The sequence below is a fragment of the Bacillus sp. FSL K6-6540 genome (assembly GCF_038007545.1).
On sequence record NZ_JBBOXH010000001.1, the window covers coordinates 3381546 to 3496888 of the forward strand.

Genomic DNA, 115343 nt, shown 5'->3' on the forward strand with positions numbered 1-115343 from the left:
ACTACGGATTTACCTTTAGCTAATTCTTGCTTTAGTTCAATCGGGCCCATGTTTAGTAAGGAAAAAAGTTTGTCGTCATTCAAGAAGGCATCTGCAAAATAATCAGGCTTGCCATCCGTAGTGAAGAAACCTTCTACTTTATCGTCTGAGGACGACGTTTCACCTCCAATCAGCGAAAGACTGATGGAATGGTCTTGAACCAGGACCTGGTAGAAGGGGGCTGTTGATCCCTTTTGGATGTAATTCAGCATCAACGTTTTCTGATCCGGGTTCTCCATTGGCTCCATAGCAAACTCGTACGCTTCGATGCTGCCGTATAATGCAATGATCAGATGATCGACCTTCGACTTGATTTCCTGTTCGGTTAAAGCCGTCAGCGGCTTCTCCTTAGGCTCCCAATTCTCTTGAATCACGTGTTCGATCTCACCCGTCATACTGTTGGTATGAAGGGTAATCTTTTTGCCGGTTCCTCCTTTTTCCTGAAGGATGATGCTGGTTTGGACACCTTGAACGGTGCTTGCACCGATGATCTCAAACTTTTTGGTTTCGGGAAATGCGCGGTACAGCTTCTCAAGAGTAGCTTTGCCAATCTCATCCGTCTTGACTTGTTCAGCCGTCATCGGCGTTCTGGTCAGCATATCAATCAGGGTAGGTGCAGCAAATGCTGCTGTTGGAATCAAAATCGCCGTTGCTACTATTCCAGCTATAAAACGTTTTTTCATGGTTTTTCCGCTCCTTTGTCTTTGCAAATATTGTGTATAGGATTGCTCGATTCGGTTGCTAATGGCTTGAGGGCAATCCATCGTTTCTGCTTCTTTGCGCAGATGCTCTCGGATTTTGCGTTCAATAGTCATTGATCTTTTCCATCCTTTCCGGGGGGAGATTCCATATGTTTTTTCGAAGCGCCTGGATGCCCGCATGATATCTGGACTTGACGGTACCCAGCGGAATATCGAGTAGGGTCGCAATCTCCTCCAGCGTATAGTCGTGAAAAAAGCGGAGGATAATGACCGTTCGCTGTTTATCCGTCAGTTTGTGGATGGCCTGCGATATCATTTGGTTCGTCCCGTCCATTAACACCGAAGGTTGATCCCAATGCGACTCTTCCCGGGCGAAGTCACGAATGCGCTCAAAAATTCGGAATCTCCGCCAGCGCTTGACTCGAAATCTTTGCACTTGACGGATGACGAGGCCATGCAGCCAGAAATGGAAAGGTCGGTTCGTATCGTAATTGGCCAGCGACGTCCACATTTGCATATAAATCTCATTCATGACATCTTCCCGGTCCTGCGCATGATCCACCAGAAAGGAAACGGTCCGGTAGACGTCCTGATAGGTGGCATCATACATCGCATGAAATGCCTGTTGATCACCGTCTTTCATTTGTTTGAGTAATTGGAACATATATTCACTTTGCATTCAGAGGGCCCTCCTGGGTAAGCAGCTTACACCCTATATTGTCTCTCTATCGAAAAAAGGTTCGGGTTCTTGATTATTTTTTCTTAAACGTACGCTACGTTACTTTGAGTTTCAAAGGCGATGTAAGGTGGAGGAATTAACATTGGTTGATAAAATGATGACTCGGCAGTCTCTATTATAGAAGCGCTGGATATGAATTTACTATGGAATACGTGGAAAAGTAGACGGTACTCGATTTGTGGGTCAACAAGGAATAACTTAAAAACCTCGTATCCTTCGGGACTGCCCCCCGTTTGTGAGACAGGGATCAAAACACCTTGCAAGTTCAAGCAGCCAGTTGCCGGAAATGCACCGGTGACTGGTTGTTTAGTTTTGTTTGAATGCGAATTGAGTTATAGTAAGTTATGTAGTCTCGAACGGTCTGCTCGACGATTGCCGTCGTCGTACAGGTTAAACCTTCGAGATAGAACGTTTCAGACTTTAGCGTGGAATGAAACGATTCGATGGGGGCATTATCAGCGGGCGTCCCCTTGCGGGACATGCTCATTGTAATGCCTTTTCCCTTTACAGCTTCTTGATAGGCCTGAGAGGTGTAGACGCTGCCTTGGTCGCTATGGAGCATGGCGCCCGATAGGGTGGGCAGTTGAGCCAACGTGTCCAGGACAAACTCAGTGTCTTGCTTGTCAGATATACTGTATGCCACAATCTCTCCGTTAAACAAGTCCAAGATGCTCGACAGGTATAACGTTTTTCCGCCAAACGGCAAATACGTAATGTCTGTTACGAGTTTTTGCATAGGGGCATCGGCCTCAAACTGACGCTTTAACAAGTGTTCTGCGATGTAAGCTGGCTGCCCTGTAGGTTTGCGTTTCTTCACTCTGACACGACATTGGAGCCCCTCTCGCTGCATAATACGCTGCACACGTTTGTGATTTATACTTTGCTCTGTTCGGAGGAGCGCGGTGATCTTCCGGTAACCATACCGAAATTTATGATGAATGCAAAGTTCTCGGATTTTCTCCACCGTTGGTTCTGGACCTTTTGCTTCCACAGTTGCTTTCCAGCGATAATAGGTTGCTCTTGCAATCCCAAGCCATGCACAAGCTTGCGTCACCGTGACTTCTTCTCGAATGGACTCGATCCAAGCAACGACGACCTCGGGTTTCACCTCCTTTCTAACTCCGTGTACTTTTTTAGCAGGTCCAATTGCTGCTTTAAAAATCGGTTTTCTGCCTGTAGTTTTTCTAACTCTGAAGAGTATTCTGGCCCCTTCCCGTAGCTATATTGCTTACCCACAGGCTGCTCCAGCCGATGTACGTCACCTTCTCGATACCACTTCATCCACACCTTTAGCTGTGTCTTATTCCGTATCCCGAGTTGCTCCATGACCTCTCTAACCGGAACTCCTTCTAATCTCATTTCAATAGCTTTCATCTTAAGTTCGAATGGGTAGCTAACTCTTGTTGCCAACGCAAAAACACCTCCAAGGTTATCTCCATATCTTACGACATGGTTTAGTTCTCTTGAAGGTGTTTTAATTTGTCTCACGCTTTGGGGTTAGTCCCTTCACGGATACGAGGTTTTTTTAATCATGGAGGGGATATGAAGATCCATGCCAATCAAAATCAATGGTGTGACATTGTTATTGGCAAGATCATAACAGTTCTCGAATATAAGAGGGAGGTTGCACGTTAATGGTGAATGTCGCACTTGTTCATGATGAAGGAGATTTGATTCTCCAATCGGTTCAATCGTTCCTGCGTTTCCGAGTCTCCAGTGCCTTGTCCTCGCAACGCAGCAAGCTCTTGCTTAAGTTGATGGAGATCGTCGCCGGCTTTGGAGCAGTCGTAGTCGCTTTCCAAGTTGTCGAGCATTAGGGTTCCTCCTAGGTTCAAATATGTTGTTCTTCCCTAGTATGGAGGATGCTTCCAAAGTTATTCACGGTTTGGTTATACCAGCTTTTTCCGGAGCGATCCCGAAATGAAATCGACCACGGTGATCATCACGATGATGCCGAGCAAAATGATGCCGACGCGGTCCCAGTTCCGTGAGCTCAGCGCAAAAATGAGCGGTGTGCCGATGCCGCCTGCACCGATGACCCCGAGGATGGTGGCGGAGCGAAGGTTAATCTCGAAACGGTAAAGGATATACGAGAGAAAACCCGGAAGCACCTGCGGCAGTACGGCGAATCGCACCATTTGGAGCCGCGTCGCCCCCGCGGCGATCAGTGCCTCGGTCGGACCCGTATCAATCTGCTCCACCTCTTCGGAGAACAGCTTGCCTAGCATGCCGACGGAATGTAGGCCTAATGCGAGTACGCCGGCAAAAGATCCGGGCCCGACCGCCTTGATAAACAGCAGCGCCATCACGATTTCGGGAAAAACGCGGATTAAGCTGAGCAGCGTTTTGCCGGAGCCGGAAGCGAATACCGTCCGGCTCATGTTAGCTGCGGCCCAGAAAGCGAACGGGATGCAGATAAAAGCCGAGATGACCGTCCCCAATATGGAAATGGCCAGCGTATCGAGCAAGCCCCGAAGCAGATCTTCTCCGCCTGGCAGGTAGACAAAATCCCAATCCGGCGAAAACAAACCGGAGAATATGGCCTTCGTCACCTGCCCGGCGGTCTCCTTGACTCCGGAGAACGGAATGCCCGCGAAGGCCCAGATATAAACAACGGCAAGCAGGGCGTAGATCAGCCAGCGAAGGCGGCTTTTTTTCGGTTGGGGAACGACGTCGTTCCATGATTTGCTCATATCCATTTCTCCCGCAATTTCGTACTAAGGTAATCGATCATCAGGACCACGATCAGGGTGAAGATGATGATCATGCATGTTTTGTCATATTCGAAGAAGCCGAGCGTCACTTCATAATAATGACCGATGCCGCCGGCCCCCACCAAACCGAGTACGGCAGCGGCCCGAACGTTGATTTCGAACGTGTACAAGGTGAAGGAAGCGAAATGCGCCCGAATTTGCGGGACGACGCCATACACGATCAACTGTGCCAGATTTGCACCGACTGCAGTCATGGCCTCCAGAGGACCGGGATCTATCGCTTCCAGCGCTTCATAGGTGAGCTTCGCGATCAAACCCAGCGAAAAGACGGATAGGGCAAAGATCCCCGGCAGTGGACCGAGTCCCAGTATCGCGACAAAAAAAGCGGCGAGCAGCAGGTCCGGAATCGTACGGACCAAGTTCAGCAAAAAGCGGACCGGATAAGTGATCCAGCGGCTCTTGATCAGATTGCCTGCACATAGGAGCGCCACTGGAACCGCCAAAAAGGCGCCAAGCGTGGTCCCGATCAGCGCCATGCGTATCGTCTCCAGCATCGCCTGCCAGATGTTGTCGAGATAGCTCCATCTCGGCGGGAACATTTCCCGCAGCAGGTCGAGCATGTTCGGCAGACCTTCCACAAGCTCCTTGAAGGTAGCATCCGTCTGAAGCGAACTGCTCCATACCAGAATCAGCAGGAAAGCCGCCGTTAAGTAATGCTTTAGTTTGCCCGGCGGTTTCGGGCGGAGCAGGGGAGACTGCCCCGGTTGCTCGAATGGGGCCGTGTCGAGTTCCATCTTCATACCGCCGTTTCCTCCCATATTCCATCCTTGCCGAATGGCCGTCCGTATATTTCCGTAAATCGCTCGTCCGTCGCGTCCGACACGGGGCCGTCAAAAACAATCTCTCCGGCGCGCATTCCGATAATCCTCGTAGCGTACTGCCTGGCCAAATCGATCGAATGAAGATTCACGATGGTCGTAATATCGGATTCCGCGTTAATCCGTTTTAGATCATCCATGACCTGCTTTGTGGTCAAAGGATCCAGGGAAGCCACCGGCTCGTCCGCCAGAATGATCTTGGCCTCTTGCGCCAGCACGCGGGCGATTGCGACCCGCTGCTGCTGTCCGCCGGACAGCTCGTCCGCGCGGGTATACGCCTTTTGGACAATGCCTACCCGATCCAGCGCTTGAAAGGCCAAGTCCATATCGGGCTTGGGAAAACGGCCCAATAGGGTGCGCAGGGTGGAATGGTAGCCGACGCGTCCGGCCAGCACATTGCGAAGCACGGAAGAGCGCTTCACCAGGTTGAAGCTCTGAAAGATCATCCCGATATCCCGGCGGATGCGGCGCAGTTCTTTGCCCCTGGCCGATGTAATCGATTGGCCGCCGATCACGATTTCTCCCTCGGTAATGTCATGAAGCCGATTCATCGACCGCAGCAGGGTCGACTTACCGGCACCGGACAACCCGACGATCGCCACGAACTCGCCGCGGCCGATCGTCAGATTTATATGATGTAATCCCTTGGTTCCATTAGCGTATGTTTTTGAAACATTGCGAATTTCAATCATGGCCTTCAGTCCCTTATCTTTTACTCGGTCTTTACCTTTTCGCCATATTCCCGGACAATCTCAAATTGAGTGTCGTCCGATTTGACATAACCTTCATGCGTATAAATTTCGGAAATGATTTTGTGGCCTTCCTCGTCTTGGCCGATCTCGATAAACGCGTTTTGCAGCTTCTCCACCCATTCCGGGTTCATATCGGAACGCACGCTGATCGTATCGTTCGGAATCTTCTCGGTATAGGTCAGCACGCGCGTATCTTCAAACACGGTCGGGTAATCCCCCTTGACGACATTGCGGGCATCCTGGAAGATGGCTGCCGCATCGACATCGCCGTTCAGCACGGCAAGGACTGCCTGGTCATGACCTTTGACCGTAACCGGCTGGACATCCTTCAGCGGATCTATTCCGTTATCCATCAAGACCGCAGCCGGCCATACATAGCCGGCAGAAGACGAGACGTTCTGGTAGGCGATTTTCTTTCCCTTCAAATCAGCCACGGATTGGATGGCAGCGTCTTTTTTCACGATCAGCATCGCCTTATAAAAATCAACAAGCTCTTCCGTCGGTTCGCCGGTTTCATCCTTGACGCCGAAACGCTGGGCCTGAAGAATGACTTCGGAAGCGCCTTTCTCCTTGGCTAATACATAGGCGGTGGGCGGCAGGAAGCCGACGTCCACTTTCTTGGATGCCATTGCTTCTACGATGGTGTTATAGTCGGTCGATACGCTGACCTCTACCGGGATGCCGACTTTATCGGACAACAGCTTCTCTAGCGGTTTAGCTTTGGCCTCAAGCGTGTCCGCATTCTGGGAAGGGACGAATTGCACCGTCAGTTTTTCCGGGACGTATCCGGTCGGTTCCGTCGCTGGGCTGCTGTCCGCATTCGTGCCTTGCGATTTCTCCTGGCTCGCGTTGGCAGCGGCTTTGCCGCTAGTGTCGGCATTCCCTCCGCATCCGCTGAGGACAGCGACGGATAAGAGCAGGGGCATCGTGAATTTCATCCATTTTTTCAAAGCAATGACCTCCGTTTTTTAGATAACGTATTTTGTCTTACCTGCTTCACTATAAGGACGGAGTGTTAATGGTCTGTCAATAATTTGATAACTCTTTGTAAAGTTTTGGAATTTTAATATAAAGCTGCATCTCGGTTGATAGAATAGCAAGGAGAAGGTAAGAACAGGAGGGATGGCATGAAATCGACGATCACAAGAACGATCGCCGTGCTGGCTACTAGCGACCTGCATGGGCATCTGTATCCAACCGATTACCGAACCCGGGACGAACGGGATATCGGACTCGGCAAGCTGGCTTTCCTGATCCGTGAAGAACGGCGCAGACATCCGGGCTTGCTGCTGATTGATAATGGAGATGTAATTCAGGGATCCCCGCTGGCTGCCTATTCATTAAAAAACAATGCCGAAATACACCCCATGATTGCGGCTATGAATGGGCTTGGTTATGATGCGGCGGTGCTGGGAAACCACGAATTCAATTATGGTATGGGGACCGTGGACAACGTCGTGCAAAGTTCCGTGTTCCCTTGGCTGTCAGCAGGCATCCGGCTGCAGGGCAGCAAGAAGCCGGCTTTCGGACAGCCTTACCTGATCAAGGATCTGAACGGCATCAAGGTTGCGGTTCTAGGTGTGACGACGCACTATATTCCGAAATGGGAGAACCCGTTTCATATTCAGGGTCTTGAATTCCATGATGCATTGGAAACCGTCAAGGAATGGGTGCCGCGCATCCGAAGGGAAGAGCGGCCCGATGTGATGGTTGTGGCATACCACGGCGGATTCGAGCGTGATATGGTGACGGGGGAGCCGACGGAAAATCTGACGGGAGAAAATCAGGCCTATGCGATGTGTGCTGAGGTAGAGGGCATCGATGTGCTGATCACCGGGCACCAGCATCGCCTGCTGGATACGTTTTTGCATGGGGTGGCGGTCGTTCAGCCCGGCTGCAACGGCCAGGCTATCGGGAAGATCAGCGTTGATCTCGTTCGGGAACAAGAACGCTGGGTCATCGTGGAGAAACGTGCCGAACTGCTGCGACCGGAGCACGGGACGGCGGCCGATAAGAACGTGCTTTCTTCCAGCGGGGACCTCGAAGACCGGACGCAGGCATGGCTCAACGAAACGATTGGACGCGTTCACGGCAATATGAGCCTGAGCGATCCGGCAGCCTGCCGGCTTGCGGAGCATCCTTTTATCGAGTTCATTCATCGCGTGCAGCTTGAATTCGCGGGGGTTAACGTTTCCTGCGCGGCTTTACTAAGCGAATCTTCCAAGGGCTTCGGAGAGATCATTACGAGGCGGGATATCCTTACGAACTTCATGTTTCCGAATACCTTGGTCGTGCTGCGCCTGACCGGTAAAGACATCCGGGCCGCGCTGGAGCAGACGGCCTGCTATTTCGTGGTCGGCCCGAACGGGAGCCCTGCCGTAAATCCGGCATATTTGGAGCCGAAACCCCAGCATTATAACTATGACATGTGGGAAGGCATTGAATATACGCTAAACATTGCAGAGCCTCCGGGATCCAGGGTGATCAAGCTGAAACACAACGGAGTGGATCTCCCGGACGAGAAGGAGCTGGATGTGGTTATGAACAACTACCGGGCTAGCGGAGGAGGAGACTACGTCATGTTCCGGGGTAAGAGAGTGATTCGCGAGATTCTCATCGATACCGCAGAGTTAGTGGAGGAGTATATATCGGGACGTGGGTTCATAAAGGCTTCATGCAATCACAATTGGAAAGTGGTCGTCGAAGCCAATGCCCCGCTTCCAAAGATCGCAAATAAAATCTTGTATTGATGACAATACTTGTCACTATTAGCGATTATGATTGGATTGAGCACGTCATCCGGCTTCCTCTCTCGGGGGAAGGGAACGTGTAGCCGATTTTACCAATCAGAGAACGAGTTTCTCAAGGAGGATGGGGTTATATCATGTATAGAACCGTTGCCGATTTCATTACGGAATGGAAGAAGGAAGCCGATTTAACGCAGAGGATTCTAGACAGTTTGACGGATGAATCATTGCAGCAGCAAGTATATCCCGAAGGGCGGACGCTCGGAAGGATTGCATGGCACTTCGTAACGAATATTCCTGAATATTTGTCTGAATTTGACCTTGTCATTGAGCAGATACCAAATTCAGCAGAAGTACCCGCGGCGAAGCAAATCGCGGAGACGTTTAAGCTTCTAAGTTCTGACGCAGCGAAAGCAGTTGAAGAACAATGGACGGATGAGACGTTAACGCAGGTTCAGAATGCTTTCGGTCGTCAGGAATCCAATGCTACCATCTTCATGGGATTGATCAAGCATATTGTCCACCATCGGGGACAGGTTACCGTTCTGATGCGACAAGCGGGATTGAATATCCCGGCGGTATATGGTCCTTCAAAGGAAGGGTGGATACAAATGGGAGTGGAACACCCGCCACTGTGAACAAGTATGTGCAATCAAGTGTTTACAAGCAGATGAAGTCGCGCATTTCGCGGCTTTTTTTGTTGAATCTTTCCCTCCCGCAGCGTGGATTTTATAGTAAAATGAAATTTGTGGGTTTTAAGATAGATCAGGATCGTGAATTTGGAGGTAGAGGAGTTATTGAGCAAGGTGAAAAAATTATATTCAACATGGTTCGGGAACTACTGGAGCCCCTATCTGGTAATGGCTCTGGCCGGTATTCTCAGCGCAGTCTATTTCGGAATCACCCATACGGTTTGGGCCGTAACCGGTGAGTTCACCCGTCTGGGCGGGCATCTTCTGGAATTCGTGGGGGTGGATGTTTCCGGCTGGGCGTACTTCGACCTCGTCCATATGAACGGCACGACCTGGACGCGGACCGACGGCTGGATTGTCTGGGGCATGTTTATCGGAGCCCTGATTACGATTCTGCTAAGCGGTAATTTCAAGATCCGCATGCCGAGACAGAAGCGGCGGTATGTACAGGGGTTTGCCGGAGGCATTATCGCGGGTTTCGGAGCCCGACTGGCCCTGGGCTGCAACCTCGCAGCCTTTTTTACCGGTGTGCCTCAGTTCTCGCTCCATGCCTGGATCTTCATCGTGGCTACGGGGGCAGGCACTTTCCTTGGCGCCAAGCTGGTCAACACAAGATGGTGGAAAGGCAAGCCCGTGCTGAAAAAGGGAGGCAGCCTGCCGAGCGTTAAACAGGGTAAAAACCGGCAACCGCTCTTAGGGGTTATACTCGGTCTGGCTTACCTCGCGCTGATTGTCTACTTCTATGCAACGGGCCGAACCATGCTAGGTACCGCTGCCCTGTTCGGAGCGGCATTCGGCATCCTGATTGAACGAGGGCAGATCTGTTTCACTTCCGCATTTCGTGATCTGTGGATCAGCGGCCGGGCCACGATGACCAAAGCGATTGCTCTGGGCATGGCCGTCAGTTCCGTCGCTACGCTGGCCATTATTCTTATGTACGGATTAGAGCCGATTACGAAAATTGCCGCTCCCAGCACCTTGATCGGCGGACTCCTGTTCGGTCTGGGCATCGTCATGGCCGGCGGCTGTGAAACCGGCATGATGTACCGTTTGATGGAAGGACAGGTTGTCTTCTTGCCTGTGTTTGTCGGGAACATTGTAGGAGCTACCGCATTAGCATACGCCTGGGATCACATGGGGGTATACAAACTGCTTGTGAAGAGCGGCTCGCCTGTCAACCTGATCACCGCCATGGGTCCGGCGGCTGCATTAATGGTTACACTGCTCGTACTCGGGGTCGGATTCGCTGTCGCCGCGTACTGGCAAAAAAACTACCGCTTCGGCGTAGGATTCAAGAAAGGGGATGCAACCCATGTCCGTTGATTTTACACTGGATCTCCGGGGGGAATCTTGTCCTTACCCGGTCATCTATACACTCGAAACGCTGCGTGATATGAAAAAAGGCCAAACGCTTCAGGTCATTTCGGACTGTCCGTCCGCGTTTCGGAACGTGCCGGAGGAAGTCGTCAAGCACGGCTACACCATGGCACAGGAACCGGTCAAAAACGGCCAGGAGTTCAGCCTGTTCATTCAGGCGTAACAGGATCATCATATTTGCAGAAAAGTCCCCTTGTGAAAGGGGGCTTTTTCGCGTGAATGGGGGTCTGGGGATTCGTCACTTCCGTTGTCAACATCGTTTCTGCTGTTTTCACATGCAGAAAGAACATGAGCGGTGACCCCGTCACAGGAAGAGTCATTGCAAACCGTGTCTTTCGTTACGGCTTGGATGAGAAGAGAAGGGGATCGCCGGCCGGATTTTGTTCATGGCGCGTTCTTTTGTCTCATCCAGCACATGGGTATAAATCTGCGTGGTGGATATATCCTCGTGTCCGAGGAGCTCCTGCACAGCACGCAGATCAGCACCGTTACGCAGCAGCTCGGTGGCAAAGGAGTGTCTTAACTTATGTGCGGATAGAGATTGCCCGGATAACTGCGGAAACTGCTCGGTCATTGCCGCAAACGTCTTCTCGGCTATCGTCTGCACCATGCGTTTACTGATTCTGCGCCGAAACTGCGATACGAAGAAGGCGTTATCCTTTGAGCTTCTGGGAACCATCCGCTCTTCCAGGTACATTTGCAGCAGCTTGTTCAATTCGGCAGGGAGGGGGATGTATCTCCATTTATTGCCTTTACCCAGCACTCCGATGCTGGAGTTCTCCACATCAACGTCCGTTACATTCAGCTTTACGATCTCGCTAACCCGAAGACCCGCATAAGCCATGAGCGCAATGATGGTCACGTCGCGGATTCTATATCTTCCTTCAATTCCATTCAGACAAGCATCCAGAATCGGCTTTTGAAGATAGGTAGGCTGACGGTTCTTCTCCACCTTGGCTTTTTCGATATCCATGGCAGGATTGGTGCTCGCCAATTTGAAACGGATCATGACTTTATAGAAGAGACGGATGGCGGACTGGCACCGATTTCGATATCGCGCGCCGGCACCGCTTTCCCGCACCTGCGTCAGATAATACATCACATCAATGTCCGTGACTTCCGTGATGGATTTCCCCTCAAGGCTGTACAGGAAGTGCTTGATATCATGAAGATAGGCCTGTTGTGTATCCTTGGCGTATTCGCGATCCTTCATATAGGAGAGAAACAGCTTCATTTCCCGGTCATAGTGCTCAAAAACTTCGGTATAGTTCATCGCTTCACACCCGTCCAATCGTTTAAAACAGAAATTGCATTAAATATAGATTTAATGCAATTTTATTATAGCAAAATCGAGCAATTTGGCAAAATGATAGCGGCCGCCCAGCGTATGCCAGTTTCAAATTCCTCAAGGAGTGGAAGCCGTCAACAAAGGCTTAGTCGTGGAAAATTATAAAAAGCACGCCAAGTCCATATCGATGGCTAGGCGTGCTTTGTCGGAGAGTTGATTCGTTAAATTCAGTACTTGATTTTAAGAGTGTCATCAGGAAGATACACGCCCTCGGAGCGGGTAATCGGAAGTTTCTGTTCCGCGGAGAAGCCGATGGTTTCCCCGTCCCTTAGCGTGACGTCCTGCTCCACGATGTATAAAGCAATGTCCATCAGGAATTCACGGAGCTCGGCAGGGGTCACCTGGCTGTCCAGCACCTCGATCTCATCCTTGCCGAAGGCTCTGAGCCCATAGGTATATCCGTTGATTCCGGTTTCGGTGCCAACTAAACCAAAATATACGAGATTTAACAGGGGAAACAGATCTTCGGTCTTCATCGTTTCGGCCATATCGATATAGAACTCAGGCTGAAATACGGTGCCGGACGAGTAGAGCCCGACGGCATTCGGCAGCTTCAGGCAGCTGGCCGCCAGTTTGGCGTACACTTTTCCGCTATCCAGCGGAGACGCGGAGCGCTTAAGCACGGCCAGAATAAGCTGGGCGACATGGGTTTGGGTGACCTCGGCGGCCTCGGGCCACAGGTAGTTCCCTTGAGCGTAATGCTCAGCCTCGCCATCCGGCACCGGGGCATTGATGAAGCTGACTGCAATCATGCAGCCCTCCGCCTCAAAGACCAGCATACCTTCCTTCTCCTCTTCGGCGCTGCCGTCTTCCGGGGAGCAGGAGATGCTCCAATCGCGCAGAAGATTGGCTTTGACCTGCTCCAGATCGCATTCTGGCGAGTTCAACAGAACGAAGCCGTTGAATATGCCGGATGACGTTTGGTTGTCTGCTGCGTCATCCTCTGGATTCTCCGACGATTCATACTGCGCCGCCTGTTGCATCCAATACTCCCGGATCATATTGACCATGGATATCGCTTCCTCCTCCGCGGTGGCAGGATGATAAGGCTGCATCTCACTGAATACATGACCGCAATGCTCGGTGTCCGAGGCATGTCCATAACCGCCGCACACGCCAACCAGCCATTTACCAAGCATGGATTTCTTATATTTGAATATGTAGTAATGCATGCCATGGAGATTGAATTCTCCGGCTAATTCGATTTTGCTGGGCTTATGTCCAAGCTCTCGTTCATTTGCCAGCCATTCGATCATGGCTCGCTTGGCCGCTTGCTGTTGGACTGTCGTCATGGGTTTCTCTCCTTAACTATGTGTGATATATTAACTGTTATATTTTACTAGCTATTGAATGGCTCGGCAATAGATGGAAATTGCTAGTCTATGAACAGAAGATGGTATGACCATTGCCGTCTTCACATATAACTGGCAGGATGGTTACATAGAATGTGGAATAGTCGTTAAAATTAAAAAATGCCTGAGATGGCATGAGAGGTGAGAATGTGAAACTTGCAAGGATTTCATATGAACAGAAGAGCGTATTGCGAAGCCTCATGGAGTTATATCAATACGATATGAGTCCGTATGAGGATGACAGCGATAATGACGTTAACGAGAACGGTCTTTACGATTATAAGTATGTAGACCATTACTGGACCGAGGAGGGACGCCACCCTTACTTTGTCAAAGTATCCGGGAAGCTTGCCGGATTTCTGTTGGTAAGGGGAATCGAAGCATCAGATCTTTCAGCTCCCGGTTACTCCATGGCAGAATTTTTTATTCTTAAGAAATACCGCAAGCGGGGTATCGGCAAACAGGCGGCATTCCAAGTATTCGAATGGTTCAGGGGGAAGTGGAGCATCGCTTGGCTGGAAAAAAATCTGCCGGCGCAAAACTTCTGGACAACGATCATCTCGGAATATAAGGCGGGCGAATTTTCGGAAACCACGTATGCAGGCAACCCTGCCATCGAATTTTATTCTTAGCATTCAGCACTTACGAAAAGTTCTTGTTAAGCGAGTCGGACGATTGTATTATGGAAGGAAAAGTAGCCGGAGATGATCTTATGAGCAGGATTCAATTCTCAGTTCAAGTTCGATTGGTATCCGATCTTTCCCGATCCAAGCAGTTTTATGAAGAGGTGCTCGGTTGTGAAGTGAACGATGTTTGGGCGGTCAGGGATGATTTTGCGCTCGGTTTCAAACTGATTCAGGCGGCAACGATGACGGACGTTAACCCGAATCCGCCAGGCCAGGATCAACAGACGCCTTGGGATACGTACGCCTATGTGGATACGCACCGCGAATTAGAGGAGTTGTATGAAGAACTAACCTCTCGCGGGGCAGAAGTGGTACAAGAGCCTGTGCTCATGGAAGCAGACTGGGGCGTGTGGAAGGATTTTGCGATCAAGGATCCGGACAATTACGTGATTGCATTTGGCTCCGGTAAAAGGAACTGACGGTGTGATGATGGACATCGATCTGAAGCGGATTTTGATAAGCAGCGACCCTTCCCTCCTGGATATGGACGCCATTGTACATTTTTTGCGTCAAAGCTATTGGGCTAACGAACGCTCCGATGAAAAAATTAAGAAATCGCTAGAGGGATCAACATGTTTTGGCGCCTATATCGACAACCGGCAGATCGGATTTGCCAGGGTCGTGACCGACGACGCAACCGTGTATTGGTTATGCGATGTATTTGTGGATGAGTCTTATCGTGGGCATGGCATAGGAAAGAAGTTAATCGAAACGATTACCACCAGCGATGACTACCGAAATTTATTCGGCATCTTGTCGACGCGGGATGCTCATGGTCTATACGAACAATATGGATTTGTCCGCGATCACGGAAAAACATTGACTCGATTGCCGGACTTTCTGAGAAAAGCATAATTTTACATAAGAGACGACATTTGATACAAGCAAAACCCTGATAAGGAAGGGGTTCTTTCATCTATGATTATTTGGGTGAACGGCGCATTCGGCTCGGGCAAAACCCAGGCTGCGCATGAGCTGCAGCGAAGAATACCGAACTCGTGCGTGTACGATCCGGAAAATGCAGGTTATTTCATTCGCGATAATCTTCCGAAGGATGCCACACGCGATGATTTTCAGCATTATCCGATGTGGAGGGAGTTTAACTACTCCATGTTTAAGTATATGGACCAGGAATCCGATCAATTGATCATTGCTCCGATGACCATATCAAACGCGTCATATTTCGATGAAATCGTTGGGAACCTGAGACGGGATGGCGTTGTTGTCCGGCATTTCACGTTGTGTGCTTCCAAGGAAGTCCTGCTAAGACGATTGCGGAGCCGAGGAGAAGGTCCGAATTCGTGGGCAGCGCAGCAAATCGATCGGTGCATGAGCGGTTTCTCGAATGAAGTGTTCCAGCGTCATATCGATACCGATCATCTGTCAATCGACGAGGTGGTAGAAACCATCGGTGCTTTGGCCGATGTGAAGCTATTGCCCGATAACCGCAGCAATAGCAGGAAGAAATTCGACCGTTTAAAAACCAAGTTTGCGCACATTCGGTTTTTTGGGTAACCCAAGGGTTGTGATTGATCAAACAATAGGAAAAGAAGACGATTTCTCTTGAAGAGAAGTCGTCTTTTTTTGTGCATTGAACATGAATGCAATCCTACCCTATTAAAATATTTAAATATAGCCAAATATTTTGCCTATGCGAAAAATAGATCCAGATTGCTCGGATATTATGGATTAAATCAAGCTTTTGAGGAAGTGGATTGAGATACCGAGTATACGAATTTATAAAATAACATTGACAAAAACCTAAAGATGGATTATTTTTTGTACATAGGAATTAAAGTTGCATTAAAGCAAAACAATTGTATGACGGCAGGACGAGGTTTTCATTTACATTAGAATGGTCGACTCATTATTTATTTGGAGTGGAGGAGAAGAAGATGAAGAACAAGAGGACTAGTAGAGGCAGGATATTCATGGGGGCAGCCATTCTGGGTTTGTTGCTGGTATTATCCGCATGCGCATCGGGAGAAGCGAAGCAGAGCGGAGCGGCAACCGAGCAGCAAGGCAAGAAAATACGCGTGGTAACCACCATTGGACAGATTGCGGAACCCATCTCCGTTATCGGAGGAGATCGGGTGGAGGTGCAGAGCTTGATGGGACCTGGCGTCGATCCGCATTTATATAATGCCACACAAGGCGATATCAAGAAGTTGGATAGCGGGGATGTTATTTTCTATAGCGGACTTCATTTGGAAGGCAATATGACGGAAATCTTCGAACAGATCGGAAAAAACAAACCCGTGCTGGCGATAGCGGACGCCATCCCGAAGGATCGGTTGCTTCAGGATGACACGCAGGCGACCGATCCCCACGTATGGTTTGATATCGATCTATGGAAGACCTCCTTGGACTCTGCAGTGGAAGAGCTAAAGTCGCTGTCTCCCGCCGATGCCGACTATTTTGAAGAGAACAAGCAGAAGTATTTTGCGCAATTGGATGAGCTGAAAGCGGAGGCGAAGGATAAGCTGGGGCAAATACCGGAAGAGCAGCGGGTCATGGTTACCGCTCATGATGCCTTTGGGTATTTCGGCCGTATGCATGGTCTGGAAGTCGTCGGCCTTCAAGGCCTGAGCACTGAGGATGAAATCGGCCTCTCGGATATTAACGGCACGATCGACCTACTGCTGGAACACAAGGTGCCTGCCGTGTTCGTCGAATCCAGCGTCAACCCGGCATCGATCAATGCCGTCATTGAAGGAGCTGCCAAGAAAGGGCTGGACATTAAGCTTGGAGGCGAGCTCTTCTCCGATGCCATGGGCGAGACGGGTACGACGGAAGGCACTTATATCGGAATGTACCGTCATAATGTCGAAACAATCTATCATGCGCTAACAGGAAGTGGTGAATAAGATGTCTGTACTTAAAGTTCAAGATCTCCATGCATCGTATCGAAAAAATAAAGTGCTTCACAACGTGTCCTTCAACGTCGAGCAGGGCTCGCTAACCAGCATTGTCGGGCCGAACGGCGCAGGCAAATCCACCTTGCTGAAGGTCATGCTGGAGCTTCATCCGAAGCTGTCGGGGAATGTTTCCTTCTTCGGGTCCAGCTTAAGCCAAACGAAAACCCGCGTCGGCTATGTGCCGCAGCGGGGGTCCGTGGACTGGGATTTCCCGACCGATGCGTTGGATGTCGTCATGATGGGTTTATACGGACGGGTGGGGTGGCTGAAACGGCCAAACAAGAGCCACAAGGAAAAGGCGATGGCATCGCTTGATCAGATGGGCATGGCAGACTTTGCCGACCGGCAGATCAGTCAGCTCTCCGGCGGACAGCAGCAGCGCGTATTTCTCGCAAGGGCGCTCGTTCAGGATGCCGATCTCTATTTCATGGATGAGCCGTTAGCTGGAGTCGATGCCGCAACCGAGCGGGCGATTATGACAACCCTGAAGGATCTGAAAACGGCGGGCAAAACCGTGATGGTGGTCCATCATGATCTGCAGACGGTTGAAGATTATTTCGACCATGTGCTGCTGTTGAACCGTACGGTCATTGCGCACGGGAAGACTGAAGACGTCTTCACGAAGGATCAAGTTTACCGCGCATACGGCGGTTCGCTTCGCTGGATGAAGGAGGCGTAAAGCATGCTCAATTCATTATTGTCGCCGAACACACAATGGGTACTGTTAAGCACGTTAATCCTGGGCATGGCAGCCGGCATGATCGGCTGTCTTGCCTATTGGAAGCGGCAAAGCCTGATGAGCGATGCATTGTCTCACGCGGCGCTGCCGGGTGTCGTGATCGCATTCGCTTTGACGGGAAGCAAGAACCTGCTGGTCATGATTCTCGGGGCAGCCGCCAGCGCTTTAATCGGGGCCTGGATGATCCAGTGGATTCGGACTTCCAGCCGCATTAAAGAGGATACGGCGATGGGCATGATTCTATCCGTGTTTTTCGGTTTGGGCATTATGCTGCTGACGATCGTGAACCGTACGGGCGGCGGGAATCAAAGCGGACTGGATAACTTTATTTTCGGGCAGGCGGCATCCATGGTTCGCAAGGATGTGGTTACGATGCTAATCCTGGCTGTTCTGGTCATTCTCGTTGTCTCGATTGGTTTTAAAGAATGGAAGCTATTTCTGTTTGATCCCGATTTTGCCCGGGGGTTAGGGCTGAACAGCAGACTGATGAATACCCTCTATATGGGAGTGCTCGTTCTCGTCATCGTCATCGGCATTCAGGCCGTCGGCGTCATATTGATGGCGGCCATGCTGATCATTCCGTCGGTCAGCGCAAGATATTGGACTCAATCCTTCAAAATGATGGTCATTCTGTCGGCGGTATTTGGAGGCGGCGCCGGGTTTGTCGGTACACTCGTGAGCACTCTGGGAAAAGGATGGCCTACAGGGCCCTTCATCGTTGTAGCTTCCTCCGTGTTGTTCACGATCTCTCTGGTCTTCGGCGCAGAGAAGGGTCTTCTGATTCAGGCTCTGCAGCTCCGCTCCCAGAAAAAAGAGCATAGGGACGCGGGCAGTCAAACCGTTCTTGGTCCCCGGATTTCCGAGAGGGGGAGCAATCAATGACTTATACCGCATGGATCTTACTCACAGCCTCGCTCGTCGGATTGTCCTGCGGCATCGTCGGCGTGTTCCTGATTCTGCGCCGAATGGCGATGATGGCCGATGCCATCAGCCACACCGTGCTGCTCGGCATCGTCACGGCGTTTATCGTCACCCGAGAACTCAGCGGTCCGCATATGCTGGTCGGTGCGATCATAGCCGGCCTGCTGACGGCGGTACTGGTTCAATGGTTTCATTCCCGGGGCGTACAGCAGGACGCATCCATCGGCGTTGTTTTTACAACCTTGTTTGCCATCGGCGTCATCCTGATTGCGACCCAGGTTGGCAACGCCCATCTGGATACAAAGCATGCGCTCATGGGCGAAATCACGTTTGTGCCATGGGATGTGATGCACGTTCCGCTTCTAGGCGAGGTACCGAAAGCGACCTTTATGCTGGCAGCCGTTCTCTTGGTCGTGCTTATCGTGATCCTGGCATTCTATAAAGAATGGAAGATTACCTCCTTTGATCCGGCACTTGCGGCCAGCATCGGCATTCCCGTCGTGCTTATGCATTATGTGTTCATGTCGCTCGTCTCCATCACAACGGTGGCATCCTTTGATGCCGTGGGGGCGATCATGGTGGTGGCTATGTTAATAACGCCTGCCGCGGCTGCTTATCTATGGACCGATAAACTTTCCATCATGCTGGCGCTAAGCGGGGCCTTTGGCGTCATATCGGCATTTATGGGCTATTATATCGCGGTATGGCTGGACACCTCCATTTCGGGATCCATGGCCTTCGCAACCGGAATCGTATTTATCATCAGCTTTCTGTCCTCTCCGCGACATGGCGTGCTTTCCCGTTATATTCATAAGTTCAAAACGCATGACAGGGAGAAGAAACTGGAAGGAATTTCTTAATGTGAGATATTGAAAGAAGCTAGGGTGATAGGCAGCCCGGCTTCTTTTTTTATCTGCGACATACAGCGTGGTATAATTGGAAAAAATAACCTCCGCCTGTGCCGGAGGCTTCATGAAGGAGTGAGGTACCTATGCAGTTAGAGTCCCCTAGACTGACGATCCGCGATTTCCGGGAAGAGGATTTTGGGAGTATTCATGCCTATGCTTCAGATCCAAGAGTGACCGAGTATACGATGTGGGGACCCAATACGGAAGAAGATACATGGAAGTATGTAGAGGAAATCCGCCGAATGATAGAGCAGAGCCCCCGTGACAGCTACGAGCTGGCGATCGTATTAAAGAATAGCGGCCACTTGATCGGAGGCGTGGGGCTTCATCGATCCGATACGAATGCAGAGCTTGGATACTGTCTGAATCCTGCTTATTGGCGGCAGGGTTATGCTACCGAGGCCGCTAGGGTCATGTGCCGCTTCGGCTTCGAGGAACTGGGAGTCAACCGGATCTATGCCACTTGTCGGCCGGGAAACGTCGGATCTGCCAGCGTCATGCGTCACATCGGAATGAAGCAGGAGGGGCATCTACGGCAGCACTTATGGTTTAAGGGCCGTTATCATGATTCCTATTTATTCTCCATCCTGAAAGAAGAATTCGACGGGAGGAAGTGACCAACCGTCTTGAAAAGGAGCACCTGCCCGTATGGTAAATAGCGAGTTATTGATCCGCCATAACGGAATATCGATTTACGAGGAAACGTCAGGCAAAGTGTATTATACCAAGGAAAATTATGTGTCCGTTGTTGTTCTGGCAAAGGATGGCGATCAGCTGCTGCTGATCCGTCAATACCGAGCGGCCGTGGATGATTACGTTATTCAGCTGCCTGGCGGCGGCGTAGGCGAGGAAGAGGACCTGGAATCGGCGGCTCGACGTGAAATGCTGGAGGAAACAGGCTTCATCTGCGGTAAGCTTCACTACCTAGGCAAGCTGTACCCGGCGTCCTGGAGGTGCAACGAGATCGCCCATGTCTATTATACCGATGAGGTAACAAGCCAATCCGGCCAGCTGCTCGAGGGATACGAGCGCATTGACGTGGTACGTATGAGCGTCACGGACTGCTGGCGCGGGATAAAGGAGAATAAGCTGCAGGATTCCGAACTGATTTTTGCCATGATGCAGGGCTTGCTTAAGGAATTCATTCAGCCATCATAATACGGAGGTTTTTGACTAAATGGATTTTGTAGAGATTTCATCATTAGAATGGATGCCATGCTTCAAGAGATGAGAGCATTGAGAAAAGAAATTCAAGAGATCCGTGCCAATAAACATATTATCGATAAAAAAGTTTAGTTATCAGTCAAATTCATTGGAATTATACGGCTGCCTTTAGTGTAGGTTTCATTCTACGCCATGGGCAGCTTTTTATTGTTAATGATGGACGTATTCATCATTTTGCATGGACTTGCAAACTTGTCGGGGAGGAGTCGAATATACTCTATTACGAGCGGATAAGGAGGTCGACATTATGGGAAGGCACTTGCTGATCTATGACGTGCCCTGGTGGATCCTGGGTAAGAATGCCAAGGTTATTCAGCAATATCATCCATCGTTGGACCTCATGTCTATGAGCGAATTGGATCTCTATCTTGAACACAAAAGCAGTGGAGAGTTGAATCACCAATATGATCACATATCCGCCATGTGTCTTGGCATTGCGGCTTATTGCGTTTTCAAGAATATCCGCATCGATTCAGCGGCAGCCGTCTCCTATTATTACTTCAGTAAGCACTATGAAACCTATAGGGAATGGAAGGATGAACTCGTTCCCGATCCTGACTTTCTCAGGCTGGTCATTCCTAGAATCGGAAAGCTAGGCGCTATAAATCGGAGACTGGCCTCCATCTTGCAGGCCATAGCACCAAATACATCTGTGGAGTATATCGGTCATTTCGTGGATGACCAATTGTTTCAGCCATTGCCTATAGCTCGAATAGACAATGCTCCATTCGTGATCGGCTGGGCCGGTGATCCCTCGAAAACCTCTAAAAACTACAATACTTTGTATATGCGGATTAAAGAGCATTTCAAGAGTGACGAAGGAATCGCTTTTATCGAAACTTCTGGAGCTCACACTTACGAAAGCATGCCGGGTTTTTATCATAAGTTGAACTTGTTGTTGAACACGGGAGCCAATGAAGGAAGCGGGGCTACTGTGCTGGAAGCGTATGCTTGCGGGGTCCCCGTTCTTTCCACGAATGTCGGTAATGCAAAAGATGCAGCACACCCGGCTGCCCATGGACTGATATTGGATAGTGACTCTCCCGAAGATTTTATACACAAGATTAACCATTGGAGAAGTCGGACGGATGAACTTCGAGAAATCGGGTTAAGGTGCAGGAGTCATATAGAGTCAGGTTGGAGGATCGACCATGCGATGAGCCGATGGCTCCGCGTTTTGTTTCAAATTTAGTCAAGCTCTGCAGGTGAGGAGGAAGAAAAAGATGTTTGACCAAGTTTCCGTTCTGATTCCCTACCAGTCGGATCATGGCGGGCCGAGGGATGCTGCGCTCAGGTGGGCGCTGGATTTCTACTCACGGACGATGCCGGGCATAGAAGTATGCATCGGTGAGGTCTCCGGTAATCCATTCAGCAGGTCGAAAGCCATTAACCGCGCAGCCCGCCAAGCAACCAGAGATGTCTTCATGATTGCCGACTGTGATATTGTATATGATCCCAACCTCGTGCTGGAAACGATATCTTACGTGAATGACCGTCAATGGGTTATCCCGTTCAGTCGTATTTTACGGCTGCCGGAGGACATCTCGCAAATGATCCTGTCTCAAACAGCGGATTGGCCGATCCCAACGATACTGGGAAATAGAGATGAGAACAGCGCTTATTATCTGGGAGGGTTGAATGCATTAAAACGAAATGCGTTTGATGCGGTGGGGGGATATGATGAACGGTTTATCGGCTGGGGCGGGGAGGATGAGGCCTTCGCATACGCAATGGACACCCTTATCGGTACCCACGTTCGATTGGACGGAGAAATGGTGCACTTCTGGCACCCGTTTGTTGGTCCTGAAGGCAATCCCCATTATGAAACCAACTATGCCTTGTACAAACAATACAAGGAGGCAAGGGGGGATGTTCAGTCTATGCGCAAACTGATCCGCAGAGGTTAAGCGTAAGGGCCAGAACAGGAAGGAGAGGATATTCCATGAAGCTGTCGGTCATTGTACCGGTTTTGAATGAAGAAACGTTCGTCCCCTTATATATCGAAAGCGTGAGCCGTTTTGCTCATGAAATCATTATTGTAGATGGAGGAAGCACAGATGGCACTTTGAAGCATATTGAGCGCCTGCAGGATCGTTATCCAATCCGGTTGTTTCGTTTGCAGCAGAATGGAATGCCTTACACCGATGATTGGAATGAATCCCAAGTACGAAATTTCCTGATCGATCAAGCTCAAGGAGAATGGATTATGAATCTGGATATCGATGAATTGATGGATGATCGTTTTCAACAAGCACTGCCGGAGCTTATGGCCAACGCGGACGTGGATATATATCAGTTCCCGTTCGTCAATTTTTGGGGAGATCCGTGGACCATTCGAGTGAATAGCCCAGGGGATGAGCGATGGTCCAATGATATAACGAGAATGTGGAGGGCGAATAAAGGGATTCGTTATCGTGATGAGAAGCATCATTGCACGCTTGAGGCGGCAGAAGGGCAGAGCATATGGAGTATTCCAAGAGGGCGAAGCGATGTGTTTATATACCATTATCATTATGCTTTGGGACGTAAGATCAAATTTAATGACAACCGGAGAAAAGACGTTAATTTACTGGAAAACGAAGGCGTGCCAGATTGGAGTTTTAAGCATTCGGAATACGAGATAACCACAACTCCCTTTCAAGGTCGTCATCCAGAAGTCATTCGGCGTTACTTAAAGAAAATGGAAAAAGAGTCTCATTCAAATTAAACGCCCTAACCATGCTTCTGAACGAACTTCAGAAGCATGGATGGGCTTTTATTCTCCAGTTATTTAGGGAGTTCCATTTTATACTATACGGTCGATATATCCCTTGTAAGAGACATGACATTACGTAGGGTATGAGTCACAAGAGCATCCCCAAACACCTTGATATCGGGCAAGTTGGATTGAAGAGCTTTGAGCCGATGATCATGATAACAAAGCGAATCCGCTACAAAATGGTCGGAACGCAGGTAGGGGTAAACATCGGTTGAACCGCAGTATATTACATGATCAAATGTGACTTGAGAGAATAAATCGATCCGGTTTGTGAAATACAGTCTTGGACCCACCTTGCGAGTTCCGATTATCGGGTTGCCGTGGTATTCATGCGCATATACGATGACATACAAGTTCTCATCCTCCGTCATTCCCATGACGATTTTCTGCCAGCGTTTGGAATGGGCATCCCATACTTTATCACCCAGAACCAAAGCGAACTTCTTCCCTGTCACATGAATCCGATTGGCGATTTCCTGCGGATGATCCGCCAAATGAAACAGGCTGTGAGGACCTTTCGGTAATCTCCAGGTTTTGTTCCATTTCTGCTCGTAGTATGCCTTGTTCTTTTCCCACAACGAATCGTATGCTTGGGGCTTCAGCTCTTTAATGGTGGCACTGCCGTAATGATATACAAAAGCATCCTCGACGATAGCCAGACGGTAACCTGCATTGCGTACCCGTTCACAGTAATCATCATCCTCGAACATGCCAATTCCATAGGCCGGATCAAGGGAACCAACCTTATCCCATACACTACGCTTCATGGCAACACAGAAGAATCCAAGCAAATCGGTATATCTGATTTTCTCATGGTACAGCTCATAGAAATCATGCAACCAACGAACATCGGCACCGTATACCGCGTCGCCGATGAAATGATCCAACGCTTGATCATTACCCACATAATTGGACATCGGGCCCGTCATTCCGATTTGCGGGTCTTCGTGAAATGGCCGGAGCAATCGGGTAATCCAGCTGCCATCAGGTACAAGCGTATCGTTGTTAAGCAGGATCATATACTCACCTGTTGATTCCAGGCATCCGAGTGTGTTCCCTGCGGAAAAACCAAGATTTTCCGGAGACGAAATAACTTTAACTAGCGGGTTGTTAAGAGCTTTAAGGTGGAAAGAAGTTTGATCCGTCGAGGCATTATCGACGATAACAACTTCCAGGTTTGGATAATGTCCCTTTTGCAGTAAACTGCGGAGACATTGCTCGGTGTAAGACCATTTATTGTGAACGACAATAATGACGCTAACCTTAGGGAACAGATGCTGGGTGATATAGTCGTTCAGAACCTGGTATCTTTGAACCCAGTTATTGTGACGGGCGAATTCTTGCCTTCGTTTGATCTGCTCGGTACCGGATTCCTGAAGTGCTTCATGAATCGCCTGTTCGAATTTATCCGGCGTATCTGCAATGGAGACCATATCGGAAGCAACGGCTTCAACCTCTGGCAGATCGGTAGATACGACTGGTTTTCCAGCCGCGAGATATTCGTATAGTTTGACAGGATTTGTAGCCTTGGTGAGCGTATTCTTCATGAAAGGAATTAACGCAACTTGGAATCGATGTAAATAGATAGGCAGCTCGTGATAGGACTTCTCGCCCAAAAGTATGACGTTGTCCAGCATCTCGACGTCAGTGGTATCACAACCAAAGGTGTGTCCGATCAGAACGAATGTCCATTCCGGTCTGTTTCTGGCCACTGTTTCGATCAGTCGTATATCGAACCAGTCGGATATCGCCCCGTAATAACCGATAATCGGCTGCTTTATGGACTTCAGCTCCGTCAACGATTGTTCAGGCGGTTTTAAGAAATGAGAGATATCAGCGGCATTGCGGATAAGCACCGTGGATGGATTATGTTCAATAGCCCAATCGTACAAATGCTGTGAGGACGTTACGACAAGCCTGGCCTCCCGAAGCAGGCGTTCCTCCTGATCGAGCATGGCAGGATCATTTGTCGAGAAACCCGCATGATGATCCATGCAATCATACACGATATGATGTTGCTCCATGGCCGTGACAAGCGGGGTCCAGAACGGTAAATCGACAATCGATACCGCTTGGGATATCCCGAATTTGTCTCGTACGTGCTCAATAGACCATTTTAGGTACTGGATATCCCAGCTGCTCATCTCGTCTTTATATAGATTTAGAGGTTTAAGCGCGCACAAAGTAACGAGCCATACGTTTCGATCGATGTTCTTAATCGAGACAAAACGTCCTACCTCTTCTTTGGAAGCCTCTTCCTTGCGCAAACCGATGATCTCCGTCGTTACATAGAAGACACGATGCCCCTGTTGAGCGAACTGTTCGGATAATTGCTGCGGACGCTGCCATCTGAATTGCCAATCAATGACGGGAAAACGAATAATGTCGTATAACGGCGTTATCCCGGGTGCGATAATCCCCCTTCCCTGGGGCGCAGCAGGGGCATGGGCAGCTTCGGATTCAATAGGGGTGACGGATTGTTGATGAGTTGTATGTGATAGGGAAATCGGAGGTACCGGCTGAACTGACCGTTTCTTTTTGATCCATTTATAGTTCGATTTCCGAAGCTTTATCTGACGGGGACTCGTGCGATTCGTAGAAGATCTGCGCCGGTTGTTCGTGATTTTATTCAAGAGTAGCCTCCTCTCTCGTGTGTGATTGTCTCTTTAACAAAGTATGTATCACCCCATGTATCTGTATGGGTAGAACACCATCCGGCATTCGAATTATCAAATTGGGTAGGTATGGTTTACGCGTTGAATGATCTTGCAACAATTCAAACAGACTTCTAGTTGTAGGCCCTTTTCTTATCTTTAGCTATTCCGGTTTCCATTGGACGGATTTATACATATTGTACCAGTGACTATACGGAGGGAGGCAGCTAGTGTGAGGAGATACTGGAACCGAAGCCAACCAAAAGATTGCAAATTCATTGTTGGCAAGAGAAAACATAAGCGTGCTAAAAAGCCGATAACGGTTCTGAGCAAGCTAAATCGGTTGCGCCGGAGATTGATTCATAGCATATCTCAAATCAAATTACAGCTCAGACGACTTACCATACGGGTAAACGCTCTTCAGAAGCAAGTGGAGGATTATGGCTATGCGGATTGGAATAATGTCATTGCTTATTTAAGTTCGCGTCTGAATACTCGAATAACCATCGAAACTCCGGCAGGTTCGATTTTCGGTTCATTGGTGTCCATTGGGGAAAATTATATTCAAATCTCGGAGCCTAACGGAAGTATTGCCATAATACCGTTGAGCAGTGTTTTATCTATTGAATAATGTGGATCAGGGAGGTAAGAATGGATGGATTTTTCGGAGATACTGGCAACTTTCCTCGGACGGACAGTAGAGGTTATCCAGGCCAATCAGTTCCTTCAAGGACAGCTATTATCGGCAGCAGGCGGGTTGATCACAGTTCAGGTTGTAAGCTCAAACTATTTGCCGTCCTCAAGGCAGGTCACCATCATCAACAATAATATATCATTGGTTCGCATACTTCCGTAGTCATTATTTGAGATGAGGAACTTTGCAATAACTATTTCAAAATATCGAGTTCTTCCATTTCTCATAGTGATTAAGATGCCGATGCGTCATGCTTGAGCTCCTTATTCTTCTATGATATAGCGGTTGAGGAATGTAAACCGGATGGAAGCTTGAAACCTTGGATAACATCTCGATATCTTCGTATAGACGTCCTTCGAATGGAACCGAGGTGTTCCATCCTCCTAGCTGCTTGATTACAGAGATATTGAACATTCTTGGGGCTACTGCCATAGCTTCTACGAGGAGTCGCTCCGCGGACAAATGGGAAGGTCCGGTTCGGACCCCCTGGTAAAGGAGCTGTTTATTCAAACGCTCGACCCATTCAAAATGATTCGCATATAGTACACCAACATTCGGCTCCTTCTTAGCTTCTTGCAGAAAAACTTTCAGAATATCTGGTGACAGCCAATCATCGGCATCCAGCTCAAGAAACCAGGCCCCCCTTGCCATTTGAAGCGCTATGTTCAGGGCATGAGCCTTACCCAGATTTTGATGTAGTCTCACTTTATTTATACGCTTATCTGCCGGTAATCCCGCCAGGATGCTTGGAGTATCATCACTTGAATGATCATCAACTATGATCAGCTCCCAAGCTGTGATCGTCTGTGACAATACGGAGCGAATAGCCCACGGCAAGTATTCACCATCGTTAAATGTGCACAGCGCAATGGTAACTATAGGAGGGATTTGTTTTTCATTGATAGTCTGAACGCGGGATGGAGCATGAAGAAGCGGAGAGATTGCGTTCCATTCCTCTGCTTCCTTCATCCAGGGAGGGGCAGCGCGATGATGGTATAAGATCCCCTCAGAATCTACTTCCTTCCATTCATAGTGGCTGGTTAGCTGGATCTGCTTATCGATCAACACGTATTTCTGGAACGGCAGCTGATCATTGCTCGAAAAACCCGGTGTCTGTCCATTCATCACGATGCTCGTACGCCATAACAGGGGGCCGCGGGGAGTATAGAAGTTTGGAACAGGTCTTTTGTGAAATACTATTGGCTGGTCTGTTTTGGTTGCGGAAGTCAGTATAAAGCCAGCGGAGCCGTCAGCGTAAGTTTGCAGCCATCGTTCGATTTCTTTCTTCGCCATAGGCTGTACAGTATCTCCGGCACAGAGCGTCATGAACCATGGCGTATTCAGGTTATCGGACAGCGCTTCGTTCATTATTGCTGCAGACTCCTGTTCGTTTTGAATCACGATAGGACGGGCATTTGAAAAAACACGCAAAACCGAGGATACGGTATTCTCGCTTAAATGAGGATATGATCCAGGTAGAATAAACACCAGCATGGCCGTCATGTTCCTTTCTGTATCCTAACCGAAGGTGACTCTATACGGTTGTAATGGGTCATCAACACAGTTCTGTTTATCATATGCCCCCATTTGCATGGGGGATACAAATGCCGATAACTTACTCCATGTTGCGGCGTTTAGGTAAATCGGGAATAATAGAGCTTATAGACCGGAACCTGGGATAGGAGATGTAGAATCAAATGAAATCGACCCAGAGTCATATCATTCGGCAAGCCCAAGACTTTGCTCGCGCCGTACACGAAGGGGATGCAAGCGGCCACGACTGGTGGCACGTTCAGCGTGTCACCCGCATCGCCCGGATACTGGCTCATCTTGAAGGCGCCAACGCATACATATGTGAGTTATCGGCAGTCCTCCATGACGTAGCCGACGAGAAATTGAACGAATCAAAAGAAGCAGGTTACGAACGGGTTCGCCATTGGTTGAAACAAGCCGGCGTAGAAGCATCTGATCAGGAGCATGTGCTGGGGATCATCGGTACGATGTCATTCTCAGGCGGAACAGGGAGTGCTATGCAAACGCTGGAAGGCCAAATTGTCCAGGATGCGGATCGGCTTGATGCGATGGGGGTTATCGGAATCGCTCGTACTTTCGCATATTCCGGATGGAAAGGACAGAGTATGTACGATCCGTCTGTTCCACTCCGCGAGCATATGACCCTGGAGGAATATCGAAAGGGAAAGAGCACAGCCATTAACCATTTCTCTGAAAAGCTCTTGAAGCTGAAGGACCGGATGAATACCGAATCGGCCAAGCTGCTTGCAGATGGTAAGCATCAAAGTCTTGAGCTCTTCCTAGAGGCGTTCGATAAAGAATGGGCGATGGGGAATGAAGCCTACCTGTGGGAATCGCCGATTCATCGCGGAAACGTATCGCGAATCCATATTGCCTTTGATGAGTCGACGGCAGGATCGCTTAGGATCATGCTGCTGTCGAAACCCGGTGAAATCGTAGTGACATTAGGCGATAATCTCATGGCCGGACCGCTTCCAAACGATCATGCTTTCGCCCGTTCGTTCTCCGCCCGAAAGCAGTGGTTTGAGGAACGTTATAGCGCCGCGCATGCGGAAGACAGGAAATTAACGATGCTGCAGGCAGCGTTCGCGTGGCTAACCTGGCCTCAGCAGATGAAAGAGACCCCATGCCTGATCTGGGCTGGCGATTCCGCGGCGGAACAGCTGGGCCTGCGAAGACTGCTGTCCTTAATGCCGGACCATTCTGAGGTGAGATTGGTGAATGCGACAAGCGTGCTTCATCAGCAAAATCCAAATCAATGGTTCAAAGGAACATTTGAAATGAACGCGAATCAGCTTCAGCATGTTCTGGACGCAGCCGAGCCGGTCCCATTGTCGCTGCAAGAGCAGGCTGGCTATCGCGCAGACTGGGAGCGCCTTTTGAGCGAAGGCGGGTTCCTTCGGGTGCTTCAAGGTGATATGCTGTGTACCGTTCCAGAATCTTACTACGATGAAGAAATCCTGAAAAGCGTATACCGCCTTGAAGCCAGGCATGGATTCTTCAAGAAATCCGCTCGGGTTATTGGCGAGGTCATCGGACAGGGGGAATTAACCGTTTCCGACTTTTTCATCGAGTACCGCATACGTCATCTGATTCAGAGAGGTGCTTTAGCTTACTCCGGCGAGTTGGATGCCATGCGGCACTATAGCGTCTCGCTTGTGGATACATCGAGTCCAAAGGAGCGGTGGAGTCATGAACAACGCCTGGCTAAGGCTGCGAAGCTGAAGTCGCTGTTAAGTGAGATGATGGAAATGAATCTTACGGAGACAGGCTTCATGGAGGAATTGCGGCAGTTAGATGCAGAAAGCCTAGGATTGTCTGAATTGTTCGGCTCGGATGCCATAAAGGGCAGCATGCAAACTGAAATCGATCACCTGTTGAGCACTTATGAGGATCATAGGATACAACGAGTGTCTTTGATGCGCTCCCTTGAAAAGGCGTTAATTCAGATCGATGAAACGGCTCCTAAAGAATAGATTAATAAATTCATAGATTATGATTTCATAAAGAGCAGACGATCATTCTGAAAGAGAAATGATCACGGAAAGCGGTGGAGACATGGTATTTACGGAGCAAGAGATTCAAACCATAAGAGAACAAGCGCTTGGGATGGACAAGCATAGACAAGTAACTCCCGACGTGCTGAAAACCATATATGATCATCGTTTGTTTCACCTGTTTGTTCCCGACGAGCTGGAAGGAAGGATGACCCCTCTGCCGGATGCAACGCGTTTCTTCCAAGAAAGTGCCCGCATCGACGGCAACCTGGGATGGCTGGTTGCGATTGGAGCAGGCGGAGGATTCTTTGCCGCACTGATGAGCCGGGATATCAGCCGCCGGGTGTTTGCGCGCCGCGAAGCGGTGATTGCAGGCAGCGGCATGCCGACAGGTGCCGCCAGACAGGTGGACGGCGGTTATATCGTGACTGGCAGCTGGAAGTATTGCAGCGGGTCTACTTATGCCACGACCTTTACGGCCAACGCAGTTGTTGGAAAGGGTTCCACGCTACAAGATGCCCCTGGCGAGCCGACTGCAGATCAGGGCGAACCCGAGATCCGGTCCTTTATCATGAATCCTGACCAGATCGAAATCCAGCAGGATTGGAACGCCTTTGGCCTTCGGGCAACAGGGAGCCACACCATATCCGCTGTAGAGGCATTCGTTCCGTATGAGATGACATTCTCGCTTACGGAAACGAAAGGGTATAAGAACGAGCCGATTTATCGCTATCCATTCCTTCCGTTTGCTCAAGTATCCTTTGCCGGTGTTGCAGTCGGGATCGCGGAGCATTTCCTTGAAGCTGCGGAATCGCTTGCGGTCAAGCGGGGGAGTTCCTCCCATGTGATCGGCAAGCTGAATGAGAATAAATCGGCATTGCATCTATCGATCGCTGATTTTTATAAGTGGGTAGAAGCGTCGTGGGCAGAGCTGATGGCTAACGGTGCCTTATCGGATGCCACGGAGGCACATGTAACGGCCCAAAGCATCGAAACAGCCCAAGCTGCGTTATTCTGCGGCCAGCAGCTGTTTCCGCTGTTCGGTTTATCTGCTGCCATGGAAGATTCCGAAATCAATCGCTGCTGGAGGGATCTTCAGACGGCATGCTCGCATGCACTGCTGAGAAGCTATGAATAAAACGAACAACCATGAGCGGCAAGCCGAGCTGCTCATGGTTGTTCGTTTAAATGTGGATTATAAGAGGGATCCTTAATTACGCTTGCATGGATCTTTGGCCATTATACCAGGAAATAGCGCTGGGATAACGGCAGATGAGACGATGGGGCGCTTGTCAGCTTCTCGCCGTTAACGGTTACGGCATAGGTCGCCGGATCGACCATGATTTCCGGCGTCTCCCCATTGTGGACAAGATCCGCCTTTCTTACGGTTCGGCAGTTCCTTACAGGCAGGAGCTGCTTACGCAATCCTAATGGATCCAGCGTCCCTAATTGCAGGGAGGCTTGGGAAACGAAGGTGGCGCTTAGCGCTGCCTGAGCGCCGCCATAGCTGCCGAACATCGGCCGATACATATACGGCTGCGGTGTAGCGATGGAAGCGTTGGGATCTCCCATGACGGCATGGACAATCATGCCGCTCTTCAGCACGATCTCCGGTTTAGCTCCGAAGAAGGCCGGTTTCCAAAGTACGAGATCGGCCATTTTTCCTACCTCGACGGAACCGACATAATCGGATATCCCATGGGTCATGGCCGGGTTAATGGTATATTTGGCGATATAGCGCTTGATGCGGAAATTGTCAGATTTGGAATCCGGCCCGAGCGGACCGCGCTGCTGTTTCATTTTGTCGGCCGTTTGCCATGTACGGATAGCGACCTCACCAACCCGTCCCATTGCCTGCGAATCGGAACTGGTCATGCTGATCGCCCCGATGTCATGCAAAATATCTTCCGCCCCGATCGTCTCCGCACGAATCCGTGACGCGGCGAAGGCAACATCCTCGGGAATACGCGGATCCAGATGATGGCAGATCATCAGCATATCCAGATGCTCGTCAACCGTATTCACTGTATATGGCATGGTTGGACTGGTCGAGGAGGGGAGGACATTCGGCATGGAGGCAACCCGCAGCAGATCCGGTGCATGACCGCCTCCCGCACCTTCGGTATGGTAGGTATGAATCGCCCGGTCGTTAAAGGAGCGCAGGCTGTCTTCAACATAACCGGCTTCGTTCAACGTGTCGGTATGGATGTTGACCTGCACATCCAGTTCTTCGGCAACGCTCAGGCACTTGTCGATAACGTAGGGCGTGCTGCCCCAATCTTCGTGGATTTTGAGTCCAGCCGCCCCGGCATGGACTTGTTCGGCCAGCGCTTCCGGACGACTGCTGTTTCCTCGTCCCAGAAATACCATATTGATCGGCAGCGCATCGGTCGCTTGCAGCATTCGCTGCAGATTCCATACCCCCGACGTACAATTGGTTGCCAATGTGCCCGTTGCGGGACCGGTGCCTCCGCCAACGAATGTAGTGATCCCGCTCTGGAGCGCGATTTCGACTTGCTGCGGACTGATGAAATGCACATGCGAATCCACGCCGCCGGCCGTTACGATCAAGTTCTCTCCGGAGATGACTTCCGTGCCCACGCCGATGATCATGCCGTCGGTGACACCATCCATCATAAGCGGATTACCTGCTTTTCCGATGCCGCTGATGTACCCGTCCTTAATCCCGATGTCCGCTTTCACGATTCCCCAGGTATCCACAATGATGGCATTCGTAATGACCAGATCCAGTGCCCCTTCCGCTCGGGTCGCGAGCGGATGCTGTCCCATGCCGTCACGTATCACTTTACCGCCGCCGAAGACGCATTCATCCCCATAAACGGTATAATCCTTCTCTATCTCAAGCCAGAGGGAGGTGTCGGCAAGCCTTACCCGATCCCCTGTCGTAGGTCCATACATGCTGGCATAGGTCGCGCGGTCGATTGTTGTCATAAGCTCACCATCCCATTGGTTTTTCCGTTCGTCAGACCTGCAAAACCATGAATTTCCTGGCTCCCGCCAATTTGAACAAGCGTCACCTTCGTGATTTCCCCGGGCTCGAATCTTGCCGATAAACCGGAGGCGATATCGAGCCTGTATCCTTGCGTTCCGTTCCGGTCGAATAACAAGGCGGGATTGCATTCGTAAAAATGGAAGTGCGATCCTACTTGAATCGGACGGTCGCCGCTATTTGTAACCTCACGCGTAATGCGGGGCCGGTCCGGCACCAGCTGAATCGGCTCGTCTCGCAGGTCGTATTCACCTGCAACAATGCCGGAAGAGGACGGAGCGCCTTGAATCGGGTCATGAACGCTGACCAGCTTGGTGCCATCCACAAAGGTAGCTTCGACTTGAACTTCCCTGAGGAGTTGGGCGACGCCGTCCATCACTTGATCCGCCGACAGCACATGGCGGGCTTCCTCCATTAATTCGGCTACGGACTTACCATCACGAGCACCTTCGACAACAAAACCCGAAATGAGTGCGGCCGCTTCCGGGTAGTTTAATTTCAACCCGCGGGCTAATCGTTTTTGCGCTAATTCCATTGCCACAAAAAGCATTAATTTGTCTCTTTCCTGGTAAGTTAAATGCATCTTAGCCACTCCTTTTGCATTCAGATGTGTTAATATTCATAACATAAATGAGGCTAGGTATCGACTGACATGCTGCGTAATGGTGTTTATTTTGGATAAATGTAGCATTATACAAAGAAATAGTCAATATTAATGTCATGATACATAACATTAAGCTCACGAGTTTTATCGAAACCTCATAAGGAATCGATTTCTTTAGGCAACAAAAAGACCCCGATTGGGGTCTTTCCAAGTTTTATCTAAATTTCCCGTAATCTTTGATATGAACGTCAATCACGCATTCGACCTGCAGCTTTTGCAATTCTTGCCGCCAGTCCATCTTTTTCCATTGCTCATAGCCAATCCGGTTACGGACGTACCTGCCGATTCCGAGGCTGTCTATCTGATGCTGTTTCATGATCGAGATCATGGCATTTCCTTTTTTCGTAATATATTGGCTGATCCGCTGCTCCAGCTCATGCCGCTCGCGGTCATTGCTTAACCTGGCATCGCCGATGTATTCCAGAACGGACCCGGAAACCTTGACGTAAAACATCACTTTGTCAATGCCCTGGTCTCCGCGCACGACCTTGACTTTTCGTGAGCTGATCAATGAACTGAACATGACGACTTCTTTCTTGTCCTTAGGATCCTCCGACAGATCAATGTTAAGTTGACCTTCTCTGAACTTGCCCTTCAGAAAGGAGAAAATCAATGCATCCTGCGGCTCGATCTTAGCAACATAGCGATCATCTTTGAATAAAGCAATTCCGTTCGTCGTAATGTAGTTCTTGTCATGCTTCTTAATTATCGGAGCAACCGGATCTACGCCCTGATCGAAATAATCCCTGGCAAAGTTGAACAGCGTTACCTTGGGGATGGTCTGACCGAGCGCCTCCTTTTCAAGCAGCATGTCGATATACCGCCCTGTTCGCGGATGCTGCTTGTAATCGTCTATTAACAGTTCGCCGGCATTTCCTTCAACCACGCTTATTTTTACTTGAGACGATATGGAAGGATCCCTGTACAAGGTATCCAGATGTCCGTGCAGCCCTTGTTCCGCCATCGAAAGTCCGAACAGGACGTTCCGCAATTGCCCGCTTACCAGCAGCATGCCGGTTTGTCTGGACATAATCATCTTCGCTTCTTTGCTGCTCTTGGCCGTTGCCGTCAGCACTTCCCGCTTAGAGGCAGTTTCCGGATCCGCTTGCGGAATGGAGACCGATATCGCTAAATTACCATCCTGCAGCAAGTCATAACTGGTCGTCTGGATGAACCCCAGATCTTCCAGGATGCGTTGATCGCCGCAGCCTGCTAGAGGAAGGATGCATAAGAGTAGGAACAAGCATGCATATTTTTTTAACATTGCGCATCACGCTGCCTTTTTCTGCGCTGCCACAGCAGCAGCATAATTAGTATCAATGGCATGATGTAAGCAAACCCGATTTGGATGTAACCCAGAAACAGAAGCCACTCCCGGATTCGGTTCAATACCGCGGGTATGTAGGATATCAGCAGTGCTACAAGAATGATAAAGAAATACTGCACATTCATCTTGATTTTTGGAAAGACACGTTGGGTGCTTTCGCCCGCTGCCCAGAAATAAAGCACTAGCGTAATGAGGGTCGTGAACAGGAAGAAGCCGTAAAAAAGATTCTCGATTCGCTCGATAAACGGAAGTTTGATATACGCCAGCAAATCCAGTAACGGGAACAGCATGACCTTCAGCATATCGCTGCCAACCACGCCAAACGAAACAAAACCCAGGATGGTATAGGATACTGAACGTATCAAATTTCCGTAGATGACGGCCCTGAACAATTTGGTTTTCTTATCGGTATAAGGAAACAACAGTAAGCATAACTCATACCCTAGGTATGCCAAATAGATTTGAAAGATTCCTTCCAACATGTTGGAACTGTCTTTAAATATATAGGGGGTTAATCTTTCAATACGAAATTCCCCTGCATAATACAGCAGAAGCAAACTCATCCAAATGGTACACCAAAAAAAGACCGTGGAAGCTTTGGAGATATTGTACAAACCCTTGGTCAGCAGCATGAAAGCAAGGACATCGATTGCTATCTTGAATACCATCGGGTTGGTTGTCGGGAACGCAAACATCTGAAAGATCAGCACGTACTGCTTGGCGACGAGGCAGCCGATCAAAGCCCATACCGTACTGATCGCCAGATAGAAGGGGGCCAGTATGAACTTGGGAATGCTTTTCTCCAGAATGACGAATATCGACTGTCCTTCGCCCAGCCGGTACACCCAGTACATCTGATAAATGTTCAGACAGACCAGGATGGATGCCGGGATCGTAATGAGCCATCCGTTTGTACCAAAATATTGGGCCTCCACCTGCGTAATGCTGAATACGTAGACCCCCGTTTGAATCATGTAGATGAGGATCGCAGTGTGAAATTGGGATAGTTTTTCCTTCAAGTTGCCTCACCTTTTCATTTTTAATTTGACCTTGTTTTTGGCTTTGACTTGGGTAGGCCGCTTGGCCAATGTGGAAAAGGGAAGTCTTAGAAATACGTCTTTCCAGTCATACGGCTCGAATGGTGCGATGGGTGTTAGATAGGAGGAGCCGACACTCGTCAAGCCGCTTAAGTGAATGACCATATAGGCCAAGCCAAGCGCAAGTCCCATATTCCCCCACAAACCGGCCAATACGATAAGCCCGAAACGGAACAAGCGAAAAGATGCGCTCATAACATAGTTCGGGATGACAAAGGAAGCGATGGCCGAAGAGGCGACGGAGATGATCAGAATATTACTGGTTAATCCGGCTTGCACTGCCGCCTGGCCGATGACGATGCCGCCTACGATACCGATAGTCTGTCCAATCTTGGTAGGCAGCCTGGCCCCGGCCTCCCGCAGCAGCTCGATCGTCGTCTCCATGAGCAGCGCTTCGAAAATGGGAGGAAACGGCACTTTGCTTCTGGACTCCGTCAGCGTAAGGATCAGATTCTCGGGAATCATTTCATAGTGAAACGAGGTAACCGAGACATATAGGGCTGTCAACGTCACCGTTATCAAAAGGGCTGCAAACCTTAGGAACAAGGTCGCCGTACCAATGCTCCACCTCTGGTAATAATCGTCGGAAGACGAGAAAAATTCAAAAAAGTTGGCGGGCGCGCTAAAAGCAGTGGGACTTCCGTCCATAATTCCAACGACTCGTCCCGAAACCAGCTTGGAGGCAATGGTATCCGGCCGCTCTGAGGTCAAAAATTGCGCAAAAATCGAGTACGGATCATCGTCAATGCACTGGATCAGCATGTTTGTATCGTGAATGGCATCAATCTCTATAGCTTCGACCCGCTTAATTACTTCTTTGACGTATTTCTCATTCGCGATGTCCTGGATATACAGAACATAGATATCCGATTTCGTAACTTCGCCGACGGAAAGTTTGATGACCTTGAGATGAGAACTTTGCACTCTCTTCCGGATTAAAGACAGATTCGTATAGGCTTGTTCGGTAAACGCTTCGTGCGGTCCGATAATGATGGATTCCGTTTCGGATTCAGCCACCGTCCGGGATGTCGGGAAAATAACATCGATCATGAAAGCTTGATCTTCATAATAAAACGCGGCCATACCGCTTAGAATACCTTCCACATAGGTTTTCGAATCCGTTACATGCTCATATTGTGATTGCTCCGTCAACAAATCGAGCGGGTTGTCGGAATTCAAAATGGGAGGAAGCAGATCCCGTTCCAGCCGATCCTCATTGACCAAATGGCTGAAATACATAACATGAAGGCGCCCATGAAGATAGATCTTATGGACAAAGTCGGCCGAATCGTCAAACTGATCCGCAACATGCTTCAGCGTCAGCGAAACCTCTTCCTGGGGGTTGGGATCCTGTTGATTATATAGAGATGTGCCCGATTCAGAATGCTCATGAGTGACCAAAAAAATAGATTTTAATATCTGTTTCATCCCCACGCGTACTCACCTCGGATTCATGCATAGTCCGTCACAGTGTGTGTATTTTTCAAAGGAATTATCCAACGAATCCCAAGTCAGGAATAAGAAGAGCGTCCGCGGGAATCTTAGGATCAGGCAAGTCTGCCAATCTCTAGGAGGAGGAATTACATGCTGGGCACCCTTTTATTCGCTAGCATTTTGTCGCTCGGGGTCACACCCATTAATGATCAGGCGACTATGGAATCTTCGGAGTTTTCGTTTCAGCAAGCCATTTTTGAAAGCGGTGCCGAGCTTGCAGAGGAGGCGATAAGGGCTTGCGAGAAGCGTTTCGGCAGAGAAATCCAGCTCCCGCCGCAAGTGCCTGCCGTAGCTTTTACGCATCAATATGGTCGTTGTTATGGCACGCATGCCGGACTTGACGAGCATTTGGAGATCCATTATCGAAACGAATTTAAACCCGAGAACGACTACAGGATCGAGTTATATCCCGTTGAGAATAGACAGCAGCTGGAACACCTATCGTTTCAAGCATTAGAATTGACGGAGCAGACAACCGCTAAATTCTACAAGGGTCCGCTCAATACGCTGCAGCTGTTGGTATTTGAAAAGGCGGATTGGCAATATCTCATAACTACAGCAAATCGAGCTTCCACAGAGATCGGACAGCGTGAACTGACCGATATTGCTCAGTCTTTGATTCATGCCGTGAACAGAAGAGAGCCTGCCTATGCCAAGTGGGGAACCTTAGCCGTCACCGAAACCAAGCGGAAATATAATATGGACGTCGTGGATTATTTGTATATGGGCAGAACCAAGATATCCAGTGTTTTGGCGGAGGAGAAGTTCAAACTGTGGCTTAAGAAAGGGAACGTTGAATTCGGCGTCTATGTCACGGTTTCGTATCATCCGGTAACCGATCAGATTCTATCGATACGTTATGAGGAAATTTAGCTGAAAATAGCAATTGACGGCAGGAATAACGCCATTTTCAGGAAAAAATAAAGGGCGGCTTTGTTGAAAGTGATGTTTTCCTGCTGTTCAGACGCATGTATATGGTGTACCATATTTGGTGGAACTTGCCTCGTTGATTTCTTCAATATGCGCCAGTAATAGCGATTTAGGAGTGATTCGCTTTGTCGTTTTTAGTCCTTAAGCTCCTATTTGTTCCCTTGATATCGATTTTTATCATGGTATCGTCGGTCTATCTCGGTTATCACACGTCCATTCCTTTGATGCTGCTCACGGCAACTTTATTGTACGTATCCGTTGTTTTTGATCGAAAGTACGAATGGCTTCGTTATGTTCATTTTCTGTTTCTTGGGGCGTTTCACTATGTAAGTCAATTAAACTGGTGTATCCTCCTGTATTACATACTGATCATTAATACCATTCATAACAAAGAACGATTTAAGGAAACGATGCCGCTGTGCTTCCTGATCATTCTTCAGTATTCCTTAATCCGTCTGACTTACGTGCCGTTAACGAAATACAATGTTCTGGTCTCCGTGTTTGATTGTTTGGCTTCCTTTGTGATTGTGATTTCATTCCACTTTGTTAACTTTCTGGAATCGGAGAAGAAGAAATTATATAAGCAGAATGATTACTTAACGTACCATGATGCATTAACCGGTCTTCTGAATTATGACGGGTATTTGCATAAAGTCCAGCAGCTCATTGAGGTGAACAAGCCGTTTCAGCTGGTGCTGCTCGATATCAACAACTTTAAATCGTTAAATGCAAAGGACATTTCCACGGCAAATGAGATACTGATCAGATTCTCGCGTGCTCTGCGGAGATTATTCCTGAACGACATGCTGGCCGCCTCGCGCTATGCGGGAGACCGCTTTGCCGTACTGCTACCGGAGCATGTCAACATCGACAGCACCATGTTCAATTTTGAGCATATCGGCGTACAGGTGACGTATAGCATTACTTGCTACCCGCATGAAGCTTTAACGTATCAGGAGATCATCAGCACGGCGGAGGACCGGATTTTTCAAATGCGCCGCAATTCCTGGATGAGAAGCCAGGAGGAGATGATCCGTACGGAAAAAATGAAGATGGTGGGGGAGCTCGCTGCCGGAATGGCCCACGAGATACGCAATCCGCTGACTTCGATTAAAGGCTTTATACAGCTTTCCAAAAATCAAAGTTATAATATACAGCCCTGGTATGAGGTTATCATGGGGGAAATCACGCGGGTAGGGGAGCTGACGGCTGAATTTTTACATTTTTCTAAGCCCCATGCCAGCAATATGAGGGTTGAGTCCCTATCGGACTGCATGACGCGCGTTTACTCCTTATGTGAATCCGAAGCGGCCTCGCACGGACATGTGTTTCTGCTCGACTTAAGCGATGAGCCGATCCAAATCGTGATGGACCGGGACAAGATCATCCAGGTGCTGATCAATCTGATTCGTAATTCCTTCCAGGCGATGGAAAACACCGGTTCCGTTCGAATCTCGCTTAAAGCAGAAGAGGGGATGGCCGTTGTTCAGATCGAGGATACTGGCAAAGGGATCGCTGATGAAAATCTTGCCAAAATTTTCGATCCGTTCTATACGACCAAGGAAGAAGGGACGGGGCTCGGGTTGTCCCTCTGTCAGAAAATTGTAGAAGATCATGGCGGGAGAATTACAGTACATAGCGAACTGGGCATTGGCACAACGTTTACTTTGCGCATGCCCCTGTCCTAGTAAAAATGGTTGGTAATATCCAAAAAAATAACCTATGATAGGATAGTTGCTTAGCAATCAAGATGGATTGCCAGCAGCATATCACCCATGCATCAATGTGTTGCAAGAGAAAGGAAGTATCTGTCAGTATGTCGATTTCCACCAAAGAAACCGGTTCAGCCATGGTCCTGACTCGCGGAAAGAGGCTGCAGTTTGCCTTGATTCTCGGATCCCTATCGGCATTTGGACCGCTCTCCGTTGACATGTATTTGCCTGCACTGCCTAAACTTTCGGAAAGTTTAGGGTCGCCGGCATCGTTAGCCCAATTAAGCTTGACGGCATTTTTGCTTGGCCTGGCGCTTGGACAGCTCGTAGCCGGGCCGCTCAGCGATATACGGGGGAGAAAAGCACCACTGATCATATCTCTGATTATTTATTCGGTCACCTCCTTACTGTGCGCATTTGCACCGACGATTTGGGTTCTGGTTGCGCTCCGCTTCGTGCAGGGAGCCAGCGGAGCAGCCGGCATCGTCATATCCAGGGCGGTCGTGCGGGATTTATACACCGGCTCGGAGCTGACCAAATTTTTCACTTTACTGATGCTGATCAACGGATTGGCTCCAATTATCGCTCCTGTATTCGGAGCCTTTATTCTAAATTTTGTATCTTGGCGCGGCGTATTCGTCGTCCTGTTTTTGATTGGATTGCTTATGCTGCTTGCCGTATGGTTTGGTCTTCCGGAAACGTTGAACAAGGAGAATAGAGCCAGCGGCGGGATCAGGCAAACCTTTCAAACCTTCGGTACGCTGGTTCGGGATCGCGTGTTTATCGGATATGCGCTCTCCCAAGCGTTCGTATCGGCCGCGATGTTCGCTTATATCTCGGGATCGCCCTTCGTGCTGCAGGATATCTTCGGGGTGTCTCCTCAAACGTACAGCCTATTCTTTGCCGTTAACGGGGTTGGTATCGTACTATTCTCCCAAATTACCGGCAGATTGGCTTCCCGCACAGGAGAAACCAAACTTCTGACGACGGGACTTCTTATTGCAGCCTTTGGCGGCACATCGCTGCTTGCCATTACATGGCTTGGCGGCGGACTGTTTCTCATTGCGCCGATGCTGTTCCTGATCGTCTCTGCCGTAGGGATGGTTAGCGCAACGACAACATCCCTGGCGATGCAGAAGCAGGAAGCCCATACTTCAGGCAGTGCATCTGCATTGCTAGGCTTGCTGCCTTTGCTCTTAGGCGCCGCCGCAAGCCCTCTTGTCGGGCTTGGAGACGGAACGACGGCAGCTCCTATGGGCACCGTCATCGGGATCGCGGAATTGCTGGCCGTCAGTTCGTTTCTGTTTCTCGTCATGCCTATTAGCCGCAGGAAAGAGACACAAGTCTCTTTATAAGATCGTACTTTTGCAAAGAAGCTCGCACGATGAATGTGCGGGCTTCTTTTTTTTGTTAAGAAAACAATTCTGAATGAATTACCTAGAATGCAATCATAATACCAAAGAGATGTGTAAACGGGCATAGCAGGAAAAACGCACGAAGACGAGGAAAACACAAAGATAAAGCAGGTGAACCCACTTGAAATGGATGTCGGTCATTAGCCTACTGTTCATGCTCCTGCAAGGGACTGAACCGGAGAACGACAATTTAACGATTACCCAGGAAGGCAAAGTCATGGAAAGCGTGAATCGAAGCGAACATGCGCTTGATGTGTTCCCGCTGCTAGATATGGACAAATACGATCAATGGGTGGATAAACTTGATCGCAAGACCTATATGGAAGCCCGAAATGCCAAGATTGGCAGCAGCGGCCAGATCGTTCCGGGTCAGAACGGCCATCGTCTGGACCGCCGCAAGCTATTGGAACAATACTACTCGTATTGGTACGGCACCGGGGCTTCTTCCATCGAAGCGCCGAGGTATCCGATATATCCGAAAGTGGACACCGAGCTTCTGGCTTCCATTCGCGTCAAGCCGATCGGCTACTATGTAACCTATTTTAATTCCAATAACAAAAATCGTTCCCATAACATCTCGTTGGCTGCTCAAGCGATTGACAGCGCAGTCGTATTCCCCGGGGAAACGTTCTCGTTCAATGAGGTCGTCGGCATGAGAACGGCGGACAGGGGTTACAAACGTGCCGGCGTGATCGTAAGAGGCGAATTGTCCGAAGGAGTGGGGGGCGGAATCTGTCAGGTTTCTTCGACTCTGTATAATGCGATTGACCGTGCAGGTTTGCAGATTGTGAAGCGCTACTCTCACAGCCGGAACGTCCCTTACGTGCTGCCTGGTCGAGACGCTACGGTTAGCTGGGGAGGCCCAGATTTTGTCTTTGAGAACGCCTATAATCAACCCATCCTCATTCGGGCATTCGGGAACGGGGGAAGAATGACCGTAGCCATATACTCTTCGGAACTCATTGAATATAAGCCGCGCAATGTACCGAGCATATCCAACTGCCTGCCGGAGGAGACCAGTGACACCAAGCATAATCCGGTAAGCGGCGATTAATCCGAGATTGGATGAAACGATGCCGGTCGCGGACGGGACGACCTATACCATTGCATGCACATCCACAACACGAGAACGAGATCCACGGCATCGCCGCCGTAATACATCAGCATTCCACCAAGCTTTGCCTGCTCGAAAGGAACACCGTCGGGCGGATGGGCATATAAGTATTTGGAGAGTATCCCGTGTCCCGCCATGGCAATGATCAGGATGAACGCACGAAGCCGAAAGCTTCGGCGGTAGGGAACCACATCCACGTAGATCAAAGAAACCGTAAATAGATATCCGGCTGCAAACACATGAAAATGAACGGCTATATGAAGAATTAGGCTATGATGCATGGCCGTGAACAACCCGGTGGTGTAGAGGATCCATAAGCCGCCGATATTCAACAAAGCGGCCACCAATGGATGTGAGATACAATGGACGAGCTTGATCTTAAGCAATCGGCTAATTCTTCTTGCGACCGGCACTGGGACTGACCGAAGCAGAAGCGTCATTGGAGCTGAAAACGCAATCAGCAGTGGCCCCAGCATGCCGAGCAGCAAATGCCCAAGCATATGCACCGGGAAATTTGCAGGGGCAAGCCGGGCCAACGGGCCTGCCAGCGACAAGCCTATGCACGTCAATCCCGCAATCCAGCAAACATAACGATGGGCAGGCCATATGCGGTGGCGTCGATTGGAAACCGCAGCAGCTGTCCAATAGAGCAGAATTAGGCCCGCGAGGAAGGAAGTCAAAATCCATTCCCAAGGTTGCCATACAGCTGTCCCCTCGAACATATCGGCACCATGATGTTGAATCGAATGATGACTCATCTTAGGATGCGGCCTTCCGGGAAGGAACGCGGTTTCGAGTGCGTACAATGAGTATGATACCAGCGATGATCATGCCGGCAGCAATCAGATTCCAGACCCAGTCGTAGGGTCTGATATCGACGTAATAACGAATCTGATGCAGTCGCATCCACTTGTGCTGGATGATGCCGTCGTACAGCTGGAAAGCGCCACCGCCTAACAGAATGCCTCCAATCCATCGTTTAGCCCAAAACGCATTCCTTCGATGCAGATCGGCAATCAGGAACGAGGAGCCGATGGTAGCAAACCAGCTGAACGCATGAAACAGACCATCAGAGACAAGGCCGATATCGCTTGTAGACTTATCGTAGAAATGATGCCAATGCAGCAATTGGTGAAATACCACCTCATCGATAAATCCGACCAGCCCTAACCCGAACAAGATGCCGGCCCATAGGTTGCGTTCGGCGTAGTTTGAGCGCTGTGTTTGATTTTCATGGGTTTTAGAAGACTTCATTCGTCTCATCCTCTTCCGTTATAAAATTCTGAAGTCCATCGATTTACAAAGTGATACTTTCTAAGTTTACCCATTATTACCATATCAATAACTTAAACACCGGGTGGATAAAACGAGTAATATATATTATTCGCTTCGGTAAAGGACTAAAGCTCGTTGTTCATTAGTTAAATAGTTTACATAATGTTATATATGTTAACTGAATTGAACATATCCACAAACAAAAGGCGAACCACTTTTAGGGTTCGCCTTTTTACTAGGTGTAAATATATTCTCCTGGTTATTAAGAACGAAGTGAAATGGGGATCTCCTTCACGCCGCGCACGATCATACCCGGCCTCCATTCCAGATCGTCGATATTGCCCTGAAGCTCGAAATCGGGAAAGCGGCGTAGGAGCGTGTTTATCGCGATTTCACCTTCCAGCCTGGCGAGCGGTGCTCCGAGGCAGAGGTGTATTCCCTTGCCGAAGGCTAAGTGCTGGCTCTTCTCCCGGGTGATATCGAACAGATCGGGATCCTCGAATTGTATGGAATCGCGATTAGCGGAATTTAGGGCGATGACAACCAAGTCGCCTTTTTTCATATGGACACCGTGAAATTCCAAGTCCTCCGCGGCCCATCGTGAAGTGCTGAATTCAACGGGACCGTTGTAGCGAAGCATTTCTTCAATGGCGCCATGAATCCGTTCCGGCTGTTCCTGCAAAAGCTTCCGCTGCTCCGGATGCTCCAATAATGCAAGCACGCCATTGCCGATCAGGTTCACCGTCGTTTCATGTCCGGCTATGATCATCAGGGTAACGACGCCGTATAACTCCTGTTCGGATAAGCGGTCACCTTGGTTCTCGGCAATGACCAGCTGACTGATCATATCGTCGCCGGGCTGTTCGCGAACCTTGGCGAACCAGTCCCTCAAATAAGCGATGAATTCGTTCATATGCTGGACGACCTGCTCGTTCATTTCCTGATTGGAAGCGCCGATGATGGAATTGGACCATACCCGGAACTTGTCCTGATCCTCAGTAGGTACGCCGAGAATCTCGCTGATTACTATAATGGGAAGCTTAAAGGCATATTCGTCAATAAGATTCATGGTGTCTTTGGAGGAGACGGCATCCAACAGGCCGTCCGCGATCTCTTGAATATGGCTGCGCATATCCGCGATTCTCTGCGGCGTGAAACCCTTCTGGACCAATCCGCGAAGCCGTTTGTGATCCGGCGGATCGGAGAACAGCATATTGGTGCTGAACACGCTGGTCTGTTCCCCGCCCATTGCCTTCGTGACGTCCTTACTGAACCGGCCATCCTTGAGCGCTTCGACGGCTTCAGCGTAACTGCTGATCAGCCACCCATGACGACCATCCGGAAATTGCAGATTCATAATGGGATCGCTTTGCCTCAATTTCTCGTACACCGGATAAGGGTTATGGGTAAATTCCTTGGTAAACAATGCATTTTTCAGAGATTCGTTCACATTCATCGGTATGGTCTCCTCTCGAAAATGATAGTTTCATATCCAGTATAAGGGATAGCGATAAGGATAACCAATTTACGGTTGAATTGACGACAGTCTCCAGTTCCTTCAATCCATTCGTCGTTCCGGTGTAGCCGTGCATGTTGCCCATGAACAAGGGGAAATCAGTGCCTTTTGGTCTACTGACTACGCGCATCAATCTTTGATATATTGGATCATATCTGAAGGGAAGAAAGGGGGAAAATGCCGGTGAAATCCGTATCGGGGGAGAAGGCAGGGCTGTTGTTTCGTTTTTTTATACCGTATGCCGTCATTCTCGTAGGCTCCCTATTGGTAGGATGGTTTGCTTATGGAAAAACCTCGGAGCTGATTGAAAACGAAACGGTAAAGAGCACCTCTGCGGCACTGCAGCAAATTCAGGAAGCGCTGGATCAGCGATTTGCCGAAATCGAGAACATCGCACGGCAGATGTCGAGCGAATCGAAGATCCAATCCTTTCAATTCGAGAAAGAACCGTTTGCCGGCACAGGTCCATACCGTCTGTGGGATTTGGAAAAGAGCTTGTTTAACTACAAACTGTTTAATCATTTCATCGTGGATTATTACATCGCGTACAAGAACAGCAGCATGGTCATCTCTCCCCGCAAGGTGTATACGGCAGACCAGTATTATCGTTTGCTGCTGCGTTATGAAGGCCAATCGTTAAGCGAATGGAGGCAAGCATTGTTCGGGCAGTATCATTATAAAACGTATACGCCGGGACATTCGGTTGTTTATGAAGGCAAACCATACTCCGTCGTGAGTTATATGCAATCCTTCGGAAACAAAAGCAGCAGCGGGGTCGTTACGGTCCTGATTAACAATAGGCAGATCCAGGACATGCTCCGCAAAGTCGATCCGGAACAAGAGGGCTTTGCCTATATAGCGGATGCCAACGGAAACTTGATCAGCTCCATCGGTTTGAAAGAACAGGGTTTTATGAAAGCGCTTCCTATAAAAAGTGGCGATACCCATATCCAATGGAATGAACAGGAGATGCTTGTGACGCAATCCACATCCGAATACAACGGATGGAGCTATGTATCCGCTCAGCCTAAATCCGTGGTGCTCCAAAAGGTATATTATATCAAGCAGCTGACGTTAACCATCTTCGTTACAGCTCTGCTGTTGGGGTTAGGCGTGGCCGGTTATTTGGCATATCGAAGCAGCAGGCCGTTCCTCAAAATCCTTCAGCTGCTGCCTTCAACCCGATCGGAAGCAGCTCATGCTTCTTCGCGTAGCGCCGTTGATTATATCGGCCATTCCGTTTCCGAGCTGGTTGAAAGCCATGATTCGCTGAAGGAGCGGTTGGAGGAGCAGATTCCGATGCTGCGAAACGTTTTGGTTGACCGTCTTCTGAAAGGGAGCTTCACGTCGATGCAGGAGCTGGAGGCTGCCATGGAACACGCGCAGGTCCAGCTCCGGGGATCTCACCATGCGGTGGCGCTTCTTCATATTCGAGGATACCAAGAGCCCTTCATGGAAGAAATGCTGATGGAGCTCGATATCGTCAAAATCAACATCCGCGACCGGATTCAATCATTATGCGGAGAAGGGGCGCTGCTGCATGACTTTGGAGAAAATCAATTGGTTCTGGTCCTGTCGGGAACGGCAGCGGATAAAGCGGAATTCACGATACACATGCGTGCACATCTACAGTCGATTTATGAGCATTTGATTGGAATTTCCGGCACGGGCCTGTACATGGCTGTAGGCGAGATCCGGTCCAATATTGCCGAGCTGTATCGTTCCTACGGGGAGGCCAAGTTTGTCCTGCATCATGCGGGATGGAGCGAGAAGTCTCCTATCTTCTACCATGCTGAGATGGTAATGCCGGCCTTTTCCTATTATTACCCGGCAGACGAAGAGATGCGGTTAATCCAGCTCGTGAAAGCCGGCAATCTGGATGAGACAAGGCAGCTTTTTCGGCAGATCAAGGAGAAGAACAGGTCGGATCGGCAAATGCCGATGGCCGTTGAGAAGCTCCTTGTCCAGGAGCTTAGCGGTACCCTGATGAAGTGCAACGAACAGACAGGGAATGATGGAAGCCACAGAACGGAGGAAACGGATGCCGTCATGCGAGCGTTAAATCCCGAGTTATCCCCTGCTGAAGCCATGAATATTCTCTATGCCGCTTTCGTTCGCCTCTGTCAGAAGAACGAGGAGAGGAAGAAGAGCCATAATGCTCATTTAACGAACCGGCTGCTGAGCTATATCGAGAAGCACTATGTGGAGAGCGATCTGAGTTTATCCGCGCTCGCCCGGGAAACCCACACTTCCGAAGCTTATGTATCGTACTTCTTCAAGGAGCAGACGGGCTTGAATTTCTCGGAGTATCTCGAGAAGCTCCGAATGGATGAGGCAAAGCGGGAGTTGGCAACGAGCGATAAGCCGGTCAGCGACATCGCTGCAGCTTGCGGCTATTTATCACTCAACACCTTCAGCCGGGCGTTTAAACGCGTAAACGGGATAAGCGCCACCGAGTACAGACGTCTTCAACGGACCGGAGATTATGCTTAATCTAAAGAAATGCGTACTGCCGGATTGATGAATAACAGCCCATTCTAAAATTCTGAATAGTTGACCGAAAACATGAAGATTTACGCGGAACAAGCCGGCTGTATATACTCCAATCACGGACCGGATCGGGACGAATCCCATTGAAGATTGGAGTGGTAACTGCTGAGTGGCTGGAAGAGTATCATCCGCAGCTGGCAATTGTACGCGCTTTTTTTGCTCCCGTTATTGTACATCATCATCTTCAAGTATGTGCCGATGTACGGCGCGCAGATTGCGTTTAAAGAGTTCAACGTCACAAAAGGAATCAGTGGCAGTCCATGGGTCGGATTTGCCCAGTTCGAACGTTTCTTCCAATCGCATGAATTTTGGCGTTTGCTCAAGAATACGTTCTCGATCAGCTTGTACACGCTGATAGCCAGTTTTCCGTTTCCCATTCTGCTCGCGCTCGGTTTGAATTATGTTAGAAACCGGCGTTTCAAGAACACCGTCCAGATGGTTACATACGCGCCTTATTTCATCTCTCTGGTCGTACTGGTGGGCTTGATGCTGCAGTTTATGGACCCGAGAACGGGACTCATCAATACGATGCTCGGCTGGATCGGCGCAGGTCCGTATCATTTCATGGCGGAGGCCTCCTGGTTTCAGTCGATCTACGTGTGGTCCCATATTTGGCAGAACGTCGGGTTTTCCTGCATCATCTTTTTGGCAACGCTTTCAGGCATTGATCCGGCACTCCATGAAGCAGCCGTCATCGACGGCGCTTCGAAGATGCAGCGGATGCGCCATATTGACCTGCCGGGCATTATGCCCATCGCCATCATTCTGCTCATTCTGAATACGGGTCAAATGCTGGAAACCGGCTTCGAGAAAATACTGTTAATGCAGAATGCGCTGAATTTGCGATCATCTGAGGTCATCGACACGTATGTGTACAAGGTTGGGCTGGTATCCCAAGCGATGAATTTCTCTTATGCCACGGCGATTGGCTTGTTTAAAGCGATCATCGGCTTCGTGCTGCTGCTGATCGTGAATCAGACGGCCAAAAAGCTGAAGCAGGAAAGTCTTTGGTAAGGAAGGGAGGACATGTATGCAATCACCTGCCATGAAGGAATCCGGCTCGGACCGCGTTTTTACGGTGGTGAACTACGTCATTTTATCCGTTTTCTTAATCGTTGTGTTATATCCGTTGATTTATGTGGTCAGTGCTTCGTTCAGTTCCAGCAGCGCGGTTTTATCGGGAAAGGTATGGCTGTGGCCCGTCGAACCGACGCTCGAGGGGTACCGTGCGGTGTTCAAAAACACGATGGTCGCCAAAGGCTTCATGAACACGCTGTTCTATACGCTGGCAGGCACCTCGATTAATCTTATTCTGTCCGTCATGGCGGCTTACCCGCTATCACGCAAAGATTTTCGTGGGCGCGGCCTGTTCATGCTGCTGTTTGTGTTCACGATGCTGTTTAATGGGGGACTGATACCGACCTACCTGCTGGTGAAGGATCTCGGCATGATTGACACGGTATGGTCGATGCTCATTCCCGGCGCGCTGTCGGTGTGGAACGTGATCATCATGCGGACCTACTTCCAGACGACAATCCCTACGGAATTGCTGGAGGCTTCGCAGCTGGACGGCTGTACGGATTTCCGGTTCCTGTGGCGCATCGTGCTGCCGCTTTCGGGTCCCATCCTGGCCGTCATCGCTTTATTCTATGCCGTCGGCCACTGGAACCAATATTTCAACGCCATGATCTATTTAAAAAGCGCGGATTTGTACCCGCTGCAGCTGGTGCTCCGCGACATTCTGGTGCAGAACGAGGTCAATATCGAAATGCTCGGAGACGCCAAAACCGCGGCGGCCCGGCAAGGGCTGCGCGAGCTGCTGAAATATTCGCTGATCGTGGTGACATCGGTTCCACTGCTGATCATTTATCCGTTCCTGCAGAAGTTTTTTGTCAAAGGGGTCATGATCGGTTCGTTAAAAGGATAATACATCCATCATTTCAGGAGGGCGGGACGTTATGAGAAAAAGAACGCGGGTTATTATGGGTGCTATCACCGCATTCAGTATCCTTCTTGCAGGCTGTACCGGGTCAAAGGGCCCGAAAGGCGCAGATGAACCACAAAATACGGGTACCGAGACAATCGCATTGTCCGAACCGGGAACCTATCCGCTGGTTCAAGAGAAAACCACTTTGAAGGTGATGGTGCGGGGGAATCCGCTGGTCGAGAATTTCGAAACGAACGATTTCACCAAATGGTACGAAGAAAAAACGAATGTGCACATCGAGTGGGAGGTCGTTCCGGAGCAGAGCATGCAGGAAAAGTTGAATCTCGTTCTTGCCAGCGAGGACTACCCCGATGTCATCCTGGGATTGAACATATCGCCGGCGCAGCAGATGATTTACGGCTCGCAGGGCGCCTTTCTCCCGTTGAATGATCTGATCGAGAAGCAGGGGCCGAACACCAAGAAATTGTTCCAGGACAATCCGGAGATCCAATCCACGATTACCGCGCTGGACGGCAATATCTATGCGCTTCCGGAAGTGAATGAATGCTACCACTGCTCCATGAGCCAGAAAATGTGGATTTATGAGCCTTGGCTGAAGAAACTCAACCTAAAGATGCCGGAAACCACCGATGAGCTGTACGAGGTGCTGAAGGCCTTCAAAGAACAGGACCCGAACGGAAACGGAATCCAGGATGAAATTCCGCTGTCGATTTCACCGAAATCCTGGAGCTCCTCCATCGATGCGTTCCTGTTGAACTCTTTCATTTATAATCCGGTTTACGGCTCAAGTTACAAGCATATATTCATAAAAGACGACAAGCTCGACGTCGCCTTCAACAAACCGGAGTGGAGGGAAGGGTTGCGGTATATGAACAAGCTGTATGCCGAGGGGCTGGTCGCTCCGGAGTCATTCACGCAGGATGACAATCAGCTGATCCAGATCGGGGAGAATCCCGATACGGTCATTCTGGGTGCTTCAACCGGCGGCCACCAGGGTATATTTACCCAACTCCTCGGCGAAAGCGGCAGATGGTTGGAATATAAGACGGTGCCGCCGCTCAAAGGACCGAACGGCGTTCGTTATGCGGCTCTCGATTCCACCGGATTAAACCCGGGTGCGTTCGTCATCACGAAAAAGGCCAAGCATCCTGAGCTTGCCCTGCGCTGGGCAGATGGTCTGTACGAGCGGGAGCATACGCTGCGCAGCGTCTATGGCCGTCCGGATCAGGAATGGAGGGAAGCGAAGGACGGAGAGGTCGGCATCAACGGGGAGCCTGCGGTCTGGTCTGAGCTAAAATCATACGGTACGGTGCAAAATATTGCCTGGATACAAACCGGCCCGAGTTTGCGGACAAATGATTTCCGCCTGAGCGCCGTTGCCAAAGGAGACGACGATCTGGAAGTCGTATTGTACAACGAGACGAAAAATAAATACGAACCTTACAAACCAACCGATGTCAGCACCGTTCCGCCGTTGTTTTTGACAAACGAGCAGGCGTCCGAGGTAGCGGATCTGTCCAAAACGATCAACGATTACGTGGATGAAATGATGGCACGCTTCGTGATTGGCGATGCCGATCTGGATAAAGACTGGGACGGCTACGTGAAGCAGCTGGAGGCCATGAATGTAGCCCGCTATCTGGAAATCTACCAGGAAGCTTACGATGGAAGAAGCAAATAAAGGAGGTATCATGCAATGAGGGTTGGTGTAAGCACCTACAGCTTGCTGCCGGCTATCCGTGCAGGCGAGATGACGGTGCTGGATGTGGTGGATTGGATCGCGGAGAACGGCGGACAGCATATGGAGATCGTACCCTATGGATTTACGCTGGAGGACAATCCCGGACTTGCCGATGCGGTGCGTGAACGGGCGGCCGAAGCCGGCATCGCATTATCCAATTATTCCATGCCCGCTAATTTCGTCCAGGAGAGCAGAGACGACTTCGATGCGGAGGTCGAACGAATCAAGCGCCACGTGGATACGGTCAACCGGCTGGGAATGAAGCATATGCGGCATGACGTAACGGCGTTCACGCTGCCGTCGGAGAAGATGGGCATCGATTACGTGGAAACCCATCTGGACATGATCGTGGAAGGCTGCCGTCAAATCGCGGATTACGCGGCCAAGCACGACATCACGACCACAATCGAGAACCATGGCGTGAGCGTGCAGGCAAGCGACCGGGTACAGCGCGTGCTGCAGGCTGTCGACCGTCCGAACTTCAAGACGACCTTGGATATCGGCAACTTTCTATGCGTTGACGAGCAGCCGCTGGTCGGCGTGAAACGCAACTTGCCGCTGGCCTCGCTCGTCCACGTGAAAGACTTCTATTATCGTCCGTATGATCAGGATCCGGGCGGGGGGAAGTGGTTCAGAACGTCCCATGGCAATTACCTGCGAGGCTCCATCTTCGGGCAGGGGGATCTGGATGTGCGGCGAATCCTTCGACTCATTAAAGAATCCGGTTATGACGGGGATATTACGCTGGAATTCGAGGGCATGGAGGAGTGCAGGGAAGGAACCCGATTGGGTTTGGACAATCTGAAGCGGTTATGGGAGGAAGCGTGACAGGAGAAGCGCCAGATTATTTAAACGAAACCATTATAATACACAGGCCTGCCATGGAGAAAATCCGGGCAGGCCTGTTTGCGCAAAGCGGCAACCGAAAGCAGCTCAGTACGAACCGATAATCACCTATATCTACTAAAAATGGATTCGGGAAGGAACAAAGACGATGCCATAGCCCAATTTCAGTGATTGACAATTTATGGGTTGCGTTTAGTATTAAACTGAAGGACAAAATTCATGGTGAATTTCACCAGCCAAGGGGGATAATATGAACCAAACTACCGTTCCTTATAACGAGATTGAGCCTAAGCTGCAGACCGGAGATATTCTGCTCGCTCATGGGGTAGCCAAGGGAAGTCTTCGAATTGAAGCACTGGAACATTGTCCGTGGTCACATGTTGCGATGGTCGTACGCGCTCCGAACGATGAAGTGCTGTTATGGGAATCCACGTCGCTCAATAATTTGGAGGATACGTGGTTACATATCAAGAAATCAGGTCCTCAGCTCGTGAAGTTACGCGATCGATTGTCAACCGATCTCAGCAACCATTACGATACGATGTTTGCGATCCGTCATCTGCATGCAGATCGAACACCCGAAATGTACGAGCAGCTGGATCATTTTATCGAGCAGGTGCATGATGCCGTGTTTCCGGATAAAAAACAGATGTATTGGGAGATCATCGAAGGCAAGTTTGGCATCACTACTTCGTTCCGCGACTTCTTCTGCAGCAAACTTGTAGCGGAAACCTATATCCAACTAAAGCTGTTGTCCCCCGCTAAAGCACCCAACAGTTACGAACCCAAAGATTTTACATCCAAGCGACATCTTCGTCTGCTGGGGAATGCCCGGTTAGGCGATGAAATTTATATCGATGTTGCGTCCATTCTCGCATGAGATGGCGTAAACACGCGGCTGCCCTGTTTTTTTTTACCTGATCCTATCTTTAGCCGGCCATTCGGATATGGCAACTGCGAAGTCGTCCGTGAGTGTGCAGAACGGTGAGCTTCAGCTGGAAGGATGGGATTTCGGCACAGAGGGGTCCGTTGCGCTGAACGGAAAGTGGGCATTTTATTGGAACCAACTGCTGGATCCGGACGATCTGAAACAGGGGACACTTCCTGCCGTAAGCGCATACGTCGATATGCCCGAGTATTGGACGAATTATACATTGAACGGCAGAAAGCTTCCAGCCGACGGATATGCAACGTATCGTTTGACGATTAGCGGGCTTGATTCTGAAGAGCCGATTGCACTCAAACTGCGAAACATCTATTCGTCATACGCCCTATGGGTCAACGATACCCTGGCGGCATCGGCGGGTAAACCTGGATCTACGCACGAGGCATCCATTCCGAAGTATGGTCCGTCTGTAGTCGTACCCGTTAAGCCGGACTCGGACGGACGATTGACGCTTCTGGTTCAGGTCGCCAATTATACGTATCCCAAAGGCGGGATTAATAACGCTATTGAGCTTGGAGATGCCAAGCAGCTGCAGCAGGAGAAGTCGGTAGAGCTTGTAAGAGACAGTCTTGTGATCGGTTCACTGCTGGTGATCGGTGTGTATCATATTATCTTGTACGTGCTCAGACGCAACGACGTAACTCCGCTGTATTTCGGATTGTTCTGTATGTGCATTGCCGTCCGAACGATGCTGGTGGGTTCAAGATTTATACTGGAAATATTCCCAGCGTTCTCATGGGTTTGGTTTGCAAAAGTATCGTATTTAACGATTTACGTCGGCGAATTATTTTTGATCTCATATATATATCACTTGTTTCCTCAATTTCTATCCCGCAAGGTATGGCGTTTGACGCAGTTTTTCACGATATTTTTGACCTTACTGGTGCTTACAACAGATATCCGGGTGTATGATTATTCACTGATCCCATTTCAGATCTATTCCATCGGGCTTGTTCTCTATGCCGTCTATGCATCCATTCGGTTAGCAAGGCAAAGACAAGAAGGGGCTGTCCTCCTCATCGTCGGATTCAGCCTGATTTTCCTGACAGCGGTCAATGATACCTTAAACCGTAAAGGAGTCTTTACTACGCCAGCGTTGCTGCAGTTCGGTGTGCTCGGGTTTGTATTTTTGCAGGCATTATTGCTGTCCATGAAATCCTCTCGGGCTTTTTTCCAAGTGGAGCGTTTGTCGGAGCGTTTGTTGACATTAGACAAACTGAAGGATGAATTTTTGGCGAAAACCTCGCATGAGCTGCGTACTCCGCTGCATGGCATTATCGGTCTGGCCGATGCCTTGATCGACGGAAGCTCCGGCAAACTGCCATCGCCTGTCATCGATCTTTTGCGGCTCATGAAGGTCAGTGGCCAGCGGCTTGCCCATTTGGTAAACGATATATTGGATTTCTCAAAGCTCAAGCACCAGGAGATCGGTTTGGTCCTCGTGACGGTTAACTTGCGTCTGGCCGTCGAGCTGACCCTTCAAGTGCTCAACCCATTGGCCGAGAAGAAAGGGCTCCGGCTATCCCATCAATTGCCGGACGATATGTACGTGATGGCCGACGAGAATCGATTGCAGCAAATATTGCATAATTTAATTGGAAATGCGATCGCTTACACGGAAACCGGGACGGTTACCGTCACGGCAAAGAGGCTGCAAGGACAAGTTTCGGTTCAGATAACCGATAGCGGAATCGGTATCTCAGAAGCTGATCTGGACCGTATTTTTGAATCATTCGAGCAGATTAATCCTCTGGATCGATCTCAACAAGGCGGTACGGGGATCGGGCTCTCGATTACTAAGAAGCTAGTCGAACTGCATGGCGGAAGGATTGGAGTAACCTCCGGTGTTGGAGAAGGCTCAACGTTCAGCTTTACGCTCCCCATGGCTGGCGAAGGAGAGCCGAAGGGCCCTCCTCTGCCCGTCGCAGATTACATTCCGACGGAGTCATTTCCTCAATGGGAGATCGTTGAGCCTGAGCGGGAGGCAGCCCACTCCAATAAACAACTGCCTTCAGTGCTCATCGTGGATGACGATCCGATTAACGTCCAGGTCCTCTTGCAGTTCCTGGCGGGAAAATATTCACTCAGGTCGACATGCAGCGGACAAGAGGCCCTGGAATGGATCCAGAATGGATACAAACCGGACATCGCGCTTCTCGATGTCATGATGCCGTACGTATCCGGACTCCAATTAGGTGAAGAAATACGCAGGCATTACAATTCTGGCGAATTGCCTGTCATCTTCCTCAGCGCAAAAAGTCAAATGACGGATTTGGTTGCCGGTTTTGAACACGGCGGTAATGATTATCTTGCGAAACCCGTCGACAAGCAGGAGCTGTTGGCACGCCTTGAACTGCATCTCCAACTGGCACGCTGGAATGCAACGCTGGAACGCGAAGTGGAGGCGAGGACCATTGAGCTTGAGCATTCTTTGGAAGAACGGGCCAGAGCATTGTCGGAGATATCCGTGCTCGCCGAGCGGAACCGAATTGCCGGCGATATTCACGATCACGTAGGACATATTCTAACAGCCAGCGTCGTTCAGTTAGAGCTCGGTCTGAAAATGTCTTCGCAGAACGCACCGGAATCGACGGAGAAATTGAAGCATGCGTCCGACCTGCTCCGCAAAGGGCTTCATGAAATGCGGAAATCCGTGCATATGCTTGCCGAGGAAGCGGCTGCTTCAGCAACGTTCCGGGACTCCTTGCTGCAAATCATTAACGACTCCCAGCAATATGCGGAAGTCAACGTGGAGCATAAGATTGAAGTCTCCGACGGAAGTCTTGAGCCGGAGGCCGAGAAGTTGATCCGCCATGCCTTGCAGGAGGGAATCACGAACGGTATTCGTCACGGCCAATGCACGTTCTTCCGGTTTGAGTTGATCGAGACAGAAGACGCTATCCAGTTTACGCTCGAAAATAACGGACTGCCCTTTACGTCCGAACGGCTTGGATTCGGATTGACCATGATGCGCCAAACGACCCGGCGAAGGGGCGGTACCTTCCAGGTCAGCACGAAGGATGGAGCAGGCTGTGTGTTATTACTCACCATGCCCCGTTCCGCGCTTAAGGAGTGATCAGAAATGTCAAGCATAAGCATACTTATTGCAGAGGATCAAACTATTGTCCGTGAAGGCCTAGAGACCATTATCAATATGGAGCCCGAAATGGAGGTCGTTGCTACGACGGACAATGGGCAGACCGCTTGCGAGCTGGTGGAGCAGCTGCGTCCTCAGCTTGTGTTAATGGACATCGAAATGCCGGTTATGAACGGTATTGCGGCAACGCACCAGATTAAGCAGTCCAATCCGGATACGATCGTGCTGATCCTCACGACGTTCACCGAAGAGGATTTCATTATAGAGGCACTGGCCAAAGGAGCATCCGGATATTTGCTTAAAGACTTTACGTCCCAAAAAATCATTGCCTCGATCCGCGAGGCGATTCGTGGCGAGCTGATGCTCCCTTCGAAGGTGGCGGCAAAGTTGGCGGCCCGGTTAAGAACGACCGGAGTTCCACAGTTTCCGGTGCAGAATTATAATCTGACACCCAGGGAATTGCAGATTGCAAAGCTGATGACGGAATATAAGAACAACCGCGAAATCGCCGATATGTTATATATCACGGAAGGTACGGTTCGCAACTACATCAGCGTCATCTATGAGAAAATCGGCATGAATGACCGGACCAAGGCGATTCCGCTGCTCAAGCAGGCACTTAGGGATCCGGATTGATTAAGGCAAGAACACCGCTTTCAATGAAAGCGGTGTTTTTTTGTCATGTGTTTCTATGAGTATAGGGTTTGGCAGTCTATCGAAACAGTTACTTCTGTCATATATTAGCCATACACCTGTCATGCTTTTGTCATGATTCGGTCATATCCTAACATGGCTGAACAAGATCATGCCATCGGCGCGATCCCGTTCAGCATTTTATATGAGATAAACGCAAACGTTAGGTTTTACATTTGAACCCGGCTGATATATGATATAACGTGGATATTGATTATCCGCTTTAAATATGAATAGCATTTTAAACCAAATCCATACCGTAAAACGAGGTGCTGTTTATGCATATGAAAACCGGCGTGGAACAGTCCGTATATGCCCTGGTTCTGCTCAACATGTTGCCGGACAGGGCGGTGCTGCCCGGGGAAGCGATCAGCCAGCAGCTGGGAACTTCCGTGACCTATTTTCAGAAATTGTTGAGAAAGCTGGTAACCGCTGATCTGATCACGTCCGTCCCCGGCATCAAGGGCGGATTCAGATTAAGGAAGAAACCTGAGGATATCCGTGTATACGACGTTTACCTCGCGGTGGAAGGACAGCAGTCCCTATACTCGTCCCACGGAATTCTCGTAGACATGCTCGACCTGCAAAAAGAAGAGAGCTGCTGCCTGCTATCCGATTTGATGGAAGAAGCCGAGTCTTCCTGGAAAGCTGTATTAAAGCGAGAGACCATCGCTTCGTTGTCGGAGGAAATGCGCGGAGAACGCTTTAAGGATAAAGTTCGCGCCTTGGAGGAATGGATCAGCAGCAAAATGGTCATCTAATCGAACCGAAGAAGGGAAGATATCATATGAGATTAAGCGTACTGGATCAAGCTCCCGTCACCAGCGGCAATACGGCGGAAGGCGCATTGATGAAAGCTGAAGAACTGGCTGTTCTGGCCGATGGATTGGGATACAGCAGAATGTGGATGGCCGAGCATCATGGAGGACATACGTTTGCCAGCTCCGCCCCTGAAGTGACGGCCGCCCGGCTTGCGGCAAAAACCGAGCGGATACGCATCGGCACCGGCGGCGTCATGATGATGCATTATTCTCCACTGAAGCTCGCGGAAGTATTTAAGACGTTAAGCGCATTTACGCCAGGAAGGATTGATTTCGGCGTAGGTCGTGCGCCAGGCGGCGATACGAGTGCCATGTACGCTCTATCCGAGGGGCGGCAGCTGATGCTTCATAACATGTATGACAAGCTCTCCGTCACCATGCAGCTTCTTCGCGACCAGGTGCCGGAAGATGAACTGTATGCCACGAATGCCGCCGCGCCTACGGGAGTCGCCCTGCCTGAAGTGTGGCTGCTCGGCTCCAGCGGCAACAGTGCGCTGCAAGCGGCACAGATGGGGGTCGGTTACTCCTTCGCACAGTTCTTTAACGGAGCGATGAGCATAGACATATTGGACCATTACCGAGATAACTTCCAACCATCCCCGTTCATGGAGAAGCCTGAAATTAACGTATCCTATATGGTGACAACAGCGGAAACAAAGGAAGAAGCGGAGTATGAAGCGCTGCCGCAGGATATTTTCCGGCTGATGATGAGCAAGGGCCGAATTACGCAGGTGATGACACCCGAAGAGGCTCAGAATGTATCTTTATCGGAGATTGACCGGATGGCTATCCAGGAAGGGCGCAAAATTCATCTGGTGGGAGCGGTAAAAGACATCGCGGCCCGCTTACAGGAAGAGCAAGCGCACTACGGATTCCAGGAAGCGATGATATGCAGCATTCCGCATTCGCAGGAAAAGCGGCTGGAAGTGTATCGCCTGCTCGCACGTGAACTGCTGTAAATCATGGTTTTGAGAGGGCAGGCGGAAGCCTGTCCTTTTTCGATTGACGAAAATATCGTATCCCTTAGATGCGTGTTGATGCTAGAATAGTAAAAAATCGTTTATACATAAAATCAGCAGTTAGGAGTAATTATGCCTTTTACATTCGCGCATCCCGTCATCACGATGCCGTGGTGGAAGAAGAAGTCGTTACCGGTGTCCGCGCTCATTATCGGGTGCATGGCGCCGGATTTTGAATATTTCATCCGCTTTCGTGCGGCTGGCGTGTGGGGACATGAGGGTCCGGGTATTCTTTTATTCAATCTCCCCTTGATATTGCTGCTGTACGTTGTGTTTGAGAAGGTCATACGTCCCGTTCTGCACGACTATTTACCTTCATGGTTCCCGTACCGCTGGCAGCGGGATGGCAAGCTTCCAGCCTCTCCCATAGGGTGGCTGGCCGTAATCCTCTTAGGACTGGCAGGCGTTGGCACGCATTTGCTCTGGGATCAGTTCACGCACAAGGGAGCATGGATCGTCAATCAGATTCCGCTCCTTACGGAAATGCTGCATATCGGTGCCTTACAAATTCCGGTGTACAAATTAGGCCAACACGGCAGCACCCTATTTGGCTTGGTCCTGACCGCATGGTGGATTCACCGTCATTTGTACGTATCGCCCCCGAAAAGAGCGCATGCGCATCCGGTTATAACCTTTTGGTCCGTATTCGTTACGGTCTATATCCTTGCAATGTTCACGGCCATGTTGACGGTTGTAGAAGGGAGGGGACTGCCCTATGTATTGCAGCTTGTCGTCCCGGCCATTAGCAGCTTTCTGCTCGCACTGCTTGTAACCTGTCTCCTTTTTTGGAATACGGCCAGACGAAAATAACGAATCCAGCAAATTAACCAGAATTCATTGTGTAGGAGGGGCCATTATGGTAACCATTGAGCAGTACACCCTTAAGGGGATCCATTTCTTAAATGAAGATGCACTTATAATTCATGAGCAGGCGGGATTGTACGGCGTGTTAGACGGGGTATCCTCCGTGGTTCCCTACCTCAGCGACAAGAAGGAAACGGGAGGGTACCTTGCTGCTCAAGCGGTGAAGAACTTTTTTGAATCACTGGATCAAGTGGAACAGCTTGCGGAGCATGCTGCGGCAGCAAACGATAAGTTAAGAGAACTCATGCAGCAAGCCCATGTCGATATGGAGAAAAAAGACGGGCTCTGGGGAACGGCTCTTGCTCTCGTACGAATTCAGGAGGAACGGGTGGAATTCCTGCAGACCGGTGACTGCATGATCCTTGCCGTTTACCAGGACGGGGAGGTTCGGCCGTTAACCTGGAGACAAGTGGCTCATTTGGAAACTCCAGCCATCGCAAAATGGGAGGAAGGCGTGAATCTGGGACTGACCCGTCAACAAGAACTCCATGGCACGGTAATCGATATCATTAGGGAGAACCGCTTTAAGAGCAACGTGAATGGAGGCTACGGCGTCTTGAACGGGGAACCCCGTGCCGTTGATTTTCTCGAATACGGAAAAATCAATAGATCCCGATTAGCCCATCTAATTCTATTAACGGATGGTTTATTCTGGCCTGTGAACGATGTGCCGAGCGATCAATCCTATTGGGACTACATCGCGCAGCGTATACTCTTAAACGGCCTTGAACAGTATACGCATGAATTACAGGATATCGAAGAGGCTGACCCGGAGTGCTTAACCCATGCAAGATTCAAGAGATCCGATGACAAGACGGGCATGGTGCTTCATTTTAACGACCTATAGTTGGTCCATCGAACCTATAAGCTATGCAAAACTGCTGGTGAAAATGAGAGAATGGCATTTGGGTCAAAAAGAGAGCCGCAGTCATATGGTTGCCATGTCCGATCCGGATTAACTATACTCATACGATATAATAAGCGTGCTTTGCCTAACAACATTTTCATGTCGGAATCATATTTTATTGTAACGGCATGAAAGCGGGAGGTATGCAGTATGGGCCGAGGAGTGCAAAGTAAACGAAGACAGCAAGGGAAATCAAACAAAGCTACGGTTAAACAATTAGCGTTCATCGCAGCCATTTTGGTATTAATCGCCTCAGCCATAGGCCTCTACGTTGCTTATGATGACTTGTTTGAGGATGAAGGTGTGGAAATTGTCGTGTAGCCAAGCGCGTACGATCAACTTAACAAACAACATTTATTTCATCTTCATCATATATGACATAGGAATTCTACCTGCTTCAAAGCAAAGGCAGCCGTTCTTGACTCCAAGAAAAGGCTGCCTTAATTATGGATTCATTTAATGGCAGATCGTCTGGATATTGTTTCGTTTTGGGTCGAAGGGGCAGCAGGTCCATTTTGATGAGGGAGCAGCTTCATGCCGGCATGATTCAGATGGACTTCGACATGAACCTTTTCCAGAGAACCTGGATCCATCGGTTGGGGAGACGACTGATGGATTTTTTTCCAAAGCCGGGTGTCCTTCTTAAACAATACGTGCTCCAAGCTGTACAGGTCTGTCTTTGAAGCAATCCCATTCTTAAACGTGGACAGAATCTCCTCCTGTACTTCCGTGGCCGCCTGTTTTTCCATTTCAGTCTTAATCATGTCGTCGAGAGCTTCCACCACGTTGCCATTTAACTTCACGTAAATGCTGTATTGGGGCATTCCGTTGACAATGTTCAATTTCTTGCGAATTTTAGGGTTCGACAATACGACGATCCCCGCGTATTCGCCGCTCTTATTCGTAATCATGACAGGAGAGCGTTTCGTATCGGTTTCCATCCAGCGCAGACCGGTAAGCTTGTCATTGGTGAAGAAGCCATTCAATTTCTCTTTGGAAATAGCGTATACTCCGTTAATCACCAGCTTCGGATTTTCTTTTTGATTTAGACTCCAGGTCCCTTTATCGATCGATAGATTAGGAAGAAGTACCGTGCTTGCCGGTTCTGTGGTCAACGCCATAAAATCAAAATATCGAATCGGTACGACATAGGATTTCTGTCTATACTCTTCAGAAGGTTCATGGGCTAACGTATTCAACGGGGATAGATTGAAGAAAGCAGTAACATTAAATAATTGTTCGATGGAGTCTTTTGTTCCAAATACCCATGGCGTCATCCGAATTTCTTGATAACGGCCGATCGTATCCAGTTTGGTTAGGACATTGGATTGTAAGACGGAGTCACTGATGAGAATACAAGAGATATGGCTCCAGCTCGTGCGTACCTGCGCTGAATCATAGATGGCGTTAACCGCCATATCGAACGTTTTGCCTCTAGTTTTGGAAGTCCATACTTGAGGGGGGGTATCCGTTTTTCCCGATTCGTTTTTGGCTACGGACGTAAAATCCATCATCTGGGTGTAAACAACAAAATCACCGTCTTCTTGATCGATGCCGATGGCGGTGATGTAATTCATGTCTTGTATCTCCTTGATGTCCCAGCAGCCCGTTAGCATATTGAGCATAACCGTTAACCATATTAATTTTAGGATAATGGTACAGTTTCTCATCTCACGTAGGTTCCCTTTCTTCAGATGTGTTATCTATATTCTGCAGCATATCCGGTCGGTTTTTGTTGAAAGCCCACGGTTTTTTCAAGAGGGCATTCATCAAATCCTTGAAGGTCAGCGGCGATAGAGGAGCAAGGTACGGAAGTCCGAAGGATTCCAATACGGAGAGGTAGGCAACGATACTGAATAAACCGATAAAGAATCCCAGCATGCCAAGCAACGAAGACCATATCAGCACATACAGCCGAATAATGCTGACCGTTCCGCTCAATGTCTGGTTTACCAATGTAAACGTTGCGACTGCCGTCGTTGCAGATACGACCAGCATAGTGGGCGACGTTAAACCCGCGCGTATGGCAGCATCACCGATAATGAGGCCGCCTAAGACCGCGATGGTTTGACCCACAGCTTTCGGCAGCCTGACGCCAGCCTCCCTGAATAATTCGAACATGCCCAGCATCAATAAAATTTCCATTGGCGACGACAACGGAAGCCCGAATCGGGAGACGGTGACGGTCGCAAGAAGCAGAAAAGGAAGCTGATCCATGTTGTAGCATGTCAAGGCAACCCAAAACCCCGGAAGCATTATGGCAAGAGATAAACCTATCAACCTTAGAAGCCGTTCAAATATGACAAAGTGGTAAGGAAAATAGGAATCTTCAGGCGACTTTAACAACTCCAGCAAGTTGCAAGGCGCAATCAATGCCATCGGCGACCCGTCCACAAGAATGACAAAACGCCCTCTTAGCAAGCACTCCACGACGAAATCCGGTCTTCCAATGTAATCCATTTGTGGGAACAGGGATAAGGTCGAATCGGAAAGGGCTTCCTCCAACTGGCCGCTGGTTACTAGCGCATCGACATGGATGCCTTTTAAGCGCTCCTTTGCCTCGTTGATAAATTCCGGGCGTATGATATCGGAAATATACAGAAGAGCTACTCTGGTCTGGCTGCGATCGCCAATCATCATTTGCTCATTGTGGAGTGTGGCTGTACGCAATCTTTTTCGAACGAGTGCCACGTTCATGTTAAGATCTTCCGTAAAAGAGTCGCGTGCCCCTTTGATGGCCACCTCTGTATTGGACTCATCAGGTTGTCTATTGGGAAGCGAGGCAATATCAATGGAATAAAAGCACTTCTCTTTTGAAAAAAATAGGATCATTCGTCCGGCAAACAGAAGTTTAACGACATCGGCAGGCTGCTTCACTTTGCTCCATTCCATTGATTTATCCAGTTCTCTGGCTAAAGGTTCCCAATCCTTGAAGTGTTCCAGTTTTTCTTCCAAATCCGGCAGCACATATTGTGTCATCAGCATGGTATCAACCATACCTTCGCTATACAGCAGCAATACGGGGATAGCATCTTCATGATTTCCTGGGAAAGATTTGATGATGACATCCGCGGAGTTGGCAAACATGGATCGCAGGGCTTCCTCATCCAATGCGTCGGAAGCAGGTTGCCGGTCCACTGCGACCGAGGATGGTTTCTTTTTTCGGCGGAACATGCTATTTCGATTTCTGTAGTTTGACATCATCTACCCTCCTTTGGTATTAGCTCGAAATGTGACAGCAATGGCAATCAACAGCGTCAGCGAAGAAAGGAAGACCAGGTAGGATGGCGAATATTTGCCCAGCACGAATAACTCGATTTGCCGATCGATGACCGGGATCAACGAGATGATGGATGTGGCAACACCCATCCCTAACAGGTACCACAAGCGCCGTTTGGTTTTTTTAAAGGAAATGCCGTCCGCAATAATAAACAGGAACAGGGATATACGTATTAACGTCCCCGATATCCATTGGTACAATGCCAGAAAATCGACATGGGTGATATATTTCGTTATGGTGACCAGCATCCACTGTTCGTAAGCGGGATAGCGGGATTCCATGGCGGGAACAGGACCGAATGTGGCAATAGCTCCCATCAACGGTCCCAGCGTGAGACCTCCCAGCAAAATAGACAATATGACGATCGAGAGGTATTTCATCTTTCGTTTCATGTGATGCTGAAGATAGATCAGTACAATCATCTCCATGAATCCACCGCCGGCCACGAGCATGCTCTTAAGCATGGGCGTATAACCTTCCAAGAAGAGCGGCGTCAACAAGGTATAGTCTTTATATTCCAAATTAGAAACGGCGACAAAATGGCCCAACACCCATACAATGGGAAGCAAGATTCCCGATATGATGGCTATCGAGCGAATGCCGTTATTCGCCACATACACGCATAGGAGGATAATGGTGAGCGAGACGACTGTTTTGGGTGTTTGCGGCAGGTAGGTGACCTGAATCCACGTCACCGTTTCTCGCAAAATCACCATGGACATCCAGAAAAAATAGAGCGTTGTTAAGCTAACGAAGATCCAGCCTATCACGGGTCCGAAGCTGTCTTTGAACCATGCGAAGATGGATTGTTGTCGGGTCCGCTTCATAATGAAAAACAAGATATACACCCAGCCAATATGCAGGATCATGGTTAGCAACGTGCCCATCCACGCGTCCCGGCCTGCTTTCTGCAGAAGAAGCGGAATCAGGACAACGTGATTGGTGATGCCCAAGGACAGCAGCATGATGAAGTAAACGTCGATTAAGGATATCTTTTTAGTTGCGGCCATAATACTAATCTCCATATGAGGGAATACATGCTAATTCGATACAGTGAGTATTCACCATTTGCCGTATTTTATGTATGGTGCGAGGAAGCACAGCCGTAATATGGCTGCGAGTCGTATGGGGGAGAGGATCTTATTCGCCATGTGATTGCCGACTGCAATAGAGTAGGGAAGAGAATCGGACATCAGATCGGCTGTCGAAACGATGTGGTTTTTGCGATTACCCAAGAAATAATTCAGCCGCTTCTCACAGATCCAAGCAGGCAAGGAACCATATTTTCCTTTTAAGAGATAAAGAGATGCGAGGAGAGACGGAGTACTTTATGAAGGCGGTCCGATGTTATTGGAGGCACAGTTCCGATTGCAGCATGATGAAGGACAAGAGATGATTAATGATATTAATCAATTAATTCATGGCATTAATTATATATAATTAATGATATTAACTACATATAGTTAATGCTATGAAATATAGCAACAGACCCCGCGTTAATAAAACAGGCAGCGCAGACCCGATTGGATCGGGCCTGACGCTGCCTTGAGAAATATGCAGTTCGCTTAACAAGACATCATCATTTCTTGCTTGCCGGCAAGCCGTAGCTTTCGCGGATCAAGGAGAAATAGTGATCGGCGCGTACAACTTTGAAGTCTGTTCCAAGCTGTTCGGTTAGAGCCAGCGCATCCGACGGAGTCATGCTCCAGGCAAGCATGCCGAGGGAAACGAAGAGCGGTGACTTACCGTCCCAATTCGCTTTGGCCTCATTCAGGACCTGCAATCCGTCCTGCACGGTGCTGATCCCGCGGATCGTTGATACGGGCAGGCTGTCGCCAACGATTTCAACCCCGTATCTGTCTTCATAGCTAATAAATAAACCGGGTACGTTATATTCCTCCTCATATGCTTTGGCTTTAAACGGAGATAACGGCACATTCTCGCTATCGACTCGATTCAGAACATAAGGGATCGTCATTCCCGTCTTTTTCAGGTATTTCTCGGTAGACCGCAAGAACTGCTGAAAGCTTGCATCCGGCCATGGGCTTGGGTAAAAATATCCGGCACCGGACGGCCCGGCAATCAGCAAATCGTTCTCTGTAGCCGAATTGAGATAATAATTCAATATCGCTGGAGCACCTTCATAAAGCAGCGGGCTGGAGGTCCAGTTGATCGGGACTTTGCCGCGAGCCGGGTCATCCCACATGACGCGCATGCGATGCTGGTTGTATTGGAAGTTGTCGCCTTCCGTAAAAGTATACGTTACGTAAATCTTATTCTCCAGGGCCGGCTGTGGAGGTGTTTTCGCCAGCTTGAAATTCGGCTTGGTTCCCGAGAAGACAGTCAGATTGCTGAACCAGTCGGCCGCCAGCACATAAACGCCATAACGGGAAGCGATCTCGACGGAACTGAACTCGCCTTCCACATCGTTGCTGAACCAGCCGAGATACGGGGTGCCCGGCTTCACACCGGACAGAATTTTTTCGAACAGCGCTTTTTGCTCAGGCACATTGGAATCCAGCCAGAATACCATCGCTTTGTTGGCTACGGCATAATCTCTTAAATAACCATAGGGTTCCTGCTGCTCAGCAGATAGCGGACGGATATTTCCCGCGGAAACCTTATACTGGTTCCACATATCCACTTCGGCGGTCAGGTTCTTGGTTCCGGCAGGAGGGGTGAATTCGTACACAAAATAACTGCCGTTATCGGCGAAGCGGTGACCGCCCTGTCCTTCACTGAACTTGGAATTTTGCCGATCATATAGATAGGCCTCTTCTTCCGGTGTACCTGCGATGAAACTCGCAATCACGTTGCCGTCGGCCTTAACCGTTACTTCGTGTACGGCAGGGCCCCAACCATCCTGGGTGAAAGCATCGTCGAACCGAAGATATACCTCTGATTTTCCCAAGAGAGAGGATAAATCAAGCTGGTAAGTATCACGATTGCTTGCATCGCGAATCTGCTCCTTCTCCTCTGCAATCGTTACAAACGATTCCGGGAGGCCGGAAGGAATTCGGATCGCCGTATCCGGATCCAGTCCGACTAACATCTGATGATTCGTCTGCTTCCACAGATTCTCGTACTGCCAGGTGTAAGCTTCGAGCCGGTTATCGAATTTGCCGCGCAAATCATCCAGCGTCTTCAAGTTATAAGGGGCTTTGGACAATTGGGCGGCCAGCTCCGGACTGGCAACGACAGCCTTCTTCAGTCCTGCGAGGGTGGTGGCGACATTAATCGTGTCGGGAACTTCCGGATCATATACAATCATGCCTTTGGCTTCGCCACGATAAGCAGCGAATACGTCCCAATAGTCTTCATGAAGCGTATAAGGCACGTTTATATCTTCAAGCCAGGTCATTTTCCCTTCTTCCTGGGACTCAATCAAATAGATTCGGGGCTGTTCCCTGTTAACGATTCCCTGCAAGGTCCCTAATAGCAATTTAATGTCACCTGGAGCATCATAAATATCTGCGGCATCCAAATGCTTCGGTTTCTTGAAACTTGGCAGTTCGCGGTTATCGGAGCCGTCGGGTTTGGCTGGCCATGCATCCGTTCCCGAAGCAAAAGCTGCGCCGCCGCTTAATGAAAAAGCACAAAGGATGGCTAAACAGAGAATCGTGAATCTACGGGCCATGGCGAATTCACTCCTTGTTATGTTCTGTTGTCAACTGGAAGCGCGTGCTCATCCGTAAACATCCAACCTCCTTTTTTCGGTACCATACCGTGCAGCACACTGCTTACCAACACATATTTAATATATTCAAATATTATTTTACAAGAGGTTCGACAAAACTTCTTATAATTCTTGCAAATCAGGCATGTTAAACGCTATTGCATCAAGGGGTTGTCGTAACAGTCGTTGTCAGCTCATGCTTGTTTATTGCGCTTGTATGTGTAAGGATATATTATATATTTCAAATATCATGAATGAATTGGTGATGTGATTAGAATGAGTACAAATGATCGAATTCCGTTGTATCAGCAAATCCAGGACTATATCCGACACGTCATAGCATCAGAAAATATGAAGCCCGGTGATCGCATTCCGACAGAGAAGGAGCTGATGGACCAGTTTCATGTCAGCAAGATCACGGTTGCCAATGCGCTGACGGGATTAGCGAACGAGAAATTGATTGCCCGCGTGCCGGGCAAAGGAAGTTTTGTTGCGGAAGAAGCGGACTTCTCACCCGGTAACCAGCCGTTGGCTTCGTCGCTCAAGGGAAAAGAGAGGACGCTGGCAACGGGCATGATTGGCGTGATTATGCCCACGATTCATGATTACTTTGCCATGAGACTCATCGAGGGAATCGAGCAGGCTCTGAATGATGAAGGTTATCGAAGCATGATCATGCTGACCGACGGCAAACTCGACAAGGAAAAAGACGCCATCAAGGATCTGAAGGCTCTCGGAGCCGAAGGCCTGCTGATTTTCCCGATCGACGAGGAGAACTACAACGAGGAGATACTGGGCATGAAGCTGTCCGGTTTTCCTTTTGTGTTGATCGACCGGTATTTGCCTGGCGTCGAGACTCATTATATTGCCGCCGATGGCAGGCGGGGCACCCGGCTCGCCGTTGAGCATCTATGGGAGCTTGGGCACCGGGATATCGCCATCTGCTCGGATTCCCCCCTTCAGACCGTGACGGTTCAGGAGCGGATCGAAGGGTATATCGATGCATTGAAGGACAAAGGCGCGCTCATCAATCCGGCGCATATGATTACGGATTTCAAACCGCTGAACGTGCTTAAGGATGCGGAAGCGCACCCATTGTACCGATACATTCGAAATCGCATGGTAACCGCCTATATTTCGCTTAACGGGAGACTGGGCGTGCAGATCTATCAGATGGCAAAGCAAGCGGGGCTTAGGGTCCCAGAGGACGTATCGATCGTCAGCTTCGACGATCCGACTTCCATTGTGGAGGAATTCAGCATTTTCACCCATGTCAAGCAGTTTGAGCGGGATATGGGATATCAAGCCGCCGGCAAACTTCTGGAAGTGCTGCGCGGCTCAGGCGAAGGCAAGAGTTACAGCAAAATGCTGATTGAGCCTGAGCTTGTGATCCGCCAAACATCCGGCCGCGTTCCACGAACTTAATATCCATGCGAAGAATAAGCCTTTTCCGTCATCCAACGGAGAAGGCTTTTTTGGTTTGTCCAAAAAACATATTGAATATATTTATATTATATATTATATTCTAGAAAATGATGGAGGTTCATGAAGTGAAAGTACATTTAACCTGAGCAGGGAGGTTTAAACACGTGCCGAGAGATCGCAGGGAAGAACGAACCGGGTTTCAAGAGTCCGCACCGTATCACCCCGACTATGATCTTCAGACAGACTTCGTGATGGTGTACGGGATTGACGAAACCATGCCTGAGCGCATTCGGAAATGGAAAGAGAAGGGGTACGTCGTCCATCTCATGACCGGAGTCGCATGGGGGCAATACAACAGCTACCTGGATGGGGAGGTAGACGGCGTACCGCATTGGGATGAAGCCCAGAAGGATCGCCAAGGGGAGATGATCCTGCATGGCAAGCAACCGGTCATTCCTTACATGGTGCCTACGATTTCCTTTGGCCGCTTTATCGCGGACCGAATACGCATCGCGGTGGATGCGGGCGTGGAGGCCATTCATCTGGAAGAGCCAGAATTTTGGGTGAACGGAGGTTATTCGGAAGCGTTCAAGCGGGAATGGCAGCTGTATTACAAGGAGCCATGGATTCCGCCACATGCTTCACCGGACGCACAATACCGGGCTTCCAAATTGAAAGCGTATTTATATACCCGGGTGCTCGACCGGCTGTGCGCAGAGATGAAGGATTACGCGTTAAAGCGTTATGATCGAATCCTTCGCTTTTACGTTCCGACCCATAGTCTGATCAACTACACCCAATGGCGGATCGTCAGTCCGCAATCAGGGCTCGTGGAGCTCCCGTCCATAGACGGGTACATTGCACAGATCTGGACGGGGACCTCCCGGACGCCGAATGTATATGAGGGACTGCGCAAGGAACGGACGTTTGAAACCGCTTACCTCGAATACGGCGTGATGCAGGAGCTGGTTCGGGGAACGGACAGACGCATGTGGTTCCTGCATGATCCGATCGAAGACAATCCGAACCACACGTGGGCGGATTATCAGCAGAACTATCTAAAAACCGTGGTCGCTTCACTGCTGCATCCAGGGGTTTCCCATTATGAGGTCTCGCCATGGCCGCGGCGAATCTTTAAAGGGACTTACCCATCCCAGGACGGCTCAAGCAAAGAATCCATCCCGTCCGACTATGCAACGACGCTGCTCCAGGTCATGCATACGCTGGGCAATATGGACCAGAAAGTGATCGAATCGGAGGAAGACGCCTTGCAAGTCGGCGTTCTCATTGCAGACTCCGCGATGTTTCAGCGAATGAAGCCTGAGCCTGGAGCGCCCGATGCCGGGAAATATGACGGCACGGACCCCCAAGGATTTCAGGAGGCGGGGGACACGGAGCTACTCGATTTCTCTCCTTTTTACGGTCTGACGCTGCCCCTGTTGAAGCATGGCATCCCGGTTCGCCCGCTTCAGCTTGATAATGTAAGGCGTTATCCGGGTTATTTGGCTCCTTACCGCGTCCTTGTATTGAGCTATGAATTTTTCAAGCCGGAATATCCAGACCTTCATAATGCCCTCGCGCAGTGGGTGCGGGATGGCGGCGCACTGATCTATGTCGGCGATGACAGCGATCCGTACCACGGCATACGCGCATGGTGGAACACGGAGGTTGGGGTCGGATCGTTCAGCTCGAAATATAACTCCCCGCGGGAGCATCTGTTTGAGCAGCTTGATCTGAAGGGAGTAGCGGAAGGTATCCATCAGGCAGGAAAAGGCGTCGTATGCTGGCTGGATCAGCATCCGGCCGACCTGAGCTTGTCGAAGGAAGGGGCAGACCGGCTGCGCCGCGCCGTCCAGGCCACGATGGAGGCACTTTTCGGCACGGAACCGCCGTGGCATACCAAACATTATTTCAAGCTGCAACGCGGTCCTTATATCATTGCTTCGGTCCTGGAAGAGTCCGTCTCCGATAAAGACCTGACAATCTCGGGTCCTGTCGTGGACTTGTTCGATTCGAAACTCTCCGTTCATGATCAAATTTCGTTAAGCCCCGGGAAACAGGCGCTTCTCTATGATGTTGAAGCCGGACGTCCTTCCGGAGGCAGAGTGTCCATCATCGCAGCCTCCTCCAGAATCGAGGAGCTCGACCAATCGGACGCCGGTTTCCGATTCACGGCCAAGGGACCGGCCAATATGCAGGCCAGCGCGAGGCTGTATTGTCCGACCGAGCCGGCGTCCGTCCAGTACGTCATCGGGAATCAAGCGATGCCTGCCGACTGGGTATGGGATAGGGAGTCGTTAACCGTCCTGCTGAAGTACGAACACGGCGCGGCGAACCAGGCCGTGATTCTGGTGGATTGGATATCCCAATCCGTGACGGAACCTGCAGCCGACTGATGCAATAGAGAGGAGCAGATCATCATGCCATACGAACCGATAAGGCCTGAACCGTTAAAACAAATGTTAAGCAAACTTCGGGAATCCATATATGAGCCGGTTGCCGAGTTGGAAGTGACGGCATGGGTTACGCCTGAGCCCGTATCGTACTTGGATCGAAAGACGGGAACGAAAATGACGCTTGTCCATGGACAGCGATGGGGCAGCCTGTGGGACTGCGCCTGGTTCCGTTTTGCCGGCAGCATTCCGGAGCATAGCCGGAAGGAGGATCTTGTCCTCCTGCTGGACATCAACGGCGAGTTGTGTTTGGTGGATCCGAACGGATCGCCAGTACAGGGCTTGACCACCGTGAATTCGGAATTCGACTTTTCCTTAGGACTCCCCGGCAAGCGCGTCGTCCGGCTCCATGACATGTTCCTGCGTGGATCGGATATTGAAGTGTGGGCCGATGCGGGCAATAACGATCTCTTCGGCAAATACCGGGGAGGAACTTTGAAAGAAGCCGTCATCGCCAGCTGCCGGGAAGATATCCGGAGCCTATATTACGATGTCGAGGTACTCTTGGAAGCCGCCGAGCAGCTCCCGGCGGGAACCGCTCGCAAAGAGAGAATCTATCAGGCGCTGTATGACGTTTCGTTACGGCTCACGGATTTCTCGCCGGAGCGCGTCGCGGAGGCGAAGAAGAAGCTGGCTGAACCATTGAGCCTGAAGGGCGGCGATCCGGTCTTAACGATCAGCGCCGTGGGGCACGCTCATATCGATTTGGCCTGGTTGTGGCCGATCCGCGAAACGATCCGGAAAGGCGCCAGAACGTTCTCGACCGTGCTCCGCATGATGGAACGCTACCCGGACTACGTGTTCGGGGCAAGCCAGCCCCAGCTCTATGACTGGATGAAGCAGCATTATCCCGCACTATATGAACAGATCAAGGAACGGGTGCGCGAAGGAAGATGGGAACCGCAGGGAGCCATGTGGGTAGAATCGGATACCAATGTACCGGGCGGGGAATCACTGGTTCGTCAGATCTTGTACGGCAAGCGATATTTCCAACAGGAATTCGGGTTGGAGATGAAATCGCTCTGGATGCCGGACGTGTTCGGTTACTCTGCCAGCCTGCCGCAGCTGCTCAAGAAATCCGGCGTGGATTATATGATGACCCAGAAGCTCTCTTGGAGCGAGTACAACCGGCACCCTCACCATTCCTTCCTCTGGGAAGGCATCGACGGCTCCGCCGTTCTGACCCATATGCCTCCTGAAGATACGTACAACAGTCCGGCAGCCCCGCGTTCCATCGCCAAGGCGGAGCGGGAGTATTTGGATAAGAACGTATCCGGCCATGCCTTGATGCTCTTCGGCATTGGAGACGGCGGCGGCGGTCCGGGCGAAGAGCATTTGGAACGGCTGGCTCGCGAGAAAAACCTGCTTGGTTTGTCTCCCGTCCAGCAAGAGCCTTCGTGGAAGTTCTTCGAACGGTTGAATGAAGAGCGCGAGTCGTTCCAGACGTGGCGCGGGGAGCTCTACCTGGAGAAGCATCAAGGAACCTTGACCAGTCAGGCCCGGAGCAAACGTTACAACCGGAAGATGGAGAAAGCGCTGCGCGAGCTGGAGTTTGCTTCTGTGCTGGCAGCCCGGCTAGGGCGGGATTATCCTGCTGAGACGCTGGAGACGATCTGGAAGGAAGTCCTGCTGTATCAGTTCCACGATATTCTTCCGGGATCTTCGATCAAGCGGGTGTACGATGAGTCGCTGGCGCGGTATGAAGAGCTGCTTGGGCAGACGGAAACCATGATTGCCGACACCTACAACTATATAGCTGGCCATATAGCACGCAGTGACACGGCTTCCGCGCAAACCGTCATCTTCAATTCGCTGCCTTGGGAGCGACGAGAGTGGCTGCGCATGAACGGACGCTGGCATCACGTGCAGGTTCCATCGATGGGATATGCGGTTTTATCGAATGACGCTGGCCTGGAAGCGGATGGAGAAGCCGCATCCTCCTCTGAAATCTTGACTAAAACGCCAGAGGCGGGCGCAGACGCTGCAGCTGAAGGACGAAGCCTGGAGAACGACAAGGTCATCGTGACATTCGATCAAAACGGGGCTATCCTGTCGGTTCTGGATAAAGCGGAAAACCGCGAAGTCATCCAGCAGGGACGATTAGGCAACGATCTTCGCGTTTATCATGACGACGGGGACGCATGGGATTTCCGCCATGACTATGCGGCGAATCCGGGTACACCGATACACCTGCTGAGCATGCGGGAGCTTCGGGAGGGGCCGAGGATCGGGCTTGTCTTCGAGTACGGTTACGGGGAGTCCTCGCTGACCCAGACCGTCGTGTTGACGGCGGGCAGCCGGCGCATCGATTTCGAGACGGACGTCGATTGGAGGGAGAACGGCAAGATGTTAAGAACGTCGTTCCCCGTTAATATACGCACGGATCAGGTCCACTGCGAAATCCAGTTCGGCAGCCTGAGCAGACCGACCCACCGCAATACGCTGTGGGATTTTGCGAAGGATGAGATCTGCGCACATCAATGGGTGGACTTATCGGAGCCGGATTACGGCGTCGCGCTGCTCAATGATTGCAAGTATGGCCATCGCGCCATCGATAACGTGCTGGATCTTCATCTGCTCCGCAGCAGCTCTTATCCAGATCCGGAGGCGGACCGCGCAGAGCATCGATTCACGTATTCGTTGTATCCGCACCAAGGGAATCATGTGCAAGCCGAAATCTACCGAAGAGGCCATGAACTGAACGTCCCGCTTCGCACGATGTCCTTGCCTGAGGTATCGGATCAGGTGACAACAAAGCTGCCTCCTTCACAATCGTTTATCTGGCCTGATCATCCGCACATCATGGTAGAGTCCGTCAAAAAAGCCGAGGATGGCGACGATGTCATCGTTCGTCTGTATGAAGCTTCAGGAACGCACGCGAACACGTCGCTTCGGCTTGGGTTTGAAACCGCCGAGGCCTGGATCGCTGATCTGATGGAAAACTGCCTTACGCAGCTGCCGATGAACGATCCGTCCGAGGTCACGCTATCGTTCACGCCGTTTGAAATCATCACGCTGCGGTTGAATGTACCAGAACTATAGAGGACGGGGCGGCATCGCCGCCCCATGTTAGAAAGGAGAGGTGGGAATGTGAACAAGTCACGTTGGACAAGCAACCGAGTATTCAAACGAATTTGGCAGCACAAGCTCTTTTACTTGTTCATGCTGCCCGGCATCGTCTGGTTTTTTCTATTTTCCTATGTGCCCTTATACGGAATTCAAGTTGCCTTCAGGGACTACACCTTCATAGGCGGATTTACAGGCAGCCCTTGGGCCGGATTCAAGTACTTTGAACAATTCTTCAATTATTATCAGTCCGGGGACATCATCCGCAACACGGTCATCATCAGCCTCATGAAGCTGCTGATCGGATTTCCGATGCCGATCATTCTTGCGCTCCTGCTGAATGAAGTCCGGAAGATGAAATTCAAGAAGACGATTCAGACCCTGTCTTACTTGCCTTATTTCGTGTCCTGGATCGTGGTCGTCACCTTGATGCAGCGGCTGCTAACCCCATACGGCGGTCCGGTCAATGACCTCTTGGGGTCATTCGGGGCCGAGTCGATCCAGTTCCTGAACAATCCAACCTGGTTTTATCAGATGATTGTAGGTTCCGATATCTGGAAGAACATCGGCTGGAATTCCATTATCTTTATGGCCGCCATTGCGGGTATCGACCAGCAGCTATATGAAGCTGCCAAGATGGATGGCGCGGGGCGCTTCAAGCAAATGTGGCACGTGACGCTTCCAGGTATCCGGAATGTGGCCATCATCTTGTTTATTCTCGCGGTGGGCAATCTGATGAGCGCTGGGTATGAACAGCTCCTTCTCCTGAACGGACCGGCGACTGCCAGCATGGGCAGCGTTCTGGACGTGCACGCCATCAATTCCGGTATCCGGGAAGGACGCCTCAGCTACGCCGCGGCCGTCGGGCTATTCCAAAGCATCATCGGGCTCATCCTGGTACTGACGGTCAATCGGATTGCCCGCAAAGTCAGCGATGTATCCCTGTTCTAAGGAGGTGACGTAATGAAACGCAAATGGTCTTTCTTCTCGGTGTTTAACTACACGTTTCTCGCATTGATCGGCTTCTCCATGATCTACCCGTTCATATACATTTTGGCTTATTCCTTGAATGACGGCAAAGATTCGATGATGGGGGCCATCTATTTCCTTCCACGTAAATTCACGCTGGAGAATTATGCTCAGGTGTTCGATAACGCCCGCATATGGAAGGCATACCAAATTACGCTTATGCGCACCGTGCTCGGAACCTTCCTGCATGTGGTGCTGTGTACGCTCATGGCCTATGCGCTTTCCAAGAAAACGCTGCCCGGCCGTTCCTTTTTCACTTTCTACATCTTTTTGCCGACGATTTTCAGCGCCGGGTTCATCCCGTTCTTCATTACGCTGCAGAAGCTGCATCTGATCAATACCTTTTGGGTGTACGTGCTGCCGATGCTGTTCAATTTCATGCATATCGTCATCATCCGCACCTTCCTGCAAGGCATACCCGAGGAGCTGGAGGAATCCGCCCGCATTGACGGTTACGGCGATTTTCAAATCTTCGTGCGGATCATACTGCCGCTCTCGGGACCGGTGCTGGCAACCATCTCCCTCTTCATCGGGGTGGCCCATTGGAATGATTGGTTCTCGGGCGCATACTACGTATCCAACAAAGATTTGATCCCGGTGCAGACCTTATTGCAAGAAATGCTGACCGAAGCAGAAGCATTATCCAATTCGATGCAGCGCGCGGCGCAGCAGGGTGGTCAGACGGTGGGCGGAACCAGCGGGGCAGGCGCGACGCCCGAATCGCTTCGCATGGCCTTGCTTGTCATCACGGTCTTCCCGATCCTGTGCATTTATCCGTTCCTGCAGCGATATTTCGTAAAGGGGGTTATGATCGGTTCGGTTAAAGGTTAGGTCATCCTGACCCGGAATTTGTCCAAAGCTTTACCAAGATCATTGATATCCATATTCCAGGAGGCGATTGGTTTGAAGAGGATTTGGTCGAAAGGCGTATCCGCATTGCTCGTGTCCATCATGGTTGGAGGTTTGCTGATCAGCTGCACGAATTCATCAGGGAACGGAGATAACGGAGAAGGCGCAGAAGGAGAGAATTCATACAAACTCAAAATATTACACAATTGGAATGGCTCAAACGGTTCCGATGCGATGACGCCGGTCGAAGAAGTCATCAAGGAGAAGACGGGCGTTACCCTGGAGTGGGAATATACCAAGGGCAGCGAGACGGAGAAGGTCAATCAGATCTTCGCGACCCAGGATCTGCCCGATATCTATACCGGACCTGCCTGGGGCGGGGAGCTGGACGGAATCATCAAGGCGGCCAAAGAAGGACAATTGGTCGATATCTCCGAGAAATTGAAGGATTATCCGAACTTATCCAAATCCATTGCGGAAGAAAATGTCCCGCCGGCATTGTATGAAAAAGCGATTAACGCTTACGACGGCAAAAAGTATCTGCTGCTGCAAAATCAGCCGGCGACCAACGAAGATGGGATGGACTGGCTCTATGGCTTCTATGTGCGCAAAGACATCGCCGAGAAGGTTGGCGTAGACCCGCAATCCGTCGTGACGAAGGACGACTTCTATAACTTCCTCAAAAAAATCAAGGATGCCAATCTGCAGGAGAACGGCCAGCCGGTCTTTCCGCTGGGCGGTTTCAGTAACGGCTGGGCCGTAGGCATCGGCAACACCATGTTTTATTCCGGGGCGAGTTACGTCGACAAAGGCGACGGCACGCTTGAGCATAACTTCTTCACGAAGGGCTACGAAGAATACACGCTGTTCTACCGAAAGCTGGTTGAAGAAGGGCTGATGGATCCTGAAGCCTTTACCCAGACGGACCCGATCGCCAAGGAAAAAATCAATCAAGGCCGCATCGCCATCCTGGCCGCCCACTACCCGGCTATACTGGATGCTTCCAAGGAATATGTCTCTTCGCATCCGGGCAGCGACTACATTCCGCTCGGCCCGCTGGAGCGCGCTGACGTCGAACCGGACAGGCCTGTCGATCTCGGAATTCAAGGCAACAATGTGACGGCGATCACCAAGAACTGTAAAGGCGCTTGCGTGGATGCTGCGCTCAAGTTCCTCGACTTCATGGCTTCCGATGAAGGCTTTATGCTGGCTAGGTACGGGGTGCAGGGCGTTCACTGGGACATGAAGGACGGCAAGCCTGTCGCGAATCAGGAATGGTTTGACAAATTCAGCACGGACACCAACATGAAGCTGCGCAAGAACGAAGGCATCAGCATCGGTCTGGAATCGCTGACAGGACTTGACCGCATCAATTCCGCTGCGGGAGGAGACATCTGGGCGGAACAAGAAAGGCTGGACGCGATGGAGAATGCTCGCAAAATCCTCCGTCCGAACGGTATTCAGGTCATTACGGCGTACAACCCCGGCGATGTCATCACCAAAGCGCCGGAATGGGAAATGCTGAAGCCTTCGATGGATCGGATGGGCGATGCCTGGAAGGAAGCGGTTTTTGCCAAATCGGATGAAGCCGCCATGAACATTATCAACGAACTGCGGGATCAGCTCCGAAAGACCGGATACGATAAGGCGATGCAGTTCACGAACGAAAATCTGAAGGGTAAAGACGTTGTGACCGTTCAAATGCCGAACTAATCATATCCATGATCAGGGGAGCCCGTTAATTAGGAAGGCTTCGCATGACCTTGTCATCCAAGGGGGCGAAGCCTTCGCTGTTTATTGAATCAATATTTCCAAATCGCAAGGAGATCCAGGCAGCCTGAAGAATAAAGAAGACATGAAGGAGTTGACGATAGATGACAACGAATTTCAGACCCCCATCCGTGCCGCTGGTAACTGTAGATCCTTATTTCAGCGTATGGTCCGCAGCGGACCGTCTATATGACGACCATACCCGGCATTGGACGAACAAGATTCAGGGCATGACGGGAGTAGCCGTCATTGATGGCGCGCCACGACGATTCATGGGAAAAGTTATCACCCACACGGAGGAGCCGTCAGAACGACTTGAGCCTGAAGCGCTTGAGCAAACCGATCTGACGGTTGAGCCCGTAACGACCCGGTATACGTTTCAAGGGGAAGGCATTGAACTTCAAGTTCAGTTTACCACCCCGCTCTTGCTGGACGATCTCGATCTGTTATCCCGGCCCGTCACCTATCTAACCTTTCACGTTCGTTCGTTGGATGAGCAACCGCATGACGTTAAGATTTACTTCGATGTAACGGGCGAATGGTGCGTCAATACGCCGGATCAGAAGGTGACCTGGGAGCACCGCGTGATCGACGGACGATTGAATGCGATGTCGATGGGTACTGTCGAACAGCCGATCCTGCAGCTTGCCGGTGATGACACCCGAATCGACTGGGGGTATATGGTGCTGGCGGTGCCGCGTTCATCGCGGATACAGACGGTAATTCATTCGGTCACAACTCGGGAGTCGTATGTGAGGACTGGTCAATTACCTGTCCAAGATGATTCGAAGAAGCCGCGCCCCGTCTCCGATCACGTTCCCGTCATGGCTGCCGAAATCGATTTGGGTGCTGTTCGGGATGAATGGGTATCCGAATATCTGATGCTTGCGTATGACGATATTCATGCGATCGAATATTTCCTCAAGCCGCTGGATGCTTATTGGAAGGTAAATGGATGGACCTTTCATGACATGCTGTTAGCGGCAGCCGATCAGTATGAAACGATCATGGAGCGATGCGAGATATTTAACCGCGAGCTCATGACCGAGAGCCAAGCCGCAGGGGGCAATCGGTACCGGGATATTTTGGCGCTGACCTATCGGCAGGCGATTGCCGCGCATAAACTGGTTGCCGACGAAGCGGGCCGAGTGTTGTTTTTCTCCAAAGAGAATTTCAGCAACGGGTGCATTGCCACGGTCGATGTCAGCTACCCGTCGATTCCATTGTTCCTGAGATATAACCCTGAACTGATCAAGGGCATGATGCGTCCGATTTTTAAGTATGCGATGAGCGATGAATGGACGTTCGATTTTGCGCCCCATGACGTGGGCACGTACCCGAAAGCCAACGGTCAAGTGTATGGCGAGAACAAGCTGGAATACCAGATGCCGATTGAGGAATGCGGTAATATGCTCCTGATGGCGGCTGCGGTATGCAAGTATGAAGGAAATGCGGAGTTTGCCAGGGAGCACTGGGAGCCCCTTACCGCATGGGCTGGGTATTTGCTGAAGAATGGACTCGATCCGGACAATCAGCTGTGCACGGATGACTTCGCCGGACATTTGGCGCATAATGCTAATCTGTCCATCAAGGCGATCTTGGGCATTGCCGCATACTCCTACATGTGCGATCGGCTCGGCCTCCCGGAAGGGGAAGCTTATCACGAAGCTGCACGGAACATGGCGAATGAATGGATGTCCATGGCCGATGCCGGTGACCATTACAAGCTTACGTTCGACAGCGCCGGCGATTCCTGGAGCATGAAATACAATCTGGTGTGGGATCGGCTGCTGGAGTTCAACCTGTTTCCAACAGCAGTGGCGGAGCGGGAACTGGAGTATTACCAGCATCTACAGAACCGTTACGGCCTTCCCCTGGACAGCCGCGATACGTATACGAAATCCGATTGGCTGGTATGGTGTGCAGCCATGAGTACCACGCAGGCCGGGTTTGAGTCCATGATCGCGCCCCTATGGGATTTCATGAATGAAACCTCCGCTCGAGTCCCGGTGACCGATTGGTATGACACCATCAGCGGCAAGCAAATGAACTTCCAGAATCGCTCCGTCGTCGGGGGATTCTTCATTCGATTACTCATGTCAGAATCCAGTTCAAATTCGAACAAAGACAGGTGATGTAGGTGAACAGCCTTCATGTTAAGGAAGAAATCGAAATGGATCTCATGCGGTTGAAGCAGCAATTCCAGAATCCGGACGCAACGTACCGCCCGCAGCCTTTCTGGTTTCTGAATCACGAGCTCAAGGAAGCGGAGCTGGAAAGCCAGATTCAATCGATGTTTGAAGCGGGCGTCGGAGGGGTTGTTCTGCATGCGCGTCATGGAATGCAAGCCTCATACCTCTCGCAGGCTTTTATGGAAGCTTTGGAATTCTGCACCGTGGAATGCCAAAAACGCAATATGGTCGTCTGGCTGTACGATGAGGATAATTGGCCAAGCGGGACGGTGGGCGGAAAGCTGACGCGACAGCATCCTGAATTTCGCATGCGTTACTTAAGAGTGGAGGAAAAGAGATGTTACGGCGGTTCCGGGCAAGAGAGCTTGAAGCTGGATTTTGCACGCTATGAGAATAATGAGCTGATTGCCATTCTGGCCTATCGTGCCGTCGAGTCTGACGGGGAATGGCTGCTCCATGAAGAATCCGAGGACCTCACGCATGAATGGGGACGGGATTGGACGCCTCCGAATGCGGAAGACTCTTATGTCGTGCTGGCCTGCTGGTCCTGCGAAATTGCGGAAGGCATCACGTTTGCCAATGGGTACTACTTGGATACGTTGAATCCGGAGGCGGTCCAGGCGTTCATCCGGATGTCCTATGAACCGTTTCTGTCCTTGCAGAAATATTTCGGAACGACGATACAAGGCGTTTTTACCGACGAGCCGGGGCTCATGATCCACGACGGTTTCTTCGGGGTGGAAGCGATCCGGACGGCTGTTCACGATGTAGGCGCTACCCTGCCTGGTATGGTCTTTGCTTGGTCTGAAGGAATGGGTGAGCGGTACCGGCAAGAGAACGGGTATGATCTCATCCCGCGATTAGGAGCTTTGCTATATAACATGGCAGACGGCAGCCGTGCAACGAAACAGCAATATTATGATACGATTACGCGCTGGTATGTGGAGGGGTATCATCAAGCGGTTTCCTCATGGTGCGAAGGGCATGAACTGCTGTACATCGGTCATACGCTGGAGGAGCCGGTCTGGGGGCAAGCCAGGTCGCAAGGCAACCAGACGCGCGTCCTGCAGCAGTTCCACTATGCAGGCGTGGATTATTTGACGCCCGGCATCGGCACGAAGGAGAATCCGCACCGGATCGTGTCCGTGAAGACGGCGGCTTCCGTAGCCGGGCTGGATAATAAAGAACGCGTGATCTGCGAGGCCTTTGGTGCCAGCGGTCACGGCTATTCCATGCGTCAAAGGCGGCTCGATGCCAATTTCATGGCTTTCCTCGGCGTTAATCTGTTTATCCCGCATGCGTTCTATTATTCGTTTGCAGGGTATCGGAAAACCGATTTTCCTCCCACGGAATTCAAACATGCGCCGCATTGGCCGCATTATCGTGCTTTTGCCGACTATCTCGGTCGATTGAGTCTGCTCGGCGCAAGCGGAAAACGAACCCCGGAGGTTCTTCTATTATCGCCTATTCAATCGGTGTACGAAAATATGTTCGCATCGGGACAATCTAACCGGTTTCCTTCATCCGATACCTTGTTCTCGCTTTTGTCGGATCGCATGCTGCGCCATTCCATTGATTATGACTATGTTGATGAATGTCAGCTTCGTAATGCTGCCCTTGTTGATGGAGAAGGGGTACGATTCAGTGGTGACGGGAACGTATATTCGGTTTTGGTTATGCCCGAGGTGGAAGTCATGTCGAGAGACATCGCCGTTCTTCTGGTTGCCTATGTAAAGCAAGGCGGAACGCTGGTTGCCGTAGGGGCAATTCCGCGGCATAGCGAGACCGTGCGCCAGGACCCGGAGCTGGCAAAGCAAATGCATGAGCTTTTTAGCCCGAATCCTCAGCATGGGGCTTTACGCCCCGTTGGCAAAGGGTATGCTTTATTTTATTCGTTGGAGGACAAGGACCACGAAGATACATTGATCGAGGATCATCTCGATTCCGGAGAAAAGCGGATACTTGCCGATCCAGAGATGTCCGGAGGCCGTATAAAGGAGCAGGCTCCAGATCTGTTCGAGCCCTTGTGTGAAACGGTAAGCGGGTTATTAAAGAAATCTGCTGCCTTACGATGGAAGCTGTTTGAAGGACAATATGAGGATTTGATCTATGTAGAACGTGTGTTCGGTAACCGTGTATTTGTATGGTTTATGAACTGGACGGAGCATGACGTTTCCATGAAGCTTGATGCAGGAGAAACCGGGAACCTTATGGAAGAGTGGGACTTGGAAAGCGGGAACATTCGCCGGTTAGTAGGCGATTCCGTTCTTACCTATGCACCTGGAGAACTGCGAGTTCTATCGGTTGGACCTGAGGAGTGCTCAATTAACGAAATAGAACAAACGTTCGGCAAGGTGCAAAAAACCGAGGATATTATCGTTCTCGAAGATAAGTGGCGTTTTCAGTCTCTTGAACCCAACGTTTTATTACTGGACCAGTGGCAGGTCACGCTGAATGACCGAAACTCCAGGATGAACGCCACGATGCCTGGGCAAGTGAACACGTACCGTACAACGTTTACCATTACGCAGGCATTAATCGAACAATTGCATTCACCGAATGGCCGAGATCATTCGCATCCACCAGATGTTCATCCATTGCCGAGGCTTGAGTTGATTCTGGACGATGTGAAGCAGATAATACCGGCCCATATCGGCTTCCTGCAGCGCAGGCGCAATGTTGAAATCTTCGTGAATGGCGTTAGGCAGAATGCGCTGAAGCCATCCGATTGGCAGGAATCAAACTATGCCTCGCTGGATATCACGGACTATTTGGTGGCCGGCGAGAACGAGCTCGAGATTTTGACGGTTTCCTTGCTGGAGCCAATGCCGGCGATTTCATTCCCAGCCTATTTGATTGGGCCGTTTGAAATTGAAGATGGGGTAAGGTTAAATACGTGTTCGGAACATATGTTTGGTTCTTGGGTTTCTGCCGGCTATCCTTATTATGCGGGAGCGGGTGATTACTCTCAGCAGCTAGACCTGACGGAGGTCAGCTTAGCTCCGAACGAGGAGTTGTGGTTGGAAGCCGAAGATATTAGGGAGACGGCTTGCCTATATGTGAATGATACTAATGCTGGCATCCGGCTGTGGCCGCCGTATCATTGGAACATAACGCCGTATGTGGAACAGGGGATCCATCAACTTGCCATCCGTGCAGCCAATACACTGGAGAACTTGTATGGCAAGAACGCTTTGCCTTCGGGGGTGAATGGACAGGTAAAGTTGGTACGTCGAACTTTATCCAAAGAAATGTAATCTTAGAAGAAGCTCATCGAAATGACTACAACGAATGCAAGTTGTAGTCATTCTGTTAATTAATTGTTTACATAATATAATATATGTAACCTAAATGGATGATGACCTTGCTTATTTCAAGTTACAAAGTCGCGAGCTTATTTATTCGATTGGACATAAGAATAACGAGGACTATTCTTACAAATGTATCGATTTCTCATAACATTCTCTTAATCAAGAAGGCTTACACTTAAGTAGTTTTTACGATTGATATCAACTCGGAGGTGCCATGAAATGCAGCTAAAGAAGAAAACCATCATGGTTTTGGCGCTCAGCTTGTCCATCCTTTCGCAAGGCATGATTGTTCATGCGAAGTCGGATGGGTCTAAGTTTAAGCCGGAAAGCAACGGCAAATGGATGACTGGGGAGTATCACGCGCATACGTATCAGTCCGATGATGCCAGTCAATCCTTACAGGAATTGTTGGACAACGGGTTCGAAAAGTACGGTTTGGATTGGATCGCCGTTTCGGACCATCTTAGATTTTCGAAACGGGATGATGAGGGAAATCCTCTTGCCGGCGGACCTGTTCCGTTCTCCCAAGGAATGGCGCTGTATCAGATCCCTAAGATCCAGCAGCTCCAGGCAGCAGGGAAATACAAGAATAACATTATCTATTCGGGTTTTGAATGGGACATGCCTACATACGAACATGTGGGAGTCGGCATTATAGCAGGCTCATTCGGTTCAGAGGCGAGCCTTAGGGCAGCCCGTCAGTTCGAGTATCTATTCACGGATCGAGATGAAGCGATGTTTGATCCCAAAGAAGTCGCCGATTGGAAAAAAACAGACAACCGGGCCTATACGACGTCCGAAGATGCTCGAACGGCACTGGCCTGGCTCCAAAAAAACTACGCCAACAGCAGTTATGCATTGCTCAACCATCCTTCCAGAAAAACCGTCTATACGATCGCTGACATACGGGATTTCAACAACATCGCGCCGAATGTTGTATTCGGGTTGGAAGGAATGCCCGGGAATCAGATGGAACCGGATCGTGGCGGGCTAAATTTAACTACGCCGGAAAACAGAACCTATGGCGGCGCTGATTACATGATTGCCAAAGTTGGCGGCGTATGGGATGCGCTGCTCGGCGAAGGACGCGAATTCTGGAACTTTGCGAACTCGGATTCTCATTTTGAGATTAGTGACAATCGTTTATACTCCAGCGGTTATTGGCCGGGACAATACGCCAAGAATTACACATGGGTGAACGGAAAGGATATGCAAAGCGTGCTGAACGGCATGCGTTCAGGCCAATCGTTCTCCGTGCACGGCGATTTAATCAACGCGTTGGATTTTCGCGTTCGCCATGGGAATAAGCAGGCCGAGATGGGGAGTAAACTTCAAGTGAAACAAGGGAATCCTATCGAAATTACGATCCGATTCAAAAGTCCGAAACAAAATAACAACGGCGACTCCGTAGCCGTGGATCATGTCGATTTGATCTCGGGTGATGTCACCGGTAAAGCACAACCAGGTACGGCGGCATACAGCAAGAGCACCAACGATTCGACCAAAGTGGTGAAACGGTTTACGAGCAAGGATTGGACAACCGATCGGGATGGATACAACGTGATCACTTATCGGACGAAAGCAACGAAGGACCAATATTTCCGGTTAAGAGGGACGAACCTTGGCGTGAATGTTGACGGAGAAACCCGACATGGCGATCCGCTCATGGATCCGAAAACGGACATCGAAGACAACGAGCAGCGCTTTGCGGAAATTAATAAACGGAATTACAGCGACCTGTGGTTTTATTCTAATCCGATCTTTGTCAGCGTTAACGATAAGCCGGTTAAAGCTCCTAAACAACAGGGGAAACATTCGTAAGACGCGACTTGCGCTATATTCAGAAGACTGCCGATTATCCGGCAGTCTTTTTCATTTTTCAACTTTTAAAGAAGCCTGAGGTCTGAATTCCTATCTGGCTGCAACAGAAAGGACTAAAGACAAATGGCATACCGTTTGAGATTGGCGGGTTTTCTGTCGTTACTCTGCATTACGACTGGCGCATCCATTGTTTCCCGCGGTGCATAAGTTTTGCGAGAACTTCAATAATATAGAAGGAACATCATGCATTGAAAGATATGGACCTAGGCGAGTAGAGACAAGGAGGCAACCTAGCCATGAATATAGCTGAACAAAAATTGCTGGTCGCCGCGCTTGGCGGGGTGAATGAAATTGGCAAAAACATGTACTTCATACAGTACGATCAAGATATTGTGGTGATTGATTGCGGCTCGAAATTTCCTGACGAAAACCTGCCCGGCATCGACTTGATTGTCCCCGACTTCACCTATTTGCTGGACAACGCGGATAAAGTCAGAGCCCTTGTCGTCACTCATGGACATGAAGACCATATTGGTGGAATTCCCTATTTACTGAGGCAGCTGCCGATCCCTGTGTATGGGACGAAGCTTACGATTGAGCTGATTAAAATCAAGCTGAAAGAGCATCGAATTCTGCGTAATTCCGAGCTTCACACGATCGACGCGAATTCCACCATTCAAGCGGGTGCCATCCATGCCTCTTTTTTTTCGACCAGTCACAGCATCCCGGATTGCGTGGGCATCGTTTTTCAAACTCCGGAAGGCAATGTCGTCCACACGGGAGATTTTAAATTCGACATGTCTCCCGTGAAGGGACCTTATCCCGATCTGCACCGAATGGCAGAAATCGGCAAGCAGGGCGTGAAGGTGCTGCTATCGGAAAGCACAAACGCCGAAAGACCCGGGTTTACCCCTTCGGAACGCCTGGTTGGCGGTCATATCCTGGAGGCTTTCGCCCAGGCCAAACAGCAGGTATTCATCTCCACATTTGCTTCGAACGTCAACCGTGTTCAGCAGATCATCGATGCCGCGGTAGAGACGGAACGGAAATTGATTCTGCTCGGCCGGAGCATGGTTAATGTCGTTGCGGTGGCCAAGGAGCACGGGTATCTCAACATGCCCGATGATTTGCTGATCGATGCTGGAGACAGCGAGCGTTATCCGCCGGACCAAATCGCCGTGTTATGCACGGGAAGCCAAGGAGAGCCTATGGCAGCCTTATCACGGCTAGCCAACTCCAAGCATCCCCATATCGAGATTCTGCCGGGCGATACCGTCATTATTGCTGCAGGGGCGATACCGGGTAATGAGCGGAATCTGGCTCATGTCATCGATAATTTATATGTGCTGGGAGCCCAAGTCATCTATGGATCGGGTGCGACTTCTGGGATGCATGTATCCGGACATGGCAGCCAAGAAGAATTGAAGTTGATGCTCACCTTAATGAAACCGGACTATTTGCTCCCCGTTCACGGTGAATTCCGAATGCTCTATCAGCATCGTCAGCTGGCCGAGTCCGTGGGAATCCCAAATGAGAACGTGTTTATCGTTCAGAATGGCGATACGGTACAAATCCAGCAGGGCATGGCATCGTTAGGTCCCAAAATCCCTTCAGGCAACAGCCTGGTGGACGGATTGATAATCGGCAACGTAGGCAATATCGTCTTGCGGGACCGGAGGCAGCTGTCCTCCGACGGGATGCTCATTATCGTCACCACGCTCAGCAAAACGGAAAAGCAGATGGTGGCCAAGCCCGAGCTTATATCCAGGGGGTTTATCTTCGTAAAAGATTCGGAGGAATTCATGGGTCAGATCCACGATATCGTCTCGTCTTCAATGAAGGATTTGACTGAAACCGGATCCACCCAATGGAATCTGATCAAGCAAACCTTGAAGGATCATGTCGGCAAATTCATATACAGTGAGACCAAGAGAAGGCCGATGATTCTGCCCATCATTATCGAAGTTTAAGCCCTTTGAATATATAAAGCACAGCCTCCAATAGGCTGTGCTTTTTTTTATGCGTATCGATATGGGGTTCAACCTAGGCATACACCCGGAAGCGGGCTGCTGCATACACTGCCGATAAAGAATCGCTTTAAGGTGTTATTCTTTCATTCACGTCTGTGAAAAAAAGAATAACACATAATCCGGATTCATCCACATAACCATGTACAGAATGGACATGAACGTCTTGTCCGATTGCCGGAATGGATCCGGTTACTAACGAAAGGAGGAGGATCGGTTTGTCATCCACCCCAGAAGGGAAATGGACTGCGGAACATGGAAAATGGGCAAAACGAAAGTTCAGATTTACGCGCAATGACTGGATGGGCTATCTATTCAGCGCCCCTCTGATTATCGGCGTCATCGTATTTGCCATTTATCCCATGTTTGCCGCACTGTTTATGAGTTTTCATCAGACATCCGGGCTCAATTTATCCGGAAACTGGGTGGGCCTGAGCAACTATCGTTACGCGTTAGAGGATTCCTTATTTTGGCAAGCGCTTACAAATACGTTCGTCATGGGGATATGGTCCGTATTGCTAGGGATCGCGCTTTCGTTTGTTCTGGCGAGCCTGATTAATAATCTGAAATGGCATCTGGGACGCAACTTTTTCAAAGCGGTCTATTTTCTGCCCAACGTCGTGTCTGGCGTTGCTACAAGCTTGTTGTTCTCCTTCTTGTTTTTCCCCTCCAAGGAAGGGCTGATCAACTTCGTGATTGGATTGTTCGGCATCGATCCGGTCGGCTGGTTCACGAACCCGGAAGTCGCGCGTTACAGTATCGTGCTGATGAGCTTGTGGGGTGCACTAGGGTATAACACCATTATTTTTCTGGCCGGTTTGCAAAGCGTCCCGCGGGATCTCTATGAGGCTGCCGAGGTCGACGGTGCAGGCACGTACCGGAAATGGTGGTATATAACGATTCCATACTTGCGTCCGATCTTTGTGTTCATGCTCATCATGGGAACCATCGGCGGAATGAAGCGGTTTACCGATGTATGGTTAATCGGCGGAACCGCAGGTAATCCTGGGGGAAGCTTGATGACCGTGGTGCTGTATATTTACCGAAATGCATTCCTCTCTTCGCAGATGGGGCTGGCTACGGCCGTATCCTATCTGTTATTCGTCATCATACTCATCTTAACCGTGTTCCTCATGCTGCTCAACCGACGTAAAGACAGCTTGGATTAATCCCATTATCCATTTTTGGATCCGTAGGGGAACTTTATTCCAGAAGACAGGAGGGTAACTATGAGCAGTTCAGCCTTGCCCAAGGAGCCGGTGCGCCGCAAACGAATCACGCTTCCACAATTGATGCTAACGCTGGTCCTATTGGTAGGTTCATTCATTATGATTGTGCCATTCTTATGGATGCTGGTAACAAGCTTCGATTGGGCCGCACGGTTAAATATTTCATTCCCGCCGAAAATATGGCCGGAGGAGCCTTCAATCCGAACCTATGAAGCCGCTTTCACCAACATCAATATGTTCCGATATATCGGCAATTCCACGCTTGTCAGCGCAGGGGTCATTATCATCAGCTCGTTGTCCGCACTATTATCCGGTTATGCCTTATCCAAGCTTCGCTTCAAAGGAGCTAATTTCGTACTGCTGCTGGCGCTAAGCACGATGATGATTCCGTTCGAAATGACCATGATTCCGCAGTATCTTTTGTTCAGTAAACTCGGGTTGGTCGACAATTATCTGGCATTTTATTTGCCGGCCATGAACTATGCGTTCGGTACTTTTTTGGCCAAAGCGTTCTTTGATCAATTGCCCAGCAGTTTAAGGGAAGCGGCCGTACTGGATGGAGCTAAGGAAATTACGGTATTCAGCCGGGTTTATCTGCCGCTGTGTACGCCTATTATCGCTACCATGGTCATTCTGCTGTTCTTGGGCGTATGGAATGATATGCTGTGGCCGCTGCTGATCTTGAAATCGGCTGCCAAGTACACGATCCAGATCGGTTTAGCCATGTTTACGTACAACAACGGTATTAACCAACAGCCATCCATTATTATGGCGGCCACAACCACGAGCCTCATTCCGGTTATCGTCGTCTATATGTTCCTGCAGCGCTATATTATCGAAAGCATTGCGCTCTCCGGTATCAAGCAGTAATTCAGATAGTAAAGCTAAAATTATGCGGGGGTGTTGACATGATGAAAAAAGCTGTGCTGCTGATCCTGTCATTCGTGCTGGTGTTTACATTGGCCGCTTGTTCAGGCAGTTCAGGTAAAGATGTGACAGGCGGCGTTACCATTGAAAAAGTATCGGATATGGAAGGAACGGTTCGCGTTGCGCTGGCAGGCTGGCAGCTGGATAACGGGATCGATGCGCTGACAGGCAACCCGACCATCGGACTCAACGAATATTTGGATAAAACGTTCAAAAAAATGTATCCGAACATCAAACTGGAGGTTTATCAAATCCCTTGGGAGAACGTAAAAGCCAAACAAACGGCCATGCTGCTCTCCGGCGATGCGGATGTCTTGTATACCGGGGGAGCCTTTGCATCGCAATGGTACCAAGAAGGGCTGCTGCGTGACCTGGACGACTTGATTGCAAAAGATACTTCGTTTGACCCAAGCATCTATCTGGAAGGCATTATGAATAATTCCTACAGCACCAAGTCGCCGGACGGAAGTAAACAATTTGGAATTCCTGCCGTTCTTGGCCGCCGGATGACGATTTATGATAAGAAGCTGTTTGAAGACTGGGGCGTTGAAACACTCTCGGCACAACCGGGACCGGACGAAATTCTGGAGAAAGCCAAGCAGATGACCGGCAAAAACCCGAAAACCGGTGAAGACAATTTCGGTTTGTATTGGAGCGGCAACTCTTTAAACGGATCTACCTTTGTTGCATTAACCCTTGCATATGGCGCCAAAGGAGCGGAAGGATCACTGAAGGATATCAAGAACATCAAGTGGCACCTGAATTCTCCGGAAATGGTCAAAGTGCTGGAATGGCTGAAGGAAGCCGCACAGCTGCCACCGGCCGGGTTCGTGAATGCCCAGGGTGCCGAGAATTTTGGGCTCGAGAAAAACAATATTGCCATCGCGCTGGATTCCACCGGCGGCTCCACGATGAGTGAATACCGGTCGAAGCAGAACAAGGAGTTGCTGGACCGTTTTGAACCTGTGCTGAACATGGGTCCTAAAGGCGAAGGCTGGGTGGCGGTTGACCCGTTCATCATGGCAAAGAATGCCAAAGATGTGGATGCATCATGGGAAGTATTAAAGTTCTTGACCAGCTACATGACGCAAAAATACATGTATGAGAACTTCTCCAGTACCCCGACACTTAAAAACGCTGATTTCGTAACTCCGGAGGATAAGTTTGTGAAAAAAGCACTCGAAATCGCTGATGTTGGCCACTCGGAGCTCATGGATGAAGCCAATCCGTTCTACATGAGCGATATCGCTCCAGCCATTAATGGATTTATCAGCCAGGCAGCGTCCGGTAATGCTCCGGATATTCAGAAGTTTCTGGATGATCTGCAGGCTCGTGCCGAGAAGTGGTCTGCGAATCTGAAGTAAAAACAGGAGGGGACTGCACAGGTGCATGGGTTTGATAAGCGTGGTTGACTTACACGTTGTCCCTGACTTTGAAGAGACGGGCTAATCATGATGAGTATATGAGCCGAACAGCACAATATATTCCAATGTTATGTGAATCGTGCATTGTCCCGATCATGCGGGAGAAAAACCGACCGAATATGGCCGGTTTTTTTATATTTCAAGGCGGATAAAATAACATATAATGGTAAATTATTAAGTTGTAGAGAGGGGAGGGTTAATAAAAAATTAGGATAATGGATGATAACAAGCAAGCACTAAATAGTTCATAAGATTGAGCATTAATAAAAATTAAATCGATTAAGAACCAACGAAAGATTAAAAATATCTCAGTAGCGAAATTCCGCTAAAATGTGAAGCGAAATCGTAATAATAATGAAACAACCAAAATTCGATGATTATGATGATTTATAATGGCACATGAACAAACTTGAACAAGTGATCGATTAATGACGATATTAAACGACATTTTAATTAATGCCTTAGATTAGATAAATTGTAATTCAAACGAATGAATCTAGAATCAAAGAATCCAATTGGAAAGTTAAAGTTCGATAAATAGAAGATGCGCAAGAAAAAAGGATTATAACGGCTTAACATGATAGAAAGCAAAAACTTCAGATTCATACGAATCTAAATGAAAATCAGCTGTGGCGATTCTTTTCTCAACATCTGTTACACAAAACTCGTATTTTGTACATATGTCCGATATTCAACTAACGGACCTGATAGTTTAAGTACATTTCTTCTCTCTAAAACCGTTGTCATAACTCACTAAATTACACAAACAACCTCACAACAAGAAAGATACTAGTTATCCCCCAAACTGTGGTCCCCACTATAAACCAAATTATAGCTTTGGTGGATGTAATTTTCTTACTTTTCACATTTCTTCTTATAAAAGCAAGAATAACAAATCCGATGATGATGAAAGCAATAGTAATCCAAAATAATAAATTCACTTTCCACCTCCCCTATATTATTTGTAACACTTAATTCCAATCATTGTTATTTTTTTCGGGCAAAGCCAATATAAATATGGGCTACCCGGACGATTTTGCTTTTCTTTTGGTACGAAAATATTGATACTATCGTCCAGGCTCCATGACACAGCGGACTAAAGGATACTTTTTACGTTTCCATGCCTCTTTCTTGTAGAAAGTAGCACCAATACTTGTACATTTATAAGCCAACCATTGCAACGGATTTGCCCGTCGAATCTCTATTGGAATATTCATATTTTTTGCCAGTTCATGAAGCCGTTCTTCCTTGTAATGATCAGTATAAAATATTACACTAACCCCCTTTTTCAAAGCTAGTCGTCGAATTTTTGCCGCTCTTATGGCAATCATATTCCAATCCGTGAGGGATCCAATATGAAATTCAAACGTATTAAACAACCGATTGTACCATATACCGTGTCCGTATTTTTTGTTGGAAATGGTTACTTCGACAATAGGATAAATAATAGCAGCTATTATAAAAAAAAGAGAAATTGATGTACCGAGAATATTAGCTCGAAAAGCAAAAAAACTCCCGATAATAGCCATAGTGAATGATAATGAAAATACAAACTCGGTTAGCTGCAATCTTATTTTCAATTGAGTTCTTCTCCCTCGGTGATTTGTTTAGTGTTAATACCTCCAACAAGCACACAGGTCGCGGCCGACAGCTGGCCAAAATAAACCTTCCTCTCATATTACTGATTCATTTTTCTTTTCACCTCATATAACTCTCCAGACAAATAGGCTATTAACCCTGCTGAAACGTACAAGGCAATCCAATCGCCGTCTGCTCCAATAATTTTCGGAAGAAATTCAGAAGCTCCTATAATAAGGAAGACAACGAATAGCATTATGACAATTTTCAAAATGAACAACTCCTTTTAAGAGGGATAAGAATATATTTCCCGGTGTAACGTACATATATTAGCAAAACTTGATGAACTATCGTTCACAAAACTATTTGCACAACTTCTTATTTCTGTATTAGGGTTTCCATTCACTCGGTAAACCAATAGGGCATCATTTCCAAAGCCAGGGCGTTCATATAAGTAATTTTTATATGCCACTTGACTTTTATTTGCTCTTACAATTCGACTCCCAACAACTTACAAGTGTTATCCTTTAGGAGATTGGGTTAACCTCGAGAAATGTGGTAATATGATCCGTCTTCATTGAATCTATAGCCCTGGGACTCTAAGTGACCGCGCACCTTTTTGTACAGTGTTTTTCCTATGCTAATGTACTGACCGGACTCTCTTTGGGCGATGTTCAATGCATCTTCTATTAGAAGTAACTCCGTATTACTGAACTGTAGCACTTCCTCTTTATTAGCTTCTTGGCTAACATCTGAAACGTTGTCATATCGTTTTGCAATCTATCCCAAGTTTAAGCAGTCCCTTCCTTCAATTTGTGCTTGTATCTGATTCCTTCTAGCGTTTCATCCAATCATTCATGATTTTTCAGAAAGAAGTACAGTAGAATTCTCAGCCGATGAATTTGGCTCGCTTCTTCCATTATATCTCATCTTATCATCTCCTACATAGAAGACGACAAATGACGAAACTGATTCCCCCTATAAAAACATCCAGTGCCGCACAGCTGCGGGCCCTGTCGTGGAACGTACACGACATCCAGGAAGGGCTACCTGCATGGTGCGTAATTAAGATTAATAGAACGATACTCCAACTGCCTTATCTTCTCATTTTTTCTTCTTTCATAGCTACTAATTGTTTTATTAATGCTTGCCCTAAGTACTCATGCCCACGTACCCCTGGCTGTCTAATCGGTAATCGGCTAATGTTCTTGTCCTCTTCGGGAATCGGTACAAGTTCTTGTCTTTGGCTCGGGACAAGAACTTGTACCGATAAAATAAAAAAGCCGCTAAAATTGCGACTTCTTATGGGACTATATTCTTGTCCCCCGACACGAGCCCACTTCTAACTCCTGCCGGACCAAGGGCGTATGCGCGATGCGTGAATATGTTGTTATTTGCTGTTGGGGCCTTCTTCGGATCTGCTTCAAATTCTCTTATGAGTTCCTCTGTACTAGTTACTTTAACACCTATATTTCTCATTTCATGAATTCCCTTATCATAAACGCCTGATATTGCATCCTCGATCATAACCACCTTAAAGTCTCTTTCACTTGCTTGATATATACTTGTTCTTGGACAGTTCGGAAAATTGCACCCAATAAAAATCAGTGTATCTATATTCTTCACTCTCAAAAATGCTTCTAAGTTCGTTTGATAAAATGCGCCCCATCTTGGTTTATACATTACCCATTCATTATCTGCGATCAATTGTATTGTTCCTTGAAGGAGCTCCTTGTCGTCTAACTGAATTGAATTCTTCGGGCTAATCATTTCAACTAAGTCTGCTCCCGTTGATCCTGGTGTTACAATTCGAACGCCTGTTTCAATTAATTCTCTGCGGCAGATATCAACATTCGATCCATCTTCCTTATATAATCGAATCACATGGAATATCGGAATGTCTCTACTTCTGCATGCATCTAATATTAACTTCATGTGAGGCAGTACATAAACAGTACCTGCAATTTCTGCAACAGCCCCTGGCAAACTAAAATCATTCTGTGTATCAATTGTAACAACCGCACAATTGTTATAGTCAGGGTATGTATATTTACTCATCATTGACCATCCTTCTAAAATCGTATTTGCCCCAATTGCATATAACGTTCCCGTATTCACGAACCCGAGAGCCTTAAGGCAGCTTTAGCTGCCGGCCGCGACTGTGGTTAGGTTCGCAGGGTTGTCCGCCTGATTCACTTCCTCGAAATACCTCGGGCGGACCAAGGGACGGCCAAAGCCGGACCGCCGCGTGAATACTTTGTTATCTGATGCCGGTGCCTTCTTGAGAAACATTCAATAATCTTATTTAGTTCTTTGAACTTCCTTTATAATTGGTTCTGAAACTGATGCAACATCTACGACATGGTTAAGACATGAGATGCCATAGTGCTTGAATGGGCCTGGGTAATCTTCAGATGCAAATGTTCCAACTTTAATGAAGTCTAGGTACCTGGATTTACTATAAATTCTAAAGATTTTACCTTCAAACTCTTCGTAATCATCCCATGAAGTGTAACTTTCATTTCTAACAGAATATCCAATATACCATTCAAAATCCATTTGTATAAAAGGTAATGTTTCATCTACATCAATCGAATAGGTATCTTCAATTTCTTTTTCTCCAATTGTTATCGTTTCAGGAGTTTCACTAGTTCTACTTCGACTAAAGAGTAATCTAAGTGTGTTCTCTTCAGGCTCAAATATCTGCTCGAGATATATATCCTTTAAATTCAACAAGTCAGAATACTTCAAATGAGTCACTTCCTTTATTGAACTATATCGCTCTTGCACGGTTTCAGATAACGTCTTATCTACGAACTTCGTAAATTATTCCATATGTAGAGTATTCGTGAATTTATTAAACTATCCTGCCCGTTAGCTTAATGAAATTGCATGGAAACATAGTTAGATATTTATCTAATCGGTAATCGGCTAAAGTTCTTGTCCTCGACTCGGGACAAGAACTTGTACCGATAAAACAAAAAAGCCGCTATAATAGCGACTATCAATGGGACCATGTTCTTGTCCCCTGACAACAATTTTGCCCTCTTCTACTTGTTTTAAACACATAAACTTTTTGTTATGGAGCGTAAACAGTGTACATTTCCATTGCACCATGTAAAGGTGGAACTTTGTGTCGTAACCTCCAACCAAAGTGGTGACTTTGTTTCATTACTTCCAACCAAAAGGGTAGTTTTGTGTCAGTAGACGATCAAAAGGGGAACTTTGTGTCATAAATCCAAAAAAATCCTTGTCATTAAAGGATTTTTATCAAGGTTATTTTATGTCAATGTACAATTGTTTTCCTTCCTCCTCCGCGATTGATCATTTTGTTCTGGTCCTCAGCTGGGGACAAGAACTTGGTACCTTAAAACAAAAAAGTCGCTATAATAGCGACTTTGAATGGAACAATGTTCTTGTCCCTCGACATTTTTTATTATCATATTCATATTCTTAATAGTCATCGATGACTACTTTTCGGCGTAGTCCAGTTCCTTAAATCCTCCATCATAGCTCACCTCGGTCATATGTCCACCGCGTATTTCCGGATCACTTTACCGTCCTTCGAAAAAGAAACAAAGGAATTGGAATGTTTGGCTTTTTGAGTTGCGTTCTCTGCTGTTTGTTTTCCGATTTCCTCTATTTGTTTGATATCTAAAGGTCTCATCTGGTCCCTTCGCTTAGTGTTGCTTTAGACTTTATAAAATAATGATGAATTATAACAGCCCTTCTGTATCAACATAGAAGGGAAATGAGGCTGGTATGCTGCGTGATTCAAAGTAAAAATATACGTTTTTTGTCCCTTCCGTAATACCTATCTTCATATTGCCAGTGACTTCACTTTTGCTATCAATTTGATTATCTAAAAATCCTTTTGAAGTTAGGCTCCAGTTATCATTTATTGGTGTGAAGGAAGATAACGCACTTGTAGTGTACCTCTTTCTACCCTTAACATTATCATCGGCACTAATTTGAGAAAGATCTATTTTGACACTCTGATCACGATTATTTTTTATTGTAACGTTTAGTTGGACGCTTTTATCAATTTTTGTAAGAGAGTTTAATGTAATTGATACATTGTCTCGTGTGAAAGTAATTGGAAGTTTTTCGAATCTATTTAAATGAATTGTACTTCCAGATGAAACGGAAAAACCAGCTTCCTGGCCTAACTCCTTTAAAGGACCATATAAGCGACCATTAATAGTTACGATAGGATTTACTAATTTTGTTTCAGAACCATTAATCTGTAATTTGTTATATTTTACAGGAGTAGCTTTTAAATAATTCTCAGCTCCATAAGAAATTCCTGAGAAAAATATAGCACCACATAGAAATGAGATTATAATTTTTGATTTTTGTCCTTTCAAAATAACTCCCCCCAACCTAATATTTCCATAATTATAACAGTGATAATAAAATAGGTCTATATATTTATATTTAGATGCTCATATAGTCAATAAGATCTATTTACAGATGATGACATTGCATTCAATAAATTTATCCTACTTGCCTAACATACAGACATAAATCAGGTACTTTGCTATGCTTCCTACAGCCCTACTACTATATATTCTTCTTCAATTCTTTCATTCGCTTATTAAACAATAATTGTGCTGTACGAGAGATAAACGTTTTACCGCAGCCAATACATCTGAACCTGGGAGTCCCCGATGCAGAACTCACTCCGTATTTATTGGTGTGCGTAGATCCGCAATGTGGCCACCTCATTTCAATCATCATCTTTTAGTTCGTGGTAGTAATAATAATAATATAATCGGACTATATGTTCTTGTCCTTTAGATTTACGTGTTATTCTCCCCCGAATTATGTGCCTGATAATCATCAAGTAACCATAAAAATAAAAAAAAGCCACTACAATAATAGCGACTTCAAAGAGATGATCTTGACAGAATCCTCTTCTTCGAAATTCCTCGGGCAGACCAAGGTTCCGTAGGAACCGCAGTGGGAACATGTTGTTATGTGAAGTTCATGACTTCCTGAATATACTTTCAAAATCACTCCTTATTCAATGTGCATTTAAAACGTTCTACTCCAGGATACTTCTCTCCTAAACTTGTAATGTTAAAACCGAAAAGTTCACTGCATTCTTATCGGTTTCGGCTTCCATTCTTCTTGTAAGATTCTCTTCCATAAATTCCATTATTAATTTCTTTCCTAATCCTTTTCTTCTATTGTTAGATTTTATTGCTATATGTTTTAGTTCAATTTCATAATCTGTTTGATAAATAATTCCGATAAGTCCGACTAATTCATGATTTTCCATTCTTCCCAGTAATATTCTTGATTTATCATTCTTATATCGTTCATATTCTTGAATTACTCGTTTATTATCTGGATACATACATTCAGCTCAATGATCCAATCATAAAGCTCTTGCGAAGTTAATCGGATTTTATTTTTGTTCTTTGTAAGTACAATTGCACCATCAATGGGAGTACATGTCTTGATAAGACGACCCTTACAGTTATACGCTGGTTCTAAAGATATTAGATCACCGTTGATCATGTTTATTTTTAAAAGCAATGGAACTTTATCAGCCTCTAACTCGGTTGCCTGTTCGCTTGGACTTGAAGTATTAATCCAATTTATAACCCTTCGAATAATCCTTTCGTCATATCCATCTGTCATTCTGAAAATCCTTGAATCGTCTGTTCCTTTTAAACGAATTACTTGTATTGATGAAACTTCACTATCAGTTAGTTTTATTAAATTTGTTCCGTCACTAGCTTCCGCTAATACATGTGTTAAGCAAATTATTCCAGTAAACAGAAGGAACACAGTTAGTTTCATTTTCTTCAATTTTCATCACCATGGATAACTTCACCATTTTTTGGAAAAGTATGTACCCATAATTCAAACGTTTCATTGAACTATCCTGCCCATTAGCTTAATGAAATTTCTTATCTTAATCGGGATTCGGCTCATGTTCTTGTCCTTTACGGCAATCGGTACAAGTTCTTGTCCTCGACTCGGGACAAGAACTTGTACCGATAAAGCAAAAAAGCCGCTAAATTAGCGACTTTCTTTGGGACCATGTTCTTGTCCCTCGACACCTTTTTTAGCCATGAAAAAATCCCCTTCGTTTTTGGGGGCAAATGCTTCGCTAATGTACGATATTGTCTGCCTGCACCATGAGATTTGCATACAATTAAAAGTGACTCGATAGCGTCGAAGTTAAATACTTCTTTAGCAAATAACACATTCTCTAAAGTGTTCCTTGAGCGATCTTCATACACGATTACGTTTAAAGGAATACCTGCCTCAGTTAGTTTATTAACAATGACATGCGCTTCGGGTACAGTTTTATCTACCTACTTCTCATGCTTAATTCCTGTAGGGCTGACTCCTCCTGTGACAATAATCATTCTGCCCAAGCCTCTATTATAAGCGTCAATCGTGGCTTCCCAATGCCCCGGATGAGTACCTCCGAAAACAAAAATAGCATCGCAAGGTAATATTTCCTTAGATAAGAAAACGATGTCTGTTAATTCGTTTATCTGTACTTTAGTTATTTCAGGAACTACAGGATCTTTAGGTATTTGAGGTTGCATATAACACCCTCCTCAATTCAAATCATTACTCTAATATATGCGTCATACCTAATTAAGTACTGTCAATATACATATACCTGCTCGTTAGCTTAATGAAATTGTATGGAAACAAAGTTAGATACTTATCTAATCGGTAATCGGCTCATGTTCTTTGATCATCATTCTTTATTAAATGAATAGTAAAAAAACAAAAACAACAAACCATCACTCTGATGGTTTGTTGTTTTTGTTTTTGACTTATTTAAATGAAAATCTGTTTACATAGTTATCAACATATTCACGAAGTAATTTTCTTGTGTTGGGTTGTCAAATATTTTCATCGCAACCACTGACGGAATATGCGACTTCATTTTTTGAATTTCATTCTTCGTATTGATGGAACTATTCGTACATATTAGATTAATTGGTAGATCGTTTCATTGTTTTCATAATAGACTTTAACTGTATCTATCCTATTTTCTAAATCAATATTTAATTTAAAGATTATCGACGGTAAGCTCATTCCAATCATTTCATTGATCTGTTTCCATTTTGGTGCGACAGTAAGTCTTGCCCCTTCTTCAGCAATGGCTAACCATTGGTGGAAATAATTTATTATTAATTCTGAAGTGTAACGATTCAGAATTTGATGAAATACCGGCCTACTTTCAACATTAGAAAGATTCATTTGAGAAATCAGTATTTTTTTATGTTCGCCCATCGTTTAGAATGGGACCTCCCTGCACTTCCCTGAATGACTTCGTTCCAATCTTCGGCATCTCCCTCTAAACAACGGGCCAGTACCGTCAATGACGTTGCCGAAAACACATTGTAGAATACCTGCTCATATGTCGGAAATACTTGCTCCAGTAAGGCTCTACTGTTCAGCTTCGCCTGCACAAAGATTCCCGTGACGAACTCGTGCTGCCTTGTCAAATGCTGTAGCTCGTAAACGTCTCATTCCACGTTCGGTGCGCTTCACGTCGCCACGGTAGTACATCTCAGCCAGGTGCCAGTCATCCAGAGCATCTGTTTTGACTTTGCGTAACTGTGTCCTTTTCGCTCGTTTGGATTGCAACGGATTCACCATGTAATAGGTGTAGCCACTTCGATCCAAATATGAAACCAATGCACGGTGGTAATGCCCTGTTGCTTCCAGAACCACCACTGGAGCCAAACCCGTTTCAGCTTGAAGCCTACTCAGCATTTCCGCGAATTGTTCGAATCCACTCGTTCCATGCTCAATGTCTACAGCTTTTCGTTAGGGTTTGCGCTAACGCTTTTTTCAGCTTCTCCTCTTCGAAGGGATCAAGTTTTAACTCGGTTAATTTCTCTACATATAAACTGTACAAAATCGTTTCTTCCGGTTCGTATTCCGCAGATTGCTGTAACTCGTAAGCATTTCCTTCAGAAATTCAGAAGCAGGGACAATACCTTTCTCCTGTCTGTCTTGAATTCTATCTATGACATGCGCGACTTTATCCGAAAACCCGTTTAGCGCAATGAATGAACGCATTCACCTCTATGAAAGCGCTTTTGCCCTATACATAATGGTGTTAGATCGTAGTAATGTAAATATTGCAATAATATAGAATAAAAACATCGAATTGTAAACTTTGTATGAAAGGAGGTGAAAAGGGCTCGACAAACTGTAGTCTCGCTTATTCACCTGGACATAACTACGACAACGAAAGCACCGGAGAAGCCAAAAGATTATAATCCCCTCGCAAAGGAGCAAGAAGCGGCCTTTCTTGAGAGGTAGAGCATAGACCCTGGTTAAGTACAGGCTCTATTCCCGCCACCGGCTATTAAAGAAAAAAATCATATTTTTCAATTATCCTCCAAACGCTTCTATATGTCGAAGTTAAAAAGCTAAGAATGAGCGAGAAAGCAGGAGAAAACATTACTTTATAATGGGAGGGAATTTGAGATGTCCAAGTCCAAAAAAGGTTTAAGTCTAATGCTGATGTTAGCTATGACTGTTAGTTTTGCGCCCCTTAGCTCCGCGGCCGAGGACGGCACGGGCAGCATAAGCATTCCTAACCGATACAACACACCCTACTCCGTCGATGACGATGAGATCTACATCTTCACGGCCAACTACAAACCGTTCGAATATAGCACGAACGAGGACGACCACACCGGCGGCGACGTGGTATTCAACGAGATCATCGGCGACAAGCTTCGGGAAGCGTTCCCGGGACTTAAAATCAAGGTTGGCACCTGGGACTATCCGGTCCGCTATGAGGATCTGGATGCGGCCGGGATCGTACCCGATATTATCATCGATAACCCGTACAACCGGATTGATCGTGATTTCGAGCATCGCGGCTGGGTCCAGGATATGACTCCTATGATCGAGCAGAGCGGGATCGACCTGGGCTCGCTCAACCAGGCCGCAGTGGAGATGGTAAAGTCGCGGTCAGATGGCGGGATCTACGGCGTTCCGCTCTTTATCGACGACTATGTACTCTACTACAATAAGAAGATCTTCGATAAGTTTGGCGTAAAGTATCCTACGCCAGGCATGACGTACGACGAGATCTTCAAGCTGGCCAAGAAGCTGACCACCCAGGACGGGCTTGACGCCTACAAGGGTTTCATGCAGCATCCCGACAACTACTTGCAGTATAACCAGCTCGGGCTGTATCCGTTCCAGCCGACTGACAGCGAGGAGCCAGCACCTGCGGACGTGAAGGTGGACATCACGTCACCGGAGTGGAACCAATTGGGAGAGAACATCGATCGGTTCCTCTGGCTTCCTCGTAACGGGTTCACCACGGTTAACGATTTCCTCAAGGGTGACATGAGCCGTCCCGGGCATGTCGCGATGGCGGTGGACACATTGCAGAAGCTGCCGGCATACGTTGGCGACGACCTCTTCATCAAGGATGAGGATGAAGAGATCTACCATGAATGGTTGAGGAGTATCGATGTCGGTGTCACGTCGGTGCCAGTGCTCAAGAATCGTTCAGAAACGACTTACCAGCCCAACACGATGGCGGCGTTCATTCCGCCGCAGGCGCGCCATCAGGAGAAGGCCATCGAGATCGTAAAATGGCTGGTGTCGGAGGAGGGACAGGTAGCGCTATCTCGCAATGCCATCAAGGGAGTCCTGGAGACGCCGGCAGTCGTGGACAGCTTTGGTGACGACATTCCAGGGCTGGCCAACGTCGACACCTCGGGTGTGTACTGGGGTTCCAATGCTGTCGTACAGAACTACCAGAACACCGAGTACTGGGATATTCCGCTGTATTCCGTGTTCCGGCAGCACGTGTTGAAGGACGCGATGTCGGTTGAGGCGGCGTTTACCGTCACCGAGACCGTGGACATTCCCAACTACATCAAATCCCAGTCGGAATCGGGTAAAGACTGGTAAGCAAATGTCGTAGCCTTGAACAGACTCTGAGCTCAAAATAAAGAAGATCGGCTTATCGTACCTGTGCAAACAGGCGTAAGCCGATTTTTTTACAACATAGGAATGTTTAAGCTCTTTAAAGCGATAAAGCGTATCATGATTCACACTTCCTCCATGTTGTTAACCAATCGAATGGCTCCGTTACAGGCTTGCATCACCTTCCTTGCAAGCATATTCAATCCGAGGGAGCAGTTTGCGGTAAACGTCCTCGATGTCAAGGATCGACATCGGCTTCGGGTTGTTGTCCATCAATCGCTTGACTTGGAAAGCGGCTTCGGCGAGTACGGGAACATCCGAGGACCGCACGCCGTAGACGGCTAGATTCTGCGGAATTTGCAGCTCTTTCGTCCACTCCGCGATCCGTTCGACGACAAGCTCCGCCGCATCGGCGGAAGCGCCCGCTTCGGTCACGATGCCCATGGCGGAAGCGACGCGCCTCAGCTTATCCCGAACGCTGTCCATATTGAACGCCATGACATGCGGAAGGAGCATCGCGTTCGCCGCCCCGTGAGGGATATGGAACCTTCCGCCGAGCGGATACGCCATCGCGTGAACGGCCGCCGTGCCGGAGCCCGCGAGCGCCATTCCGCCGAACATCGAACCAAGAAGCATCGCGCTTCGGTCTTCGACGGCGTGTCCGTCATGGAACGCGGACACGATGCTTCCCGAGAGCAGACGAATCGACTCCAAGGCCAGCATGTCGCTGATCGGGTTCGCTTTGTTGGACAGAAAGGATTCCAACGCGTGCGTGAAAGCGTCCATGCCGGTTTCCGCCGTGATCGACCGCGGAAGCGACAGTGTCAAGGCGGGATCCAGCACGACCAAGCTCGCGTATAAGCGGCTGCTGACGATGCCCAGCTTCAACGCTTCCTCCTCCAGCGTCACGATGGCGTTCGGCGTGACTTCCGATCCCGTGCCGGACGTCGTCGGGATAAGCACCGTCGGTACTCCCGCATGGGGAATCCGCTCCGTGCCGATCATCTCTCTCACGCGCAGCCGGTTCGTACGCAAGACGGACAGGAGCTTCGTCGCGTCCAGGACGCTGCCGCCGCCGATTCCGATGTAGACGTCGAAGGGCTCTTGCCCGATTCGGTCGGCCAGCGCTTCGATGTGGTCCGCGGTCGGCTCCCGCATGACGCCGCCGATCGTTTCGGAGGCGATGCCGCTTCCGGCCAGCCGCGCGGCCAGCTCGTCCGTTGCGCCTTGCCTTCGCATCGCGTCCGATGCGACGATCAGCGCCTTATTGATCCGGCCCAAGCCGCGAAGTTCCGGCCCTAGATTTTGCATCGCGTGAAGTCCGGCGATGATTTTGCCGGAGGTTTGAAATTGATAGATTCTTGCAGGCTCATTCATTCGAATTCCCTCCCGGATTTGCCCCTCGTTATTCGTGCGGGCTGTCGCCGCCTTGCTTGTGTATCGCGATTCTCGTAATCCGGTAATCCTTGATCGAATCGCGATTTCATCACATTCGTTCTCTTTCCATCTCGGTCGTTCGATGATTCGCGGCAAAGGTAAAGCAATAAGAGCCCGGGCCCGAACGATAGACCGCGTGACCGTCTTCGCGTCCCTCGTATGCGACGTCCGGCCCGCTCGCGAGCACCGGCGTGTCCGGAGAGGAGGGAATCCGGATCAGACCTTCGCTGTTCGCCGGAATATCGACCCGGACGGTCATTTGGTTAGACGGGCCGAGCTCCCAGCGGACGCTCGCCCTGCCGGAGCGAAGCTGCTGCCACGCTTCCGCCCATTCGACGCCTTGGACGACCGTCGGCTTCGCCTTGACGAGGTAGCGTCCGACTTCCGGGCGATAACGATAATCCAAGCCGGCAAGGCTGGCGTACAGCCACTCCTCCAAGTGGCCCAGCATGAAATGGTTTTGCGATTTCCCGACGGTCGGTCCGTCCCAGGCTTCGGTCAGCGACGTCGCGCCGTGAGCGACCTGATAAGCGTAGCCGGGCGCATGCGGGTTTCTCGCCATCTTGCCGACGACATCCGACCGGCCTCCGCTTGCAAGCGCCGACAGCACGTAGCGGTGCCCGACGTCACCGGCGGTCGTCTGCCAGCCCCGCTCCCCGATATTGCGGACGAGGCGGTCCAAGAGGACGCCGCGCAGTTCCTCGGGGGCAAGGCCGATCGCGAGCGGCATGGCGATGGCCGTGTCGCTCCCTTCGGCGTACATGGCGTTAGCCGTATCGTAGAACGCCGAATGAAACGCCGTTCGAATGGATTCGGATAGCCGCGAATGGGCGGAAGCGTCCTCGGCTTTGCCGAGCACCAGCGCGATTTCGCCGAGCGCTCTCGCCAGCCCGAAGAAGATGGCCGTCTCGACCAGCGCGACGGACGTATTCTGAGCGAAGCCGGGGCCTTTCGGTCCGATGTCGTACCAGTCGCCGAGCCCGCCGCGCAGAATGAAGCCGTCCGATGCCTCGGTCAAATAACGGACATAACGGCCCATCCCCTCGTAGTGCCGCTCGAGCGTTCCGACGCTGCCGTAACGCCGAAGCATCTCCCACGCGAGCAGAATATAGGAGCCCCCCCAAGCGGCCGCGTCGCGAAACATGTGCCAAGGCTCCTCGAATACGACGTACTCCGGCGCCGTCGTCGGCACCATGCCGTTCGGAAGCTGGGCATCCGACATGTCGCGCATGATCTTCTCGAGCAGCGCTTCGCATTCGTAGTTGAACATGACGGAAGGCCCCATGAGATGTAGCTGCTCCAACCAGCCCAGCTTCTCGCGATGCGGACAGTCCGTGAAGACGCTCTTCATGTTGCTGAGGATCGCCCAGTTGATGATCTCGTGAATCCGGTTGAGCAGCGGATCCGAGCACCGAAAGCCCCCGGCGTCCTCGACGTCCGGACCGATCATGTGGCCTTCGAGACCGTGCAGCACGGGAAGGTCCGATTCCTCGAGGCCTTCGCCGGCGGGCGCCGCGCCCTCCACTTGCACGTACCGGAAGCCGTAATACGTGAACCGGGGATGCCATTCTTCGATGCCTTCCCCCTTCAAGACGTAATTCAGCTCGTATGGCGATCCCGAATATTTCTGATTGGCCAACCCCTCTTCCGTCAAGAGCTCCGCGGGCTTCAGCTTGACCCGCGTTCCGTTCGGGCCGCTGACGCGAATGCACGGCCAGCCCGAGAAATTTTGCCCCAAGTCGTAGACGTACACGCCCCTCCGCGGCTCCGAGACGCCGCGTGCGGGCAAGCGCTTGGTAATCGCGAGCGGGGGAGACGATTGCGCCGTCAGTTTGCCGGGTGGGGGCTCCAGCTCGCAAGCGCGTCTCCAATCCCTGTCTTCCACGAAGCCCGGACCGTCCCAGCCCGTCCGCTCCAATCCGGCATCGTAATCCTCGCCGCCGTAAATACATGAGAAGGTAAGAGGGCTGTCGCTTAGCGACCAAGTTCCGTCGGTGACGATCGTCTCCGCGGTCCCGTCGGCATATTCGATGACCAGCTCCGCCAAACATTTCGGGTTGCCGAAGCTGCCCTTGAACTTGGCGTAGCGTCCGCCGGCCACGCGATAGAAGCCGTTGCCGAGGAGAACGCCCACCGCGTTCTCCCCCTGCCTGAGCCCGGGCGTCACGTCGTAAACCGAGTACAGCACCGTCTTGTCGTAATTCGTCCACCCCGGCTCAAGCTGCCGGTCGCCGACCTTCGCCCCGTTCAGGCGCAGCTCGTAATGTCCGAGTCCGGTAACGTAGACGCGCGCGCGGGCAACCGGCTTCTTCACCTCGAAAGACTTCCGGAGCTGGATCATCGGTCCGCGGTCCGCCGCTTCGGCGGCATCGCCGATCCAGCGCCCCGACCATTTCGCTTCGGCCAATAGGCCCGTCTCCCACCATGCCGCCTTGCTGACGGCCGGTTGACCTTGGCCGTCCCACGCCGTTACGTGCCAGTAATACCTCCGCCTCGGCATCAGCGACGCCCCTTCGTACGGGATGGAAACATGCTCGCAGCTTCTCACGATGCCGCTGTCCCATACATCCGGTTCGCCGAGCTTTAGACGCTCCTCGCTGGACGCGACGGCGATTCGGTAAGCGCTTTGGCCGCTTCCGGCTCCGGCCGGCTGCCCGAACGACCAGCTTAACCGGGGACGCTCCGCGTCCAGCCCGAACGGGTTAAGGATGCCCTCCGTCCGCAAGTCCGTCGCTTTAATCGCCGCCACGCTGCTCCTCCTTTAACTCGCGCGAAGTCGCCACGGCGATCGTTCGGTATTCGGGGAAGAAGTTGCAGGTCCTGTCGCCATTCTGAGGCTTGCGGCATGCCGTATAGAAGTGGTACAACACGCCTTCGTGCGCGATGACGGAAGGCTTGTGGGCGTAGGATGCGTCCAGCTCTCCCGGCTGGCCGGTCTCGATGATCGGATCGGGATGTTTGGTCCAATTCAGAAGGTCGGCGGAGTAGGCGACGCCTTCCTGCGCCTTCTTGTAGTCGAAGCCGAAGAAGAACATGGCCCAGCGGTCTCCGTCCCTTAGCACGCAAGGATCGCTAACGAATCCGCCGTCCCATGCCCCCGGCGTAACGCGAAGGACGGGATTGTCCGAATGCCGGGTCCACCGGACGAGATCCGTCGAGGTCGCGAGACCCGTCTGCTCGATCCATCGGCCGTGCGTTTGGTTTTTGGCGTTGTAGAACAAATAAAAGGTTCCTTCATGCTCGAGCAAGCACTCCTTGTAGAGCCCGCCGCTCTCCCACGGCTCTCCTTCCTCCGGCGTCAAGATCGGCTCCGGAAGCCGATGCCACTCGAGCAGCTCCTCGTCCTCCGTCCAGGCCAAGCCGATTCGGGCCGAGCCTGCCTCGTAGCCGTCGCCCGGATAGGAGTGATAGGCAAGCCAATATTTGCCGTTCCACTTTTTGAGAGTGCCCGGCCCGTGCAAATCGTTGTCGCGCAGCATCCAGGTTCCCGCCACGTTTCTCGAATCCCAGGCCGAGCCTTCGTCGCAGCGCAATATCGTCGATAAAGGTTCGAACCGCAGCAGATCGTCGCCGACCGCAAGCGCCGTCTGATAGCCGATGCCGTCGTAGCCGACGTACATCATGTAGAACCGGCCGTTGTGGCGGAACACGAACGGGCAGTCCACCGCGTGGTAATCGAAAGCGCCTTCCTCCCCGGAGCCGACCAGAACCGGTTCGCTCCGTTTGTAAGGCGTCAGCCAAGCATCGATCGTCATCTTTCATCCTCCTCCGATTGCGTGAACCATGCTCGAACGGGACCGTACAGCCCTCCGGCAGGGAACGAAGCCTGCCATTCCGGCCTCGGCGTCTTGTCCCAGTAGGTGACGGCCGGGTTCGCGCCGACGAGACTGGTCGGGCGGCCGTGCTCATAGAATGTGCCTAGCGTATTCGTGACGCGTACGCGCAGCTTATGCGAGCCCGCGGCCAGCTTGCCTAACGCGAACCGATACGGGCGCCATACACGGACGCCGGCGGGAGCACCGTCCGCCCACACCTCGGCGGTCCCCCTCACGTGGCCCAAATCGAGCAATACCGTGCCTTCCGCCGCGAGCTCCAGCCGCGTCTCGTATTCAACGGCACCGCTGTGATGCGGCAGATGCAGCGCGGTCCGCCAGTCGCCAAGCTCCCCTAGGCGAGGTAAGGTTTCGAACCGGATCGGCGCGTTTATCACGGCGGCTTCCGTCAACGCGCCTTCCGGTTCGATTCGGACGGCGGCCATCGTTCCCGCCGCCTGCGGGGCGAAGGAACAGCAACCGCTCGCGAACGCCGTCTCTTGCCCGCCGATCCAAAGACGCACCTTGCCCTCGACCTCCAGGTGCATGCGATGCGTACCGACGGGCAGAGGGAATCGGAGCCAAATCGGCCGACCAATCCGGCTCGCGTCCGCCACGAACGGGACGGGCGCCGTCGAAGGCGCCGAGCCCGGCATCAGCCAGCCCACGCCTGGCAGCGGATGGGGACGATCGTTGATCCAGAGCGACTCCGTCTCGGCGAACTGCAGCACGCCGCCATGATGGACTAGCGCGGGTTCTCCCCGTTCGTCCAGCCAATCTGGACCGGTGCAGAAGGGAATCGCGCCGCCGTCCGCCAGCTCGATTCTCCCGTCGACGAACACGTCGCCTTTGCCTTCGGGCAGCAGCAGCGCGATGTCGTTCGCGCCTTCCCGCCAATAAGCAGTAATATCGACTTCCTCCTGGCCCTGCCGAATGTACGGATTGAAGTCCCCATGCTCGGTTACGGCAATCCCGTTCACCGCAAGGACCGCCCTTCCCCGCGCGGCGAACACAAGGCGCACGCGGCTTGCCGGCCGGTTCGGCGGCGCCGCCAGCCCGATCCGAAGGCGGGAGCTGGCAGCCGGCCGTCCCGCGTATATCCATTTGGGCAAGGGCATCGCGGCCGATTCGTTGATTTCGACCGCCGCGCGCTGCATGCCCTTCGATCTTGCTTCCGCTCGCAGCAAGACCGCGTTCGGCCCTTCCTTCAGCCGAACCCAAGCCGTCCTCTCCTCCGGTCCGCCGCTCCATTCGATGGCCTCGCCGTTCACCCATCCCTGCAGATCGGCATTGCTTTCCGTTCGGATCCAGAAGCATCCTTCCTCGCGAGCCATGGCGTTCGTGGCGGCCCAGACGGTTTCGCCCTTCGACGCTTCGCCAAGATGCAAATATCTTCGCGGCACGCGGCCCATCCGTCCGGCCCAGGACCGGAATTTCAGATCGCCGAATACCGTGCTGTAGACAAGCGGCTCCGCTTCTTTCGGATCGTAGGACTCGCCTTTATGAACGTGCCAGTAAGCGGCTTCGCTCCATAGCCGTTCGTCCCAACCCGCGTCGGAATACTCCTGCATCTGCCAGCCTGCCGCCGTTCCGTCCTCGCCGCGTTCCTCCGTGCGGACCCGCATCATGCGCCGCTCGGGAGGCATCAGTCCCCGTCGTTCAGCATGCAGGTCGAAGTCCCCGTACCGATTGTCCAGCGTCGGCTCGATCCGGACGCGCCACTCCTCCAGCGTTCGTTCCTCTCCGCCGCCTGCCGGACCTGATCCGATCTCCGCGGGAAAGCGTTCCCGATGCGAGACCAAGGCCGAAGTCCGTGCCGCCGCCGACTCGTCTGCCGCTCGGCTTCCCGCATCCCGGACGGACGTCGCGCCACACACGATCAAAGCGGCAGGCCAATGGTCGAAGGAGGCCTCTACGCGGATCCAATCGCCCTCGCGCACATACGCGACGGGACCGGTTCGGCCGGTTACCGGGTCCCATAGCTCCGGAACGCCGGCCGTTCGCAGCCGGTAGACGGCTGGCGGAAGCGGCCGCGCGGACTCGACCGCCGGTTCGTGCATCTTCAGCAGCTCACCGTTCTTCGGCAGCAGGAGAAAGATATCCGCGTCGTCCGTTCGCCGATGCAGCGACAGTCCCGGTCCTTCCGCTCGCTTCTCCGCCTTCCGCTCGGCGAGCGCGGCCGCCTCCTCCGCCGTGTCGACGAAGACGGCGCCCGGAATCGCTCCACGCTCCTCCTCCGGGACGTCAACCCCGACGACCAGCCCGCCCTGCCGCGCCATGGCCTGCGCCACCGCAAGCGCCGGCGCGTCCATGGCGGTCGTCCCGCATAACACGAGCACGCCGAATCGCTCGCCGGCGATGTCCAGCTTACCGTCCCTGACGAGGCTTCTCTCCAGCGCGGAATCGTCCACGACGTCGAAGTCGAGTCCAAGGTTGCGAAGCGAACCCGCATACGTCTCGGTATCCTTGCGGTGGGTTGTGCCCGCCACGCTCCAGTACGCCCGTCTCAGCTGCGTAATCCTCTCACGGGGGTCCCGGTTGGAAGCGCCCATCGGATGCTCTTTCGGCTTCACGTCGTCCAGGGACAGATACCCTACCGCCGCATAAGACGGATAATGAACGGCAACATCGGCGACATGGTTTCCCTCGCTCAGCAAGCGGCATACCCGGCTGACGGTGTCCGCGAACACCCCGTAGTGCTCGAAGTAGGGCTGGCGCCACCCCGTATCCGGCGGCGCCCATTCCCACCATCCGCCGCGGGTGGAGTAATAGACGGCGTGGGGACTGAACAGCGTCACGCCCGTCTGCAGCCAAGGCACCAACCAATGCATCGTTTCCTCGAGCGTGCCGCCCCAGCCGCTGGAGTGAAAGCCCTCCAACCAGACGCGGGATCCGCCGTTCAAATGGACGAGGGAGGAGTGGGCCTTCAAGTCCCCGTCCATGTCCGCTCCGGGCGAATTGTACCACCGGTGCGTCCGGAAGTAATCGAGGTACAGCCGCTGCGCGCCGTGAACGTCGGCTCTGCGCGCCGGGCCGGCCTGGTCGCAGCCGATCAGCATGCCGTATTTGCGGTGCCACTCGCCGAGCGGCTCGAAGAACGCCCGTTCCGCGAGCTCCGCCGCGATCGCGTAGACGCGTCGGCGAACGTCTGCCGCACCCGGCCCTTCGTCGAACAACGCTGGAAGCGCCTCCAACAAATCGTGCCGGTGACGCTCGCGATAGAGGATCGGTACTTCCGGCGACCATAGCGGCAGCGGCGGCAGCTCGTCTTGAAAGCTGCCCGCGATCGTTCGGCCGAGATCGTCCGGAAAGCGTCTCTCGAATTCGCCGTGCACCCGGTCGAGCAAAGCGGCCGACGCTTTCGGATCCAGCCAGTTGAAGCCCTGACGCTCGGCGGTGTACCGGTAATCGTCCGTCTCCAGCAAGAGCTGGGAGCCAGTAGGCGCTTCCTCATCCTTCGGATACCTGCGCAGCTGATAGCCCGCGTATGCCGGCACCTCCGCGACGAGGCGCGCGAGTTCGTTCGCGCCGGAGAACCCGATTTGATCATAGAACCACAGTCTCATCCCCAGCCGCTCCGCTTCCCGCAGCGCGGCCTCGAACAGCGTCCACCATTCCTCGCTCATGTAAGCCGGGCGATCGCCGCAGGAGCCGTATTGCGGTCCGGTCGGCGCCAGATGGATAATGCCGATATTGCGCAGCCCTCCCTCCCGGAATTTCCGCAGCTGCCACCGGATTCGCTCTTCCGTCACCTCTTCGCCGCTCCACCACCAGAACGGCACCGGTCCGTATCGCGGATCCGGCTCCTTGAACCGATCGTGCATTCGAGTCCATTCCGAAACCATGCCCATTCCCTCTCCTCTCCGATACAGGCCTTCGCGCGAGCGTGCGATTCCCCCGCCTAGCCGGGTTCTGTTCGTTTGAACACCACTCTACACGGTTTAAAGGCTTTGTTTATAGGTTGCTTCCATCGACTTTATAGGTCATTTCTGAGTGATGTGCGATTCGTTGCGTTTCTTGATTTCGAGGACGAAAAAAGCAAGCCGTCACTCCCGTGCCGGGAAGCGATTGCTTGCTTCGATTGTTCATTTACGCCGCAGGCTGCCACGCTATCGCTCTCATCCTCCGAGTCTTACGCGTTCGAAATAATCGGCCCCCCCGACCTGACCGCCTTTCAGCGCCAGCTGAAGCCCGTCCAGCCGCGGATCCTCGGAGTAGCAACGGCATAACGGCCCCCCCGGGACGATGGCGCTCAAGCATGACAGGGCGTAAATGCCCAGCTCGCGCGTCACGTACCCGGAGGTATCGCCTCCGGCAATAAGAATGCGGCGCAAGCCCGTCGCCCGCAAGAGGTCCGAGGTCAGCCTGCCAAGCTGCGTGCCGATCAAACGTCCGGAATCCGCCGGCTCCATGCCTCTGGCGTTCAAGGCCTCCCGAAGCGCTGCGATGGCTGGATCCTCGGGTCCGTCCGCGGAATAGACGATGATATTCCTGCCTTGCTCGACGAACGGCAGCGCCTGCTTCAGCAGCGACCGTCTCGCCTCGTCCGCCCGCCCCGGTTCGAGCCAATCCCGCGCCCGCACCCGTATGCCGGCGTAACCTCGCTTAAGCGCCCACGCGATCTGCGATTGCGTGACCGGCGAACAGCTTCCCGAGACGACCAACAATTGATCCGCTTGTTCCGCCGCTTGCAGCCGCGCCCCTCCCGGGTCGACGAGCCCCTCTTTCGCCCAATGGGCGGCCAGCGCGTATTCCACGCCCGACGAGCCAATGACGAATAGTCCCGTCCCCCGTTCCTCGGCCTCCCGCCACATTAATCTGCCCGCCGCCTCCAGCCGCGGGTCGTCGATGACGTCGAACAGGAGAGCGGCCGGCTCCCCGACCTCCAGCCGATGCTCGAGCCTGGCCGACACCTCCTCGGGCACGCCGTCCAAGGCCGTCCACTCCATTAACGAAACGGGCAAATCCGTTTGCTCCCGAAGATGCAAGCGAAGATCGGATTCCCGCATGGGCGTAATGGGATGGCGGGACATCGTGGGATGGCGGTCCAGCCGGTACGTACCGCCGTCGGCGCCCGCCGCGGCGAAGTGGTGGCCGAACAGCGTGTAGCGCTTCAGGGCCGGCACGCCGACCAGGATCGGCACGTACCTTTGACGCGGATAGACGGACCTGCCCAGCTCCAGCACCTTGCCGATGCTTCCCGCGCGGGGCGAAGAATCGAAGGTGGAGCATACTTTATAATGCACGACGGCCGTTCCGTAAGCATGGAGCCGTTCGAGCGCCGGCCGAAGCTCGCGCTCCATCTCGTCCGGCGTCATCGACCGGCTTACGCCCGCGACGCCGAAGCACCGCACGTTCGGGAACCGTTCGGCGAGCAGCTCCGGCGGCGGGGGATCAAGAAACAGCACTGTGTCAGCGCCGCTCTTGGCGAGAGCCTCCATCGCGTCGGTGGAGCCGGTAAAGTCGTCGCCGTAGAAGCATAGCAGCCGATCGTTATGTTTCGGCATAGCTCCCGGTACGCTCATAGCGCTCGTTCCTTGCGCTTAAACTTGTCGAACGCGCGCCGCAGCTCGACCCGCTCCTTCGCGTATTCTTCGGCGGGAATGCCGCGCATCGCGGCCTCCCAGCCTTGCTTCATGCTTTCAACGCCGGCAGCCGGCCCGTCCGGATGGGCAAGAATGCCTCCGCCGGCGAGATGCATGACATCTACCGATCGCGTCCGTTCGAACGTCGTCTCCGCCGTCCCCGCCCATTGCCCCGACGAGAGTACCGGCATCGCCGAATAGCCGTCCCACATGGGCTGCAGACAAGCTTCCACGGACCTCGCGACGGATTCGTCGCTTTCGTAGAACTTGCTGCCCAGACCGTTCACGTGCAGATGGTCGGCCCCCGCAAGCCTGCACAGCTTCTGATAGACCCGGAAATCCATCCCGAGCTGTCCGTGCCGCGTCAGCATCCCCCACTGATTCCGGTGACCGTGGACGGGAACCTCGCTGAAGCCGTTCAAATAGGCGAGTCCCGCGAAACCGATGCTGTTGATGCTGACCATTACGCAATTGCCGCCCGCCTTGACCACATGCTCGTGGTTTCGTTGCAGCTCTTCGATGTCGCCCGTAATATTGCAGGCGTACATCGCCTTGCGCCCCGTCTTGTCCGCCGCTCTCCCGATGGCCCGCATCACCGTCTCCGCTTTTTCCCGCAGGGGCAAATAAGGCGGATTCGCGTTCAGCTCGTCGTCCTTGATGAAATCAACCCCCGATACGGCCAGGTCGTATACGAGCGCCTCCAATTCCGCACGCCCGAGACCCACGCTCGGCTTAATGATCGTACCGATGATCGGCCGGCCGCGGACGCCGGTTATTCGCCGGGTCCCTTCGATGCCGAAGCGCGGACCCGGATAACGGGTCTTGAAGTCCTCCGGCAGCTCCAGATCGACGAGACGCAACCCCGACAGCTCGCGGAGCTCGTACAGATTGCCGGCCACGCAGGCCATCAGATTCGGAATCGACGGCCCGAAATTATGAAGCGGGAACGACACGACAATCTCTCCGCGCGAATAGCATCCTTGAGCGGCCGGCGGAGCGAGCGCTCCGGGAAGCGACGGCTGCGCAACCTGCTCCAATGGCGTGATTCGTTCGATTCTGGCGCCGTGCCGCTCCTTGAGCGGCTCCGTCTCGCCGGGCACCGCCGTGAACGTGCCCGTCGATTGCTCCCCCGCGATGGACGCGGCCGCCT

Annotated in this window: 94 protein-coding genes and 1 pseudogene (2 of these 95 cut by a window edge); 52 read left to right on the forward strand and 43 right to left on the reverse strand. The window is 50.3% G+C overall.

Annotated features, from left to right (window positions below; translation table 11 throughout):
• From MHH82_RS15005 to MHH82_RS15040, 8 genes are all read right to left on the reverse strand, one after another.
• Positions 1–854 carry the 5' portion of a hypothetical protein gene (locus MHH82_RS15005; protein WP_340966495.1) on the reverse strand. It extends 202 nt beyond the left edge of the window, so the window shows 854 of its 1056 coding nt (coding positions 1–854); it begins with the start codon at positions 852–854; the stop codon falls past the left edge of the window.
• Positions 844–1419 (reverse strand): sigma-70 family RNA polymerase sigma factor, encoded by a 576-nt coding sequence (locus tag MHH82_RS15010; RefSeq protein WP_015735155.1) that lies wholly within the window; start codon positions 1417–1419, stop codon positions 844–846. Before MHH82_RS15010 ends, MHH82_RS15005 begins: the two co-directional genes overlap by 11 nt.
• A 325-nt stretch (positions 1420–1744) precedes the next feature.
• Positions 1745–2889, reverse strand: a protein-coding gene (locus MHH82_RS15015; RefSeq protein ID WP_340966497.1) for an IS3 family transposase whose coding sequence is annotated in 2 segments (ribosomal slippage) — positions 1745–2595 and positions 2595–2889 — 1146 coding nt in all. Because the reading frame shifts where the segments join, the coding sequence is not laid out codon by codon here.
• A 221-nt stretch (positions 2890–3110) separates the two neighbouring features.
• Complete coding sequence (locus MHH82_RS15020; RefSeq protein WP_009590220.1) at positions 3111–3293, reverse strand: hypothetical protein; 183 nt, start codon at positions 3291–3293, stop codon at positions 3111–3113.
• A 75-nt stretch (positions 3294–3368) separates the two neighbouring features.
• Positions 3369–4172, reverse strand: a complete 804-nt coding sequence (phnE, locus tag MHH82_RS15025) for a phosphonate ABC transporter, permease protein PhnE (RefSeq protein ID WP_036663115.1) — start codon at positions 4170–4172, stop codon at positions 3369–3371.
• On the reverse strand, positions 4169–4993 hold the full coding sequence (gene phnE / locus MHH82_RS15030) for a phosphonate ABC transporter, permease protein PhnE (protein WP_015735158.1): 825 nt from the start codon (positions 4991–4993) through the stop codon (positions 4169–4171). The genes phnE (MHH82_RS15025) and phnE (MHH82_RS15030) overlap by 4 nt, the downstream gene beginning before the upstream one ends.
• Positions 4990–5763 (reverse strand): phosphonate ABC transporter ATP-binding protein, encoded by a 774-nt coding sequence (gene phnC / locus MHH82_RS15035; RefSeq protein ID WP_340966501.1) that lies wholly within the window; start codon positions 5761–5763, stop codon positions 4990–4992. Before phnC ends, phnE (MHH82_RS15030) begins: the two co-directional genes overlap by 4 nt.
• A gap of 20 nt (positions 5764–5783) precedes the next feature.
• Positions 5784–6761 (reverse strand): phosphate/phosphite/phosphonate ABC transporter substrate-binding protein, encoded by a 978-nt coding sequence (locus tag MHH82_RS15040; protein WP_041622164.1) that lies wholly within the window; start codon positions 6759–6761, stop codon positions 5784–5786.
• A 189-nt stretch (positions 6762–6950) separates the two neighbouring features.
• Between MHH82_RS15040 and MHH82_RS15045 the strand changes: the two genes are divergently transcribed.
• The 4 genes from MHH82_RS15045 (at position 6951) to yedF (ending at position 10802) form a co-directional block, all read left to right on the forward strand.
• Positions 6951–8573: a bifunctional metallophosphatase/5'-nucleotidase gene (locus MHH82_RS15045; protein WP_340966503.1), complete on the forward strand. Its 1623-nt coding sequence runs from the start codon at positions 6951–6953 to the stop codon at positions 8571–8573.
• A 134-nt stretch (positions 8574–8707) separates the two neighbouring features.
• Positions 8708–9208 carry a DinB family protein gene (locus tag MHH82_RS15050; RefSeq protein WP_340966505.1) on the forward strand — a complete coding sequence of 167 codons (501 nt, stop codon included), beginning with the start codon at positions 8708–8710 and terminating at the stop codon, positions 9206–9208.
• A 222-nt stretch (positions 9209–9430) separates the two neighbouring features.
• The gene (gene yedE / locus MHH82_RS15055; RefSeq protein WP_340969979.1) at positions 9431–10585 is read left to right on the forward strand and encodes a selenium metabolism membrane protein YedE/FdhT; all 1155 of its coding nucleotides are present in this window, start codon (positions 9431–9433) and stop codon (positions 10583–10585) included.
• Complete coding sequence (yedF, locus tag MHH82_RS15060) at positions 10575–10802, forward strand: sulfurtransferase-like selenium metabolism protein YedF (RefSeq protein ID WP_015735163.1); 228 nt, start codon at positions 10575–10577, stop codon at positions 10800–10802. The genes yedE and yedF overlap by 11 nt, the downstream gene beginning before the upstream one ends.
• A 153-nt stretch (positions 10803–10955) precedes the next feature.
• Here the strand turns inward: yedF and MHH82_RS15065 are convergent, their stop codons facing one another.
• Both MHH82_RS15065 and MHH82_RS15070 read right to left on the reverse strand, forming a co-directional pair.
• Positions 10956–11912 carry a tyrosine-type recombinase/integrase gene (locus MHH82_RS15065; protein WP_340966508.1) on the reverse strand — a complete coding sequence of 319 codons (957 nt, stop codon included), beginning with the start codon at positions 11910–11912 and terminating at the stop codon, positions 10956–10958.
• Between the two features lie 242 nt (positions 11913–12154).
• Positions 12155–13279 (reverse strand): DUF4261 domain-containing protein, encoded by a 1125-nt coding sequence (locus MHH82_RS15070; protein ID WP_015735166.1) that lies wholly within the window; start codon positions 13277–13279, stop codon positions 12155–12157.
• Between the two features lie 209 nt (positions 13280–13488).
• On the opposite strand from MHH82_RS15070, the gene MHH82_RS15075 reads away from it, so the two are divergent.
• The 13 genes from MHH82_RS15075 to MHH82_RS15135 all read left to right on the forward strand — a co-directional run bounded on the left by MHH82_RS15075 (position 13489) and on the right by MHH82_RS15135 (position 23442).
• Entirely contained in the window at positions 13489–13971 is a 483-nt protein-coding gene (locus MHH82_RS15075; protein WP_340966510.1) for a GNAT family N-acetyltransferase, read from the forward strand.
• Between the two features lie 80 nt (positions 13972–14051).
• Positions 14052–14444 (forward strand): VOC family protein, encoded by a 393-nt coding sequence (locus MHH82_RS15080; RefSeq protein WP_340966512.1) that lies wholly within the window; start codon positions 14052–14054, stop codon positions 14442–14444.
• Between the two features lie 10 nt (positions 14445–14454).
• Positions 14455–14880 carry a GNAT family N-acetyltransferase gene (locus MHH82_RS15085; protein WP_036663621.1) on the forward strand — a complete coding sequence of 142 codons (426 nt, stop codon included), beginning with the start codon at positions 14455–14457 and terminating at the stop codon, positions 14878–14880.
• A gap of 63 nt (positions 14881–14943) precedes the next feature.
• Positions 14944–15540 (forward strand): AAA family ATPase, encoded by a 597-nt coding sequence (locus MHH82_RS15090; RefSeq protein WP_015735170.1) that lies wholly within the window; start codon positions 14944–14946, stop codon positions 15538–15540.
• A 380-nt stretch (positions 15541–15920) separates the two neighbouring features.
• Positions 15921–16892: a metal ABC transporter solute-binding protein, Zn/Mn family gene (locus tag MHH82_RS15095; protein ID WP_015735171.1), complete on the forward strand. Its 972-nt coding sequence runs from the start codon at positions 15921–15923 to the stop codon at positions 16890–16892.
• Position 16893: 1 nt separating this feature from the next.
• Positions 16894–17622 (forward strand): metal ABC transporter ATP-binding protein, encoded by a 729-nt coding sequence (locus tag MHH82_RS15100; RefSeq protein ID WP_015735172.1) that lies wholly within the window; start codon positions 16894–16896, stop codon positions 17620–17622.
• A gap of 3 nt (positions 17623–17625) precedes the next feature.
• Positions 17626–18564 (forward strand): metal ABC transporter permease, encoded by a 939-nt coding sequence (locus tag MHH82_RS15105; RefSeq protein ID WP_036663098.1) that lies wholly within the window; start codon positions 17626–17628, stop codon positions 18562–18564.
• Positions 18561–19463: a metal ABC transporter permease gene (locus MHH82_RS15110; RefSeq protein WP_015735174.1), complete on the forward strand. Its 903-nt coding sequence runs from the start codon at positions 18561–18563 to the stop codon at positions 19461–19463. Before MHH82_RS15105 ends, MHH82_RS15110 begins: the two co-directional genes overlap by 4 nt.
• A 131-nt stretch (positions 19464–19594) precedes the next feature.
• On the forward strand, positions 19595–20128 hold the full coding sequence (locus MHH82_RS15115; protein ID WP_340966517.1) for a GNAT family N-acetyltransferase: 534 nt from the start codon (positions 19595–19597) through the stop codon (positions 20126–20128).
• 31 nt (positions 20129–20159) lie between these two features.
• The gene (locus tag MHH82_RS15120) at positions 20160–20669 is read left to right on the forward strand and encodes an NUDIX hydrolase (RefSeq protein WP_145036258.1); all 510 of its coding nucleotides are present in this window, start codon (positions 20160–20162) and stop codon (positions 20667–20669) included.
• Positions 20670–20982: 313 nt separating this feature from the next.
• A complete protein-coding gene (locus tag MHH82_RS15125; protein WP_145036262.1) occupies positions 20983–21927 on the forward strand; it encodes a glycosyltransferase in 945 nt (314 codons plus the stop codon).
• A 31-nt stretch (positions 21928–21958) separates the two neighbouring features.
• Positions 21959–22642, forward strand: coding sequence for a galactosyltransferase-related protein (locus tag MHH82_RS15130; protein ID WP_145036264.1), 684 nt, complete (start codon positions 21959–21961; stop codon positions 22640–22642).
• A 35-nt stretch (positions 22643–22677) separates the two neighbouring features.
• Positions 22678–23442 (forward strand): glycosyltransferase, encoded by a 765-nt coding sequence (locus MHH82_RS15135; protein WP_340966524.1) that lies wholly within the window; start codon positions 22678–22680, stop codon positions 23440–23442.
• An 83-nt stretch (positions 23443–23525) separates the two neighbouring features.
• On the opposite strand, the gene MHH82_RS15140 is transcribed toward MHH82_RS15135, so the two are convergent.
• Entirely contained in the window at positions 23526–26126 is a 2601-nt protein-coding gene (locus MHH82_RS15140) for a glycosyltransferase (protein WP_340966526.1), read from the reverse strand.
• A gap of 253 nt (positions 26127–26379) precedes the next feature.
• Between MHH82_RS15140 and MHH82_RS15145 the strand changes: the two genes are divergently transcribed.
• Both MHH82_RS15145 and MHH82_RS15150 read left to right on the forward strand, forming a co-directional pair.
• Positions 26380–26778 carry a hypothetical protein gene (locus tag MHH82_RS15145; protein WP_340966527.1) on the forward strand — a complete coding sequence of 133 codons (399 nt, stop codon included), beginning with the start codon at positions 26380–26382 and terminating at the stop codon, positions 26776–26778.
• 24 nt (positions 26779–26802) lie between these two features.
• Positions 26803–27003: a hypothetical protein gene (locus tag MHH82_RS15150; protein ID WP_015735182.1), complete on the forward strand. Its 201-nt coding sequence runs from the start codon at positions 26803–26805 to the stop codon at positions 27001–27003.
• A gap of 36 nt (positions 27004–27039) precedes the next feature.
• Here the strand turns inward: MHH82_RS15150 and MHH82_RS15155 are convergent, their stop codons facing one another.
• On the reverse strand, positions 27040–28344 hold the full coding sequence (locus tag MHH82_RS15155; RefSeq protein ID WP_340966529.1) for a glycosyltransferase family 2 protein: 1305 nt from the start codon (positions 28342–28344) through the stop codon (positions 27040–27042).
• Positions 28345–28538: 194 nt separating this feature from the next.
• Here MHH82_RS15155 and MHH82_RS15160 point away from each other — a divergent pair, with 194 nt between their 5' ends.
• Both MHH82_RS15160 and MHH82_RS15165 read left to right on the forward strand, forming a co-directional pair.
• Positions 28539–30350, forward strand: coding sequence for a DUF3658 domain-containing protein (locus tag MHH82_RS15160; protein ID WP_340966531.1), 1812 nt, complete (start codon positions 28539–28541; stop codon positions 30348–30350).
• A 58-nt stretch (positions 30351–30408) separates the two neighbouring features.
• Positions 30409–31509 carry an acyl-CoA dehydrogenase gene (locus MHH82_RS15165; RefSeq protein WP_340966533.1) on the forward strand — a complete coding sequence of 367 codons (1101 nt, stop codon included), beginning with the start codon at positions 30409–30411 and terminating at the stop codon, positions 31507–31509.
• A gap of 101 nt (positions 31510–31610) precedes the next feature.
• Here MHH82_RS15165 and ureC read toward each other — a convergent pair whose 3' ends face one another.
• From ureC to MHH82_RS15190, 5 genes are all read right to left on the reverse strand, one after another.
• Positions 31611–33323 (reverse strand): urease subunit alpha, encoded by a 1713-nt coding sequence (gene ureC / locus MHH82_RS15170; protein ID WP_015735186.1) that lies wholly within the window; start codon positions 33321–33323, stop codon positions 31611–31613.
• The gene (gene ureA / locus MHH82_RS15175) at positions 33320–33964 is read right to left on the reverse strand and encodes an urease subunit gamma (protein ID WP_015735187.1); all 645 of its coding nucleotides are present in this window, start codon (positions 33962–33964) and stop codon (positions 33320–33322) included. Before ureA ends, ureC begins: the two co-directional genes overlap by 4 nt.
• Positions 33965–34199: 235 nt before the next feature.
• Positions 34200–35309 (reverse strand): Ger(x)C family spore germination protein, encoded by a 1110-nt coding sequence (locus MHH82_RS15180; protein WP_015735188.1) that lies wholly within the window; start codon positions 35307–35309, stop codon positions 34200–34202.
• Complete coding sequence (locus MHH82_RS15185) at positions 35303–36391, reverse strand: GerAB/ArcD/ProY family transporter (protein WP_015735189.1); 1089 nt, start codon at positions 36389–36391, stop codon at positions 35303–35305. Before MHH82_RS15185 ends, MHH82_RS15180 begins: the two co-directional genes overlap by 7 nt.
• 6 nt (positions 36392–36397) lie before the next feature.
• Positions 36398–37897 carry a spore germination protein gene (locus MHH82_RS15190; protein WP_340966538.1) on the reverse strand — a complete coding sequence of 500 codons (1500 nt, stop codon included), beginning with the start codon at positions 37895–37897 and terminating at the stop codon, positions 36398–36400.
• 156 nt (positions 37898–38053) lie between these two features.
• Here MHH82_RS15190 and MHH82_RS15195 point away from each other — a divergent pair, with 156 nt between their 5' ends.
• The 4 genes from MHH82_RS15195 (at position 38054) to MHH82_RS15210 (ending at position 43074) form a co-directional block, all read left to right on the forward strand.
• Positions 38054–38836 (forward strand): YqzG/YhdC family protein, encoded by a 783-nt coding sequence (locus MHH82_RS15195; protein ID WP_251495528.1) that lies wholly within the window; start codon positions 38054–38056, stop codon positions 38834–38836.
• A 182-nt stretch (positions 38837–39018) separates the two neighbouring features.
• On the forward strand, positions 39019–40581 hold the full coding sequence (locus MHH82_RS15200; protein WP_145036283.1) for an ATP-binding protein: 1563 nt from the start codon (positions 39019–39021) through the stop codon (positions 40579–40581).
• 128 nt (positions 40582–40709) lie between these two features.
• Complete coding sequence (locus tag MHH82_RS15205; RefSeq protein WP_015735193.1) at positions 40710–41960, forward strand: multidrug effflux MFS transporter; 1251 nt, start codon at positions 40710–40712, stop codon at positions 41958–41960.
• Between the two features lie 190 nt (positions 41961–42150).
• Positions 42151–43074, forward strand: coding sequence for a VanW family protein (locus MHH82_RS15210; RefSeq protein ID WP_340969984.1), 924 nt, complete (start codon positions 42151–42153; stop codon positions 43072–43074).
• Here the strand turns inward: MHH82_RS15210 and MHH82_RS15215 are convergent.
• The 3 genes from MHH82_RS15215 to MHH82_RS15225 all read right to left on the reverse strand — a co-directional run bounded on the left by MHH82_RS15215 (position 43071) and on the right by MHH82_RS15225 (position 45865).
• A complete protein-coding gene (locus tag MHH82_RS15215; protein ID WP_340966544.1) occupies positions 43071–43892 on the reverse strand; it encodes a cytochrome c oxidase assembly protein in 822 nt (273 codons plus the stop codon). The genes MHH82_RS15210 and MHH82_RS15215 overlap by 4 nt on opposite strands.
• A 1-nt stretch (position 43893) precedes the next feature.
• Entirely contained in the window at positions 43894–44388 is a 495-nt protein-coding gene (locus tag MHH82_RS15220; RefSeq protein WP_251495535.1) for a DUF2243 domain-containing protein, read from the reverse strand.
• Positions 44389–44671: 283 nt separating this feature from the next.
• Positions 44672–45865, reverse strand: coding sequence for a cytochrome P450 family protein (locus MHH82_RS15225; protein WP_340966546.1), 1194 nt, complete (start codon positions 45863–45865; stop codon positions 44672–44674).
• Positions 45866–46102: 237 nt separating this feature from the next.
• Here MHH82_RS15225 and MHH82_RS15230 point away from each other — a divergent pair, with 237 nt between their 5' ends.
• The 13 genes from MHH82_RS15230 (at position 46103) to MHH82_RS15290 (ending at position 61678) form a co-directional block, all read left to right on the forward strand.
• Positions 46103–48418, forward strand: coding sequence for a helix-turn-helix domain-containing protein (locus MHH82_RS15230; RefSeq protein ID WP_340966549.1), 2316 nt, complete (start codon positions 46103–46105; stop codon positions 48416–48418).
• Positions 48419–48616: 198 nt separating this feature from the next.
• The gene (locus tag MHH82_RS15235) at positions 48617–49489 is read left to right on the forward strand and encodes an ABC transporter permease (RefSeq protein WP_015735199.1); all 873 of its coding nucleotides are present in this window, start codon (positions 48617–48619) and stop codon (positions 49487–49489) included.
• Between the two features lie 16 nt (positions 49490–49505).
• Complete coding sequence (locus MHH82_RS15240; protein WP_036663069.1) at positions 49506–50402, forward strand: carbohydrate ABC transporter permease; 897 nt, start codon at positions 49506–49508, stop codon at positions 50400–50402.
• Between the two features lie 31 nt (positions 50403–50433).
• On the forward strand, positions 50434–52104 hold the full coding sequence (locus tag MHH82_RS15245; RefSeq protein ID WP_340966552.1) for an ABC transporter substrate-binding protein: 1671 nt from the start codon (positions 50434–50436) through the stop codon (positions 52102–52104).
• Between the two features lie 15 nt (positions 52105–52119).
• Positions 52120–52992 carry a sugar phosphate isomerase/epimerase family protein gene (locus MHH82_RS15250; protein ID WP_036663065.1) on the forward strand — a complete coding sequence of 291 codons (873 nt, stop codon included), beginning with the start codon at positions 52120–52122 and terminating at the stop codon, positions 52990–52992.
• Positions 52993–53260: 268 nt separating this feature from the next.
• A complete protein-coding gene (locus MHH82_RS15255; protein ID WP_036663062.1) occupies positions 53261–53890 on the forward strand; it encodes a hypothetical protein in 630 nt (209 codons plus the stop codon).
• Positions 53891–53957: 67 nt separating this feature from the next.
• Positions 53958–57032: an ATP-binding protein gene (locus MHH82_RS15260; protein WP_340966554.1), complete on the forward strand. Its 3075-nt coding sequence runs from the start codon at positions 53958–53960 to the stop codon at positions 57030–57032.
• Positions 57033–57038: 6 nt separating this feature from the next.
• A complete protein-coding gene (locus tag MHH82_RS15265; RefSeq protein ID WP_015735205.1) occupies positions 57039–57689 on the forward strand; it encodes a response regulator transcription factor in 651 nt (216 codons plus the stop codon).
• A 335-nt stretch (positions 57690–58024) separates the two neighbouring features.
• Positions 58025–58507: an RrF2 family transcriptional regulator gene (locus MHH82_RS15270; RefSeq protein ID WP_251495557.1), complete on the forward strand. Its 483-nt coding sequence runs from the start codon at positions 58025–58027 to the stop codon at positions 58505–58507.
• A gap of 26 nt (positions 58508–58533) precedes the next feature.
• A complete protein-coding gene (locus MHH82_RS15275) occupies positions 58534–59526 on the forward strand; it encodes an MsnO8 family LLM class oxidoreductase (RefSeq protein WP_251495560.1) in 993 nt (330 codons plus the stop codon).
• 132 nt (positions 59527–59658) lie between these two features.
• Complete coding sequence (locus tag MHH82_RS15280) at positions 59659–60396, forward strand: DUF4184 family protein (protein WP_251495563.1); 738 nt, start codon at positions 59659–59661, stop codon at positions 60394–60396.
• 46 nt (positions 60397–60442) lie between these two features.
• Positions 60443–61297 (forward strand): protein phosphatase 2C domain-containing protein, encoded by an 855-nt coding sequence (locus MHH82_RS15285; RefSeq protein WP_340966564.1) that lies wholly within the window; start codon positions 60443–60445, stop codon positions 61295–61297.
• A 210-nt stretch (positions 61298–61507) separates the two neighbouring features.
• Positions 61508–61678, forward strand: coding sequence for a hypothetical protein (locus tag MHH82_RS15290; protein WP_186326418.1), 171 nt, complete (start codon positions 61508–61510; stop codon positions 61676–61678).
• A gap of 131 nt (positions 61679–61809) precedes the next feature.
• Here the strand turns inward: MHH82_RS15290 and MHH82_RS15295 are convergent, their stop codons facing one another.
• From MHH82_RS15295 to MHH82_RS15310, 4 genes are all read right to left on the reverse strand, one after another.
• Positions 61810–63027 carry a Ger(x)C family spore germination protein gene (locus MHH82_RS15295; RefSeq protein ID WP_340966567.1) on the reverse strand — a complete coding sequence of 406 codons (1218 nt, stop codon included), beginning with the start codon at positions 63025–63027 and terminating at the stop codon, positions 61810–61812.
• Position 63028: 1 nt separating this feature from the next.
• Entirely contained in the window at positions 63029–64558 is a 1530-nt protein-coding gene (locus tag MHH82_RS15300) for a spore germination protein (RefSeq protein ID WP_340966569.1), read from the reverse strand.
• A 3-nt stretch (positions 64559–64561) separates the two neighbouring features.
• On the reverse strand, positions 64562–65647 hold the full coding sequence (locus MHH82_RS15305) for a GerAB/ArcD/ProY family transporter (protein ID WP_015735213.1): 1086 nt from the start codon (positions 65645–65647) through the stop codon (positions 64562–64564).
• A 569-nt stretch (positions 65648–66216) separates the two neighbouring features.
• Positions 66217–68274 carry a GxGYxYP domain-containing protein gene (locus MHH82_RS15310; protein ID WP_340966571.1) on the reverse strand — a complete coding sequence of 686 codons (2058 nt, stop codon included), beginning with the start codon at positions 68272–68274 and terminating at the stop codon, positions 66217–66219.
• A gap of 315 nt (positions 68275–68589) precedes the next feature.
• Here MHH82_RS15310 and MHH82_RS15315 point away from each other — a divergent pair, with 315 nt between their 5' ends.
• The 13 genes from MHH82_RS15315 to MHH82_RS15375 all read left to right on the forward strand — a co-directional run bounded on the left by MHH82_RS15315 (position 68590) and on the right by MHH82_RS15375 (position 91776).
• Positions 68590–69738 carry a GntR family transcriptional regulator gene (locus MHH82_RS15315; protein WP_015735215.1) on the forward strand — a complete coding sequence of 383 codons (1149 nt, stop codon included), beginning with the start codon at positions 68590–68592 and terminating at the stop codon, positions 69736–69738.
• A gap of 164 nt (positions 69739–69902) precedes the next feature.
• Positions 69903–72134: a hypothetical protein gene (locus MHH82_RS15320; RefSeq protein WP_036663050.1), complete on the forward strand. Its 2232-nt coding sequence runs from the start codon at positions 69903–69905 to the stop codon at positions 72132–72134.
• A gap of 24 nt (positions 72135–72158) precedes the next feature.
• Positions 72159–75233 carry an alpha-mannosidase gene (locus MHH82_RS15325; RefSeq protein ID WP_340966575.1) on the forward strand — a complete coding sequence of 1025 codons (3075 nt, stop codon included), beginning with the start codon at positions 72159–72161 and terminating at the stop codon, positions 75231–75233.
• 48 nt (positions 75234–75281) lie between these two features.
• Positions 75282–76208: an ABC transporter permease gene (locus MHH82_RS15330; protein ID WP_015735218.1), complete on the forward strand. Its 927-nt coding sequence runs from the start codon at positions 75282–75284 to the stop codon at positions 76206–76208.
• Positions 76209–76220: 12 nt separating this feature from the next.
• Entirely contained in the window at positions 76221–77117 is an 897-nt protein-coding gene (locus MHH82_RS15335) for a carbohydrate ABC transporter permease (protein ID WP_015735219.1), read from the forward strand.
• A gap of 72 nt (positions 77118–77189) precedes the next feature.
• The gene (locus MHH82_RS15340) at positions 77190–78848 is read left to right on the forward strand and encodes an extracellular solute-binding protein (protein WP_015735220.1); all 1659 of its coding nucleotides are present in this window, start codon (positions 77190–77192) and stop codon (positions 78846–78848) included.
• Positions 78849–79009: 161 nt separating this feature from the next.
• Complete coding sequence (locus MHH82_RS15345; RefSeq protein WP_340966579.1) at positions 79010–81040, forward strand: glutaminase family protein; 2031 nt, start codon at positions 79010–79012, stop codon at positions 81038–81040.
• A 5-nt stretch (positions 81041–81045) separates the two neighbouring features.
• A complete protein-coding gene (locus MHH82_RS15350) occupies positions 81046–84354 on the forward strand; it encodes a glycosyl hydrolase (RefSeq protein ID WP_340966581.1) in 3309 nt (1102 codons plus the stop codon).
• A 273-nt stretch (positions 84355–84627) separates the two neighbouring features.
• Entirely contained in the window at positions 84628–86229 is a 1602-nt protein-coding gene (locus MHH82_RS15355; protein ID WP_340966583.1) for an S-layer protein, read from the forward strand.
• Between the two features lie 296 nt (positions 86230–86525).
• The gene (locus MHH82_RS15360; protein WP_340966586.1) at positions 86526–88199 is read left to right on the forward strand and encodes a ribonuclease J; all 1674 of its coding nucleotides are present in this window, start codon (positions 86526–86528) and stop codon (positions 88197–88199) included.
• A gap of 275 nt (positions 88200–88474) precedes the next feature.
• Positions 88475–89425, forward strand: coding sequence for a carbohydrate ABC transporter permease (locus MHH82_RS15365; protein WP_009592680.1), 951 nt, complete (start codon positions 88475–88477; stop codon positions 89423–89425).
• A gap of 60 nt (positions 89426–89485) precedes the next feature.
• Positions 89486–90355: a carbohydrate ABC transporter permease gene (locus MHH82_RS15370; RefSeq protein ID WP_036663034.1), complete on the forward strand. Its 870-nt coding sequence runs from the start codon at positions 89486–89488 to the stop codon at positions 90353–90355.
• A gap of 41 nt (positions 90356–90396) precedes the next feature.
• Positions 90397–91776, forward strand: coding sequence for an extracellular solute-binding protein (locus MHH82_RS15375; protein WP_009592677.1), 1380 nt, complete (start codon positions 90397–90399; stop codon positions 91774–91776).
• Between the two features lie 1127 nt (positions 91777–92903).
• Here the strand turns inward: MHH82_RS15375 and MHH82_RS15380 are convergent.
• The 13 genes and pseudogenes from MHH82_RS15380 to MHH82_RS15430 all read right to left on the reverse strand — a co-directional run bounded on the left by MHH82_RS15380 (position 92904) and on the right by MHH82_RS15430 (position 101172).
• Positions 92904–93416, reverse strand: a complete 513-nt coding sequence (locus MHH82_RS15380; protein ID WP_340966589.1) for a hypothetical protein — start codon at positions 93414–93416, stop codon at positions 92904–92906.
• Between the two features lie 98 nt (positions 93417–93514).
• A complete protein-coding gene (locus tag MHH82_RS15385; RefSeq protein WP_340966591.1) occupies positions 93515–93685 on the reverse strand; it encodes a hypothetical protein in 171 nt (56 codons plus the stop codon).
• Between the two features lie 1031 nt (positions 93686–94716).
• The gene (locus tag MHH82_RS15390; RefSeq protein WP_340966593.1) at positions 94717–95475 is read right to left on the reverse strand and encodes a cysteine hydrolase family protein; all 759 of its coding nucleotides are present in this window, start codon (positions 95473–95475) and stop codon (positions 94717–94719) included.
• 240 nt (positions 95476–95715) lie between these two features.
• Entirely contained in the window at positions 95716–96165 is a 450-nt protein-coding gene (locus tag MHH82_RS15395; protein ID WP_340966596.1) for a hypothetical protein, read from the reverse strand.
• A gap of 965 nt (positions 96166–97130) precedes the next feature.
• Positions 97131–97781, reverse strand: coding sequence for a hypothetical protein (locus MHH82_RS15400; RefSeq protein ID WP_340966598.1), 651 nt, complete (start codon positions 97779–97781; stop codon positions 97131–97133).
• Positions 97782–97977: 196 nt separating this feature from the next.
• On the reverse strand, positions 97978–98154 hold the full coding sequence (locus MHH82_RS41640; protein WP_445661966.1) for a transposase-like zinc-binding domain-containing protein: 177 nt from the start codon (positions 98152–98154) through the stop codon (positions 97978–97980).
• Between the two features lie 328 nt (positions 98155–98482).
• Positions 98483–98776 carry a GNAT family N-acetyltransferase gene (locus MHH82_RS15405; protein ID WP_340966601.1) on the reverse strand — a complete coding sequence of 98 codons (294 nt, stop codon included), beginning with the start codon at positions 98774–98776 and terminating at the stop codon, positions 98483–98485.
• Complete coding sequence (locus MHH82_RS15410) at positions 98752–99234, reverse strand: hypothetical protein (RefSeq protein WP_340966603.1); 483 nt, start codon at positions 99232–99234, stop codon at positions 98752–98754. Before MHH82_RS15410 ends, MHH82_RS15405 begins: the two co-directional genes overlap by 25 nt.
• A 137-nt stretch (positions 99235–99371) precedes the next feature.
• Positions 99372–99728, reverse strand: a pseudogene (locus tag MHH82_RS41645) (ElyC/SanA/YdcF family protein); the annotation flags it as partial.
• A gap of 18 nt (positions 99729–99746) precedes the next feature.
• The gene (locus MHH82_RS15415) at positions 99747–99986 is read right to left on the reverse strand and encodes a hypothetical protein (RefSeq protein WP_340966604.1); all 240 of its coding nucleotides are present in this window, start codon (positions 99984–99986) and stop codon (positions 99747–99749) included.
• 394 nt (positions 99987–100380) lie between these two features.
• Positions 100381–100686, reverse strand: coding sequence for a hypothetical protein (locus MHH82_RS15420; RefSeq protein ID WP_340966606.1), 306 nt, complete (start codon positions 100684–100686; stop codon positions 100381–100383).
• Positions 100662–100901, reverse strand: coding sequence for a hypothetical protein (locus MHH82_RS15425; protein WP_340970247.1), 240 nt, complete (start codon positions 100899–100901; stop codon positions 100662–100664). The genes MHH82_RS15420 and MHH82_RS15425 overlap by 25 nt, the downstream gene beginning before the upstream one ends.
• Positions 100843–101172, reverse strand: a complete 330-nt coding sequence (locus MHH82_RS15430; protein ID WP_340966607.1) for an IS110 family transposase — start codon at positions 101170–101172, stop codon at positions 100843–100845. The genes MHH82_RS15425 and MHH82_RS15430 overlap by 59 nt, the downstream gene beginning before the upstream one ends.
• A 723-nt stretch (positions 101173–101895) precedes the next feature.
• Here MHH82_RS15430 and MHH82_RS15435 point away from each other — a divergent pair.
• A complete protein-coding gene (locus tag MHH82_RS15435; protein ID WP_340966610.1) occupies positions 101896–103344 on the forward strand; it encodes an ABC transporter substrate-binding protein in 1449 nt (482 codons plus the stop codon).
• 180 nt (positions 103345–103524) lie between these two features.
• On the opposite strand, the gene MHH82_RS15440 is transcribed toward MHH82_RS15435, so the two are convergent.
• The 6 genes from MHH82_RS15440 to MHH82_RS15465 form a co-directional block, all read right to left on the reverse strand.
• Positions 103525–104736, reverse strand: a complete 1212-nt coding sequence (locus tag MHH82_RS15440; protein WP_340966611.1) for an iron-containing alcohol dehydrogenase — start codon at positions 104734–104736, stop codon at positions 103525–103527.
• 109 nt (positions 104737–104845) lie between these two features.
• Positions 104846–107545 (reverse strand): family 78 glycoside hydrolase catalytic domain, encoded by a 2700-nt coding sequence (locus MHH82_RS15445; protein WP_340966613.1) that lies wholly within the window; start codon positions 107543–107545, stop codon positions 104846–104848.
• Positions 107532–108551: a hypothetical protein gene (locus MHH82_RS15450; RefSeq protein WP_340966614.1), complete on the reverse strand. Its 1020-nt coding sequence runs from the start codon at positions 108549–108551 to the stop codon at positions 107532–107534. The genes MHH82_RS15445 and MHH82_RS15450 overlap by 14 nt, the downstream gene beginning before the upstream one ends.
• Positions 108548–112453, reverse strand: coding sequence for a hypothetical protein (locus MHH82_RS15455; RefSeq protein ID WP_340966616.1), 3906 nt, complete (start codon positions 112451–112453; stop codon positions 108548–108550). Before MHH82_RS15455 ends, MHH82_RS15450 begins: the two co-directional genes overlap by 4 nt.
• Positions 112454–112726: 273 nt before the next feature.
• Positions 112727–114115 carry a four-carbon acid sugar kinase family protein gene (locus MHH82_RS15460; protein WP_041622175.1) on the reverse strand — a complete coding sequence of 463 codons (1389 nt, stop codon included), beginning with the start codon at positions 114113–114115 and terminating at the stop codon, positions 112727–112729.
• Positions 114116–114129: 14 nt separating this feature from the next.
• Positions 114130–115343: the 3' portion of a ribulose-bisphosphate carboxylase large subunit family protein gene (locus MHH82_RS15465; RefSeq protein ID WP_340966619.1), read on the reverse strand. It continues 58 nt past the right edge of the window; 1214 of the gene's 1272 nt are visible here — the last part of the coding sequence; the start codon falls outside the window, past its right edge; its stop codon occupies positions 114130–114132.

Coding starts and splice junctions, on each gene's coding strand:
- MHH82_RS15440 (WP_340966611.1), bottom strand. CDS start 104,736: ATGAATGAGCCTGCAAGAATCTATCAATTTCAAACCTCCGGCAAAATC.
- MHH82_RS15010 (WP_015735155.1), bottom strand. CDS start 1,419: ATGCAAAGTGAATATATGTTCCAATTACTCAAACAAATGAAAGACGGT.
- MHH82_RS15450 (WP_340966614.1), bottom strand. CDS start 108,551: ATGACGATCGATGCTTGGCTGACGCCTTACAAACGGAGCGAACCGGTT.
- MHH82_RS15165 (WP_340966533.1), top strand. CDS start 30,409: ATGATCACGGAAAGCGGTGGAGACATGGTATTTACGGAGCAAGAGATT.
- MHH82_RS15405 (WP_340966601.1), bottom strand. CDS start 98,776: ATGTATCCAGATAATAAACGAGTAATTCAAGAATATGAACGATATAAG.
- MHH82_RS15375 (WP_009592677.1), top strand. CDS start 90,397: ATGAAAAAAGCTGTGCTGCTGATCCTGTCATTCGTGCTGGTGTTTACA.
- phnC (WP_340966501.1), bottom strand. CDS start 5,763: ATGATTGAAATTCGCAATGTTTCAAAAACATACGCTAATGGAACCAAG.
- MHH82_RS15130 (WP_145036264.1), top strand. CDS start 21,959: ATGTTTGACCAAGTTTCCGTTCTGATTCCCTACCAGTCGGATCATGGC.
- MHH82_RS15260 (WP_340966554.1), top strand. CDS start 53,958: ATGGCAACTGCGAAGTCGTCCGTGAGTGTGCAGAACGGTGAGCTTCAG.
- MHH82_RS15040 (WP_041622164.1), bottom strand. CDS start 6,761: ATGAAATTCACGATGCCCCTGCTCTTATCCGTCGCTGTCCTCAGCGGA.
- MHH82_RS15370 (WP_036663034.1), top strand. CDS start 89,486: ATGAGCAGTTCAGCCTTGCCCAAGGAGCCGGTGCGCCGCAAACGAATC.
- MHH82_RS15250 (WP_036663065.1), top strand. CDS start 52,120: ATGAGGGTTGGTGTAAGCACCTACAGCTTGCTGCCGGCTATCCGTGCA.
- MHH82_RS15230 (WP_340966549.1), top strand. CDS start 46,103: ATGCCGGTGAAATCCGTATCGGGGGAGAAGGCAGGGCTGTTGTTTCGT.
- MHH82_RS15255 (WP_036663062.1), top strand. CDS start 53,261: ATGAACCAAACTACCGTTCCTTATAACGAGATTGAGCCTAAGCTGCAG.
- MHH82_RS15195 (WP_251495528.1), top strand. CDS start 38,054: ATGCTGGGCACCCTTTTATTCGCTAGCATTTTGTCGCTCGGGGTCACA.
- MHH82_RS15335 (WP_015735219.1), top strand. CDS start 76,221: ATGAAACGCAAATGGTCTTTCTTCTCGGTGTTTAACTACACGTTTCTC.
- MHH82_RS15355 (WP_340966583.1), top strand. CDS start 84,628: ATGCAGCTAAAGAAGAAAACCATCATGGTTTTGGCGCTCAGCTTGTCC.
- MHH82_RS15240 (WP_036663069.1), top strand. CDS start 49,506: ATGCAATCACCTGCCATGAAGGAATCCGGCTCGGACCGCGTTTTTACG.
- MHH82_RS15315 (WP_015735215.1), top strand. CDS start 68,590: ATGAGTACAAATGATCGAATTCCGTTGTATCAGCAAATCCAGGACTAT.
- MHH82_RS15275 (WP_251495560.1), top strand. CDS start 58,534: ATGAGATTAAGCGTACTGGATCAAGCTCCCGTCACCAGCGGCAATACG.
- MHH82_RS15360 (WP_340966586.1), top strand. CDS start 86,526: ATGAATATAGCTGAACAAAAATTGCTGGTCGCCGCGCTTGGCGGGGTG.
- MHH82_RS15310 (WP_340966571.1), bottom strand. CDS start 68,274: ATGGCCCGTAGATTCACGATTCTCTGTTTAGCCATCCTTTGTGCTTTT.
- MHH82_RS15210 (WP_340969984.1), top strand. CDS start 42,151: ATGTCGGTCATTAGCCTACTGTTCATGCTCCTGCAAGGGACTGAACCG.
- MHH82_RS15155 (WP_340966529.1), bottom strand. CDS start 28,344: ATGACGGCCATGCTGGTGTTTATTCTACCTGGATCATATCCTCATTTA.
- MHH82_RS15265 (WP_015735205.1), top strand. CDS start 57,039: ATGTCAAGCATAAGCATACTTATTGCAGAGGATCAAACTATTGTCCGT.
- MHH82_RS15135 (WP_340966524.1), top strand. CDS start 22,678: ATGAAGCTGTCGGTCATTGTACCGGTTTTGAATGAAGAAACGTTCGTC.
- phnE (WP_015735158.1), bottom strand. CDS start 4,993: ATGAAGATGGAACTCGACACGGCCCCATTCGAGCAACCGGGGCAGTCT.
- MHH82_RS15430 (WP_340966607.1), bottom strand. CDS start 101,172: ATGCTGAGTAGGCTTCAAGCTGAAACGGGTTTGGCTCCAGTGGTGGTT.
- ureA (WP_015735187.1), bottom strand. CDS start 33,964: ATGCATTTAACTTACCAGGAAAGAGACAAATTAATGCTTTTTGTGGCA.
- ureC (WP_015735186.1), bottom strand. CDS start 33,323: ATGACAACAATCGACCGCGCGACCTATGCCAGCATGTATGGACCTACG.
- MHH82_RS15100 (WP_015735172.1), top strand. CDS start 16,894: ATGTCTGTACTTAAAGTTCAAGATCTCCATGCATCGTATCGAAAAAAT.
- MHH82_RS15295 (WP_340966567.1), bottom strand. CDS start 63,027: ATGAGAAACTGTACCATTATCCTAAAATTAATATGGTTAACGGTTATG.
- MHH82_RS15120 (WP_145036258.1), top strand. CDS start 20,160: ATGGTAAATAGCGAGTTATTGATCCGCCATAACGGAATATCGATTTAC.
- MHH82_RS15080 (WP_340966512.1), top strand. CDS start 14,052: ATGAGCAGGATTCAATTCTCAGTTCAAGTTCGATTGGTATCCGATCTT.
- MHH82_RS15415 (WP_340966604.1), bottom strand. CDS start 99,986: ATGCAACCTCAAATACCTAAAGATCCTGTAGTTCCTGAAATAACTAAA.
- MHH82_RS15125 (WP_145036262.1), top strand. CDS start 20,983: ATGGGAAGGCACTTGCTGATCTATGACGTGCCCTGGTGGATCCTGGGT.
- MHH82_RS15090 (WP_015735170.1), top strand. CDS start 14,944: ATGATTATTTGGGTGAACGGCGCATTCGGCTCGGGCAAAACCCAGGCT.
- MHH82_RS15070 (WP_015735166.1), bottom strand. CDS start 13,279: ATGACGACAGTCCAACAGCAAGCGGCCAAGCGAGCCATGATCGAATGG.
- MHH82_RS41640 (WP_445661966.1), bottom strand. CDS start 98,154: ATGATGATTGAAATGAGGTGGCCACATTGCGGATCTACGCACACCAAT.
- MHH82_RS15085 (WP_036663621.1), top strand. CDS start 14,455: ATGGACATCGATCTGAAGCGGATTTTGATAAGCAGCGACCCTTCCCTC.
- MHH82_RS15460 (WP_041622175.1), bottom strand. CDS start 114,115: ATGCCGAAACATAACGATCGGCTGCTATGCTTCTACGGCGACGACTTT.
- MHH82_RS15270 (WP_251495557.1), top strand. CDS start 58,025: ATGCATATGAAAACCGGCGTGGAACAGTCCGTATATGCCCTGGTTCTG.
- MHH82_RS15390 (WP_340966593.1), bottom strand. CDS start 95,475: ATGATGAGTAAATATACATACCCTGACTATAACAATTGTGCGGTTGTT.
- MHH82_RS15280 (WP_251495563.1), top strand. CDS start 59,659: ATGCCTTTTACATTCGCGCATCCCGTCATCACGATGCCGTGGTGGAAG.
- MHH82_RS15190 (WP_340966538.1), bottom strand. CDS start 37,897: ATGAAACAGATATTAAAATCTATTTTTTTGGTCACTCATGAGCATTCT.
- MHH82_RS15225 (WP_340966546.1), bottom strand. CDS start 45,865: ATGAATGTGAACGAATCTCTGAAAAATGCATTGTTTACCAAGGAATTT.
- MHH82_RS15215 (WP_340966544.1), bottom strand. CDS start 43,892: ATGAGTCATCATTCGATTCAACATCATGGTGCCGATATGTTCGAGGGG.
- MHH82_RS15325 (WP_340966575.1), top strand. CDS start 72,159: ATGCCATACGAACCGATAAGGCCTGAACCGTTAAAACAAATGTTAAGC.
- MHH82_RS15150 (WP_015735182.1), top strand. CDS start 26,803: ATGGATTTTTCGGAGATACTGGCAACTTTCCTCGGACGGACAGTAGAG.
- MHH82_RS15110 (WP_015735174.1), top strand. CDS start 18,561: ATGACTTATACCGCATGGATCTTACTCACAGCCTCGCTCGTCGGATTG.
- MHH82_RS15020 (WP_009590220.1), bottom strand. CDS start 3,293: ATGCTCGACAACTTGGAAAGCGACTACGACTGCTCCAAAGCCGGCGAC.
- yedF (WP_015735163.1), top strand. CDS start 10,575: ATGTCCGTTGATTTTACACTGGATCTCCGGGGGGAATCTTGTCCTTAC.
- MHH82_RS15220 (WP_251495535.1), bottom strand. CDS start 44,388: ATGAAGTCTTCTAAAACCCATGAAAATCAAACACAGCGCTCAAACTAC.
- MHH82_RS15065 (WP_340966508.1), bottom strand. CDS start 11,912: ATGAACTATACCGAAGTTTTTGAGCACTATGACCGGGAAATGAAGCTG.
- MHH82_RS15160 (WP_340966531.1), top strand. CDS start 28,539: ATGAAATCGACCCAGAGTCATATCATTCGGCAAGCCCAAGACTTTGCT.
- MHH82_RS15180 (WP_015735188.1), bottom strand. CDS start 35,309: ATGTTAAAAAAATATGCATGCTTGTTCCTACTCTTATGCATCCTTCCT.
- MHH82_RS15420 (WP_340966606.1), bottom strand. CDS start 100,686: ATGGGCGAACATAAAAAAATACTGATTTCTCAAATGAATCTTTCTAAT.
- MHH82_RS15095 (WP_015735171.1), top strand. CDS start 15,921: ATGAAGAACAAGAGGACTAGTAGAGGCAGGATATTCATGGGGGCAGCC.
- MHH82_RS15205 (WP_015735193.1), top strand. CDS start 40,710: ATGTCGATTTCCACCAAAGAAACCGGTTCAGCCATGGTCCTGACTCGC.
- MHH82_RS15345 (WP_340966579.1), top strand. CDS start 79,010: ATGACAACGAATTTCAGACCCCCATCCGTGCCGCTGGTAACTGTAGAT.
- MHH82_RS15050 (WP_340966505.1), top strand. CDS start 8,708: ATGTATAGAACCGTTGCCGATTTCATTACGGAATGGAAGAAGGAAGCC.
- phnE (WP_036663115.1), bottom strand. CDS start 4,172: ATGAGCAAATCATGGAACGACGTCGTTCCCCAACCGAAAAAAAGCCGC.
- MHH82_RS15455 (WP_340966616.1), bottom strand. CDS start 112,453: ATGGTTTCGGAATGGACTCGAATGCACGATCGGTTCAAGGAGCCGGAT.
- MHH82_RS15045 (WP_340966503.1), top strand. CDS start 6,951: ATGAAATCGACGATCACAAGAACGATCGCCGTGCTGGCTACTAGCGAC.
- MHH82_RS15245 (WP_340966552.1), top strand. CDS start 50,434: ATGAGAAAAAGAACGCGGGTTATTATGGGTGCTATCACCGCATTCAGT.
- MHH82_RS15115 (WP_340966517.1), top strand. CDS start 19,595: ATGCAGTTAGAGTCCCCTAGACTGACGATCCGCGATTTCCGGGAAGAG.
- MHH82_RS15300 (WP_340966569.1), bottom strand. CDS start 64,558: ATGTCAAACTACAGAAATCGAAATAGCATGTTCCGCCGAAAAAAGAAA.
- MHH82_RS15305 (WP_015735213.1), bottom strand. CDS start 65,647: ATGGCCGCAACTAAAAAGATATCCTTAATCGACGTTTACTTCATCATG.
- yedE (WP_340969979.1), top strand. CDS start 9,431: ATGGCTCTGGCCGGTATTCTCAGCGCAGTCTATTTCGGAATCACCCAT.
- MHH82_RS15285 (WP_340966564.1), top strand. CDS start 60,443: ATGGTAACCATTGAGCAGTACACCCTTAAGGGGATCCATTTCTTAAAT.
- MHH82_RS15105 (WP_036663098.1), top strand. CDS start 17,626: ATGCTCAATTCATTATTGTCGCCGAACACACAATGGGTACTGTTAAGC.
- MHH82_RS15290 (WP_186326418.1), top strand. CDS start 61,508: ATGGGCCGAGGAGTGCAAAGTAAACGAAGACAGCAAGGGAAATCAAAC.
- MHH82_RS15435 (WP_340966610.1), top strand. CDS start 101,896: ATGTCCAAGTCCAAAAAAGGTTTAAGTCTAATGCTGATGTTAGCTATG.